The organism is Streptomyces sp. NPDC008086 (assembly GCF_042957325.1).
Taxonomy (GTDB): domain Bacteria; phylum Actinomycetota; class Actinomycetes; order Streptomycetales; family Streptomycetaceae; genus Streptomyces.
Genome location: NZ_JBIBIA010000017.1, coordinates 1 through 115,343, shown reverse-complemented (window position 1 = coordinate 115,343; position 115,343 = coordinate 1). Strand labels below are relative to the sequence as shown.

Annotated in this window: 86 protein-coding genes and 3 pseudogenes (1 of these 89 running past the window's edge); 46 read left to right on the top strand and 43 right to left on the bottom strand. The window is 72.6% G+C overall.

What is annotated here, in order from left to right; genetic code table 11:
- The 4 genes from ACFZBP_RS39870 to ACFZBP_RS39855 form a co-directional block, all read left to right on the top strand.
- A protein-coding gene (locus tag ACFZBP_RS39870; protein ID WP_391420856.1) for a cytochrome P450 crosses the window boundary here: on the top strand, positions 1–960 show its 3' portion. 273 nt of this gene lie to the left of the window's left edge; only the last 960 of its 1,233 coding nucleotides appear in the window; its start codon lies beyond the left edge, outside the window; its stop codon occupies positions 958–960.
- Between the two features lie 60 nt (positions 961–1,020).
- On the top strand, positions 1,021–1,215 hold the full coding sequence (locus tag ACFZBP_RS39865) for a ferredoxin (protein ID WP_383452967.1): 195 nt from the start codon (positions 1,021–1,023) through the stop codon (positions 1,213–1,215).
- Positions 1,212–2,414 (top strand): FAD-dependent oxidoreductase, encoded by a 1,203-nt coding sequence (locus tag ACFZBP_RS39860; RefSeq protein ID WP_391420855.1) that lies wholly within the window; start codon positions 1,212–1,214, stop codon positions 2,412–2,414. Before ACFZBP_RS39865 ends, ACFZBP_RS39860 begins: the two co-directional genes overlap by 4 nt.
- A 98-nt stretch (positions 2,415–2,512) precedes the next feature.
- On the top strand, positions 2,513–3,043 hold the full coding sequence (locus ACFZBP_RS39855; protein ID WP_391420854.1) for a MarR family transcriptional regulator: 531 nt from the start codon (positions 2,513–2,515) through the stop codon (positions 3,041–3,043).
- Between the two features lie 19 nt (positions 3,044–3,062).
- Here ACFZBP_RS39855 and ACFZBP_RS39850 read toward each other — a convergent pair whose 3' ends face one another.
- The gene (locus tag ACFZBP_RS39850; RefSeq protein WP_391420853.1) at positions 3,063–4,280 is read right to left on the bottom strand and encodes an MFS transporter; all 1,218 of its coding nucleotides are present in this window, start codon (positions 4,278–4,280) and stop codon (positions 3,063–3,065) included.
- Positions 4,281–4,334: 54 nt separating this feature from the next.
- Here ACFZBP_RS39850 and ACFZBP_RS39845 point away from each other — a divergent pair, with 54 nt between their 5' ends.
- From ACFZBP_RS39845 to ACFZBP_RS39830, 4 genes are all read left to right on the top strand, one after another.
- Positions 4,335–5,132 carry a helix-turn-helix domain-containing protein gene (locus tag ACFZBP_RS39845; RefSeq protein ID WP_391420852.1) on the top strand — a complete coding sequence of 266 codons (798 nt, stop codon included), beginning with the start codon at positions 4,335–4,337 and terminating at the stop codon, positions 5,130–5,132.
- Between the two features lie 74 nt (positions 5,133–5,206).
- Complete coding sequence (locus tag ACFZBP_RS39840; RefSeq protein WP_383452792.1) at positions 5,207–5,587, top strand: DoxX family protein; 381 nt, start codon at positions 5,207–5,209, stop codon at positions 5,585–5,587.
- Positions 5,584–6,042 (top strand): peroxiredoxin, encoded by a 459-nt coding sequence (locus ACFZBP_RS39835; protein WP_383452794.1) that lies wholly within the window; start codon positions 5,584–5,586, stop codon positions 6,040–6,042. Before ACFZBP_RS39840 ends, ACFZBP_RS39835 begins: the two co-directional genes overlap by 4 nt.
- Before the next feature lie 100 nt (positions 6,043–6,142).
- Positions 6,143–8,479, top strand: coding sequence for a SpoIIE family protein phosphatase (locus ACFZBP_RS39830; protein WP_383452969.1), 2,337 nt, complete (start codon positions 6,143–6,145; stop codon positions 8,477–8,479).
- Here the strand turns inward: ACFZBP_RS39830 and ACFZBP_RS39825 are convergent, their stop codons facing one another.
- The 3 genes from ACFZBP_RS39825 to ACFZBP_RS39815 all read right to left on the bottom strand — a co-directional run bounded on the left by ACFZBP_RS39825 (position 8,480) and on the right by ACFZBP_RS39815 (position 10,523).
- Entirely contained in the window at positions 8,480–8,914 is a 435-nt protein-coding gene (locus ACFZBP_RS39825; RefSeq protein ID WP_391420851.1) for a cupin domain-containing protein, read from the bottom strand.
- A 111-nt stretch (positions 8,915–9,025) separates the two neighbouring features.
- The gene (locus ACFZBP_RS39820; RefSeq protein WP_391420850.1) at positions 9,026–9,637 is read right to left on the bottom strand and encodes a DNA polymerase ligase N-terminal domain-containing protein; all 612 of its coding nucleotides are present in this window, start codon (positions 9,635–9,637) and stop codon (positions 9,026–9,028) included.
- A 55-nt stretch (positions 9,638–9,692) separates the two neighbouring features.
- Entirely contained in the window at positions 9,693–10,523 is an 831-nt protein-coding gene (locus tag ACFZBP_RS39815; protein WP_391420849.1) for an aldo/keto reductase, read from the bottom strand.
- Positions 10,524–10,618: 95 nt separating this feature from the next.
- On the opposite strand from ACFZBP_RS39815, the gene ACFZBP_RS39810 reads away from it, so the two are divergent.
- Positions 10,619–11,683 (top strand): LacI family DNA-binding transcriptional regulator, encoded by a 1,065-nt coding sequence (locus ACFZBP_RS39810; RefSeq protein WP_383452971.1) that lies wholly within the window; start codon positions 10,619–10,621, stop codon positions 11,681–11,683.
- 264 nt (positions 11,684–11,947) lie between these two features.
- On the opposite strand, the gene ACFZBP_RS39805 is transcribed toward ACFZBP_RS39810, so the two are convergent.
- Genes ACFZBP_RS39805 through ACFZBP_RS39790 form a run of 4 tightly spaced genes read right to left on the bottom strand, consistent with a single transcriptional unit; the run spans position 11,948 to position 16,578 of the window.
- Positions 11,948–13,351, bottom strand: a complete 1,404-nt coding sequence (locus ACFZBP_RS39805) for a GH32 C-terminal domain-containing protein (RefSeq protein ID WP_391420848.1) — start codon at positions 13,349–13,351, stop codon at positions 11,948–11,950.
- Positions 13,348–14,202 carry an ABC transporter permease subunit gene (locus ACFZBP_RS39800; RefSeq protein ID WP_391420847.1) on the bottom strand — a complete coding sequence of 285 codons (855 nt, stop codon included), beginning with the start codon at positions 14,200–14,202 and terminating at the stop codon, positions 13,348–13,350. Before ACFZBP_RS39800 ends, ACFZBP_RS39805 begins: the two co-directional genes overlap by 4 nt.
- 16 nt (positions 14,203–14,218) lie before the next feature.
- Positions 14,219–15,172: an ABC transporter permease subunit gene (locus tag ACFZBP_RS39795; RefSeq protein ID WP_391420846.1), complete on the bottom strand. Its 954-nt coding sequence runs from the start codon at positions 15,170–15,172 to the stop codon at positions 14,219–14,221.
- Positions 15,169–16,578, bottom strand: coding sequence for an extracellular solute-binding protein (locus ACFZBP_RS39790; RefSeq protein WP_391420845.1), 1,410 nt, complete (start codon positions 16,576–16,578; stop codon positions 15,169–15,171). The genes ACFZBP_RS39795 and ACFZBP_RS39790 overlap by 4 nt, the downstream gene beginning before the upstream one ends.
- A 270-nt stretch (positions 16,579–16,848) precedes the next feature.
- Between ACFZBP_RS39790 and ACFZBP_RS39785 the strand changes: the two genes are divergently transcribed.
- The gene (locus ACFZBP_RS39785; RefSeq protein WP_391420844.1) at positions 16,849–18,402 is read left to right on the top strand and encodes a GH32 C-terminal domain-containing protein; all 1,554 of its coding nucleotides are present in this window, start codon (positions 16,849–16,851) and stop codon (positions 18,400–18,402) included.
- A gap of 118 nt (positions 18,403–18,520) precedes the next feature.
- A complete protein-coding gene (locus tag ACFZBP_RS39780) occupies positions 18,521–19,495 on the top strand; it encodes a TauD/TfdA family dioxygenase (protein ID WP_391420843.1) in 975 nt (324 codons plus the stop codon).
- A 33-nt stretch (positions 19,496–19,528) separates the two neighbouring features.
- On the opposite strand, the pseudogene ACFZBP_RS39775 reads toward ACFZBP_RS39780, so the two are convergent.
- Positions 19,529–20,130 (bottom strand): annotated as a pseudogene (locus ACFZBP_RS39775) (alpha/beta fold hydrolase).
- Between the two features lie 216 nt (positions 20,131–20,346).
- Here ACFZBP_RS39775 and ACFZBP_RS39770 point away from each other — a divergent pair.
- From ACFZBP_RS39770 to ACFZBP_RS39760, 3 genes are all read left to right on the top strand, one after another.
- Positions 20,347–23,118, top strand: a complete 2,772-nt coding sequence (locus ACFZBP_RS39770) for an AAA family ATPase (protein WP_391420842.1) — start codon at positions 20,347–20,349, stop codon at positions 23,116–23,118.
- Between the two features lie 3 nt (positions 23,119–23,121).
- Positions 23,122–23,535, top strand: coding sequence for a hypothetical protein (locus ACFZBP_RS39765; protein ID WP_391420841.1), 414 nt, complete (start codon positions 23,122–23,124; stop codon positions 23,533–23,535).
- A gap of 119 nt (positions 23,536–23,654) precedes the next feature.
- Positions 23,655–35,744 (top strand): amino acid adenylation domain-containing protein, encoded by a 12,090-nt coding sequence (locus tag ACFZBP_RS39760; RefSeq protein WP_391420840.1) that lies wholly within the window; start codon positions 23,655–23,657, stop codon positions 35,742–35,744.
- Here ACFZBP_RS39760 and ACFZBP_RS39755 read toward each other — a convergent pair.
- The 3 genes from ACFZBP_RS39755 to ACFZBP_RS39745 form a co-directional block, all read right to left on the bottom strand.
- The gene (locus ACFZBP_RS39755; RefSeq protein WP_391420839.1) at positions 35,701–36,741 is read right to left on the bottom strand and encodes an LLM class flavin-dependent oxidoreductase; all 1,041 of its coding nucleotides are present in this window, start codon (positions 36,739–36,741) and stop codon (positions 35,701–35,703) included. The two genes, ACFZBP_RS39760 and ACFZBP_RS39755, sit on opposite strands and share 44 nt — an antisense overlap.
- An 80-nt stretch (positions 36,742–36,821) precedes the next feature.
- Positions 36,822–38,324, bottom strand: coding sequence for a metallophosphoesterase (locus ACFZBP_RS39750; protein ID WP_391420838.1), 1,503 nt, complete (start codon positions 38,322–38,324; stop codon positions 36,822–36,824).
- An 81-nt stretch (positions 38,325–38,405) separates the two neighbouring features.
- Positions 38,406–39,284: an MHYT domain-containing protein gene (locus ACFZBP_RS39745; protein ID WP_391420837.1), complete on the bottom strand. Its 879-nt coding sequence runs from the start codon at positions 39,282–39,284 to the stop codon at positions 38,406–38,408.
- A 337-nt stretch (positions 39,285–39,621) separates the two neighbouring features.
- Between ACFZBP_RS39745 and ACFZBP_RS39740 the strand changes: the two genes are divergently transcribed.
- The gene (locus ACFZBP_RS39740) at positions 39,622–40,572 is read left to right on the top strand and encodes an arginase family protein (RefSeq protein WP_391420836.1); all 951 of its coding nucleotides are present in this window, start codon (positions 39,622–39,624) and stop codon (positions 40,570–40,572) included.
- Here ACFZBP_RS39740 and ACFZBP_RS39735 read toward each other — a convergent pair.
- The 3 genes from ACFZBP_RS39735 to ACFZBP_RS39725 form a co-directional block, all read right to left on the bottom strand.
- Positions 40,550–41,113 carry a dihydrofolate reductase family protein gene (locus ACFZBP_RS39735; RefSeq protein WP_383452853.1) on the bottom strand — a complete coding sequence of 188 codons (564 nt, stop codon included), beginning with the start codon at positions 41,111–41,113 and terminating at the stop codon, positions 40,550–40,552. The genes ACFZBP_RS39740 and ACFZBP_RS39735 overlap by 23 nt on opposite strands.
- A 108-nt stretch (positions 41,114–41,221) precedes the next feature.
- Positions 41,222–42,412, bottom strand: a complete 1,191-nt coding sequence (locus tag ACFZBP_RS39730; protein WP_391420835.1) for an MFS transporter — start codon at positions 42,410–42,412, stop codon at positions 41,222–41,224.
- 56 nt (positions 42,413–42,468) lie between these two features.
- The gene (locus ACFZBP_RS39725; RefSeq protein WP_391420834.1) at positions 42,469–43,269 is read right to left on the bottom strand and encodes a DUF899 family protein; all 801 of its coding nucleotides are present in this window, start codon (positions 43,267–43,269) and stop codon (positions 42,469–42,471) included.
- A gap of 273 nt (positions 43,270–43,542) precedes the next feature.
- On the opposite strand from ACFZBP_RS39725, the gene ACFZBP_RS39720 reads away from it, so the two are divergent.
- On the top strand, positions 43,543–44,907 hold the full coding sequence (locus tag ACFZBP_RS39720) for an MFS transporter (RefSeq protein WP_391420832.1): 1,365 nt from the start codon (positions 43,543–43,545) through the stop codon (positions 44,905–44,907).
- A 235-nt stretch (positions 44,908–45,142) separates the two neighbouring features.
- Positions 45,143–45,757 carry a dihydrofolate reductase family protein gene (locus tag ACFZBP_RS39715; protein WP_383452864.1) on the top strand — a complete coding sequence of 205 codons (615 nt, stop codon included), beginning with the start codon at positions 45,143–45,145 and terminating at the stop codon, positions 45,755–45,757.
- Positions 45,758–45,800: 43 nt separating this feature from the next.
- Here the strand turns inward: ACFZBP_RS39715 and ACFZBP_RS39710 are convergent, their stop codons facing one another.
- Entirely contained in the window at positions 45,801–46,556 is a 756-nt protein-coding gene (locus ACFZBP_RS39710) for a dienelactone hydrolase family protein (RefSeq protein ID WP_391420831.1), read from the bottom strand.
- Between the two features lie 122 nt (positions 46,557–46,678).
- A complete protein-coding gene (locus ACFZBP_RS39705) occupies positions 46,679–47,299 on the bottom strand; it encodes an L-threonylcarbamoyladenylate synthase (protein ID WP_391420830.1) in 621 nt (206 codons plus the stop codon).
- A 184-nt stretch (positions 47,300–47,483) separates the two neighbouring features.
- On the opposite strand from ACFZBP_RS39705, the gene ACFZBP_RS39700 reads away from it, so the two are divergent.
- Positions 47,484–48,995 carry a helix-turn-helix domain-containing protein gene (locus ACFZBP_RS39700; protein WP_391420829.1) on the top strand — a complete coding sequence of 504 codons (1,512 nt, stop codon included), beginning with the start codon at positions 47,484–47,486 and terminating at the stop codon, positions 48,993–48,995.
- Between the two features lie 146 nt (positions 48,996–49,141).
- On the opposite strand, the gene ACFZBP_RS39695 is transcribed toward ACFZBP_RS39700, so the two are convergent.
- The 6 genes from ACFZBP_RS39695 to ACFZBP_RS39670 are packed head-to-tail and all read right to left on the bottom strand — an operon-like array spanning position 49,142 to position 54,463.
- The gene (locus ACFZBP_RS39695; RefSeq protein WP_391420828.1) at positions 49,142–50,383 is read right to left on the bottom strand and encodes a cytochrome P450; all 1,242 of its coding nucleotides are present in this window, start codon (positions 50,381–50,383) and stop codon (positions 49,142–49,144) included.
- A complete protein-coding gene (locus ACFZBP_RS39690) occupies positions 50,380–51,618 on the bottom strand; it encodes a cytochrome P450 (RefSeq protein WP_391420827.1) in 1,239 nt (412 codons plus the stop codon). The genes ACFZBP_RS39695 and ACFZBP_RS39690 overlap by 4 nt, the downstream gene beginning before the upstream one ends.
- The gene (locus ACFZBP_RS39685; protein ID WP_391420826.1) at positions 51,615–52,247 is read right to left on the bottom strand and encodes an ATP/GTP-binding protein; all 633 of its coding nucleotides are present in this window, start codon (positions 52,245–52,247) and stop codon (positions 51,615–51,617) included. The genes ACFZBP_RS39690 and ACFZBP_RS39685 overlap by 4 nt, the downstream gene beginning before the upstream one ends.
- The gene (locus ACFZBP_RS39680) at positions 52,219–52,581 is read right to left on the bottom strand and encodes a DUF742 domain-containing protein (protein ID WP_383452877.1); all 363 of its coding nucleotides are present in this window, start codon (positions 52,579–52,581) and stop codon (positions 52,219–52,221) included. Before ACFZBP_RS39680 ends, ACFZBP_RS39685 begins: the two co-directional genes overlap by 29 nt.
- Complete coding sequence (locus ACFZBP_RS39675; protein ID WP_383452879.1) at positions 52,578–53,000, bottom strand: roadblock/LC7 domain-containing protein; 423 nt, start codon at positions 52,998–53,000, stop codon at positions 52,578–52,580. Before ACFZBP_RS39675 ends, ACFZBP_RS39680 begins: the two co-directional genes overlap by 4 nt.
- Positions 52,997–54,463, bottom strand: coding sequence for an ATP-binding protein (locus ACFZBP_RS39670; RefSeq protein WP_391420825.1), 1,467 nt, complete (start codon positions 54,461–54,463; stop codon positions 52,997–52,999). The genes ACFZBP_RS39675 and ACFZBP_RS39670 overlap by 4 nt, the downstream gene beginning before the upstream one ends.
- 293 nt (positions 54,464–54,756) lie before the next feature.
- On the opposite strand from ACFZBP_RS39670, the gene ACFZBP_RS39665 reads away from it, so the two are divergent.
- The 7 genes from ACFZBP_RS39665 to ACFZBP_RS39635 all read left to right on the top strand — a co-directional run bounded on the left by ACFZBP_RS39665 (position 54,757) and on the right by ACFZBP_RS39635 (position 76,564).
- The gene (locus ACFZBP_RS39665; protein WP_370253085.1) at positions 54,757–54,993 is read left to right on the top strand and encodes a hypothetical protein; all 237 of its coding nucleotides are present in this window, start codon (positions 54,757–54,759) and stop codon (positions 54,991–54,993) included.
- Between the two features lie 338 nt (positions 54,994–55,331).
- Entirely contained in the window at positions 55,332–57,086 is a 1,755-nt protein-coding gene (locus ACFZBP_RS39660; protein WP_391420824.1) for an AMP-binding protein, read from the top strand.
- A 134-nt stretch (positions 57,087–57,220) separates the two neighbouring features.
- Positions 57,221–71,014 (top strand): SDR family NAD(P)-dependent oxidoreductase, encoded by a 13,794-nt coding sequence (locus tag ACFZBP_RS39655; protein ID WP_391420823.1) that lies wholly within the window; start codon positions 57,221–57,223, stop codon positions 71,012–71,014.
- A 60-nt stretch (positions 71,015–71,074) separates the two neighbouring features.
- The gene (locus ACFZBP_RS39650; RefSeq protein WP_391420822.1) at positions 71,075–73,645 is read left to right on the top strand and encodes a thioester reductase domain-containing protein; all 2,571 of its coding nucleotides are present in this window, start codon (positions 71,075–71,077) and stop codon (positions 73,643–73,645) included.
- Positions 73,642–74,793 carry an alpha/beta fold hydrolase gene (locus tag ACFZBP_RS39645; RefSeq protein WP_391420821.1) on the top strand — a complete coding sequence of 384 codons (1,152 nt, stop codon included), beginning with the start codon at positions 73,642–73,644 and terminating at the stop codon, positions 74,791–74,793. The genes ACFZBP_RS39650 and ACFZBP_RS39645 overlap by 4 nt, the downstream gene beginning before the upstream one ends.
- Before the next feature lie 66 nt (positions 74,794–74,859).
- Positions 74,860–75,630, top strand: coding sequence for an alpha/beta fold hydrolase (locus tag ACFZBP_RS39640; protein ID WP_391420820.1), 771 nt, complete (start codon positions 74,860–74,862; stop codon positions 75,628–75,630).
- Positions 75,631–75,919: 289 nt separating this feature from the next.
- Positions 75,920–76,564, top strand: coding sequence for an endo-1,4-beta-xylanase (locus ACFZBP_RS39635; protein ID WP_391420819.1), 645 nt, complete (start codon positions 75,920–75,922; stop codon positions 76,562–76,564).
- A gap of 70 nt (positions 76,565–76,634) precedes the next feature.
- On the opposite strand, the gene ACFZBP_RS39630 is transcribed toward ACFZBP_RS39635, so the two are convergent.
- Positions 76,635–77,369 carry a lipoprotein gene (locus tag ACFZBP_RS39630; protein ID WP_391420818.1) on the bottom strand — a complete coding sequence of 245 codons (735 nt, stop codon included), beginning with the start codon at positions 77,367–77,369 and terminating at the stop codon, positions 76,635–76,637.
- A 127-nt stretch (positions 77,370–77,496) separates the two neighbouring features.
- On the opposite strand from ACFZBP_RS39630, the gene ACFZBP_RS39625 reads away from it, so the two are divergent.
- Positions 77,497–78,291 carry a maleylpyruvate isomerase family mycothiol-dependent enzyme gene (locus tag ACFZBP_RS39625; protein WP_391420817.1) on the top strand — a complete coding sequence of 265 codons (795 nt, stop codon included), beginning with the start codon at positions 77,497–77,499 and terminating at the stop codon, positions 78,289–78,291.
- A 56-nt stretch (positions 78,292–78,347) separates the two neighbouring features.
- Here ACFZBP_RS39625 and ACFZBP_RS39620 read toward each other — a convergent pair whose 3' ends face one another.
- Positions 78,348–78,974, bottom strand: coding sequence for an NAD(P)-binding domain-containing protein (locus ACFZBP_RS39620; protein ID WP_391420816.1), 627 nt, complete (start codon positions 78,972–78,974; stop codon positions 78,348–78,350).
- Between the two features lie 207 nt (positions 78,975–79,181).
- On the opposite strand from ACFZBP_RS39620, the gene ACFZBP_RS39615 reads away from it, so the two are divergent.
- On the top strand, positions 79,182–79,823 hold the full coding sequence (locus ACFZBP_RS39615) for a methyltransferase domain-containing protein (protein WP_391420815.1): 642 nt from the start codon (positions 79,182–79,184) through the stop codon (positions 79,821–79,823).
- A 16-nt stretch (positions 79,824–79,839) separates the two neighbouring features.
- On the opposite strand, the gene ACFZBP_RS39610 is transcribed toward ACFZBP_RS39615, so the two are convergent.
- The gene (locus ACFZBP_RS39610; protein ID WP_391420814.1) at positions 79,840–81,453 is read right to left on the bottom strand and encodes an FAD-dependent oxidoreductase; all 1,614 of its coding nucleotides are present in this window, start codon (positions 81,451–81,453) and stop codon (positions 79,840–79,842) included.
- Entirely contained in the window at positions 81,450–82,049 is a 600-nt protein-coding gene (locus ACFZBP_RS39605) for a TetR family transcriptional regulator (RefSeq protein WP_391420813.1), read from the bottom strand. The genes ACFZBP_RS39610 and ACFZBP_RS39605 overlap by 4 nt, the downstream gene beginning before the upstream one ends.
- A 73-nt stretch (positions 82,050–82,122) precedes the next feature.
- Between ACFZBP_RS39605 and ACFZBP_RS39600 the strand changes: the two genes are divergently transcribed.
- Together ACFZBP_RS39600 and ACFZBP_RS39595 are read left to right on the top strand one after the other, a co-directional pair.
- On the top strand, positions 82,123–83,715 hold the full coding sequence (locus tag ACFZBP_RS39600; protein WP_391420869.1) for an FAD-linked oxidase C-terminal domain-containing protein: 1,593 nt from the start codon (positions 82,123–82,125) through the stop codon (positions 83,713–83,715).
- Positions 83,716–83,822: 107 nt separating this feature from the next.
- The gene (locus ACFZBP_RS39595; RefSeq protein ID WP_391420812.1) at positions 83,823–84,704 is read left to right on the top strand and encodes a YegS/Rv2252/BmrU family lipid kinase; all 882 of its coding nucleotides are present in this window, start codon (positions 83,823–83,825) and stop codon (positions 84,702–84,704) included.
- Positions 84,705–84,757: 53 nt separating this feature from the next.
- Here ACFZBP_RS39595 and ACFZBP_RS39590 read toward each other — a convergent pair whose 3' ends face one another.
- Complete coding sequence (locus tag ACFZBP_RS39590; protein ID WP_383452915.1) at positions 84,758–85,126, bottom strand: helix-turn-helix transcriptional regulator; 369 nt, start codon at positions 85,124–85,126, stop codon at positions 84,758–84,760.
- 218 nt (positions 85,127–85,344) lie between these two features.
- Here ACFZBP_RS39590 and ACFZBP_RS39585 point away from each other — a divergent pair, with 218 nt between their 5' ends.
- From ACFZBP_RS39585 to ACFZBP_RS39575, 3 genes are all read left to right on the top strand, one after another.
- The gene (locus ACFZBP_RS39585; RefSeq protein ID WP_383452917.1) at positions 85,345–86,019 is read left to right on the top strand and encodes an anti-sigma factor antagonist; all 675 of its coding nucleotides are present in this window, start codon (positions 85,345–85,347) and stop codon (positions 86,017–86,019) included.
- 59 nt (positions 86,020–86,078) lie between these two features.
- Positions 86,079–86,531 carry an NAD(P)H-dependent oxidoreductase gene (locus tag ACFZBP_RS39580; RefSeq protein WP_391420811.1) on the top strand — a complete coding sequence of 151 codons (453 nt, stop codon included), beginning with the start codon at positions 86,079–86,081 and terminating at the stop codon, positions 86,529–86,531.
- 156 nt (positions 86,532–86,687) lie between these two features.
- Complete coding sequence (locus ACFZBP_RS39575) at positions 86,688–88,742, top strand: DUF1996 domain-containing protein (protein ID WP_391420810.1); 2,055 nt, start codon at positions 86,688–86,690, stop codon at positions 88,740–88,742.
- Positions 88,743–88,897: 155 nt separating this feature from the next.
- On the opposite strand, the gene ACFZBP_RS39570 is transcribed toward ACFZBP_RS39575, so the two are convergent.
- Positions 88,898–89,659 carry a DUF2071 domain-containing protein gene (locus ACFZBP_RS39570; RefSeq protein ID WP_391420809.1) on the bottom strand — a complete coding sequence of 254 codons (762 nt, stop codon included), beginning with the start codon at positions 89,657–89,659 and terminating at the stop codon, positions 88,898–88,900.
- Positions 89,660–89,663: 4 nt separating this feature from the next.
- On the bottom strand, positions 89,664–90,329 hold the full coding sequence (locus tag ACFZBP_RS39565) for a TetR family transcriptional regulator (protein WP_391420808.1): 666 nt from the start codon (positions 90,327–90,329) through the stop codon (positions 89,664–89,666).
- A gap of 57 nt (positions 90,330–90,386) precedes the next feature.
- Here ACFZBP_RS39565 and ACFZBP_RS39560 point away from each other — a divergent pair, with 57 nt between their 5' ends.
- On the top strand, positions 90,387–91,073 hold the full coding sequence (locus ACFZBP_RS39560; protein ID WP_391420807.1) for a class II aldolase/adducin family protein: 687 nt from the start codon (positions 90,387–90,389) through the stop codon (positions 91,071–91,073).
- Positions 91,070–91,996 (top strand): PfkB family carbohydrate kinase, encoded by a 927-nt coding sequence (locus ACFZBP_RS39555; protein ID WP_391420806.1) that lies wholly within the window; start codon positions 91,070–91,072, stop codon positions 91,994–91,996. The genes ACFZBP_RS39560 and ACFZBP_RS39555 overlap by 4 nt, the downstream gene beginning before the upstream one ends.
- A gap of 97 nt (positions 91,997–92,093) precedes the next feature.
- Here ACFZBP_RS39555 and ACFZBP_RS39550 read toward each other — a convergent pair whose 3' ends face one another.
- The 4 genes from ACFZBP_RS39550 to ACFZBP_RS39535 are packed head-to-tail and all read right to left on the bottom strand — an operon-like array spanning position 92,094 to position 96,554.
- Complete coding sequence (locus ACFZBP_RS39550) at positions 92,094–93,086, bottom strand: TAXI family TRAP transporter solute-binding subunit (RefSeq protein ID WP_391420805.1); 993 nt, start codon at positions 93,084–93,086, stop codon at positions 92,094–92,096.
- Complete coding sequence (locus ACFZBP_RS39545) at positions 93,083–94,501, bottom strand: ATP-binding protein (protein WP_391420804.1); 1,419 nt, start codon at positions 94,499–94,501, stop codon at positions 93,083–93,085. Before ACFZBP_RS39545 ends, ACFZBP_RS39550 begins: the two co-directional genes overlap by 4 nt.
- Before the next feature lie 18 nt (positions 94,502–94,519).
- Entirely contained in the window at positions 94,520–95,191 is a 672-nt protein-coding gene (locus ACFZBP_RS39540; RefSeq protein WP_383452935.1) for a response regulator transcription factor, read from the bottom strand.
- A 16-nt stretch (positions 95,192–95,207) separates the two neighbouring features.
- A complete protein-coding gene (locus ACFZBP_RS39535) occupies positions 95,208–96,554 on the bottom strand; it encodes an MFS transporter (protein ID WP_391420803.1) in 1,347 nt (448 codons plus the stop codon).
- Between the two features lie 110 nt (positions 96,555–96,664).
- Here ACFZBP_RS39535 and ACFZBP_RS39530 point away from each other — a divergent pair.
- The 5 genes and pseudogenes from ACFZBP_RS39530 to ACFZBP_RS39510 form a co-directional block, all read left to right on the top strand.
- Positions 96,665–97,006, top strand: a pseudogene (locus ACFZBP_RS39530) (DUF3533 domain-containing protein); the annotation flags it as partial.
- A gap of 264 nt (positions 97,007–97,270) precedes the next feature.
- Complete coding sequence (locus ACFZBP_RS39525) at positions 97,271–98,476, top strand: FAD-dependent monooxygenase (protein ID WP_391420802.1); 1,206 nt, start codon at positions 97,271–97,273, stop codon at positions 98,474–98,476.
- On the top strand, positions 98,476–100,014 hold the full coding sequence (locus ACFZBP_RS39520) for a hypothetical protein (protein WP_391420801.1): 1,539 nt from the start codon (positions 98,476–98,478) through the stop codon (positions 100,012–100,014). The genes ACFZBP_RS39525 and ACFZBP_RS39520 overlap by 1 nt, the downstream gene beginning before the upstream one ends.
- 91 nt (positions 100,015–100,105) lie before the next feature.
- A complete protein-coding gene (locus tag ACFZBP_RS39515; protein WP_391420800.1) occupies positions 100,106–100,855 on the top strand; it encodes a hypothetical protein in 750 nt (249 codons plus the stop codon).
- Complete coding sequence (locus tag ACFZBP_RS39510; RefSeq protein ID WP_391420799.1) at positions 100,852–101,709, top strand: alpha/beta fold hydrolase; 858 nt, start codon at positions 100,852–100,854, stop codon at positions 101,707–101,709. The genes ACFZBP_RS39515 and ACFZBP_RS39510 overlap by 4 nt, the downstream gene beginning before the upstream one ends.
- Before the next feature lie 48 nt (positions 101,710–101,757).
- Here ACFZBP_RS39510 and ACFZBP_RS39505 read toward each other — a convergent pair whose 3' ends face one another.
- Positions 101,758–102,891 carry a hypothetical protein gene (locus ACFZBP_RS39505; protein WP_391420798.1) on the bottom strand — a complete coding sequence of 378 codons (1,134 nt, stop codon included), beginning with the start codon at positions 102,889–102,891 and terminating at the stop codon, positions 101,758–101,760.
- Positions 102,892–103,017: 126 nt separating this feature from the next.
- Positions 103,018–104,640, bottom strand: a complete 1,623-nt coding sequence (gene abc-f, locus ACFZBP_RS39500; protein WP_391420868.1) for a ribosomal protection-like ABC-F family protein — start codon at positions 104,638–104,640, stop codon at positions 103,018–103,020.
- Between the two features lie 298 nt (positions 104,641–104,938).
- On the opposite strand from abc-f, the gene ACFZBP_RS39495 reads away from it, so the two are divergent.
- A complete protein-coding gene (locus tag ACFZBP_RS39495) occupies positions 104,939–105,718 on the top strand; it encodes an MBL fold metallo-hydrolase (protein WP_391420797.1) in 780 nt (259 codons plus the stop codon).
- A gap of 196 nt (positions 105,719–105,914) precedes the next feature.
- Here the strand turns inward: ACFZBP_RS39495 and ACFZBP_RS39490 are convergent, their stop codons facing one another.
- Positions 105,915–106,955 carry a VWA domain-containing protein gene (locus tag ACFZBP_RS39490; protein ID WP_391420796.1) on the bottom strand — a complete coding sequence of 347 codons (1,041 nt, stop codon included), beginning with the start codon at positions 106,953–106,955 and terminating at the stop codon, positions 105,915–105,917.
- Positions 106,956–107,570: 615 nt separating this feature from the next.
- On the opposite strand from ACFZBP_RS39490, the gene ACFZBP_RS39485 reads away from it, so the two are divergent.
- On the top strand, positions 107,571–108,005 hold the full coding sequence (locus ACFZBP_RS39485; protein WP_391420795.1) for a hypothetical protein: 435 nt from the start codon (positions 107,571–107,573) through the stop codon (positions 108,003–108,005).
- 685 nt (positions 108,006–108,690) lie between these two features.
- On the opposite strand, the gene ACFZBP_RS39480 is transcribed toward ACFZBP_RS39485, so the two are convergent.
- Positions 108,691–109,068: a nuclear transport factor 2 family protein gene (locus ACFZBP_RS39480; protein ID WP_391420867.1), complete on the bottom strand. Its 378-nt coding sequence runs from the start codon at positions 109,066–109,068 to the stop codon at positions 108,691–108,693.
- Positions 109,069–109,193: 125 nt separating this feature from the next.
- Positions 109,194–109,337 (bottom strand): annotated as a pseudogene (locus ACFZBP_RS39475) (ATP-binding protein); the annotation flags it as partial.
- A gap of 380 nt (positions 109,338–109,717) precedes the next feature.
- On the opposite strand from ACFZBP_RS39475, the gene ACFZBP_RS39470 reads away from it, so the two are divergent.
- From ACFZBP_RS39470 to ACFZBP_RS39460, 3 genes are read left to right on the top strand one after another with little or no spacing between them, the layout of a single operon-like run.
- Positions 109,718–110,044 carry a hypothetical protein gene (locus tag ACFZBP_RS39470; RefSeq protein ID WP_391420794.1) on the top strand — a complete coding sequence of 109 codons (327 nt, stop codon included), beginning with the start codon at positions 109,718–109,720 and terminating at the stop codon, positions 110,042–110,044.
- A gap of 46 nt (positions 110,045–110,090) precedes the next feature.
- The gene (locus tag ACFZBP_RS39465; protein WP_391420793.1) at positions 110,091–110,426 is read left to right on the top strand and encodes a metalloregulator ArsR/SmtB family transcription factor; all 336 of its coding nucleotides are present in this window, start codon (positions 110,091–110,093) and stop codon (positions 110,424–110,426) included.
- Positions 110,427–110,428: 2 nt separating this feature from the next.
- Complete coding sequence (locus ACFZBP_RS39460) at positions 110,429–111,133, top strand: cation transporter (RefSeq protein WP_391420792.1); 705 nt, start codon at positions 110,429–110,431, stop codon at positions 111,131–111,133.
- A 61-nt stretch (positions 111,134–111,194) separates the two neighbouring features.
- Here ACFZBP_RS39460 and ACFZBP_RS39455 read toward each other — a convergent pair whose 3' ends face one another.
- Entirely contained in the window at positions 111,195–111,545 is a 351-nt protein-coding gene (locus ACFZBP_RS39455; RefSeq protein WP_391420866.1) for an arsenate reductase ArsC, read from the bottom strand.
- Positions 111,546–111,767: 222 nt separating this feature from the next.
- On the opposite strand from ACFZBP_RS39455, the gene ACFZBP_RS39450 reads away from it, so the two are divergent.
- Positions 111,768–112,505: a dienelactone hydrolase family protein gene (locus ACFZBP_RS39450; protein ID WP_391420791.1), complete on the top strand. Its 738-nt coding sequence runs from the start codon at positions 111,768–111,770 to the stop codon at positions 112,503–112,505.
- A gap of 86 nt (positions 112,506–112,591) precedes the next feature.
- A complete protein-coding gene (locus ACFZBP_RS39445) occupies positions 112,592–112,723 on the top strand; it encodes a hypothetical protein (RefSeq protein WP_391420790.1) in 132 nt (43 codons plus the stop codon).
- A gap of 127 nt (positions 112,724–112,850) precedes the next feature.
- Here ACFZBP_RS39445 and ACFZBP_RS39440 read toward each other — a convergent pair whose 3' ends face one another.
- Genes ACFZBP_RS39440 through ACFZBP_RS39430 form a run of 3 tightly spaced genes read right to left on the bottom strand, consistent with a single transcriptional unit; the run spans position 112,851 to position 114,970 of the window.
- Positions 112,851–113,144 carry a DUF1330 domain-containing protein gene (locus tag ACFZBP_RS39440; protein ID WP_391420789.1) on the bottom strand — a complete coding sequence of 98 codons (294 nt, stop codon included), beginning with the start codon at positions 113,142–113,144 and terminating at the stop codon, positions 112,851–112,853.
- A 33-nt stretch (positions 113,145–113,177) separates the two neighbouring features.
- Positions 113,178–114,611, bottom strand: coding sequence for an MFS transporter (locus ACFZBP_RS39435; protein ID WP_391420788.1), 1,434 nt, complete (start codon positions 114,609–114,611; stop codon positions 113,178–113,180).
- A complete protein-coding gene (locus ACFZBP_RS39430) occupies positions 114,608–114,970 on the bottom strand; it encodes a MarR family transcriptional regulator (protein ID WP_391420865.1) in 363 nt (120 codons plus the stop codon). Before ACFZBP_RS39430 ends, ACFZBP_RS39435 begins: the two co-directional genes overlap by 4 nt.
- Between the last annotated feature and the right edge of the window lie 373 nt (positions 114,971–115,343).

The window sequence follows — 115,343 nt, the reverse complement described above, 5'->3', positions numbered from 1 at the left end:
GAGGGCAAGCTCAGCTTCATCATGATGGACGACCCCGAACACGCCCGGCTGCGCCGCATGGTGACGGGCCCGTTCGCGGTCAAGAAGGTCGAGGCGCTGCGGCCCGCCGTACAGCGCATCGTGGACGGACTGATCGACGACATGCTGGCCGGTCCCGCCCCCGTGGACCTGGTGGACGCGTTCGCCCTGCCGATCCCGTCGCTGGTCATCTGCGAACTGCTGGGCGTGCCGTACGAGGAGCACGAGTTCTTCCAGGAGAACACCAAGACCATGGTCCGTACGACCGCCACGCCCGAGGAGCGGGGCGCGGCGAGCCGTGAGGTCGCGGGCTACCTCGCCAAACTCCTGGGCAAGCGGGTCGCGGAGCCGAAGGGCGACCTGCTGTCGAGCATCGCCGGCCGCGTCACCGCCGGTGACCTCACCCACCAGCAGGCCACCGAGATGGCGCTGCTCCTGCTGATCGCCGGCCACGAGACCACCGCGAACATGATCGCGCTCGGCACCCTGGCCCTGCTCCGGCACCCCGACCAGCTCGAGCTGCTGCGCGAGAGCGACGACCCGAGGTTCGTCGCGGGCGCCGTCGAGGAACTGCTGCGCTATCTGCACATCACCCACCTGGGCCGGCGCCGCGCGGTGACCGAGGACATCGAGATCGCGGGCCAGGTGATCAGGGCAGGCGAGGGCGTCATCATGGTCAACGAGATCGGCAACCGGGACCCGGAGGTCTTCGCCGACCCCGACCGCCTCGACCTCACCCGCGACGCCCGCCGCCACGTCGCCTTCGGCTTCGGCGTCCACCAGTGCCTGGGCCAGCCGCTGGCCCGCATGGAGCTCCAGGTCGTCTACGGCACCCTCTACAAGCGCGTCCCGACGCTGAAGCTGGCCGCCCCGATGGAGGACGTCCGCTTCAAGAACGACGCGTTCATCTACGGGGTCCACGAACTGCCCGTCTCCTGGTGACCTTCGGCTCCCCATGCCGCGTACACGAACAACCCCATGCTTGAAGAAGGGAAGACGACCATGAAGGTGGAGCTGGAAGCCGACAAGTGCGTCGCGTCCGGACAGTGCGTGCTCGCGGCGATGGACGTGTTCGACCAGGACGACGACGGCATCGCCGTCCTGCTGGCGGAGCAGGTCGGCGATGACCGACTTGACGACGTCAAGGAAGCCGTCGCGGTCTGCCCGGCCGCCGCGATCCGGCTGGTCGACCAGTGAGGCACATCGCGGTGGTGGGTGCCTCGGCCGCCGGACTGGCGGCGGCCGAGACGCTCCGCCGCGAGGGCTACGACGGCACCCTCACCCTCGTAGGCGACGAACCCCTCGCCCCGTACGACCGACCGCCGCTGTCCAAGCAGCTGCTGGCCTCGGAGTGGGCGCCCGAAAAGCTCGCCCTGCGCACCTCCGAAGACCTGGCCGGACTCGACCTCGACCTGCGCCTCGGCGTGGCGGCGACCGGCCTCGAACTCACCGAGCGCCTGGTGCGGTTGGCCGACGGCTCGACGGTGCCGTACGACGGACTGGTCATCGCCACCGGCGTCCGGCCCCGGCGACTGCCCGGCGAGGGCGCGCACGTGCTGCGCACCCTGGACGACGCCCTCGCCCTGCGGGACCGGCTGACGCGGGGCACACGACTGGTCGTGGTCGGCGCCGGGTTCCTCGGGGCCGAGGCGGCCTCCGTGGCCTGGAGGCTCGGCTGCGAGGTCACCCTCCTCGAACCGGCCCCCGTGCCACTGGCCCACGCCGTCGGCGCCGAGGTCGGGGCGCTGCTGACACGGGCTCACCTGGCACGGGGCGTGGACCTGCGCTGCGGTGTCACCGTGACCGAGGTGACCGAGTTCGGCGTACGTCTCGGCGATGGCGAGGTGGTCGAGGCCGACGAGGTGTTGGTGGCCATCGGGTCGCTGCCGAACACCGAGTGGCTGGACGGCAGCGGGCTCACCGTCGGCGACGGCGTGGTCTGCGACGAGTACTGCGAGGCCGCACAGAACGTGTACGCGGCCGGGGACGTGGCCCGCTGGTACAACCCGCTGTTCGGGCAGTCCATGCGGATCGAGCACCGCACCAACGCCGCCGAGCAGGGCATGGCGGCAGCCCGCAACCTTCTCCGTCCCGGGGCGCGCAAACCGTTCGCGCTCGTGCCCTACTTCTGGTCCGATCAGTACGACATGAAGATCCAGGCGTACGGCTGTCTGCGCGGCCACGACGAGGTCGCCGTGGTGGAGGGCGACCTCATGGAGGGCCGGTTCGTGGCCGCCTACCGTCGGGGCGAGCGGGTGACCGGCGCACTGTCGGTGGGGATGCCGCCGAAGGCGATCAGGCTGTGGCGGCAGGCCATCATGACGGGCGCCGACTGGGGCGGGACCGTGCCGTCCGGGTCGCGTGCCGAGCCGGTGGCCGGCGGGGCACCCGCCTGATGCGCCGCAGGTCCGGGGCCCGGTGGAGCCACTCGGTTCCGCCGGACCTCGGCCCGCAAATTAGTTGAGTTACGCAATGAGATGGTAAAGTCGGTCTCATGTCCACACCTCCGCTCCCCGAACTCCCCGGCACTCCCGCGTCCCCGGAAGTGATCGAGATCGAGCGCGCGCTCACCCGGATCACCTACCTGAGCACCCGCGCCCGTCAGCACGAGCGGCTCATGGCCCTGGCCGGAGTCCCGCTGGACCGGGCCGCCGTGGCGCTGCTGCGGCAGGTCGCCGACTCGGAGCCGCTGCGCCCCGGGGAGCTCGCCAACCGCCTCGGTGTGGAGGCCTCGCACGTCACCCGGACGGTGCAGCAGCTCCAGAGGTCCGGCTACGTCACCCGGGTCCCCGACCCCCAGGACCGCCGCGCCCAGCGCATCGAGCTCACCGAGGCGGGCCGCCGGGCCATCGCCCGGGTCCGCGATGCCGGCGCACGTGGCATGCAGCTCGCGCTGGCCGACTGGACCCCCGAGGAACTGCGGCAGCTGGCCACCCTGTTCCACCGCATGGTCGACGACTTCCTCACCCACGCCGTCGACGAGGAGCCCGAAGCGCAGCAGACCGCACGGGCCGGGACCGTCTGACCGGACCGCTCGGGCGCGGTCATGCCGCTGTCGTGCGAGGGTGCTGACCGGACGAGCCGGACGGGCCGGACGCGGCAATGGCCCGTTCGGGCGGCGCGGGCTCCCGCAACCCGCACAGCAGCAGCCGTCCCAGCGCGGGCAGGGCGATCAGCGGGACGAGCGCGGTCCGCAGCGAGGTGGCGTCGGCGAGCGCCCCGACGACCGGGGCGGCGAGACCGCCCACGCTCACGGTCAGCCCCAGCGTCACCCCGCTCGCGGTCCCCATCCGCCGCGGCAGATAGTCCTGCCCGAGCGTGATGTGCAGCGAGAACGGCACATACAGGCCGGCCGACGTCAGGGCGACGAACAGATACACCGACGGCCCCGGAACGAGCACCACCCCGGCCACCGCGAGCCCGGTCAGCACATACGCCTGGCGTACGACCGTGAGCCTGCCGTTCCGGTCCGCGAGCCGACCCCCGGCCACCGTGCCCACCGCGCCGCCCACGTAGAGCACGCACAGCGCCGCCGTACCGGCCACGTCCCCGCCCCCGGTGCGCTGACGGACGTACAGCGAGACGAAGGCGCTCAGGCCCACGAACACGATCGACCGGCACACGATGGCACCGGACAACCGGAGGAACGACCCCCAGTCGTCGCGGCCCGCGCCCTCGCCCGGGGCGACGGCCGCACCCCCGCCGCCGGCGGCCGAACGCACCGCCGCCGCGCACAGGGCCGCCCCCACGGCGGCGGGCACGATCAGCAGGGGAGAGGCGCCCAGGCCGCCGGTGGCGACCACCGCCGCCACCAGCAGCGGCGCCAGCGCGAAACCGACGTTGCCGCCGAGGGAGAACCAGCCCATCGCCGTATGACTGCCGCGCGCGGCGTCGCGTGCCGCGCGGGCGGCCTCCGGGTGGTAGGCGGCGACCCCGACCCCCGACACGGCGACCACCGCCAGCGTGAGCGCATAGGAATCCACGACCCCGCTCAGCGCGACCCCCGCACCGCCCGTCAGCGCGCTCAGCGGCAACAGCCAGGGCATCGCCCACCGGTCGGTCAGCGCCCCGAACAGCGGCTGCACCACCGACGACAGCAAGGACGCGGCGAGGACGACGCCCGAGGCGGCGGCGTAGCCGTAGGCGCGCTCGGCGACGAAGAACGGGACGAGGGCCGCGACCGCGCCCTGGTACACGTCGACACAGGCGTGGCCCAGGGACAGCAGGGTGATGGCTCGGTTGCGTACGCGTTTCGTGGACACCCCGCGATCGTCGCCGCGGTCGCCCATGGCCCGCTTTCGATATTCTGCCTTGTTGTGTCGAACATCCGCCACGACCCGACCGCGCCGACCCGCGCCCAGGTGCTGGCCGCCGGGGAACGCATCGACGCGCACCGGCACGACGACCACCAGATCGTCTACGCCGGCTCCGGGGTCCTCGCCGTCACGACCGACGCCGGCACCTGGTTCGCCCCCGGCAACCGCGCCATCTGGGTCCCCGCCGGCACCGTGCACGCGCATCGCGCCCACGGGCACACGGACCTGCACCTGGTCGGCCTGCCCGCCGCCCCCAACCCTCCCCCAGACTCCGTCCGGGGGTACCCCCATCTCGCTTCGCTCGGCCTGGACACCCCCACCGTCCTCGCCGTCGGCGGGCTCCTGCGCGAGCTGATCCTCGCCTACACCCGCGACCCGGCCGACGACAGCCCCGAACGCCGCCGTCTGCTGGCCGTCCTGCGCGACCAACTGCGAGCCTCGCCCCAGCAGCCCCTGCGCCTGCCCACCCCGACGGACCCACGCCTGGCCGAGGTCTGCGCGCTCGTCCACGCCGACCCCGCCGACGCGCGCACCCTCGCCGCTCTCGGCGCCGCGACCGGCGTCGGCGAGCGCACCCTCAGCCGGCTCTTCCGCCGCGAGTTCGGCATGACGTTCCCGCAGTGGCGCACCCAGTCGCGGCTCTACCACGCGCTGCGGCTGCTCGCCGAGGACACGCCCGTCACCACCGTCGCCCACCGCTGCGGCTGGTCCTCCGCCAGCGCCTTCATCGACGTCTTCCGCCGCTCTTTCGGCCACACCCCCGGAAGCCACAACCGGCGCCCGCCACAGGGCCGGTGAACAGGCAGGGGCGGGTGAAAGGCGCTGACCTACCCTCCGGTAGCATCCGGCGGCAGGCCATCCAAGGAGGATCCGTGCCCCGGTCCCAACGCTCACCCCTGCTGCTCGCCGGCCTGCTGGCAACCGCGGGGGTCGCTCACTTCGCCGCTCCCCGCCAGTTCGACGCGACCGTGCCGCGCTCCCTGCCGGGCACGCCCCGGACCTGGACGTACGCCAGCGGAGCCGCCGAACTCGCGCTCGCGGCGGGACTGGCGTCGCCGCGCACCCGCAAGGCCGCCGCGCTGGCCACGGCGGCGTTCTTCGTCGGCGTGTTCCCCGCCAACGTGAAGATGGCCGCCGACTGGCGGCACCGCCCCACCCCGCAGAAGGCCGCCGCATTCGGCAGGCTGCCGCTCCAGATCCCCCTCGTGCTGTGGGCCAGGGGCGTCGCGAAGAACGCGGAGGGCCGGGCATGAGCACACCGCTGAAGACCGGCGACAAGGTCGAGGACTTCGCCCTGCCGGACGAGACCGGCACCACCCGCAGCCTCACCGACCTGCTCGCCGAGGGGCCGGTGGTCCTCTTCTTCTACCCCGCCGCCCTCACCCCCGGCTGCACCGCCGAGGCCTGCCACTTCCGGGATCTCGCCGCCGAGTTCGCCGCCGTCGGGGCCCGCCCGGTCGGCATCAGCGGGGACGCGGTCGAACGCCAGCAGGAGTTCGCCGACCGCCACACGCTCGGCATGACCCTGCTCTCCGACGCCGACGGCACGATCCGCGAACGCTTCGGCGTGGCACGCGGCTTCTCACTGGCCCCCACCAAACGGGTCACCTTCGTCATCGGGCAGGACCGCACGGTCCTGGAGATCGTCCGCAGCGAACTCCGGATGAACACCCACGCCGACCGCGCCCTCGCCGCACTGCGCAAGTGACCGCCCGGGCCCCGGCCGGCACGACCGGTGGGGCCCGAAGGGTGTGACCGTCCTGCCGTCGCGGTTGATGCGGTGCGGCGCAGGACTCATGCTGGACGACATGGAGCGCGTCTCCGCCGTGGCGATCCTCGACACCCAGGGTGTGGTCAAGGGGTGGAGCGAGGGTGCCCGGCGGCTGACCGGCCGCACGGCCGAGGAGGTCGTGGGACGGCCCGCGCGGGACCTGCTCGCCGAGGAACCCTCGCCCGCCGACCTGGCCGCCCTGACCGGCACCGTCACCCTGCGTCACCGCGACGGCTCGCGGCTGCCCCTGGTCCTGCGGGCACACCTCGTGCTGGGCGCGGACGGCGAACCCGACGGCTACACGCTCACCGGCGAACCCCCCGGCGAGCAGGAACCCGACCTGGGCGAGCGCGCCTTCCAGCAGGCCTCCATGTCGATGTCCGTCTTCGACACCGACCAGCGCTATCTGCGGCTCAACGGCGTCGCCTGCCAGGTGATGGGCGTACCCGAGGACGTCCTGATCGGCCGGCACTTCCCGGAGACCGTGGAGGACGCCGAGCACAGCCGCGGCTTCCAGTGGCATCTGCGCCAGGTCGCCGAGACGGGCCGGCCGATCCGCTACGAGAGCTTCACCGGAGCCCCGGCCCTGAACCGGGAGCACGCCTGGAGCATCGAGATGTGGCCGGTCAGGGGCGCCTCCGGCGAGGTCCTGGGCACCGCCCTCGCGGCGTTCGACAGCTCCGACCAGTACTGGGCACGGGAGCGGCTGGCCCTGCTGAACGAGGCCGCGGCCGCCATCGGCACCACCCTGGACGTGGTGCGCACCGCCGAGGAGCTCATCGGGATCGTCGTGCCCCGGTTCGCCGACTTCGCCAGCGTCGACCTGTTCGACTGGGTCCTCGGCGCGGAGGAGCCTCCGGCCCTGTCCGGCACCGACATCGCGCTGCGCCGCGTCGCCCACGGCTCCGGCACCGAGGGCACCCCGGAAGCCGCCGTGCACCTGGGCGAGGTGGACTACTACCCGCCGTTCTCGGCGCCCGCCCGGGCGATCCTGGAAGGCCGCGTGATGCAGAGCCAGGCGGGCGAACCGGCGTTCATGCGGTGGATCGCCGAGCGCAACGCCCGGGCGCCCGAGGGCCGACGGCACCGCATGGGCGCCCACTCGATGATGGCGGTGCCGCTGCGCGCCCGCGGCACCACCCTCGGCGTCGCGGTGGCCGTACGCATCAGACAGTCCGACGACTACGGCGAGGACGACGCCGTCTTCGCCGAGGAACTCGCCAGCCGGGCCGCCGTCTGCGTCGACAACGCCCGCCGCTTCGCCCGCGAACGCACCACCGCGCTGGCCCTCCAGCACAACCTGCTGCCCCGCGGCCTGCCCGGACAGGCGGCCGTCGAGGTCGCCCACCGCTATCGGCCGTCCGGATCGCAGGCCGGCATCGGCGGCGACTGGTTCGACGTGATCCCGCTCTCCGGCGGCCGCGTCGCCCTCGTCGTCGGGGACGTCGTCGGACACGGCATCCCGTCGTCGGCCACCATGGGCCGCCTGTGCACGGCGGTGCGCACCCTCGCCGACGTGGACCTGCCGCCCGACGAACTCCTCACCCACCTCGACGACCTGGTCACCCATCTCGCGGGCGACGACACCGACGAGGTCGCCGAACTCGGCGCCACCTGTCTCTACTCCGTCTACGACCCCGTCACCCGCCGCCTCAGCCTCGCCGCCGCCGGCCATCCACCACCCGTCCTCGTCCGGCCCGACGGCACCTCCCAGGTCGTCGAGATGAGCGCGGGACCCCCGCTCGGCGTCGGCGGACTGCCGTTCGAGGCGATGGAGGTGGAACTGCCCGAGGGCTCGCTGGTCGCCCTGTACACCGACGGTCTCATCGAGGACCGCGACCGGGACATCGACCACGCCACCGGCGAACTGTGCCGCGCGCTGACCGCGCCCGCCGAGTCCCTCGACGCCCTCTGCGACACCGTGCTCAAGGCCGTCCTCCCGGAGGACCCCAGCGACGACGTGGCCCTGCTGCTGGCCCGCACCCGGGCGCTGGGCGCGGACCGCATCGCCACCTGGGACGTCCTGCCCGACCCCGAGCACGTGGCGGCCACCCGGCAGGCGGCCACGGACCAACTGACCGCATGGGGCCTCGACGAGGCGTCCTTCGTCACCGAACTCGTCGTCAGCGAACTCGTCACCAACGCCATCCGCTACGGCGCCCCACCCATCCAGCTCCGCCTGATCCGCGACCGCACCCTCATCTGCGAGGTCTCCGACGGCAGTTCCACCTCCCCGCATCTGCGCCGGGCCCACGCCTTCGACGAGGGCGGCCGCGGACTGCTGCTCGTCGCCCAGCTCACCCAGCGCTGGGGCAGCCGGCAGACCGGCAGCGGCAAGACGATCTGGGCGGAACAGCCGCTGCCGCCGGTGTGATCACTCGAACGGGCAGCCCGGGTTGGGCACGTCCTCGGAGAACGGCGCGCCGTGCGGGAGGATGTAGAACACCTCCAGGACGAGCGTCGTGTCGCCCAGGTTCCGGCCGAGGTGGACATCGCTCGGCCCGCCCGGCTCGCGCACGACGGTGCCCTGCGGATAGACCCCGTCGACAGCGCAGTCGGGGTGGTGGTGGGTGAGCGTGCCCTGCTTCACGTATCCGTACACGGGCCCGTCGTGGTAGTGCCAGCCCGTGGCCTGACCGGACGGCACCGTGACCTCGCGCAGGACGTAGTCGGTGTCGCCGACGGTGGTCAGACTGATGGTCCGGCCGGTGACGCCCGGGCCCGGGGGCGTCGCCTGGGCGGGGCCGCCGAGGAGAGCGGTGGCGGCGATCACGGCGCCGGTGACGGCGGTGCGGAGCGCGGTGCGCATACGGGGAGCCTCCAGAGGCGAGAGGTGTCGTCGCCGTGAACATAGAGGCAGCGAACGGCAGTTGAAGGCGGAACGAGAACATCCGCCGGATTCACCCCGGCACCGGCGTGTTCAGCCCTCGTCGCCGTCGGCGGCGACCTGGCCGAGAGTGCGACCGGTCCGCACCGAACGAGCCCGGTACGGGTCGGGAGTGCCGTGCCCGCGCTCCCCGCCCTTGCCGGCCTTCACCAGCAGCCATGCCTCACGGTCGCCGTCCTGCCCGCCGCGGAACCGGGTCAGCGCGTACTCGCCGTGCAGCTTGGACCCGCTCAGCCGGAACGTGGCATGACCGCGCTCCAGCGACTCCTCGAAGTCCACGGGCCGCCCCCTGCGGTCGTGGCTGAGCGGCTCGTACGTCCCGTTGTCCCAGACGATCACCGTGCCGCCGCCGTACTCGCCCTCCGGGATCACGCCCTCGAACTCCTCGTACTCCAGCGGATGGTCCTCGGTGGGCATGGCGAGCCGCTTGTCCCGCGGGTCGTCGGAGGGCCCCTTCGGCACCGACCAGGACTTCAGCACGTCGTCCACCTGGAGCCGGAAGTCGAAGTGCAGGGTGCTGGCGTCATGGATCTGCACCACGAACCGCGGTCGGTCACCGGAGGCGGATCCATGGCCCCGCGGCTCCCGGGTCCGCCCGAAGTCACGCTTGCCCCGGTAGTCACTCAACCGGTCCTTCTCACCCACGAGCGCCTCCTTCCCGAGCGCCCCGAGTACCCGCGGCGGCGCCCGGGACGCACGGTCAGAACTCCTCGTGCACCTCGGGGTCCCCGCCGACGCGCCGGTGGGCGCGGTCCGCGACGGCTGTCATCTGGGCGGCGCTCAGTTCGAAACCGAAGACGTCCAGGTTGGCGCGCTGCCGTCCCGGATCGCCCGACTTCGGGATCGGGACGGCGCCGAGCTGGACGTGCCAGCGCAGAACGACCTGCCCCGGCGTCACCCCGTGCGCCTCGGCGACCGCGCCGACGACCGGGTCGTCCAGCAGGTCGGTGCCGCGGCCCAGCGGGCTCCAGCTCTCGGTGACGATGCCCTTGTCGGCGTGGAAGGCGCGCAGCTCCGCCTGCGGGAAGTACGGATGCAGCTCGATCTGGTTGACGGACGGCAGGACGCCGGTCTCCTTCCCCAGCCGCTCGATGTGCTCGGCGGTGAAGTTGGAGACGCCGACCGACCGGACGACACCGTCCTCCCTCAGTTTCAGCATGGCCTTCCAGGAGTCCACGTACTTGTCGACGCGGGGGAGCGGCCAGTGGACGAGGTACAGGTCCACGTAGTCCAGGCCGAGCCGGGCGCGGGACTCCTCGAAGGAGGCGAGGGTCTCCTCGTAGCCGTGGTGCCGGCCCGGGAGCTTCGTCGTCACGACCACGTCCTCGCGCGGGATGCCGCTGCGGGCGATGCCGCGGCCGACGCCGGTCTCGTTGCGGTAGTTCGTCGCCGTGTCCACGAGCCGGTAGCCCAGCTCCAGGGCGTCGACCACGGCCTGCTCGGCCTGGGTGTCGTCCATCGGCCAGGTGCCCAGGCCGAGCGCGGGGATCGTCGTGCCGTCGTTGAGCGTGTACAGCGGAATGCTGATCACTGTCGGACCTTCCCTCGACTGTGCCGTACACCCAGCGTCACGGATAGGGTGGGGATCGATCAACCGGACGGGTGGGGATGAGGACAGCGGACGGCATGGGCGGCACCGAGGAGAAGCAGCCGACGGGATCCGGACGGCCCACGTCACGCGACGTCGCCAAACTCGCCGGGGTGTCCCACACCGCCGTCTCCTTCGTCTTCAACGGCCGCGCCGAGGGCAACCTCTCGCCCGCCACCCAGGAACGCATCCGCCGGGCCGCCGCCCAGCTCGGCTACCGGCCCGACCCCGTCGCCCGCGGCCTGCGCCGCCGCCGTACGGCCGTGATCGGCCTGGTCACCGACGAGATCGCCTCCTCGCCGTTCGCCGGCCGGCTGCTGCGCGGCGCCATGGAGACCGCCTGGGACAGCGACCACCTCGTCCTGACCATCGACTCAGGCGGCGACCCGGCCAAGGAGGACGCGGCCGTCGCCGAACTCCTCGACCGGCGTGTCGACGGCATCATCTACGCGGCCATGTCGCTGCGCCGCGTCCGTGTCCCCGAGGGCCTGCACCGCACCCACTCCGTCCTCGCCAACTGCCTGCCCGAGGACGACTCGCTGCCCGCCGTCATCCCCGCCGAACGCGCGGGCGGCCGTACGGCGGCCCGGCTGCTGCTGGACGAGGGCCACCACCGGCTCGCCATGGTGGGCGGCCAGGACGACCTCGCCTCCGTCGACCGCCTGCGCGGCTTCAGGGACGCGCTGCGCGCCGAGGGCGTCACCGTCCCCAAGGAGTGGGTCGTCCGCACCGGCGGTGAGATCGCCAGTGGCTACGAGGGCGCCATGCGGGTCCTCGACGGCACCCCTGCCGACCGGCGCCCCACCGGCCTCTTCTGCTACAACGACCGCGTCGCGGCCGGCGCGCTGCACGCCGCGACCCGCCTCGGCATCACCGTCCCCGACGACCTCTCGGTGGTCGGCTACGACGACCAGGAACACATGGCCGAGTTCCTCACCCCACCCCTCACCAGCGTCGCCCTGCCCCACCGGGCCATGGGTGAAGCAGCGGCCCGCCTGCTCCTGGACGCCATCGACACGGGCCGCACGCCCCCCGCGACGGTACGACGCCTGGCGTGCCCGGTGATCAGCCGGGCGTCGGTGGGGGCGGCTCCGGGGCAGTGACGGTGGCCGCCGGGGGCGGGACGCTGCCCGCGACGGACAGGGCGCCCCGGTCTTTGCGGTGATCGACCCTGTGTCTCTGGGGCCTCCTGCCGACCGGCGACGGCGCCGGGGCGGGGCTCTCACGGCCGGGCACCCTCCGCGACGAGCAGGGGCCCCGGCCCCTGGTGGTCAGCCGTGCGTCCGTGGGGAGGATCCCCGTCGGTGACGGTGGCTTCGCGGGCCGGGCACCCTCCGCGACGCGTACGGCGCCCGGCCGCTCGGTGATCACCCGTACGTCGGCGGAACCAGTTCCCAGCCGGTGACCGTGACCTCGGAGCCGTCGGACACGGTGAGTTCGGGCGTGTCGTCAGGGCGTCGGTAGACCCGTTCGGTGATGGTGGCGCGGTCGTCGACGAACAGCTCCAAGAGGGAGCCGTCGGTGAGGATCCGTACCTGGTGGGCCGGGGCCCGCACCACGATCGGCGCCGAACCGTCGGGCCTGGCGCGGGGCCAGCCATCGCGGTCGAGCGTCACCGTGCCCTCGTCCGGGTCCAGTACCACCGTCAGCCGCGCGCCCGAGGCGGACCGCAGGAGGCTCACCGTGGTGCGGTCGGAGGCGGTGACGGTGAGGTCATAGGCCGGAGGGAGCGGGGTGCGGAGACCCGGTGCGGTGACGAACGGGGCCGCCGCGCGCAGGAGTTCGAGCTCCGGGGCTGGTACGACCCGTAGGGACCCGTCCGGGTGTACGTCCACGACCCTCGGTGCGGTCAGGACCCCGGCCCAGCCCGCCCGGTCGATCTCGTCCTGGTCGCGGGACTCCCACGACCAGCCCCACATCAGCGCCCGGTCGGGTTCCTGGAGCACGGCGGGGGCGTAGAAGTCACGCCCGTGGTCGAGCCGCCCGCCGGTGCGCGGCGAGAAGCGCAACTCGCCCTCCGTGCCCGGCTCCAGATGTCCCGTCAGGTATCCGGTGCTGCATGGATCCCCGTCCCACAGCGACAGCACCAGCACCCAGTCCCCGCCCTGTGTCGAGTACAGCTGAGGGCACTCCCAGCCCACCGCCTTGTCGCCGAAGGCATCCGCCGCGACCGGGTCGTTGCCGTCGAGGAACACCCCGGCGAACCGCCAGTCCGACAGGTCGTCGCAGTCGTACACCAGCACCGACGCCGTCCCGTCGGCGTGCCCAGCGCCGACCAGCGCCCAGCGGCGCCCGCCGCTCCTGAACACGAACGGGTCGCGGAACATGACCACGTCCAGATCGGCGGGCGGACCGCTCACCACCGGTGTCGGCAGCGGCTTCCAGTCGGTGAGGGTCTCGTCCTCCGGGACCACCGCCCGGGCCAGGCAGATCGCGCCGAGGCCGGTGTGGTGGCGGTCCACGCCCGTGTAGACCGCGGTCGGCACGCCGTCGTCGTCGACCACGCACCCGGACCAGCAGCCCGCCTCGTCCGGGCCGCCCGGAGTCGGCGTGAGCGCGACCGGATGGTGCTCCCATTCGACGAGGTCGGCGCTGGAGACGTGCCCCCAGTGGACGTTCGTGTGCACGGGAGCGTCGGGGTTGTGCTGGTAGAAGAGGTGGTGGCGGCCGCGCCAATGGAAGGGACCGTTCGGGTCGTTCATCCAGTTGGCCGGGGGACGGACCCGGAAGCGCGGGGCGCCGGGGTCCGAGGACGGAGCGGTGAGGCTCAACGGTTGACTCCTGCGGACGTGATGCCCTCGCGGAGAGGGCGCTGACCGACGACGAACACGGCGACGGCGGGGATCATGGAGAGGACGACACCGGCGAGCACCACCGAGATGGAGCCGGTGCCCAGGTTGCCCTGGAGGGAGACCAGGCCCAGGGGGAGGGTGTAGTTCTGGCCGGAGGTCTCCAGGATCAGTGGCCGGAAGAACTCGTTCCAGTGGTAGTTGAAGGCCAGCACGCCGACGATCGCGAGGCCGGGCGCGGCCAGCGGCGCGTACACGGACCGGAAGATCCGCCAGGGCCCGCAGCCGTCCAGCATCGCGGCCTCGCCGAGGTCCTTGGGCATGCCCAGGAAGTACTGGCGCATCAGGAAGGTCCCGAAAGCCGTCGGGAAGGCCGGGATGATCAGCGCGAGCAGCGTGTCGGTCAGGCCCATCGACTTCAGCACCAGGAACACCGGCACGATCGTGACCTGCAACGGCACCATCATGGTCGCCAGGACCAGCCCGAACAGCGGCTTTTTGAACCGGAATTCGAGGCGTGCGAAGGCGTACCCGGCGAGACCGGCCGTGATCATCTGGCCGACCGCGATGAGGGCCGTCACCAGTGTGGAGTTCAGGGCGAGCAGCCAGACGTCGATCTGGTCGAAGACCCCGCTGTACGCCTCCAGGGACGGATCCGTCGGGATGATCCGCGGCGGCAGGTCGAAGGCCTCGGCCGGGGTGCGCAGCGAGGTGGAGACGGTCCACACGACCGGGCCCAGCGTCAGCAGCGCGCACACGGCCAGCGCGGCGATACGGGCCCACGGCGCGACGGAGTGCCGGGTGCGGCTCAGGGACAGGGTTGCTTGGCTCATGGGGAAGTCACCCGGCTCACTGGTAGTGGACGAAACGCCGGCTGAGCCGGAACTGGAGGGCGGTGACCGCCATGATCAGCACGAACAGCAGCACACCCACCGCCGAGGCCTCACCGAAGCGCAGCTGTTCGAACGCGCTCTCGTAGATCACCATCACCACGGTCCGGGTGGCGTCGCCGGGACCTCCGTTGGTGAGGACGTACGGCTGCTCGAAGACCTGGAGCGCGTTGATGATGCCCACCACCGAAGCGACCAGCAGCGTGGGGGAGAGCAGCGGCAGCGTGACGTTCAGGTGCTTGCGCAGACCGGTCGCGCCGTCGAGGGAGGCGGCCTCGTGGACCTCCTTGGGGATGTTGTTCAACCCGCCGACGAACAGCAGGAACGAGAACCCGAACTGCTGCCACACGTAGACCAGGATCACCGTGGCCATCGCCGCGTTCTCCGACGTCAGCCACGGCACCGGAGCGATCCCGACCAGGCCGAGCATCCAGTTGACGACCCCGAAGTCCTGGTTGAACAGGTACTTCATCACCACCGAGATCGACGCCGCGGACAGCACCAGCGGGAAGAAGAACGCCGACCGGAACACCGAGCGCAGCCACACCGGCATCCGCCCGTTCACCGCCAGCGCCAGCACCAGGGCGACGGCCAGTTGCAGCGCGACCGCGAACACCATGAACACCAGCGTGTTGCGGAAGGACACCAGCACCGTCGAATCGGTGAAGACCTCACGGTAGTTGGCGGCCCCGGCGAAGCTCGGCTCGTCGATCACGTTCCAGTGGAAGAGGCTCAGCACGACCGAGCCGATGATCGGGACGACCGTGAAGACGACGATGCCGACGATCGTGGGCGCCAGGAACAGCGTGGCCAGTAGCCGTGAGCCGCGGTCGCGGGCTGGCGACCGGGGCGCGGGCGCCGGTGGCACGGCCGGCTGCTCGGGCCGTACGGCGGGTATCTGGGTGTTCGTCATACGTCACGCTCCATGGCCTTCTCCAGGTCGCTCTGCATCCGGCGCAGCGCGGGCGCGACCGAGCGCCGTGAGGCCAGCGCGGTACCGGTGTGCTTGAGCAGCACCTGTTCGACCTCGGCGACCTGCGGCGGGGCGGGGATCGGCCCGGTGTCGGGGAACTTGTCGAGGGTGTCGTAGAAGACCTGCCACCGGTTCGGGCCGGTCTCGCGGTAGCGGTCGGCGGTCAGCATCGAACGGCGCGCCGGGGTGGTCTGGTTGGTCTCGAACAGCCGCGTCAGGGTGTCCTTGCGGGCGGCGTACTTGATGAACTCCCAGGCCTCGTCCTGCCGCTTCGAGGTACGCAGCAGCGCGTAGCCGGCGGCGCCGTACTGCATGCGCTGGGTGCGCCAGCGCGGGAAGTACTGCACGTCGAAGCCGTTCGCCTTCATGCCGGCCAGGTGCAGGCCGCCCGCCCAGAAGCCGCCCGCGGGCGTGACCCCGACCCGGCCGGTGGAGAACACGCCGATCAGGTTCTGGCCGTTGCCGCCCTCGGGGCGGGTGCAGAGCCCCTCCTGGATGAGGGAGGCGAGGTAGTCGTACGCCTCCTCCACCCGCGCGTCGGTGGCCTGCGGCGTCGTCCACCGGAAGCCGCCCCCCCGCCCCTGCCGTGCGGCCGCCGGATAGAAGGAGTCCCACAGCCAGCCGCCGCCCGGCGCCTTGGACTCGCTGAGCAGGTTGGTGTCGTTGGCGAACAGCCACGGCACCACGCCGCCCCACAGCCGGTTCGTCCAGAAGTACGGCGTGAACTGGGAGCCGCTGGACTGCTTCATGTCCCGCAGCAGCCCGGTGAAGTCGTCGCGCGTCCAGTCGGCCGCCGGGAAGTCTGCTCCGGCCCGCTTCAGCACCTGGTTGTTGAGGTACATGTCGGCGGCGTTGAACTCGACGGGCAGCTGGTAGAGGCTCCCCTCGTACATCATCGACTCCACCAGCGAGGGATGGACGTCGGCGAAGTACTCGCGCAGCTCCTCGGCGTCCCGCTTCACCCAGTCGTCCAGCGGGACCCCGAGGCGCTGCGCGAACAGCTGGACGCCTTCGGTGGCGACGTACACGAGGTCGGGCGCGGTGCCCGCCGCGATCTGGGTGAGGATCTTCGCGAAGAAGTCCGACCAGTCGACGGCCTGCACGGCGTTGATCCGCAGTTTGATGTCGGGGTGGACCTCCTTGAAGCCCTCGGTGAGGGTGCGGACGGCCTCCGGTCCGTAGGCGGGGCCGAGGGTGGCGACGACGAGGGAGCCGTCGTCGCGGCCGGGTATGTCGGCTCCGGTGAGCCGGTCCCAACTGGCGGCGGTACCTGCCAGCGCTGCGGCTCCCGCGCCGTAGGCGCCGTACCGCAGGAGGGTGCGGCGGTTGAGGTGCGAGGCGGTCATCTGAACGGGCCTAACTCGTGTTAGCCAGAATCTGATGCCCAGATGATGTGAAGGCTGCCGCGACCCTGTCAAGAGTCGTGAACGGCTTGACCTTTAACGAGTTAGGCCTCACAGTTCCGATCCAGGCCGACCGGTCCGGGATTGAACGACTCCGGTTCCGGTGGGCCCGTTCGGATCCGGTTCGGATCTCCATGAGCCGCTGAGCCGCTGAGCCGCAGTCCTGACGACGCCGTCAGGGAAAGGAGCCGCACTGTGCGTGGCATATCCGGCATGCCCGGAATATCCAGGAGGTCGCTGTTCATCGCCTCGGCCGTGGGGGCGGCCGGCGCCTTACTTCCCGCCGGTTCGAGATCCGCGACGGCGGCGTCCACGACGGCCGCCGCCTGCACCGGAAGCTACCGCGCCGAGTACCACTTCACGGTCCCCGACCAGTGGATGAACGACCCGCAGCGGCCGGTGTGGATCGACGGCGAGTACCACTACTACTACCTCTACAACCCCGACTACTCGACGGGCGGGACGACCGCGGGCACGGCCTGGCGCCTGGCGACCAGCACCGACCTGGTGTCCTTCACCGACCGCGGGATCGCCGTACCGAAGGACACCACACCCAACGGCGACGTCTGGTCCGGCTCGGCGGTGGTCGACACCGGCAACACGGCGGGCTTCGGCGCGGGCGCGGTGATCGTCCTCGCCACGATGGCGCCCGACGACGTCACGCAGGCGCAGTACCTGTACTACTCCACCGACGGCGGCCGCACGTTCACCAACCACGGCACCGCCCCGGTGCTGCCCAACCCAGGCGTCCGGGACTTCCGCGATCCCAAGGTCATCCGCGACGAGGAACGCGGGCGCTGGGTGATGGCCCTCGCCGAGAACGACAAGGTGGGCTTCTACCACTCCGCCGACCTCAAGTCGTGGACGTACGTCGGCGGCTTCATCAAGGGCGGCATCGGGGTGCTGGAGTGCCCGGACCTGTTCCGCATCCGGGCCGCGGACGGCACCTGGAAATGGGTGCTGGGCGTCAGCGCCAACGGCAAGGGATCCGGGCTGCCGAGCACGTACGCCTACTGGACGGGGTCCTTCGACGGCACCACGTTCACGCCCGACCTGAGCGATCCGCAGTGGCTCGACCACGGCTGGGACTGGTACGCCGCCGTCACCTTCGAGAAGCGGGACGCCGCCGGCGCGCTCGACCCGGCGGCACGGTACGCGATCGGCTGGATGAACCACTGGGACTACGCGGGCACCACGCCCACCATCGAGTGCGAGGGCTTCAACGGCACCGACTCGATCGTCCGCGAGGTCACGCTGAAGCGGGCCGCGGACGGCGTGTACTACCTCGCCTCCCAGCCGGTCGCCGGTCTCGACGCCCATGTCTCGCGCACGGTCGACCTCGGCGACCTGGAGGTCGACGGGACCCTGCCGCTCGACTACACGGGCACCGCGTACGAGCTGTCCACCGACATCACCTGGGACCAACTGACCGGCGCGGGGCTCCAGTTGCGGCGCTCCTCCGACGGCGGCCGGCACATCGACGCCGGGATCTACGGCGACTACGCCTTCGTCAACCGCGGGTACACCGTGAGCCCCGACAGCACCGGCCGGTGGCAGGAGAGCCGAAGCCCCTTCGACGCGTCCGCGGGCACGGTGCGGCTGCGCATCCTGATCGACCGGACGTCCGTCGAGATGTTCGTGGACGACGGCCGCCACACGCACTCGACCGAGGTCTTCCCGGACCCGGCCGACACCGGGCTGGCGCTCTTCACGATCGGCGGCACGGCGGTCTTCCGGAACACGGTCATACGGGAGTTCGCGCTCTGACGTCCTGCCGCGGCCCGGTCGAGGCCCTGTCGCCATGCCCGCCGAACACTGTCACGATCTTCCTTGCACCGGCTCGGACCGGAGCCGGTGCGGACGGACGACGACCGACGGAGCGGGCATGACGACGGACAGGGGCACGGCGGGCGGGGCGCGGCAGGGCACGGGGATCGAGGTGCGACCGGTCGCCGGGCACATCGGGGCGGAGATCACGGGCGTCGACCTGTCCGGGGAGCTGGACGACGCCGTGGTCGCCCGGATCCGGGCGGCGGTGCTGCGCTGGAAGGTGGTGTTCTTCCGGGGGCAGCGGCTCGACCACGCCGGGCATGTGGCGTTCGCGCGCAGGTTCGGCGAACCGGTCGTCCTGCGCAAGCGGGGGAGCGCCTCGCCTGCGGACTTCCCCGAGATCGAGACCACCGCCGACCGGCTGGAGCTGGGCGGGAGGTTCGGCATGGAGCACGACGAGTGGCTGCTGCGCCGCCGCCACACCCTGCTGCGCGGCTGGCACTGCGACCACGGCGCCCGCGTCGACCCGCCCGCCGCGACCGTCCTGCGCGCCGAGACCGTGCCCCCGTACGGCGGCGACACGACCTGGTCCAACCTGGCGGCCGCCTACGCCGGGCTGTCCGGCCCGCTGAAGGAGTTCGTGGACGGCCTGCGGGCCGAGCACCGCCTCGGCGTCGGCTACCAGCCCCGGCCCGGCGACGACGCGTACGTCCGCCATCTGCTGGACCACCAGGTCGCCTCGCTGCATCCGCTCGTGCGTGTCCATCCGGAGACCGGCGAGCGGGTGCTCTACGTCAACGGCTACTACGTCGAGCAGATCGCCGACCTCTCACGGGCCGAGAGCGCCGCGATCCTGGAGATGCTGCTGGAGCAGGCCGTACGCCCCGAGTACACGGTCCGCTTCCGCTGGGAGCCCGGCAGCGTCGCCTTCTGGGACAACCGGGCCACCATCCACCTCGCCCCCAGCGACAACGCCCACCTCGACTTCCCCCGGACCATGCACCGGGTGATGCTCACCGGGGACGTACCGGTGGGGGTGGACGGCAAACCGTCGGAGGCGATCGTCGGGACCGAGCCGGGACGCTGGTAGGCGAGGCCGTGCCCTGCCCGGCGGCTCGGCGGGTCAGCGGCCGAGAAGCTCCCGCAGCGCCTTCGTCACGACGTCGGGCGCCTCCTCCGCCATGAAGTGGCCGCAGGTCACCGTGGCGTGCACCAGATCGGGCGCCCAGGTCCGCCACAGCGCCGCGGCGTCGAAGCCGAGGGCGGCGGCCCAGTCCTGCTGGAGCACGCTGACGGGCATCCGGAGCGTGTTTCCGGCCGTCCGGTCGGCCCGGGCGTGCTCGACGTCTACGTGACCCTGTCCGGGTGGTCGAGCGCGGCCCGGAAGGCCACCAGGGCGCCACGGTCGTGCCCGGCCAGGGCGAAGCGCTCGTGCCCGAGGGCCCGGGCCGGCGCCACGACGTCCGCGGCCATGGTCCGCTTGGCGTAGACGGTGCCGTCGGTCTTGGCCGGGTCGTCACCGGCGCCATAGCCGCGCAGGTCCGGGCAGATCACGGTGTGGTCGGCGGCCACGTGCCGCCACATCAGGTGGGTCTGCGGGAAGCCGTGCAGCAGGACGACGGGCGGACCGGAGCCGCCGACGGCCGTGTGCAGGGACACACCGTCGGACACGGGGACGCGGTGCTGGTCGAAGTCGGGGATGACAGGGGACGTGGGCGTGGGCATGGCTGTGCTCCTGGCGATGCTCGTCGAGAGGCGGGGAGTCCGGGACTCCTCGATCCTCCCGGCGCCGGACGAGCGGCGGATGAGTGGCGAACGAGCGGCGAACGAGCAGCGGGTCGGGGTCGACGTCGGAGGAACAGAACAGGGCAGGGTCTCCGAGATTCGGCGACCGGTATATACGCTCGATCCCGTTACATACGCTCACTTCCTGGGGTGCCTATGACGAGCAGGGTTCCGGGGACCCACCTGCGGGGACGGCAGAGCGAATGTGCGGAGCTGGACCGGCGTCTGGCGGCGGTGCGGGCGGGGCACAGCGCGGTCGTGGTGCTGCGCGGCGAGGCCGGCATCGGCAAGACGGCGCTGCTGGAACACGTCTCGGATCACGCCGACGGATGCAGGGTCGTGCGCGCCGCGGGCGTCGAATCGGAGATGGAGCTGGCGTTCGGCGGCCTCCACCAGCTCTGCGTCCCGTTCCTCGATCACCTCGACCGTCTCCCGGACCCCCAGCGAGCCGCCATCGGGACCGCCTTCGGCATGAGCGAGGGAACCCCGCCGGACCGCTTTCTCGTCGGGCTCGCGGTGCTCAGCCTGATCGCGGACGTGGCCCAGCACAAGCCGCTGATCTGCCTCGTCGACGACGCCCAGTGGCTCGACCACGTCTCCGCGCAGATCCTCGGATTCGTCGCCCGGCGCCTCATGGCGGACCAGGTCGGACTGGTCTTCGCCGTGCGCGAGCCGGACGGCGAGCACCTCCTGCAGGGACTTCCCGAGCTGGTCGTGGAGGGCCTGGGCGAACCCGATGCCCGCGCGTTGCTGGACTCGGCGATCCACGGCGGATTCGACGAGCGCATCCGCGGCCGTATCCTCGCCGAGGCCCGCGGCAACCCGCTCGCCCTGCTGGAGCTGCCCCGCGCGTCGTCCGTGGCCGAGCTCGCCGGCGGGTTCGCCTCACCCGGCCCGAAGCCGGTCGCGAGCCGCCTGCAGCGCAGCTTCACCGAGCGGGTGGAGGCGCTGCCGCCCGCGACACGGCGACTGCTGCTGCTGGCGGCGGCCGAGCCGGTCGGCGACGTCCCCCTGCTCGGACGTGCGGCGGAGAGACTCGGTGTCTCCACGGACGAGCTGACCCCGGCCGTGGCGGCGGGCCTGCTCGAACTGGACATCCGGGTGCGGTTCCGGCATCCGCTGGTGCGCTCGGCGGTCTACTACGCCGCGGCGCTCCCCGATCGCCGAGAAGCCCACAGGGCACTGGCCGAGGCGACCGACGCGCCCTCCGACCCCGACCGTCGGGCCTGGCACCTGGCACGCGCCGCGGAGGGACCCGACGAGACGGTCGCCGACGAGCTGGAACGCTCGGCCGGCCGCGCACAGTCACGCGGTGGCGCCGCCGCGGCCGCGGCCTTCCTGGCACACGCCGCCATGCTGACCCCGCAGCCCCGGCACCGGGCGGCGCGCGCCCTCGCGGCCGCGCAGGCGAAACTACGCGCCGGCGCGCTGGACGCCGCACGGGAACTGCTGGTCCTCGCCGAGGAGGGGGTGCGGGACGAGCTGAGCCGCGCGCGCATCGATCTGCTGCGCGCACAGATCGCCTTCACCACGGGCCGCGGCAACGACGCCTCGCCGCTGCTCCTGGCCGCCGCCCGCCGACTCGCGCCGCTCGACGCCGGCCTCGCCCGGGAGACCCTCCTGGACGCGATCTCGGCCGCGATGTTCGCCGGCCGCCTGGCCGGTGCCGCCGACGCGCGGACGGTGGCGACGGCCGCCCGCGAGATCGCGCCGGTCACTGAGCCGTCGTGCAACGCCGACCGGCTGCTCGGCGCCCTGACCGTCCGGTTCACCGAGGGCTACGGCGCCGCGGCCGCCCGCTCCCGGAAGGCTCTCGACGCGCTGCACTGGGGCACCGGCCCGGAGGAGGTGCTGCGCTGGTCCTGGCTCGCCTACGCCCTCGCGGCCGACCTCTGGGACGACCGGCGCTTCGAGGAGTTCACCACCCGGCACGTCGACACCGCCCGTGCCGTCGGCGCCCTCGGCGATCTGCCCATCGCGCTCGCCTCCCGGGCCACCATGCACCTGTTCGCCGGCGAGCTGGACGCCGCGTCCCTGCTGGTCGCGGAGACGGCGGACGTGCAGGAGGCGACCGGCGGCAATCTCATGTCCTACGGAGCTGTCCAACTGGCCGCCTGGAAGGGCGACGAACGCGCAGCCGACGCGCTGATCCAGGCCAACATCGACGACGCCGTGGCCCGCGGTGAGGGCTCCGGCATGACCGTCGCGCTGGGCACCCGGGCGGTGCTCTGCAACGGCCTGGGCAAGTACGACGAGGCCTTCGCCGCGGCGCGTGAGGCGGCCACGAACGCGCCGGACCTGGCCGTGGGCAACTGGGCGCTGGTCGAGTGGGTGGAAGCGGGAGCGCGCAGCGGCGAGCGCGCTGCCGCCCAGACCGCCGCGGAGCTGCTGACCGAGGTGACCGATGCCGCGGGCACCGACTGGGCCTTGGGCGTTCAGGCACGCTCACGTGCCCTGCTCAGCGAAGGCGATGCCGCCGAGGCGCTCCACCGGGAGGCCGTCGAGCGGCTCGGCCGTACCCGGGTGCGGGCCGAACTGGCCCGCGCTCACCTGCTGTTCGGGGAGTGGCTGCGCCGGGAGAACCGCCGTACAGACGCGCGCGAGCAGCTGCGGATCGCGTACGGGATGTTCTCCGGGTTCGGCGCCGACGGGTTCGCCGAGCGGGCCCGTCGTGAGTTGCAGGGAACCGGCGAGTCCGTCCTCAGACGTGCGGTCGCGGCACCGGTGACGCTGACCGCGCAGGAGGCACAGATCGCGCATCTGGCCCGTGACGGCATGACGAACCCCGAGATCGGCGCGCACCTGTTCATCAGCCCGCACACCGTCGAATGGCACCTGCGCAAGGTGTTCGTCAAACTCGGCATCACCTCCCGCCGACAACTGCGCAGCACCCTCACCGACCGGCCACCCACGGCGGCACCGGCGTAGGCCGTGTCCGACCATGCCGGGCCTCGCCCAGGGCCTGCCACCGCTGGCGCTGCTGCGCCTGCGGCACGCCCTACCGCTGCACTTCGCCCCGGACACCGACTGGGGCCCTACGCGCCCTGGACGCACCCCCTGCTCCTGCTCGACCAGGAGCACCACACCGAGGCCCGCGACGCCCTGGACGCGACGCCCGAACCACCCCGCGACCTCCTCCAGGAGGCCCTGTGGTGCCGCACCGCCCGCGCCGCGCTGAGCCTCGGCGACCGGCGGACCATGGCCCGCGCCCATGCGGCCCTCACCCCCGCGGCGAACGAACTCGCCGGCGCGGGCAGCGGGTTGCTCACTCTGGGGCCGGTCTCGACGTGTCTGAACGACCTCGACACCGCCCTGCGGGGCACCGCCCGCCCGTCTGGTCGGTGAACCGTTGGGCGAGACTCGTCGTCGTACAGGTGAATGATCGACAACGCTCCCGCCGGGTACCCGACGTCGGCGGGGCGCGCCCGCGTGCCCCTCGCCGCGTGCGACGAGGAAGGAAGCACATGCCGACTCCCGGGCCCCGCACCGCCGCGACACTTCTCGACGTACTGGTGCACTCCGCCGCGGAGAACCTCGGTCAGGTCGTCGTCCATGTCCGGGGAGACGGCAGCGAGCACACCGTGACCTTCGCCGAACTCCGGGACGACGCCCTGCGCGTGGCGGGCGGCCTGCACGCGGCGGGACTGCGGCCCGGCACCGCCGTACCGCTCCTGGCGGCCTCCGGCGAGGAATTCCAGCCGATGTTCTGGGGAGCGCTGGCGGCAGGGCTCGTGCCCGTGCCGCTCGCCCCGCAGGCGCGGCGGGTCGAACCGGTGTGGGAGTTCCTCGGCCGGCCCGCCGTCCTGGTGGACGACGCCACCGAGGAACTGCTCGCCGAACTGCCGGAACCGGTACGGGCACTGCGGCCGGCCGCGTTGCGCGAGGCCGACCCGTTGCGCGCGCTGCCCCGCCGCGGCCCGCAGGACCTGGCGTTTCTCCAGTTCTCCTCCGGCAGCACCGGTGACCCCAAGGGCGTGGAACTCACCCACGGGGCCGTCCTCACGAACATCCGGCAGATTCGCGCCGCCACCGGGATCACGCCCGACGACGTGCTGGCCACCTGGATGCCGTACTTCCACGACATGGGCCTGATCGGCACCCACCTGGTCCCCATGGCGGCCGGCCTGAAGCAGATACGGCTCGAACCCCTGACCTTCGCCAAGCGGCCCGCGCTGTGGCTGGAGTCGGTGGCACGACACCGGGCCACCCTGCTGTCGGCGGCGAACTTCGCACTCGCCCTCGCGATGCGGCGGGTGCCGGAGAGCAGCTGGGCCGGACTGGACCTGAGCAGCGTGCGCCTGATGCTGGTGGGCGCCGAGCCCATCGCCCCGCGCGTGTGGCGGGAGTTCACCGCCAGAGCCGAGCCGACCGGACTGGACGCCACGGCCATGCTTCCCGTGTACGGACTGGCCGAGGCCACGCTCGCCGTGACCGTGCCCCCGCTCGGGGAGGTCGCCGCGCCCCTGCGCCTGGACCGCGCCGCGCTGAGCCGGGGCAGGGCGGTGCCCGCCGAACCCGGCCCGGACACCGTCGAGTTCATGGACGTGGGCCGCCCCGTCCCGGACTGCCGCGTCCGGATCACCGACGACTCCGGTAAGCCCCTCGCCGACCGGCGGATCGGACAGGTCGAGGTGAGCGGTCCCCAACTGGCACGCGGATACCACCGTGCTCCCGAGGCGAGCGAGGCCGCGTTCTCCGAGGGCTGGCTGCGCACCGGTGACCTGGGCTTCCTCAGCGAGGGCCGGTTGTGTGTCACCGGCCGGCGCAAGGACGTCGTGTTCGTCGGCGGGCGCACCTTCCACGCGTCCGACCTGGAGGAGACCGCGGCCGCGACCCCGGGGGTGCCGGAGGGGCAGGTGGCGGTGATCGGGTCCACCGATCCGGACACCGGCGGCGACCGGGTCGTCGTGTTCGTGCAGTGGGCACGGCCCGCCCCGGCCACGGCCCTCGCGGTGCTGGACGCGGTGGCGGCCCGGGTCCGTGCGGCGCTGGGCCACGACGACGTACGGGTGCTGCCGCTGCCGCCGGGCGCCTTCCCTCGGACGACGAGCGGCAAGCTGCGGCGGGCGCTGATGCGCGACCGGTTCGAGGCGGGCGCCTACACGGCCGTGGCACAGCGGTGGGCGGCGGCACGGGCCGAGCGGGCGACCGCACGGCGGCAGGAACCCGGCCCGCGGGGCGACGCGCCGCGATCGCGGCAGGACGTCGAGGAGACGATCCGGAGGATCTGGGCCGAGGAACTGCGTCTCTCCCCGGCGGCCGTCGACCGCGACGAGCCCTTCTTCGCCCTCGGCGGTTCCTCACTGAAGGCCATGGCGGTGCTCGCGGGCATCGAGGACGCCTTCGCCGTCACGGTGGAACCCCGCGTCCTGCGCGACCATGACACCGTGGCGGCGCTGGCCGCGCATGTGCTGACCCTGCTCGGCGGACGTGACGGAACCTCCAGGGCGACGCGGGCCTCGACGCCGGGCGGCGAGCGCGCGGGACAGGGAGCGGTGGCCGTACTCGGCATGGCCTGCCGCTTCCCCGGCGCGCAGACCCCCGAGGCCTTCTGGGACCTGCTCCTCTCCGGCCGCGACACGCTGACAGCCGTACCGGACGACCGTTGGGACGCCACTCCTGGCTTGTTCGGCTCCTTCCTCCCCCACCCCGCGGACTTCGACGCCGACTGCTTCGGCATGGACGACGAGGAGGCCCGCGCCACCGACCCCCAGGCGCGGATCTTCCTGGAACTGGCCCACGAGGCCCTGGAGCGCGCGGGATACGCGGGACCGCGCCGGGCCGGCCGCAGGATCGGCGTGTTCGCCGCCGTCGGCGACAGCGGATACCGCGAGATCCTGGCCGACGCCACGGACGGCGACCTCGCCGCCCACCCCGGCGCGCTCACCGGCAACCTGCCCAACCTGATCGCCGCCCGCCTCTCCCAGACACTCGACCTCGACGGCCCCGCCCTCGCGGTGGACACCGCCTGCTCCTCGGCGCTGGTCGCACTCCACCTGGCGCGGCGCAGCCTCCTCAGCGGCGAATGCGACATCGCCGTGGTCGGCGGCGTCCAGCTCGCCCTCACCCCGACCGGGCACCGACTCCTCGACGGCGCGGGCGCGTTGTCGCCGACCGGTGGCAGCCGCCCCTTCGGTGCCGCCGCCGACGGCATCGTGCCCGGTGAGGGCGGAGCGGCCCTCGTCCTCGCCCGCCCGGACGACGCGGTCCGCGCCGGCGACCCGGTACTCGCCCTGGTCCGCGGGACGGCCGTCAACAACGACGGACGCTCGCTGAGCCTGCTCGCCCCCAACCCGCGCACCCAACGCGAGGTCATCACCCAGGCCTACGCCGACTGCGGCATCGACCCCGACGCGGTCTCGTACGTCGAGGCGCACGGAACCGGCACCCCGGTCGGCGACCCCGTCGAGGCGCGCTCACTCGGCCACGCCTTCCCACCCCGCGCCGACGGAACTCCCCGCCTGCTCGGCTCGGTCAAGGCGAACATCGGGCACCTGCTCAACGCGGCCGGCCTGCCCAGCCTGGTCAAGACCGTCCTGGCACTCCAGCACCGCCGACTCCCGCCCTCCCCGAACACCACCCCGCCCGCCCCGTACCTGGAACGCGTGGCCCCCGGCTTCGAACTCCTCACCGAGCAACGGGCCTGGGAGGCCCCCGGACCGCTGATCGCCGGTGTCAACGCCTTCGGCTTCGGCGGTACCAACGCGCACGCCGTCCTGGAGGAGGCGGGGGAGGCGCAGCAGCCGCAGGGGTCATCCATACGGACGACGTCCGCACGTCCCTCCGCCCTCACCCCACACCTGCTCACCCTGTCGGCCCACGGCCCCGACGCCCTGCGCGAGGCCGCCGCCGACCTGGCCGCCCACGTCCGCGCACATCCGGACACGCCCGAGGCGGACATCTGCGCCGCCGTGAACACCGCGCGCGACGACGGCCCCTACCGGCTCGCCGTCCTCGCCGACGGCGACCTGGCGGACCGCCTCGACGCCGCCCGCACGGCCACGGCGAACCTGACACCCGTCCGCCCCCGCCCCCGCACGGTGTTCCTCCTGCCGGGCCAGGGGGCGCAGCGACCCGGCCAGGGCCGCGATCTGTACCGGTCGGCGCCGGTGTTCCGGGAAGTCCTGGACGAGGCCTCGTCGCTGACGGGGCCCATCCGTGGGCGCACGCTCGCGGAGTGGTGCCTCGATCCCCGCACGGATCCGGGGGAGTTGGCCAGGACCGAGGTGGCCCAGCCGCTGCTCGTCACGTTCGGTGTGGGGCTGGCCCGGCAGTTGGCGGAGTGGGGGGTGCCGGTCGACGCGGTCGCCGGGCACAGCGTGGGCGAGATCGCGGCGGCGTGCGTCGCCCGTTCCCTGACCCTGGACGAGGCGGTGGGGTTCGCCGCGGAACGCGGACGGCTGGTGGCCGAACTGGCCCTCCCCGGAGCCATGGCCGCAGTCCGGGGCGACGAGGACACCGTCGCCGGGCTCGTCTCCGCGTCCGACGGCGCGCTGAGCGTCGCCGCCGTCAACGGACCCGAACAGGTGGTGATCTCCGGTGCCGACGACGCCGTCGACCGTGCGCTCGCGGAGCTGACGGGGCGCGGCGTGGCCGTACGCAGGCTGCGCGTGTCCCATGCCTTCCACTCACCACTGCTGGAGCCGCTCCTCGTCCCGCTGCGGGACGCCGCGAAGGCCCTGACCGTCAAACCGACGGCGGTACCGATGCTGAGCACGGTCACCGGCGCCTGGCGGCCCCGCCTCACACCCGCCTACTGGCAGGCACATGCCGTACGTCCCGTGCGGTTCGGCGCGGCTGTGACGAAGCTGTTGGAGGAGGGCTACGACACGTTCGTCGAGCTCGGGCCGGGGAACACCCTCGGCGGGGCCGTTCGCGCGGTCGCGGGGGCGCAGGGTGTCCTGGGCGCGGCGGTGTTGACGGCAGGGCTGTCATCGGCGCCGGGCGACGACACGAACTCCTCGGGGGCGCGGGCGCTGCTGGAGACGGCGGGCCGACTGTGGACACGCGGGGCACCCCTGGACCGAGCCGCTCTGGACCCGACCGCCCGCCCGGCCGCGCGTCCGAGGGTGCCGGTCCCGACGTACCCGTACCAGCGCACCCGCCACTGGCCCCGCAGGCCCGAGGCGACGCCCCTGGTGCGCCCACTCGACTGGGCGCCAGCACCCTTCACGCCCGCCGACGGGCCCCGCGTGGTCCGGCTGACCGGCACCGACCGGGCGCTCGGCCAGGCCCTGGCCGAACGGCTCACCAGCCGAGGGGTGACCGTCCAGGGGAGCCACTCCGCGCACGGCACGGACAGCCCGGCGTCCGCGGACGTCCTGGTGTGGCTGGGAGATGACGAGGCCGCCGGAGCCGAAGGACAGCAGGCCCCGGCCCTCGCGACAGCCGCCCTGCGCCCCGTACTCGACCTCCTCTCCACCGACTGCTCCCGACTCCTGCTGGTCACCCAGGACGCGTACGCCACCGGCACCTCGACGGAACGGCCGCGCCCCGCCCAGGCCCTCCTCCACGGCTTCGCACTCGCACTCCCGGACGAGCAGCCGGGGCTCGCCGCCCGCACGGTGGACCTGTCCGCCGGCGACACGCTGGACGCCCGGGTCGACGCCCTGGAACGGGAGCTGTGCTCGGCGCACGAGGCACACGAGGCAGGCGCCGGGGGCAGCGAGGGCACGGTGGCCTGGCGAGCCGGACGCAGGCTCCGCCGTACGCCGGTCGCAGCGCCGGACGCGCCCACGCCGACCGGGGACCTGCCGCCGGACGGCACCTACCTGATCACCGGGGGAGCCGGCGGGCTCGGCTCCGCGCTCGCCCGTGACCTGGCCGGACGCGGCGCGTGCGAACTGATCCTGACGGGCCGCTCCGGGACCGTGCACGAGGAACTGCTCGCCGACCTCCGTGCTCTCGGCGCCCGCGCCCGGTACCACGCGGCCGACGTCTGCGACGAAGCCGCCGTCGACGCCCTGTTCGCCACCCTGCCGCCGCTGGACGGCGTCTTCCACGCCGCGGGCACGGTCCGGCCCGGCACCCTCCGCGCCAAGACCGACGCGGAGATGGAGCAGGTGCTCGCCGCGAAGGTACGGGGCACCATGCTGCTCGCCGGGGCACTGCGCCGGCACGGCCAGGAACCGGCCGTACGCGTCGCCTTCTCGTCCGTCTCCTCGGTGCTGCCCGGCCTCGCCGGCGCGCTCGGCGACTATGCGGCGGCCAACGCCTTCCTGGACGCCTTCGCCGCCGCCGAGCGCCTGGCCGGCCGGCCCTGGCAGTCGATCGGGTTCGGCCCCGTCGCCGACGCGGGGCTGGCCGCCGGGTCACCGGCCGAGACCCGGCTGCGCACTCTCGGGCTGAGCCCCATGACCCCGCGGGCCGCCGTCTCGGGACTGCGGGCGGCCGTGGCCACCGGCGCCGCGCACGTGTTGGTGAGCCCCGCGCCCAAGTCCTCGAAGCAGTACGGCGGTTCCGCGGGGCCGGCCGCCCTTCGAGGCCGTTCGGCGGCCGCCTCGCCGGCCACGCCCCGGCCTGTACCGGCCGAAGCCGCCACCGTGATCGACCCGGCCCGCACGGCCGACCTGATCCGCCGCCTGCTCGGGGAGGCCCTGCACCGGCCCCCCGTCGACATCGGTGACGACGAGCAGTTCCTCGGCCTCGGGCTGGACTCGCTGACCGCCGTGGACCTCGCACGCCGCCTGGAGACAGAACTCGGACTGCCCCTGCCCGCCACCCTGCTCTTCGAGCACCGCACGATCGGCGAACTGACCGCCTACCTCGGCGCACAGAACCCGCCCACGACCCATCCATCCGCCCCCACCGCGCACCGCGGCCCGGCGCACACCCCCCGCCCCCTCACCCGCCTCCAGCGCGCCTTCCTCACCACCGAGGCGCTGTACGAAGGCGTCACCTCCTACGGCTACCTGCGCCAGACCGTCCACGGCCCCCTCGACCCCGAACTCCTCGGCCGCGCACTCGCCCACCTCGCCGCCCGCCACCCCATGCTGCGCCTGCGGATCACCGAGGGCGGCACACCGCCGAGCCAGTACACCGCGCCCGCCGAGCCCACGGACCGGGCTCCTCGCTGGTACGAGGTCCACGAGCCCGACACCGCCACGCCGTCCCTGCCGGATCTCGAACAGCGACTGTACAACCGGCCGTTCGACCTCTCCGCCGAGGACGCGGTGCGTGCCGTCCTGGTCCGCGGCCGACAGGACGCCCAGCTCGCTCACCTGCTGCTGGTCGTCCACCACAGCGCCGCCGACGGCTTCAGCCTCAAGGTGCTGTGCGAGGACCTCTGGGAGCTGTACACCGCCCTCACTCAGGGCCGGGCACCCCAACTCCCGGCTTCCCGAGCCGAGTTCGGCGACTACGCGGCCCTCGCCGCCGCCGACCAGCAGTCCCCTGCCTTCACCCGGGACCAGCAGTACTGGCGTGACCGCATCGCACAGCACACCGCGGAGGTCACGACCGGGACACTGCCGTACGACGGCGACCCGGAAGCGCTGCCGGCGCCGCCGCTCACCCACCACCACACGACCGTCGACGCCTCGCTCACGGACGCGTTGCGTGCGGTGGCCGCCCGCCACGAGGTCTCCCTCTTCCATCTGCTCCTCGCGGTCTACGGCCGGTGCCTGGCCCGCTGGAGCCGACAGCGGGCCGTCGCCGTGAACGTGGCCCGCGCCCGCCGGGAGGCGCCCCTGCCCGGGATCGACCGGCTCGTGGGTCCGCTCGCCGACACTCTGCCGGTGTTCGCCACCGTCGACCCCGACGAGCCGGTGCCCGCGCTGGCCCGGCGGTTGCGGCGGATCTGGAGCGAGGCGGAGTCCCACGCGACGCTCGCCAGCCCCGACATCGCCGCACTGCTGCCCACCACCGGCCCCGCCCCGCGCACGGTCGCCCCGGCAGGGTTCAGCTTCGCCCGGTTCCCCGTGCGCCACGGCCGGGACTGGCCGGTCACCGTGACCCCGACCGCCGCGGCCACCGCCTCCGCCGCGACCCGGCTCGGACTGCTGTGCTGGGAAGCGGACGCGACCCTGCACTTCTCCTGGAACCACCCCGCGCACCTCTTCCGACGCGCGACCGTCGAACGCCTCGCGGGGGAGTACGTCGAGGAACTACGGGCGACTGTCGGGGAGTTGGCCCCCATCCGCGAACGGCGCGACACCGGCGGGGGCGTCGTCGACCGCCTCCGTGCCCGGTTCCTGGCCGCACCGCAGGCCGTCGCGGTGGACACCGGCCGTACGACGCTCACCTACGCCGAACTCGACGCCGCCTCCGGCACGCTCGCGGCCCGCCTGCGGGCGCGTGGCGTACGCCCCGGCGACCTGGTCGGCCTGCTCACCGAACCGGGCGCGGACACCGTCGTCGGCGTCGTGGGCATCCTGCGGGCGGGCGCAGGATGGGTGCCCCTGGACGCCACCCATCCCGTGGCCCGGGTGCGCGACCAGGTGACCCGCACCGGAGTCGGCGTGGTCGTCTGCCACACCGCGACACGCGAGGCCGTCACCCCGCTGGACGGGATCACGGCCGTCGCCGTGGACGACCCGACGCCTGCCGCGCCGGGCCCGAACGAGGCGACGACGCCCGCCGATCCGGACGCCATCGCCTACGTCATCTTCACCTCGGGTTCCACGGGCCGCCCCAAGGCCGTCCCGATCACCCAGCGGTCCCTGCTCAACTACCTCGACTGGTCCCTGACCACCTTCGGCTACCGCCCCGGCGACCGCCTGGTGCAGACGGCGTCCGTCTGCTTCGACGCCTCCGTACGCCAGCTGCTGGCACCGCTGCTCGCCGGCGCCACCGTCCACACCCTCACCAGGGACCTTCTGCGCGACCCCGAGGCACTCCTGGACCGGATCGTGGACGACCGGATCACCGTGTGGAGCTCGGTGCCGACCCTGTGGGAGCGGCTGCTGACCGCCGCCGAGACCCGCGCGCGGCGGGACGGCACGCCCCCGGACCTGTCGGCACTGCGCTGGGTCCACGTCGGCGGCGAGGCACTGCCCGCCGCGCACGTACGGCGATGGTTCGACCTGCTCGACGGACACCGGGGGCCGGAGCACCAGCACCGGATCTCCAACCTCTACGGGCCCACCGAATCCACCGTCAACGCCACCTGCCACATCATCGACACCCGTCCGGCCGACGACGTACGACAGCTGCCCATCGGCCGACCGGTGGCCGGCACCGAACTGGCCGTCGTCACCGACGAGGGGAGCCCCTGTGCGCCCGGCGAGGCCGGTGAACTGCTCATCGCCGGAACCGGGCTGACCCCCGGCTACCTCGGCGACGCGCAGCTCACCTCCCAGGCCTTCGTCGAGCGCGACGGCCGGCGCTGGTACCGCAGCGGCGACCGGGTCCGCCGATCGCCGGACGGCGTACTGGAGTTCCTGGGCCGCCTGGACGACCAGGTCAAGGTCCGCGGTCACCGCGTGGAACTCGGCGAGGTCGAGGCCGCGCTGCTCACCCACCCGGACGTCGCGCGCGGCGCCGTACTGCTCGTCGAGGAACGCCTGGTGGCGTACGTCGAGCCCCGCCCCGGCACGGCGCAGCCGGACGCTCGCGCGATACGCGCCTTCCTGTCCCGCGTGCTGCCGCCGTACATGCTGCCCGGCCGCATCCGCTCGATCCCGGCGCTCCCGCTGACCGGCACGGGCAAGATCGACCGCAAGGTGCTGTCCGCCGAGTCCGCCGAGTCCGCCGAGTCCGCCCCCGCCCAGGCCGACCCTGTCCCCGAGCCCTCGCAGCCCGGCCCCGGAACCGCGCCCGCCACCCCGACCGAGCGCACCCTGGCCCGTATCTGGTCGGCCCTGCTGGACGTCCCCGACGTGACCCGCGAGGACGACTTCTTCGGGCTCGGCGGCGACTCCATCATGGTGCTGGAACTCTTCGCCCGCCTGCGCGAGGAACTGCCCGCGGCCCCCCGTCCGACCACCGTCTACACCCACCGCACACTCAGCGCCCTCGCGGCGGCCGTCGACAGCGCCGCCACCACCGACCCGTCGCCGGTCCTGAACCCCGACCCCACCCCAGTCCCTGCCCCCGCCCCCGCCCCGGCACAGTCCCCGACCTCATACCCCTTGACGCCGTCCCAACGCGGCTTCCTGCTCGCCGAGACCATCGACCCGGGGGCGGGATCCGGCTGGCTCGCCCGATTCCGGCTGAGCGGTCCGCTGCGTCACGACGTCTTCCAGCGTGCCGTGGACGTCCTGGTGGCCCGGCACCCGATGCTGCGCACCGTCTTCCCGGCCGGGGCACGTCCGCCCGTGCAACAGGAACTGCCGGACTCGTTGCGGCTGCCCGTGGAGACGGAGACCCTCACCCACCCCGATCTGCTGCAGCGGCGGATCGCCGAGGAGGCGGGGCGCCGACTGGAGCCCTGGGCCTGGCCGTTGCTGCGGCTGCGGCTGTTCACCCTGGCACCCGGCGAGCACGTCCTCCTCGTCCACGCGCACCACCTCATCGGCGACGGCTACAGCGCCGCCCTCCTCGCGAGGGAACTGCTCACCGTTTATGACCGCGTCGACCGAGGTCTGCCGCACGGCCTGCTGCCGCTCGCGAGCACCTTCCGCGACCACGTGACCCGGTCGTCCGTGAGCCCGCTGCCAGCCGGACCCGAGGCCGAGGCCTACCACGCCCGCCTCCGCGAGCCCTACACACCCCCCGCACTGCGGCGGCCGACCCCCGAGCGCGCCGAGGACACCGACGCGCAACCGGCGTCCCACACCACGGGGTTCACCCTGGACGCCGCCACGACCCGCGGGCTGCGGCGGCTCGCCCGAGGAGTGAACCGCACCCTGTACGCGCCGCTGCTCACCGCCTACTACCGCGCCCTCACGGAACTCACCGGACAGCGTGACCTGATGCTCGGGCTCGCCGTCACCGGACGGGAGGAGTCCACGGCGGACGCACACCGGGTGTTCGGCCCGTTCGCGGAAGCGGTGACGCTGCGCCCGGATCCGAGCCCTGCCCCGTGCCCGGACCCGTCCGGTGGTCACGGCGACGACCACCGACCACCCGCATTCGCCGCCGACCTGCGACGCCTGGCCGCCGAGGTGGACCTGGCCCGGGCCGAAGGCCCCAGCGACCTGCGCACGGCGGCGGGACTGCCGCGCCACGCCCAGTTCTTCTTCACCTTCCTCGACTTCACCTCCCTGGATGCCGAGACCCACGGGAGCCTGACCCTGCACGCCGACGAGACCGACCCCTCCCTCGCCCCGCCGCCGCTGGGCACGGATGTGTTCCTGGCGGTGCGGCCGTCGGCTGACGGGGAGGGACTGCGGGTGACCGTGCGGGCTTCGGCGGCGGCCCTCACGGCCGACGAGGTCGCGGGGTTGGCGGAGGGGATGCGCGGGCAACTGCACGACGCGACGGCCGACACCGCCGCTGCCCGCAGGGGCAGCGGCCGACGCCCCGCCCTCGACGCCGCCCTCGTCGGCTACCTGCCCGACCCCCGCCACCTCGCCGCCCTCGCCGGACTGCCGCACGACAGCCCCGGTCTGGGTCGCGAGGAGATCCGGTCCCTGCTGTTCCCGGACGGGCGTGCCCGTCTGCTGGAGGAGACGAGCACCCCACTGGGGAACTCCGGCTTCGTCGCGCTGCCCCTCTTCGCCGACGAACTGAGCCCGGCCCGCGATCTGGCGGCCCGTACCGCCCGTGCCGTCGAGCACGCCGCCTCGCTCGGCGCCCGCTGTGTCTCGCTCGCGGGCATGATCCCGTCGCTCACCGGCTACGGCTACGACGTCCTGCGCGAGACCACGACGACCGCGGCGATCACCACCGGACACGCGTCGACGACCGTCGCCGTGGCCAAGACGGTCCACTCCGCGCTGGCGGCGACCGGCCGCGGCCTGGGCGAGCTGTCCCTCGCGGTCGTCGGCTGCGGCTCGATCGGCACCTCGTCCCTACGTCTGCTGCTCGCGACGACACCCAGGCCACCGGCCCGGCTGCTGCTGTGCGATCTGCCCGGCAGCGCCGAGCGGCTGGAGCGGCTGGCGGCTGACCTGTCGTCCGGCCACCCGGCACTGCCGGTCCGGGTCGCGGAGTCCGGGCGAACACTGCCCGCGGAGGTCTACGAGGCCGACGTGATCGTCACCGCCGTCAGCGGCGCGACGGCCCTCCTGGACGTCGGCCGGCTGCGGCCCGGCACCATCGTGGTCGACGACTCCTTCCCGCACTGCTTCGACACCGCGAGCGCACTGGACCGTATGAGCCGCGAGCAGGACGTGCTGGTCGTCGGAGGCGGACTGCTGGCCCTCGACCGGACGGAGACCCGGCTCAGCGAGGACCTCCCGGCCGTGGCGAGCGCGGGCTTCGCCGTACGGCCGCCGGGGATCGAGGGCACCCTGGCCTCGTGCCGGCTGGAGTCACTGCTCCACGCCCACCTCGGGAGTTCCGGCCCGCCCGGGCGCGGACTGCCCCTGACATATGGCCTGGTCGACCTGCCGCGCGCCCTCGCCCACTGGGACGCGGTGGAGGCCGCCGGGGTGCGGCCCGCGCCGCTGCATCTGCTCGACCGGGTCATCCAGCCGGGCGCCAGCCCAGCGCCGGGCCGAGCCCGGTAGCGATGTCGGTGAGGATCTGTACATAGTCCTCGTGCTCGAAGGTGAAGGGCAGCGCGAACGCCACCTCGTCCACCTCGCGGAACGCCGCGTGGGCGTGGAGGCGTTCGGCGATCTCCGCTGAGGTGCCGACGAGGTCCGGCGCGAACAGCAGCCGCGCCGGCCCCTGCGGTGACGTGGTCCGCGGGGTGCGTTCGGCGGCGTACTCCTCGTATTTCGCCCGCTGTTCGGGCGTCGCGGAGTCGGTGGGGATGACGACGAGGCCCTGGGAGACGCGGGCGTTCTCGCCGGCGGGGTGGTGGGAGCGGAACGCGCGGATGTGGGAGAGCTGGATCTCCGCGAAGTCCGGTGCCGTCGACGCGGTGCCCTCGGGGCCCTCGGCCTTGACGACGCTGCTGGTCAGGAAGTTCATCCCGTGCTCGCCGGCCCACCGTGCCGAACTCAGGCTGCCACCGCCGTACCACATACGGCTGCCGAGACCGGGGGACTGGGGCTGCACCCGGTCCGAGAACACTTCGAACCCCTCGGCCCCGCTGAAGTCCGTGGCCGGCTTGCCCCGCACGAGGTCCAGCAGCCGTCGCACCCGCTCGTAGCCGAAGTCCTCGGCGTCGGCCGTGTCCGGGTAGAGGGCCCCCTTGACGCGGTCATAGTGCATCGGCGGGCCCACGCTGACGCCCGGGTTGAGGCGGCCGCCCGACAGGAGGTCGACCGTCGCCAGATCCTCGGCCAGCCGCAGCGGGTTCTCCCAGCCGAGCGGGATGACCGCGGTGCCGAGTTCGATACGGCCGGTGCGCTGGGAGGCCGCGGCGAGGACGGCGACGGGGGAGGAGATGCCGTACTGGAGATGACGGTGGCGCAGCCACGCGCTGTCGAAGCCGAGCCGTTCGCCGAGCTCGATGATCTCCAGTGTGGACTCGTGGCCCCGGCGCGGATCCGCCTCGTCGAAGAGCCCGATGGTGAGGAAGCCCAGCTTGCGCAGCGGGCGGGACGTCGACGGCATGGACTCCTCCATCTTTGAAACTTCAATGGCCTGCGTCACTGCCAACTCGATCACGGCCCGCCCTGTTCCCGCCGCCGCGCTCAGATCAGCGGGATCGTCACCTCGTCCTCGACCGGCGGTTCCAGCTCCTGGGCGAGGCTGCCCGTCGCGGCGTAGCAGCGCAGGCGGACGGTCTCCGGGGTGACGTCGAGACGGAGGAACTGCTTGAAGAACGGCGGGCTGTACGTCGCCGAGCTCGGGGAGAACAACGACGTGTAGATCTTGCGCACCGGGAGGCGGAAGCGCGCGGTGCGGTCGGGGCGGCGGCCCGCGCCGAGCAGGGCGGCCACCAGACGGGTGCGCCAGGTGATGCGGGACGTGCGCTGCTGGGCCCGGGTCAGCGGGATCCCGAGCCGCTCGGCGACGACGGCCGACGCCTCGGCCTCGCTGAGCGTGAAGAAGCGGCGCATACGCAGCCGGCGGCCGTACAGCCTGCTGTAGAAGGCCAGCGAGTCACCGCGCAGCGGATAGCAGCGGAACTCCTTCTCGGTGACGTTCGCCATGTCGACGCGCGGGATGGTGTGCGTGGCGTGCATGAACGCCCCGCCGCCGCCCGAGACCACGTACTGGATCGTGCGGCCGTCCACCTGCACCGGGTAGCGCTGGTAGTTGTGGATGTCACCACCGATCGCCGCGACGTAGCGGTGCGCCGGGTCCCGGACGATCTCGTCCACGGTCCCGCCGCCCTCGATCGCGCAGGGGTGGTGTTCGCCGTCCACGTACAGGGGCGAGCCGGTGACGAGGATCTTCGGGCGGGGGTCCTTCGACACCTCGCGCAGCCACGCGCCCTGCTCGGCGTCGATCGTCCCGAGCAGCCCGGTGTCGATGCCGACGATCCGTACCGGTCCGGCGTCGATCGCCCAGTACGGCCCGGGCTGGACGGCCTGTTGGGCTGCCGTCGACCGCAACTTCCGGTGCTCCGCGAGCCGTTGGCCGTCGCCCTCGCGCGGTCGGTGCCACAGCAGCGACCTCAGCCCGGCCCGGCTGAGCGCACGCGGCGCGGCCTCGGGCGCGAGGGGCGGGGCGTCGTCGCAGAAGACGCGCATGAACGCGCCGAGATCCTCGTACCAGTCGTGGTTGCCGGGTATCGCGTAGATCGGTGCCTGGTACTCCTGGTACGGCCGGAAGAACTTGCCGCCGTAGTCGTCGGCGCTGCCCACCGGGTAGATGACGTCACTCGCGAGGACCGCGAACCTCGTGTCCTGACCCGTCCTCAAGAACCCCGGCACGACGGCGTACTGAGGATCGTCGCCCTCTCCGGTGTCGCCGATGACGAGGAAGGAGAACCGGTCCGGATCGTCACGCCGGATCACCTTGTCGGCCGGCGCGCCCGCCGCCGCCCGCTGGGCCACCCAGCGGTTGCGCGTACGGCCCGTGGGGTCACCGAACCAGGACGCCAGGACCCCGTTGCGGGCGGCCCACAGCATTCTCGGGTCCAGCCAGGAGATCTTCTCGACCTTGTGCGGCATCAGCCGCTTGTACGTGCCGAGTTCGGCGGCGCCCCAGCCGGCGCCTTCGGCGGTATCGCGTGAGGAGTCAGACACCTGTGCACCGTAACAATGATCTAGAGAACGCCGAGAAGGGGAGCGCGACCCCGGGCGCGTCGCCACGCTCCCGCTCCAGGGTCATCCCTTGCGGGCGTACGGGTTCCGATGAGGCCGCGCTGCCTTGACGGAGGTCTCGAACTCCGGCTCGTGGCGGGGCGGTTGCTCGATGACGCCGGCGGTCGTTCCCGTGCGCCGATCGGTGCCGGACCGGCTGCGGTCGCCCTCACCGAGGACCAGCAGCGGGTCGAACATCACCACCACTCCGGCCAGTACGAGGAAGACGATCGGGCCCAGGAGCATCGGAAGCAGCAGTGAGGAGGGCGAGTCCCCCGTCCACGACGAGCCGCTCGTGCCGTGCAGATGCACGCTCACGGCGGCCATGCCGGTGTAGTGCATGCCGGACACGGCGATGCCCATGACCAGGCTGGCGCCGAGGCTGGTCAGAAAGCCGCGGATGGTGACGGCCGCCCACAGCGCGGCGGTCGCGGCGACGATGGCGATCAGCACGGAGAGGCTCACGGCGAACACGTCGTACCGGATGCTGCCGTCCAGGCGCAGCGCCGCCATGCCCAGATAGTGCATCGCCGCCACACCGAGTCCGGTGATCACGCCCGCGCCGGTCAGCGCGCCCTTGCCCGCGCCCCGGTAGCCCACGATGAACACGCCGATGCCGACCACGACGATCGCCACGCCGAGGCTGAGCACGGTGAGGCCCGTGTCGTAGCGGATGCGGGCCTCCTCGACCTGGAAGCCGATCATCGCGATGAAGTGCATCGTCCAGATGCCGCAGCCGATCGACGCGGCGCCCAACGCCAGCCAACCGGGCCGCCAGGACTCCCCGTCGAGCAGGGAGCGGACGATGCACCGCAGCCCTAACGCCCCTCCCAGGCAGGCCATCAGATAGGCCGCCACCGGGGTCACCGCACCATAGCGGAACCCGTCAATCGTCCCTTGCATAAGCCAACTCCCCCCAGAGCCCTGGCCAGTTGTGGTGCCAGTTGGAGCAAGGTTCTACGTGTCAAGGGTGCGTAAAGCAAGCCTTTACCGCCGGTAGTCGTTGAACTCCGCACCATCGGGAGTCGACTCCGGTCGCTCACGGGCGAGTTCCGGCCAGGCGGACGCGTTTGCCCGGGAAAGCCGGCCGTGAGCTGCTAGGAGAGGGATCCCCGGGGGCGTGATCCACCCCCTGCCCCCGGCCCGGGGTGGGCCACGAGTGGTGGCCGTACCCAGGATGTGGCACAGATGGACTGAGGAGGGCGGCAGGAGAGGGCGGCGACGACGGAGAGGGCCGGACATGCGGGAACTCGCGATCATCGAGGCGCCGTCGGTGCTCGGCCTGCGGCCCACAGGGGTGCAGGAGCTTCCGACGGCGCTGCTCGGCGCCGGTCTGTCGGCCGGTCTCGACGCGGTACGGGTCGGCCGGGTCGAACCACCGGCCTACGACGCGACGCGGGACGCCGACACCGGAGTACTGAACCCGCACGGCATCGTGGACTACTCGGCCCGACTGGCCGACGCCGTCGGCGACGTCCTGGACGCGGGCGGATTCCCGGTCGTCCTCGGCGGAGACTGCAGCATCCTGCTCGGCAACCTCCTCGCCCTGCGCCGCCGCGGACAGCGTCCCCGGCTGCTGTTCCTGGACGGTCACACCGACTTCTACCAGCCCTCGGCGGAGCCGTACGGCGAGGCGGCCTCGATGGACCTCGCCCTCGCCACGGGACGCGGGCCTCGGCTGCTCACCGACCTCGAGGGCCGCGGCCCTCTGGTGCGGGACGAGGACGTCGTGGCCTTCGGTTTCCGCGACGCCGACGAATCGGAGCAGGCCGGAATGCAGCCGCTTCCGCCCGGGCTGCACGCCATCGACCTCGACGGCGTACGGGCGTCGGGTGCCGCCACGGCGGCACGGCGGGCGGTCGACCGGCTCACCGCCGGAACCGGAAGCGGCGCCGCGTTCTGGGTCCATCTGGACGTAGACGTCCTGGACGACGCGATCATGCCCGCCGTCGACTACCGACTCCCCGGCGGTCTGAGCTGGGAGGAGCTGGAGACGGTGCTGCGCACGGCACTGGGCGACCCGGGAGCGGTCGGGCTGGACGTCACGATCTTCAACCCACGTCTGGACGCCGACGGCATGATCGCCGGCCGTCTCACCGAGTGCCTGCGCCGAGGGCTGTCGGCACCCGCGGATCGACGACCCGGCAAGCGCGACGCCCCGACCCGACCTAGCGCTTCACGCGGTAGCTGAGGCCGACGAACTTCGAGTTGAAGGTGCGGGTCTCGACGAGTTCGAGATCCACCCGGCGCTCGTCCCGGGGAAAGAACGGGATGCCACCGCCGACCAGCACCGGGTAGACGATGGCCCGGTACTCGTCGATCAGCCCCGACGCGGCCGCCTCGGTGGCGAGTGTCGCGCCGCCGATCGCGATCTCGCCCTCTCCCGGCTCGGCCCGCAGCCGCTTGATCTCCTCCGCGACGCTGCCGGAGGCGAGGCGGGCGGTGCCCTGCACCGTCGACAGCGTGGTGGAGAACACCACCTTGGGCAGCGGCTTCCAGAGCGCGGCCCACTCGAGCTGATCGTCGCCGAGCGAGGGATCCTGGTCGGCGGTCTCCCAGTACAGCATCGTCTCGTACAGCCGCCGCCCCAGCAGGTGGACGTCGACCCCGCGGATGTCTTCGATCCAGAAGCGGAAGACGTCGTCGTCGGGCGCGGACCAGTCGAAACTGCCGTCCGGCCCCACGATGTAGCCGTCCAGCGAGACGTTCATCGAATAGGTCACCTTGCGCATCAGCAGTCCTCCTCGGTACAGGGTTCGACAGTGAGACCGCCGGACGGCGCGAAACTCATCGCCGCCGACTCGCGGGATCCCGGGCAGGGTCGGCGCACGGCAGAGCCTTCATGTCCTCGCCGGCACCGGTCGCCGCAGCAGATAGGCCGCCGCGGACGACACCAGGACGGTCATGCAGGCGATGAACACCAGCCCAGCGCCCTCCAGACCCATCGGATCGGCCAGCACGCCCACACCGATCACCGGGACCGAGATGCCCGTGTAGGCCACCACGAACAGCGTCGAGATCACGGCCGCCCGCTGCTCCGGCGGAGACGCCGCCGCGACCGCGGACAGCGCCCCACGGAACGACAGCCCCTGCCCGATGCCGCCGACGATCGCGCTCAGCACCACCAGCGCCAGCAGATCCCACCACAGCGCGCCCGCGAGCAGCGCGAGACCGGCGAGCAGACCGGCGCAGCCCAGCGGCAGCGACCGACCGACCCCGACCCGGCCGACGGCCAGTTGCCCGGCGGTCGAGGAGAAGAACGCCAGTGCCACGACCAGCCCGCTCACGGCGTGGTTGCGTTCGTTCAGGGACTCGGCGAGAAACGCGGGACTGACCGAGGTGAACACCCCGAAGAGCGCGAAACCCACGAACGAGGCCATGGCCGCCGGCCCGAACACCGCCCGCACCTGCGGAGGCAGACTCGGCCGCTGCGGCCGTACGGTACGCGGCGAGCTCCGTTCCCGCACGGTCTCCGGAAGCCACAGCAGGACGGCGGTCGCGCACGCCACCAGGGCGAGGTGTACGGCGAACGGCAGGTACAGCGGCCAGGGCGCGTACTGCGCCAGCACCCCGGCCAGCAGCGGGCCGCACCCCAGTCCGCCCATGTTGGCGGCGGTCGCCACCAGCGTGGCCCGGGAGGCGCCGCCCGGCGGTGCCAGCTCCATCACGTACGCCGTGGCGGCCCCGGTGAGCAGTCCGGCCGAGAGCCCCGACATCAGCCGCCCCACGAACAGCCAGCCCAGCCCCGTGGCGCACAGGAAGCAGACGGCACTCGCGGCCGCGAAGCCCAGGCCCCACAGGATCACCGGCCGCCTGCCCACCGCGTCCGAGGCGTTGCCCACGAGCAGCAGCACGCCGATCACCGCGAAGGCGTACACGGCGTACACCACGGTGACCATCAGCTCGGAGAAGCCGAACTTGTCCTGGTAGTGACCGTAGAGCGGCGTCGGCAGCGTGGTGCCGGCCATGCACACGGCGAACACCGCGCCGCCGAGCACACACGCGAGCCAGCCTCGGCGATCACCGTCCATGCCGCCGACGGTAACGCCGCGCTCCGCCCCGACTCGGCCCGGCACGCCACCGGCGCTCACGCGTCGTACTCGTCGGGCAGCCGCAGACCGGGCCCGCCGACCTCCAGCCCGAGCGGCTCCGCGCGGCCCACCGGCTCCTCCCACGCCTCCTGACGGCCGAGGGCGGTGAGGTCCAGGTACGGATAGCAGTTGTGGAACTCCTCGATGCCGCGGCCGAACGTGGCGTACGTGTGGAAGACGTCGTCCCCGACCCGCAGGAACGCGCTGATGCCCGGATAGTCGCCGCGCATCCCCGCTGACCAAGGCGTGCCCTTCTCGGCGAGCTCGGCCTCGGAGCGGAAGAAGACCTGGACCGTTGCGACCCGGTCGTCGACGGTGGCATGGAAGTCGTAGTTGAAGTCGCTGGCGGCCGACGAATACCAGGGGAAGGTCCACCCCATCCGTGCGCGGTACGCGGCGAGCTTCTCGTACGGCGCCCGGCTGACCGCGACCAGCGACGTGTTGCGCACGTGCAGCTGCCGCAGCCGGGCGGGGATCTGGTCGGCCGCGGAGGAGCAACTGCTGCACCCCGTGTCGCGGGGGTGCTCGGTGCCGTCCGCGTCGAGGTCGTACGTCCACATGAAGTGGTGCACGACCAGCTGGGGCCGCCCCTCGAACAGATCGAGCAGACCGACCCGTCCGTCCGGCCCCTCGAAGGAGTACGGCTTGTCGACGCGGACCATCGGCAGCCGCCGCCGCTCGGCGTTGACCCGGTCCCGTGCCCGGGTGAGCTCCTTCTCCCGTGCCAGCAGCTCCTTGCGGGCGGCGAGCCACTCCTCGCGCGAAACCACCTCCGGCAGGTGCGGCAACGAAGTCATCCAGGACCTCCCCACGCGTGGTGCTGCTGAAGACATGACCGCTCTCACGGACCGGCCGGGCCGGGCCCACCTCCAGCTTGCGCTCTCCTTGCCGACGGGGCACATCCGCCGACGAGCCCGGCGCCGTCACTTCCGTCCAAGAGCCGTCGATCTTTGTCCATGGGCGGATCCGTCACCACGCGTGAGGGTGGTCCCATGAGCGAATTCGGGGCCAGCGACACGGACTTCCTCGGACAAGGGCGCGCGAGCGAACGGCCACGTACGCCTGCACGCATGCCGAGCGGACTCCTCGCGCTGGCACTGGGCGGCTTCGGTATCGGGCTGACGGAGTTCCTGATCGCCGGGCTGCTGCCGCAGGTGGCGGCGAGCTTCGCGGTGTCCGAGGCGGCTGCGGGTCGGCTGATCTCCGGGTATGCGCTCAGCGTCGCGATCGGCGCCGTCGCGCTGACCGCGGCGACGGCGCGGCTGCCCAGGAAGCAGGTCCTGGTGGGCCTGCTGGTGTTGTTCGTGGTCGGCAACCTGTTGTCGGCGGTCGCGCCCAGCTATCCGGTGATGATGCTCGGGCGGATCGTCGCGGCGCTCTGCCACGGCTCGTTCTTCGGGATCGGCTCGCTCGTCGCCCGCGACATGGTGGCGCCGGAGAGGAAGTCCCGCGCGGTGGCCGTCATGTTCGCCGGACTGACCGTCGCCAACGTGCTCGGTGTGCCGTTCGGCGCGCTGGTCGGGGAGCGCTGGGGCTGGCGGGCGGCCTTCTGGGCGGTCACCGCGATCGGCGTGCTGGCCCTGGCCGGGATCGTCACGCTCGTCCCGGACCGCGCGGACCCGACACCGCCGCCGACTGACCGGACAGTGCCGCCGACAGCGCCGACCGCCGGCCTGCGGGCCCAGCTCCGGGCCTTCCGGTCCCGGCAGGTCTGGGTCCCGGACCGCGCGGACCCGACACCGCCGCCGACTGACCGGACAGTGCCGCCGACAGCGCCGACCGCCGGCCTGCGGGCCCAGCTCCGGGCCTTCCGGTCCCGGCAGGTCTGGCTGACCCTGACGGCCACCGCGCTCGGCTACGGCGGGATGTTCGGCGCCTTCAGCTACATCGCCTACACCTTCACCGAGGTCGGCGGCTTCTCCTCGGCGGACGTCGCCTGGCTGCTGATGGTCTACGGCGTCGGCCTGGTCGTCGGCAACCTGGTCGGCGGCCGGGCGGCCGACCACGACCGGGACCGCACCCTGGTCCTCTCCCTGCTCGGCCTCACCGTCACCCTGGCCGCGTTCGGCCTCCTTGCGGACAGCGCCCCCGCATCGGTGATCCTCGCGTTCCTGCTGGGGCTGACCGGCTTCGCCGGCGTACCCGGCCTGATCACCCGCGTCACCGACCACGCCCACGGCGCGGCACTCGCCGCCGGCGCCAACGTCTCGGCGTCCAACCTCGGCAACGCCCTCGGTGCCTGGCTCGGCGGTCTGGCCATCACAGCGGGCCACGGCTACACGTCACCGCTCTACGTCGGCGCCGGGATCGTCCTGACGGCGACGGCCGTCATGACCGTCGCGGCGTACACCGCCAGGCCCGGTCCGCCGGGGCGTCGGCCCTGCCCCAGAAGTGCTCGCCGCGGGAAGGGTGGGTCGGCAGGCCCAGGCCGGTGAGCCACGGTTCGCCGTCGGCGCGTCGGGATCCGTCTCCGGCAACGCCGAAACCGTGCGGGTCGCCCTTGTTCCCAGATCCGTGCCGTCGAAGGTCTTCCACTCCTCGTCCACGAGCCTGCGGGCGTCGTGCCCCGAAAGCCGCCACGCACGTATGCCCAGAGCTCTGTCGAAAGTGCCTGCCCCCGATCGACGTGAGAGTGAAGGCAGTACACCCGAGGAACCTGGAGCACCCATCGTGATCGTGACCGCGGACCTGGCCATCTCCCTCGACGGCTACATCGCCGGCACCGATGTCACCCTCGACAACCCCGGAGGGAACGGCGCCGAGCCGCTCTTCGAGTGGATCCACAACCTGGCGAGCTGGCGGGAGCGCCAAGGCATGGGCGGAGGGGAGGAGAACCGGGACTCCGAGCTGATGCGGGAGTGGTTCGACGCCACCGGCGCGGTGATCATGGGCCGGACGATGTACGACACGGGCGAGGAGTTCTGGGGTGCGAACCCGCCCTTCCGGACCCCGGTCTTCGTCCTCACCCACCGCCCCCGGCCGACCCTCGTCAAGGAGGGCGGCACCACCTTCACCTTCGTCACCGACGGCGTCCACGGCGCCCTCGACCGGGCGAAGGCCGCCGCCGGTGACCGCAACGTCGACATCGCGGGCGGGGCGAGCACCGTGCGGCAGTACCTCGCCGAGGGACTCATCGACGAACTGCAACTGCACGTGGTGCCCGCGCTCCTCGGTGACGGCCTGCGGCTCTTCGAGGGCCTGGGCGCCCGGCGACGTGACCTCGAACCGGTCCGGGTGGTCGACACCCCCCTCGCCACTCACCTGAAGTACCGCTTCGTGAGATGACGCGGCGGCCGGCGAAAGGCGACGGGAGTCCCTGCCCCAGCCGTCAGAACGTGCGCTTCAGCAGGTCCAGCAGCGCCGCCCAGTGCCGCTCGTCGCCCTCGCGGTGGTAGGAGGCGGTGTCGGCCTGGGTGAACCCGTGCCCCGCACCGGGGTAGACCTCGCAGTGATGCCGGACCCCTGCCGCGGTGAGCGCGGCCTCCAGACGCTCGATCTGCTCGAGCGGCAGGGACGGGTCCTGGTCGGCGTGGCCGAAGTACAGCTCGGCGGTGATGTGTTCGGCCACCAGGTGCGGGCTGTCCGGCGCCTCGGTGGCGAGCCGGCCGCCGTGGAACCCGGCCGCCGCCGCGACCCGGTCCGGAAACGTGCCGGCGGTGAGCAGGGAAAGCCGGGCCCCCATGCAGTAACCGGTCAGCGCCACCGGCCCGTCGGCCGCCACGGGGCAGCCGGCCAGCCAGCGCAAGTAGGCGTCCGCGTCCCGCATCGCCGCTTCCGGCGTCAGCGCCTGCATCACCGGCATGATGCTCTGGAAGATCTCCGGCCGGGCCCCGGGGTCGATGAACTCGGGCAACTCGAACACCGGGGCGCGCCCGTGACGGTAGAACACGTTCGGCACCAGCACCGTGTACCCGGCCTCGGCGAGCCGGTCCGCCATCGCCCGCAGCTGCGGGCGCAGACCGAAGGCGTCCATGTACAGCAGCACCGCCGGGCGGGGCGCGCCGTCGGCGGGGTGGGTCAGATAGGCGTCGGCGGTGCCGTCCTCGGTGGGGATGTCGACGGCGGTGCCCTGTACGGAGGTCATGGGGGTTGCCTCTCTGCGCAGTTCACGGCGAACGGGTCGCCGACCCGGTGGAACCGGGCCGCGCACATGGTTTCATGCAGCATTCAACCGTTCTCGGCGCCCCCTCCCGTTTGGGGACCCCTTTACTCGAACCGGGACGTGTCGCCCGCTCCCTTCCGCACGATCGCGGCCTCGCCGCCCGAGAAGTCGATCACCGTCGTCGGCTCGGTGCCGCAGTCCCCGGAGTCGACCACCGCGTCCAGCACATGGTCCAGCCGGTCCTTGATCTCCCAGCCCTGCGTCATCGGCTCCTCCTCGTCGGGCAGCAGCAGCGTGCTGGACAGCAGCGGCTCCCCGAGCTCGGCGAGCAGCGCCTGGGTGACGACATGGTCGGGGATGCGCACGCCGACCGTCTTCTTCTTCGGATGCTGCAGCATGCGCGGGACCTCCCTCGTCGCGGGCAGGATGAACGTGTAGCTGCCGGGCGTCGACGCCTTGATCGCGCGGAACACGTCGTTGTCGACCCGAACGAACTGGCCGAGCTGCGCGAAGTCCTGGCAGACGAGGGTGAAATGGTGCCGGTCGTCCAGGCGGCGAATGGCCCGGATCCGGTCGATGCCGTCACGGCTGCCCAGGCGGCAGCCCAGCGCGTAGCAGGAGTCCGTCGGATACGCGATGAGCGCACCGGAGCGGATGCTGTCCGCGACCTGGGAGACGGTGCGCGGCTGAGGGTTGTCGGGGTGCACGTCGAAGTACTTCGCCATTCGCCGAGCCTATGCCCTGGGCCCCCTGCGGCGACGCAGGCCCGGGCAGGGACCGGCGGATTGCGCTCCGCTCACCGGGAAACCCGTTCCCGGGCGCGAGCGCCGGCTTGCCGCCGCGCACGGGTGAGGTAACGTCCCGAGCGGTATGTCGTGAGTGAAAGTGCAGGACGAGGTGAAGGCCGACGTGGCTGGCAGAGAGGACGGGGTTCGTCGGACCGGGTCGGGCGGCACCGACACCTCGGTGTGGGCGCAGGAGTTGCTGGAGCACCTGCGGCCGAACGGCCGGGACGTCGGCCGGATCGTCGCGTGGCTCGCGGACGCCGTGCGGGGCACCGCCTCACTCCAGGACGACACCGGCACCCTGCTCACCGGCACCTGGCCGGACCTGGACGACGGCCTCGTCGCCGCCGTCGCCGCCGGACGCATCGCCTCCGCCGCCTGGGAGGGCCAGGGCCGCCACCTGCGACTGGTCAGGGTGGCGTACCCGAACCCGACTTCGGCCGGGGTGCTCGTGGTGGCGCGGGAGACGCCCTTCGACCGACGTGCCTCCGACATGGTCACGCACACCGTCCAGGTCATCGAACTCCTGCTGAAGGCGAGCGAGACGACCGCCGCCGGACACCGGCTCGCCCGGGCCACCTCCGATCTGCGCCTGGCCATCCTCCAGTTGCTGATGGTCGAGGACACCGTCTCCGCCCGCCGCGTCGCCGCCGGACTGTGGCCCGGCCTGCTCGACACCGACACGGCCTGTGTCCATGTCGTCGAGAGCCCCGCCGACGAACGCGACCGGCTCGCCGAGGAATGCCTGGACGTGACGGGCGAGCGGGCACTGGTCGTGCTCTGCCCGGCGGTGGACGAGCACGTCATCGTCGTGACGCCCGGCGAGGACGAGGCCGGGGAACTGCGGTCGCTGATCGGCCCCCGCCCGCGCACCTTCATCGGCGGCAGCGCCCGGCAGAGCCTGGCCCGCACCGCCACCGCCTACGGGCAGGCCGTCAGCGCCCTGGCCGTCGCGCACTTCCGCCCCGACAAGGCCGCGGTCTACGCCGAACGCACCCACCCCGAGCGCTTGATCGACCCCGCGCCCCTGCGCGGCTGGGCCGCCCACCTGCTGCGCCCGCTCGACACCCTGGCGCACCACACCCGCGCCGAACTGCTCGCCACCACCCGGCTGGGCCTGGAGTTCACGGCGGTGAGCGCCGCCAAGGTCCTCGGCGTCAGCCGCAACACCGTCCGCGCCCGCATGGAACGCGTGGAAGGCCTCCTGCGCACGGACTTCTCCGACCTGACCGCCCGTGCCGTGGTCCACCTGGCGCTCAACACCCAGGTCAGCCTCGCCGACGCCCCGGCCGACGACCGCACGTCGGAGGAGAGCCAGGCCTCCCTGTGCGACCTGCTCCGCGGGCCCGCCATGCACACCTGGGCGCAGGACGTCCTCGCACGCCTGGACCAGGACACCCGGGACCTGCGCCGCACCCTGCGCACCTGGATCGCCGAGGGCGGCAACGCCGAACGCGCCGCGCAGACCCTCGGCGTCCACGCCCAGACCGTCCGCGAGCACGTCCGCAGCGCCGAACCCGTCCTGGAACGGCAGCTTCTCGCCGGCGGCACGGACCTGTACGAGGTCGTCCTGGCGCACCTAGCGGTGGGCGATCTGGATCAGCCCGTACTCCCGGCGACGAAACCGGGCCTTTAGGACTCACTTGTGCACAGGTGAGTCCCGGCGGGACCGGATCGGGCACCGACGCGATACCCAAGCGCTCCGCCACAGACGTAAGTTCGACTTCCCGCGGGGGCACGACCGGAACGGGGGACCGGTCGCGTCCCCGCGCGCGTACCCGTTCAGGCCCGCAGCCGCACCGGGATCTCCTGCCAGCCGAACGCGATGAACGACGGCACCTGACGCAGCTCCTTCTCGTCCACGGCCAGCCGCAGGTCCGGGAAGCGTTCGAAGAGCGCGGGCAGCACCGTTCGGGCCTCGACGCGGGCCAGCGGCGCGCCGATGCACCGGTGCACCCCGACCCCGAACGCCAGATGGTCGTCCGCCCCGCGTGACGCGTCGAAGCGGTCCGCGTCCGGCCCGTAGTGCACGGGATCCAGCCCCGCGGCGGCGAACGTCGTGATGATGGCGTCCCCGGCCGGCACCGTCACGCCCCCGACCTCGATGTCGGAGACGGCGAACCGCAGCGGAAGCGACGCGATCGACGGGTGCACCCGCAGCGTCTCGTCGATCACCGCGTCCCAGCCGATCTCCCCGGAGCGCACGGCGGCCAGCTGCTCGGGGTGGGTCAGCAGGGCGACGACCGCGTTGCCGATGAGATTGACGGTCGTCTCGAAGCCGGCGCCGATCACCAGCAGCAGGGTGTAGACGAGCTCCTCGGCGCTGAGCCGGTCGCCGTCCTCGTCGCGCACCCGGATCAGCTCGGTCGTCAGATCGTCCCCGGGGTGCTCGCTGCGATGGGCGATCAGCGCGCCCAGCACCGAACCGATCTGCTCCTGCACGAACGCGGCGTGCTCCGGAGACGGGTCGGTGGTGTCCATGATCGCGGCGATCAGGGTGGCGGTGTCCTCGCGCAACTCCTCGGGCACGCCGAACAGTTCGCAGATCATCCGCATCGGCAGGGGGTGCGCGAGACCGGCCCTCAGATCCACCGACGACCCGCCGTCGTCGAGGGTGTCCAGGGCGTCGAGCAGCTCGGCGGTGATGGCCTGGACACGGGGCCGCATCATCTCCGTGCGCCGCTGGGTGAAGCTCGGCGCGACCAGCTTGCGCAGCCGCGCGTGGTCGGCGCCGTACGTCGAGAGCATGTTGACCACGCCGACCCAGCCCAGGATCCAGCCCCAGGAGGGGTGTTCGCCGATCTCGGGCCACAGCCGCCAGTGCAGCCGGGGGTCCTTGCTGACCCGAGGGTCGAGGATGAGTTCCTTGAGGGTGTCGTAGCCGGTGGGCGCCCAGGCGGGGATGCCGCCGGGCAGCTCCACGGGCACGATCGGACCGAGGGCGCGCAGCCGGGCGCTCTCGGCGGCGATGTCGGCGCCGAACGGGTCGATGGCGAATCGGTCGATGCGGTCGGTCACGGTCACGAGGGCACTCCAGGCTGGTCGGGTGAGCGAGGGCTGAACCGGACGGGCAGGGCGGTCAGCGAACGGTGGAAGGGGCCGGGCCGCCAGGTCAGCAGCGCCCGGGGCAGCACCGGCTCCAGGTCGGGCAGCCACTGGGTGAGCCGTTCGATCGCCTCGGTGGCGATGAGCAGCGTGTGCTGCCGGACCGGGCAGGCGTGCGGGCCCGCCGACCAGGACAGATGTGAGGCGTCCTTGGGATGCCGCCCCTCGGTGACCTCCTGCTCGGCGAAGTGGGCGAGCGCCCCGTAGGAGACGACCACCGGCACCGCGGCCCTGATCCAGGTGCCGTGGAACGACACCGGGTTACGGGCGTAGTGGATGCCGTAGTTGGCCAGCGGCGTCTCGTGGTGGAGCACCTCCACGACCGCGTCCATCACGGGGCGGGCCCCGCTGGTGAGCGTGGAGTAGTACAGCGGGTTGCCGAGGATGCGGGACAGCGCGTTCGAGACCAGGTTCGCCGTCGGCTCGTGCCCGGCCCCCAGGGTGAGGAACACCTGCCAGGTGACCTCCTCGGGCGTGAGCCCGGCCGGGTGGTCCAGCAGCCGGCTCGGCAGGTCGTCGCCCCGACGCTCGGCCTTGGCCGCGATCAGCTCCAGCACGTAACCGCCGTACTCCGCCTCGCCCTCGGCCGCCTCGGCGCCGCCCTCCATCATCTTGCCCAGCGCGCCGTCGAGCCGGTCGCTCTGACTGTCCGGCAGCCCGAAGAGGTTGTTGAACACCAGCGCCATCAGCGGTCGCGCGAAGTCGCCCACCAGATCGGCCTCGCCCTTCGGCCCGAACCGGCCCACCAGCACCCGCACCGCCCGGTGCACCCGCGCCCGCAGGTCGTGCGGCTCGATCAGGTCGAAGGTGTCGATCAGCGAGGTGCGGTACCGGACATGGGCCGCGCCGTCCGCGAACAGCGTGTTGGGCCGCCAGCGCATCATGCCCAGGATCGGCGAGTCGCCGGCGACCGTGGACTCCCACGGCCGCGGATCGTGCGAGAACGTCTCCGTGTCGTGCAGCAGATCCAGTGCCGCCTGCCGGTCGGTGACCACGTACGCGGGCACGCCCGGCGCCAGCTCCGCCCAGCCGACCGGCCCCTGGGCGCGCAGGGCGTCGTAGTAGCGGTACGGGTCCTGGGCGAAGCCGTCCTCCCACAGCCGCACGGGCGCCGAGCGGGTGAAGGCCTGCCGGTCGGGGGTCTGGGTGGTCACCGGGCGTCCTCCGGAACGTTGCGGTCGATCAGGTGCTGGACCAGCGCGAGCAGCGCGTCCACCGACGAGTCGGCGTCCCGCGCGTCGCACGTGACCATCGGCGTGCCCGCCTCCAGGTCCAGGGCGGCGCGCAGCTGCTCCCGGGTGTGGTGCCGGGGCGAGTCCGGGAAGGTGTTGAAGGCGACGGCGTACGGCAGCCCCGACTCCTCCACCAGCCCCAGCACGTCGAAGGACGCGTCGATCCGCCGGCTGTCGACCAGGACGAGGGCGCCCAGCGCGCCGTAGGCGATGTCGTCCCACAGCGCCCGGAACCGCTCCTGCCCGGGCGTACCGAACAGATACAGCACGACCCCGCCCGGCAGGCTGATCCGGCCGAAGTCGACGGCGACGGTGGTCGTCGACTTGTCCCGCACCCCGGCCAGGTCGTCCACCTGCGCGGACGCCTCGCTGAGCGGCTCCTCGGTGTGCAGCGGCCGGATCTCGGACACGGAGTCGATCAGGGTCGTCTTGCCCACGCCGAAGGGGCCGGCGACCAGGATCTTGACCAGGTCACGGGCGGTGTCGGGCAGGTGGACGTCCCGCGGCGTGCCCCGTGCGGGGCTAGTTGTGCTTGAGGGCGCGAAGGCCATCGGCCACTCTCTCCAGCAGGTCGGGGTCGAAGCGTCGGGCGGGCGGGATCGGCGCGCGGGCCAGCACCAGCTCCCGGTCGACGAGTTCGCCGGCCAGCACCCGCACCGCCGACACCGGCAGCCGCAGCAGCGCCGCGGCCTCCACGACCGTCAGCGAACCGTCGACCAGGGCGTCCAGCAGCGCGAGTTGGGCGGCGGGCAGACCGGCGGGCGGCGACGTGCCGGTGCCGGTGAGCACCGACAGCCGTTCCAGCTGGGGCCGGCTGGGCCGGGCCACGCCACCGGTCGACAGATACGCGGGAACCAGGGGACGGCCGCCAGGGCGGCCCGTCATGCCGGTGCGCCGCCCTCGGCGTGCCGGGCCGCCGCGGCCATCGCCTTCTCGCCCAGTCTCGCCACCTGCGAGTGCACCCGGTGCGCCAGCAGGTCCAGGCGCACCTCCGTGTCCCCGTAGGCGGCCACACAGGTGCCGTGGTCCGTCGGCACGATCAGCACGTAACCGTGGTCCGACTCGATGACGACCTGCCGTACCTCGGCCCGGTCCCGGTCGGCGAACGCGGCGGCCGCCGTACGGCACGCCCCCTGCACGGTGCTGGTGATCGCGGCCACCCGCTCGGCCGAGGCCTGGCTGAGGGCGTCCGTGTACCCGGTGACCAGCCCGTCCCGCGTCAGCAGTACGGCGGCCACCACGTGCGGCACCTCCAGGACCGGTTCGAGCACCCATGCCGTGTCTCCCGTATCGCGGCTGGTCATCGAGCCGTTCCCCCTTCGTGGACGTTCTGGTCGGTCTCGTCGGTCTGATGGTCGTTCGCGGCCGCTCCCTCGGTCTGCGGTACGGCCGTGGAGGCACCGTCGGTGCGCTCACCGTCCTCGGAGCGGGCCGCGGCGGTCCCCGCCTGGAGCGCGCCGAGAGCGGCCGCGGCCTGCTCCGGCCGGCGTACCGCCTCCCGCGCCTCGGGCACGTCCCGCGCAGCGGCGGCCGCGCGTGTACGGCGCCGGCGCTGCGGCAGACCACCGGCGTCGCGTGGAGCGTGATGCCCGGGTACGGCGTCGGCGGCTTCGTCGTCGTGCTCGGCGCCGTAGCCGTGCGAGGTGGTGGGCGCCTCGGTCCGGGGCTCGACGGGTGCCTCGTCGCGGGAGGCCTTCCGGGTGGGGCGCGGCGCGCTCGCGGCGGGCGGTCGCTCGGTCGGGTCGATGGCGCTGAGCAGGTGGCTGTCGACCAGCAGCACGGCCCGCACCCCGCCGTACGGGGACGGCGAGGACAGATCCACGCTCAGGTCGAACTGCCGGGTCAGCTGTCCGATCGCGGCGAGCCCCATGCGGGGCGGATCCCCGAGGTCGGTGAGGAGGATCGGCTCGGACCCGGCCACCAGCCGCTGCGCGCGGGCGCGTTCGTCCCGGGTCATGCCCAGGCCCGAGTCGTCGACGGTGACGCAGACGCCGTGGTGGACGTGCTCCAGGTTGACCACGACGTCCGTGTCCGGCGCGGAGTGCCGCAGCGCGTTGTCCAGGAGTTCGGCGACGATGATCGCGACCGGCTCCACCGCGTGGGACACCAGCCCGGTGCCCGCGGCGAGGTGGTTGTGGACCCGGACCCGGTGGTAGCCCGCGAGCCGGGCCTGGCCGCCGGTCACCGCCTCCACCAGGTGCGACTCCTCACGGGCGAGCCCGACCCAGGCCCCGCACACCACGGCGGCGACCTGCGCCCGCCGCAGCGACTGCTCGTTCTCGTGGTCCAGTTGGAACAGGGTCTGCGCCAACTCGGGGTCGTCGTACTTCTGTTGCAGTTGCCGCAAGGCGTCCTGGAGCCGGTACAGGGCCGCCTGGATCTCGCGGGTCGCGCCCCGCATGCCCGCCTGCGCGGCGGCGTCGATCCGGGTGCGCTGGGTGGCCAGCTCGGCACGCAGCCCGGTCAGCACCTGCTCCAGGGCGAGGTCCAGGACGGAGCCCGCGGTCTGGGGATGCAGCGGCCCCGGCACGGTGACATGGGGGTGCGCCAGCTGCCGGGCGGCGGCGGGAACACGCTGCTGTGCGAGGTGCTCGACCTCTGCTGTGAACGCCTGCAGCACGCCCTTGAGTTGGCGGCGCAGGGCATCGATCTCGGCACGCTGCTTGGCCTGTTGCCGCTGTGCGCGCAGCAGACCGCCGCCCAGGGCGAGCGCGGACAGCATGCCGACGGCGAGACCGCCGGTCGCCAGGTCCGGTAGTTCGATCATCGAGTCGGATTCCCAGGAGTCGGTTCGGGGGCAGTCGGGCAGGGCTGGTTCCACGGCCGTGGGGCGAGGCGCTCGGAGCACAGTACACACCGTCATCGACCGGTCTCGCACGGTCGATCGATACTTCATTTCGAAACTGCCGGGACTCTGCTCACTTCTGCGCGGACTGTCTGAATTGACGTACAACATACGGGAGTTGACGCGGATGTCTGTCCTGGCCGGCACGGTGTGTGCGTGCTCGGACGACGGGTACTCGGCGAGGCCAGGAACCACCACGCCGGAGGAGGCCCGGAATGACCAGTGGCACCGAGACCGGTGGCGTGACCGGTACACAGGACAAGGACTACAACCTGATCTGGTACGTGGAGGCGTGCCTGAGCAACGCGCTGCGGCTGGAGAGCTACATCGAGGACGCGGAACGCGGCAAGGACACCGAGGTGGCCGACCTGTTCCGCAAGGCGCAGGCGGACAGCCGCAAGGGCGCCGAACTGGGTAAGACGCTCCTGCGCAGGCGGCTGAACGGTGGCTGAACGGCTGCTGAGCGAGCGGCCGTTCGAGGCCCGGACATCGCGAGGCCGGTGTCCGGGCCTTCGTCCGTCCGGCTGCCTTTCGCCTGGTCGGAAGCCGTGACGGAGCATGTGCGGCGGGTGTCACTTCGCGAACACGGCGTGGACACGTAGGGTTTACCTCCGTTCGGCCCGTCGACCGAACGGAGTTGCTATGGTCTTACTCGCCGGTAGCAAGCCGAACGGGGACGGGTGGGGGACGGGTCGACCGAGGCTGCCGCGCCCATCCAGCGCCTGGCTTTCGAACTCCAGTTCCTCGCCCACCGATCCAGACAGGTGAGACTCGCCAAATGGTTCGATCCATGGTCGATCTGCTGACCCAGCACGCCGCGCACCACCCCGACCGAACCGCCTACCGCCACCTCGTCACGGGCGACTGCGACGGCGAGATCCAGGAGATCTCCTACGGCCGTCTGGCCGCCCGTTCCCGTGCCGTGGCCGCCTGGCTCCAGGAGCGCGGCCTGGCCGGCACCCGCGCCATGCTGCTCTACCCGCCCGGCCTGGAGTTCATCAGCGGCTACCTGGGCTGCCTCGCCGCAGGGGTCGTCGCCGTACCGGGCGTCCCGCCGCAGGGCCGCGCGCACAACCACCGGGCCCTGACCCGGATGAAGCGGCTCATCGCCGACGCCGACGCCCGGGTGATCCTGGGCGACCGCGACGTGATCACGGCCCTGTCCGGCATGGCGGAGCAACTGCCCGAGCTCGCCGACCTCACCCGCGTCGCCACCGAGGACATCCCCGACGAGGCGTCCGCCGCCTGGCGCGAGCCCGACCTCACCGCCGACTCGGTCGCCTTCCTCCAGTACACCTCCGGCTCCACCTCCGCCCCGCGCGGGGTGATGGTCACCCACGGAAACCTGCTGGACAACGAGGGGATCCTCACCGAGTCCATGGGGCACACGCCGGACACCATCGAGGAGTACGGCCATGAGATGTTCGTCAGCTGGCTGCCCGTGTACCACGACATGGGCCTCATAGGCCCCGTCCTCAACACGGTCTACCTCGGCGTGACCGCCACCCTCTTCTCGCCGCTGCACTTCCTGCAGGATCCCCGGCGCTGGCTGACCGCGATCAGCCGCTACCGCCCGCACACCAGCGGCGGCCCGAACTTCGCGTACGAACTCTGCCTGAAGCACGCCGGCCCCGGACTCCTGGACGGCCTCGACCTCAGCAGCTGGAAGGTCGCCGTCAACGGCGCCGAACCGGTCCGGGCCGCCACCCTGAGGCGCTTCACCGAGACCTTCGCGCCGGCCGGCTTCCGCCGCGAGGCACTCCACCCCTGCTACGGCCTCGCCGAGTCCACCCTCATGGTCACGGGCAGCACCGCCCACACCGCGCCCACCCTCCTCCAGCCCGCCGAAACCGGCCCGCACGCCGGCCAGACCGACGCCGCCACCGTCAGCTGCGGCCTCCCCGGCCGGCACGTGACCGTCGTCATCGCCGACCCCCAGCGGCACGAGGAGCTGCCCGACGGCGAGGTCGGCGAGATCTGGGTGCGCGGCGCGAGCGTCGCCAAGGGCTACTGGCGCAACGCCCTCGCCACCCGCGAGACCTTCCGCGCCACCCTCGCCGGCCACGAGGGACGCTTCCTGCGCACCGGCGACCTCGGATTCCTGCACAACGGCGAACTCTTCGTCACCGGCCGCCTGAAGGACCTCATCGTCATCGACGGCCGCAACCACTACCCGCAGGACCTGGAACTGACCGCCGAGATGGCCCACCCGGCCCTGCGTCCCGGCTGCACCGCCGCGTTCTCCGTCGACGGTCTTGACGAAAGGGACACGGAGGGCGCGGGGGCCGCGGGGATCGGAGCCCGCGGTGAGCAGGCCGTCGTCGTCGCCGAGATCGCCCCGGACACGGCGTCCGAGGCCGAGAAGATCACCGACGTCATCCGCGGCGAGATCGGCGAGGCCCACGGCCTGTCCGTGCGTGACGTCGTCCTGGTCGAGCCGGGAACCATCCCCAAGACGTCCAGCGGCAAGATCCAGCGCCACGCCACCCGGGCGGCCTATCTGGACGGCACCCTCGCCGTCGTCGCCGCGCCCGACCCGAGCTGACCCGGACTGGTCGAGCGGCGGCCGCCGACACGACCACCGCCCGGCCGCAGCGCCCCAGCCGCCGTACCGCCACGCGCGCCCTGCGGACCGTACGGCCACCACGCCTGCCCGAATCCACGAGGACACCTCTCCAGATGCCTGCGCACGACTCCCCGAAGCAGTTCCCCGAGCCGTCGCTCACCACACCGGACGGTGTGCGGGCCTGGCTGGAGTCGGCCGTCGCCGAGGCGGCCGGGCTCGACCCGACGGCCGTGGACCCGGAGCGGCCGATCGCCGAACTCGGCCTGGGGTCACGCCTGTTGGTGACGTTGGCCGCCGACCTGTCCGCGGCCACCGGCCGCACCCTGGACCCCTCCCTGATCTTCAACCACCCCACCATCGCGACCCTCGCCCACGCCGTCTTCGACGAGACACCCACGCGCGCCCCCGCGACGGCCCCGTCCGTGGACCGCACGCCCGCGCGGGCCGACGACGACATCGCGATCATCTCCATGGCCTGTCGCTTCCCCGGGGGCGCCGACCACCCCGAGGCCCTCTGGCGGCTGCTCGCCACGGGCGAGGACGCCGTCACCGACGTGCCGGCCGGCCGTTGGGACACCCGGGGGCTGCACGACCCCGACCCGGACGCCACCGGCAAGGCGTACTCCCTGCGCGGCGGCTACCTCGCCGGCATCGACCGCTTCGACGCGGCCTTCTTCGGGATCTCACCCCGTGAGGCCGCCGCCATGGACCCCCAGCAGCGGCTGCTCCTGGAGACGAGCTGGGAGGCGATCGAACGCGCCGGAATCGTCCCGGACACGCTGAACGGCAGCTCCACGGGCGTCTACGTCGGCCTCTACGACAGCGGCTATCTGGCCTCGGCCGCCCTGGACCAGCTCGACGGGCACGTCGGCACCGGCTCGGCCGCCAGCGTGGCGTCCGGCCGCGTCGCCTACACCCTCGGCCTCCAGGGCCCCGCCGTCACCGTCGACACGGCCTGCTCGTCCTCCCTGGTCGCCCTGCATCTGGCGGCGCGGGCCCTGGCGGGCGGCGAGTGCGACCTCGCGCTGGCGGGCGGCGCGTCACTGCTGGTGACCCCGCGCGGGCACGTCGAGTTCAGCAGGCTGCGCGGACTGTCCCCGTCAGGGCGGTGCAGTCCGTTCTCGGCCGACGCGGACGGCGTGGTGTGGGCCGAGGGCTGCGGGGTGGTGCTGCTCAAGCGGCTCGCGGACGCGCGGCGCGACGGCGACCGGATCCTCGCCGTCGTCAAGGGCTCGGCGATCAACCAGGACGGCCGCAGCCAGGGCCTCAGCGCCCCCAACGGCCCCGCCCAGGAACGGGTGGTGCGGGCCGCCCTCGACGCGGCCGGAATCCAGCCGCACGACCTGGACCACATCGAGGCGCACGGCACCGGCACCCCGCTGGGCGACCCCATCGAGGCCGGCGCCCTTGCCGCCGTCTTCGGACCCGACCGCCCCGCGGACCGGGCTCTCGGCGTCGGCTCCCTGAAGTCCAACATCGGCCACACCCAGGCCGCCGCGGGCATCGCCGGAGTCATCAAGACCGTCCTCGCCCTCGGCCACGAACGCATACCCGCGTCCCTGCACGCGGAGACCCCGACCGAGCACATCGACTGGGCGCACAGCGGACTGCGCCTGCTCGACCAGCCGCAGTCCTGGCCCCGCCGCCCCGAGCGGGTGCGGCGCGCCGGGGTGAGCGCGTTCGGGATCAGCGGCACCAACGCCCATGTGGTGCTGGAGGAAGCGCCCGAGGAACAGCCGGTCGAACCGGCCGCGGACCTGCTCGGGGCGACCCTCTTCCCGCTCTCCGCCCGCACCCTCCCCGCGCTGCGCGCACAGGCCGGCCGCCTCCTGGAGAACCTCGAACAGCAGCCGGAGCCACCGCTCCCCGCCGTCGCCGCCGCCCTGGCCCACCACCGCACCCACTTCGAGCACCGGGCCGTCGTCCACGCGGGCGACCGCGCCGAACTGCTCACCGCCCTGCGGGAACTCGCCGAGGGCCGCCCCGACACCGAGTTGATCACCGGCCCCGAACACGCCCTCACCACCGGCAAGTTGGCGTTCGTCTTCCCCGGGCAGGGGTCCCAGTGGTCCGGCATGGCCCGCGACCTGCTCGACCGCGACCCCGTGTTCGCCGACGAACTCGACCGCTGCGACGCCGCCCTGCGCCCGTTCACCGGCTGGTCGGTGACCTCCGTCGTACGCGGCGACGCAGGCGCCCCGAACCTGGAGCGTGTCGACGTCGTCCAGCCGGTCCTGTTCGCCGTGATGGTGTCGCTGGCCGCCGCCTGGCGCGCTCGCGGCATACGGCCGGACGCGGTCGTCGGACACAGTCAGGGCGAGGTCGCCGCCGCGTGCGTCGCCGGAGCGCTGAGCCTCAACGACGCGGCGGCCGTGGTCGCCCTGCGCGGCCAGGCGCTGACCGAGCTGTCCGGCACCGGCACCATGGCCGTCGTCGCCCTGCCCCACACCGAGGTTGAGGTCCGACTCGCCGACCACGGGGGCGAGATCGCCGTCGCCGCAGTCAACAGCGGCCGCTCGACCGTGGTCGCCGGTGCCGTGGACGCCGTGGCGGCCCTGCTCACCGACCTCGACCGGCAGCAGGTCTTCGTCCGCCGCCTCGATGTCGACTACGCCTCCCACAGCGCCCAGGTCGAGCCCCTCCGCACCACGATCCTCGACGAACTCGACGGTGTCACCACCTACCCCACCCCCGTGACCTGGTACTCCACGGTCACGACCGAGCCGGTCACCGAGGAACTCGAAGCCGACCACTGGTACGCCAACCTGCGCGAACCCGTCCGCTTCGCGCCGACCATCGAGCGCATGGCCGCCGACGGCTACCGCCACTTCGTCGAGCTCAGCCCCCACCCCGCGCTCCTCACCGCCCTGCGCACCATCGACGAGGACCTGATCGCGGTCGGATCCCTCCGCCGCGACGAGGACGGCCCCGCCTGTCTGGACCGCGCCACCGCCGAACTCCACGTCCACGGACGGCACATCGACTGGCGCCGCCCCGTCCCGCCGACCACCCCGGCCGACCTGCCGACCTACGCCTGGGACGCCCAGCGGCACTGGACCGAGCCCGCCGCCTCCGCCACCGCGCCCGGCCTCTTCGACCGCGCGGCGCACCCGTTGCTCGGCATCCAGCTCCAGTCGGCGGACCGGACCCGCTGGACATTCCGCGACGAGTGGTCCCCGGCCACCGCCGACTGGCTGCCCGACCACACCGTCTTCGGCCGGACCGTGGTCTCGGGCACCACCCTCCTCGAACTCTGCCGCGCAGCCCTCGCGGCGGCCCACCCGGACACCCCCGCCGACATCTCCGACCTGCTCCTCCTCGCGCCCCTCACGCTGCCCGCCACCGGCACGGTCGAGGTGTCCGTCGAAGTCGTCACCGCAGGGGCCGCCCCGGAGATCACGATCCACAGCCGCCCCCGAGGCCAGGAGGCCACGGACTGGACCCTGCACGCCACGGCGTCCGCCGCCGAGCCCGCCGCCGTGCAGGCCGACGAACCACCGGCGTGGCCCGAGACGGCCGAACCGTCCTGGCACGAGGACACCTACGAGCGCCTGACCGGCCTCGGTCTCCGTTACGGCCCGGCCTTCCAAGGCGTACGCCAGGCCGCCGTCACCGGCGACGGAACCCTGCTGGCCCGCCTCACGCTCCCACCCGCGGCCCGAGACACCACCGACCCCTACCCGGTCCACCCCGCACTCCTCGACGCCGCCCTCCACGTGGCCGCCGCCCTCGCCAGCTCCGAGGAACGCGTCCTGCTGCCCGTCGCGATGGCACGCTGCGTCCTGCCGCCCGGCACCGCGGCCGACCTCATCGCGTCCGTGCGCCGGGTCGGCGGCTCCGGTACGGACGTCACGCTGGACGTCACCCTGTGGGACACCGACGGCTTCGCGGCGGGCCGACTGGAGGGCGTACGCCTGCGGCCCGCGAACCCGGCCGACCTCCACAGCGCCTCGGAGAACGGCCGTCACCTGTACGAGGTGGCCTGGACGGCCGTACCGGAGACGCCGGCCGGCCCACCCGGCACCGCATGGGCCGTCCACGGCCACGGGGCGGACCCGGCCGTCGCAACGGCCCTTCGCGACCTGCGGGCGGCGGGCGTCCGGATCGCCGACATCACTGACATCACCGACGAGGGCGCCGACACCGTCGTACGCTTCTGGCCGCGCACCGCACCCGATGCCGAACCAGCCGCAGCGGCAAGGGAGTTGGCGGCGACTGCGCTGGCCGAACTCCAGACGCTGATCGCTCTCCCGCCGGACAGGGCGCCGGCGCGCACCATCTGGGTGACGCGAGGCGCGGTCGCGGCGGCCGACGGGGACACGGTTCCCGGGTTCGCCCAGTCGGTGCTGTGGGGCCTCGCCCGCGCCGCCCGCGCAGAACACCCCGACCTCGGACTGACCCTCCTCGACCTCGACGGTGACGAACCGCCACCGCTCACCGCCGCGGCGCACGCCGACGAACCGGAGCTCGCCCTGCGCGTCGGTGAGTTGCTCGTCCCGCGCCTAGTACGGGCCCGCCCCGCGCCGTCCGACCGCTCGGCACCGATGCCCGCCGACGGCACGGTACTGATCACCGGAGGGCTCGGCGCGGTGGGCCGCAGCATCGCCCGTTTGCTCGCCGAGAAGGGCGTTCCCCGCCTGCTGTTGACGTCCCGTCAGGGCAGTGAGGACTCCCGCGCGGCGGACGTCGCCGCCGAACTGGCCGCACTCGGCGCCGAGGTGGAGATCGCCGCGTGCGATGTCGCGGACGGCGCCGCCGTGGCCGAGCTGCTGGCCGGCATCGGGGAGGAAGCGCCGCTGCGGGGCGTCGTCCACTGCGCCGGGGTCCTCGCCGACGGCGTGGTGGCCGAGCTGACCCCCGAGCGCCTCGCGCAGGTGCTGCGCCCCAAGGCCGACGGCGCCGCCCACCTGCACCGGCTCACCGCCGACCGGCCGCTCGACCTCTTCCTCCTGGTGTCCTCGGCCGCAGGGGTCGTCGGCAACGCGGGCCAGGCCAACTACGCGGCCGCCAACGCCTTCCTCGACCAACTCGCCCACCACCGGCGCGCCCTGGGCCTGCCCGGAGTCTCGGTCGCCTTCGGCGCCTGGGCGGGCGAAGGGCTCGCGGCACAGCATGCCGACCTGGAGCGGATGGCCCGCCTGGGCCACCGCGCCCTCACCCCCGACCAGGGCCGCGAACTGACCGAGCTCGCCCTGCGCCGCGACGCCGCCCACCTGGTCGCCTGGGCGCTGCACCTGCCCCGGCTGCGGGCCGCCGCACCCGAAGGGGCACTGTGGCGCTCGCTGCTCCCCGTGCGCCCGGCCCAAGCAGGCGGCCGCACCCTGGCCGACCGGCTGGCCCTGCTGCCGGAGTCCGAACGCCCCGCACGTGTCCTGGCCCTGGTCCGGAAGGAGGCCGCCCACGCGCTCGGCCTGCGCTCGGCGGAATCCGTCCGCCCCGACCAGCCGCTGCGCGACCTCGGCATGGACTCGGTGACAGCGGTCGACCTGCGCAACCGCATCAGCGCCCGCCTGGGCACCAAACTCCCCGCCACCCTCCTCTTCGACCACCCCACACCCACCCGCCTCGCCCAGTACCTGCTCACCGGCGTCCTGGCGACCGCAGCGCCTGCGGGTCGTGAGCTCACGGCCCCGCCCGCGTCCACACTGTCGTCGGACGAGCCCGTGGCCCTCGTCGCCATGGCCTGCCGGCTGCCCGGTGGTGTGAACGACCCGGAGGGGCTGTGGCGTCTGGTCGCGGAGGGGCGGGACGCGGTCGGACCGTTCCCGGCGGGGCGGTGGGACGTGGAGTCGCTGTACGACCCCGACCCGGACGCGCTCGGCAAGTCGTACGCCCGCGAGGGCGGCTTCCTCGACGACATCGAATCCTTCGACGCCGCGTTCTTCGGCATCACTCCGAAGGAGGCGGCGGCCATGGACCCGCAGCAGCGACTGCTGCTGGAGACGGCCTGGGAGTCGCTGGAGCGCGCCGGGATCGTGCCCGACGACCTGGCGGGCAGCACCACCGGTGTCTACGTCGGCATGTTCGGCAGCGACTACCTGTCCGGCACCCGGCTCGACCAACTGGACGGCTACGTCGGCACCGGCTCCGCCCTGAGCGTCGCCTCGGGCCGGCTCGCGTACACCCTCGGGCTGAACGGGCCCGCGCTCACCGTGGACACCGCGTGCTCGTCGTCGCTGGTGGCCGTGCATCTGGCGGCCCAGGCGCTGCGCGCGGGGGAGTGCGATCTGGCGCTCGCCGGCGGTGTCACGCTGATGGTCACGCCGCAGACCTTCGTCGAGTTCAGCCGGCTGCGCGGCCTGTCGCCGACGGGCCGCTGCCGCTCCTTCTCCGACGGCGCCGACGGCGCCGTCTGGGCCGAGGGCGCCGGCATGGTCGTCCTGAAACGACTGGGCGACGCCCGGCGCGACGGCGACCGGGTCCTGGCCGTACTGCGCGGCACCGCCGTCAACCAGGACGGCCGCAGCCAGGGCCTGTCTGCGCCGAACGGGCCCGCTCAGGAACAGGTGATCCGACGGGCACTGGAGAGGTCCCGACTCACACCCGCCGACATCGACCACGTCGAGGCGCACGGCACCGGCACGACCCTCGGCGACCCCGTCGAGGCGAACGCCCTCGCGGAGGTCTTCGGCGGCTCACGCCCCGAGGGCCGCCCGCTCCACCTGGGCTCGCTGAAGTCCAACATCGGGCACGCGCAGGCGGCTTCGGGCGTGCTCGGCCTGATCAAGGTCGTGGAGTCGCTGCGCCACGAGACCCTCCCGCGCACCCTGCACGCCGACACCCCGAGCCGCCACGTCGACTGGGCGGACAGCGGGCTGCGCCTGCTGCGCGAGGAGAGGGCATGGCCCGTTTCGGACGAGCGGATCCGGCGTGCGGGCGTGAGTGCCTTCGGGATCAGCGGCACCAACGCGCATGTGATCGTCGAGGAAGCGGGACCTGCCACCGCCGAACCGCCTGCCGAAGTCCTCCCGGGCAAGCGGCTGTTCGTCCTGTCCGGCCGCAGCGAGGCGGGCCTGCGCGGACAGGCCGCGGCACTGGCCCACCACCTGGCAGCCGTCGACTCCGACGCCGGCACCGCGCTGTCGGACACGGCCCACACCCTGGCCCACCACCGCAGCCACTTCGAGCGACGCACGGCGATCCTGGCCGAGGACCGCGACGAACTGCGCTCTTTACTCGTCGAGTTGGCAGCCGGGCGGCTCCCGCTGCCGCCGAACCGGGAGGAGCGGACAGGCAAGCTCGCCTTCGTCCACGCCGGGCACGGCGGCCAATGGCCCGGCATGGGCCTGGACCTGATGGCCGAGTCGGAGGCGTTCCGCGAGGAGCTGACCCGGATCGACGAGGCGGTGGAGCGGCAGGCCGGCTGGTCGGTGCTCAACGCGCTGCGGGCGCCGGAGGAGTTCTCCCCGCTGGAGCGCACCGAGTACCTCCAGCCGACGTTGTTCGCGGTGAACGCGGCACTGACCGCCGCCTGGCGCTCCCTCGGCGTCACCCCGGACGCCGTGACCGGGCACAGCCTGGGCGAGATCGCCGCCGCGTACAGCGCGGGCGCGCTCACCCTGGACGACGCCGTGACGGTGGTGACCGGGCGCGCCCGGGCGGTCGCACCGGTCGCGGGCAAGGGCGGCATGCTGTCCCTGGACCTGCCGCGCCCGCAGGTCGAGGAACTCCTCGCGCCCTACGCCGGCCGACTGTTCGTCGCCGCCGTCAACAGCCCCCACTCCACGGCCGTCTCCGGTACGGGCGACGCGCTGGCCGAACTGCGCCGCAGCCTCGACGAGCAGGGGATCGAGGCCCGGTCCCTGTCGACCCCGTTCGCCTCCCACACGCCGCTCATGGCCCCCCTCCGCCAGGACCTGCTCGACCGCATCCCCGGCATCCGAGGCTCACTGGCCGCCGTCCCGATGTATTCGACCGTGCTGGCGGAACCCGTGCCCGGAGACCGTCTGGACCCCGCGTACTGGCACGCCAACCTCAGCGAACCCGTCCGCTTCGCGGACACGATCCGCCGCATGCTGGACGACGGCTACCGCTACTTCGTCGAGCTCAGCCCGCACCCCTCCCTCGGCTCTTCCATCGAGGCCGTGGCGGCCGAGTCCGGAATCGACGCGGTGAGCGTCGGCTCGCTGCGCCGCCAGCGGGGCGGTCGGGACGTACTGCTGTGCAGGCTGGGCGAGTTGTACACGGCCGGGCGCACGCCCGACTGGTCCGCCCTGTTCCCGGCCGGCCGCCGCGTCGACCTGCCGACCTACGCCTTCGCCCGCGAACGCCACTGGCTCGCCCCCGCCCCGGCCCCCGCGACCGGCGCCTCACCCCTGCTGGCCACGCACGTCGAGGCCAGCGACGACGCCGACCGGCACCTCTTCCAGACCGAGGTGGACCTGCGCGACAGCCGCTTCGCCTATCTGACCGACCACCGGGTCACCGGCGAGGTCTGGCTGCCGGGCGCCGCCTTCCTGGGCATGGCGCTGGAGGCCGCGGCCACCGTGCGGGACGGTGACGAGGTACGGCTCCACGACGTCGGCTTCCTCCAGCCGCTGCGCCTGGACGAGTCCCGGCCGACCCGGCTGCAACTCGTCCTGAAACCGGCCGTCGACGGCTTCCGGGACTTCACGATCGCCTCGTCCCCGGCCACCGACGGACAGCGCGCCCGCTGGGAACGGCACGTCGACGGCCGCATCGCCGTCACCCCCACCGAACCCACCGCCGACCCGAGCGTGCCACCGGCCGCACTGCGCGCCCAGTGCGCGGAGCCCGCCGACCTCCCGGCCGTCTACGGCACCCTCGCCGCCCTCGGTATCGAGTACGGGCCCGCCTTCCGGGGCCTGGAGTCCGGCCGTCGCTCCCACGCCGTCGCTGTGGCCCGCCTTGCCGACCGGCCCGCCGCTGGCCATCTGCTCCACCCGGCCGTCCTCGACGCCGCCTTCCACACGGCAGCACTGCCCGGCGACGCCCCCCAGGGACGGGCGTTCGTGCCCGCCGGGGTCGGACGCCTGCGCCACACTGGGCTGCGTACCACCCCCGCCTGGGTGACCTGCGAGCTGCGGTCCGTGTCCGGCGACACCGCCACCCTGGACCTCCGGCTGTACGACGACGAGGACCAACTGCTGCTGGAAGCAGAGGCGTTCCGGCTGGCCGCGCTCTCGCCGCTGGACGGAGCGCTCTTCGAGACCCGCTGGCAGCCGCGCCCGCCCGCCGACCAGCCGCCCGCACCGGGCAGCTGGCTCGTCCTGGCCGACGAGTCGGGGGTGGCCGCCGACCTGGTCGAGCGACTCGGCACCTCCGTGCCCTGCGTGATCGCCCGCAGGGGCGAGGAGTTCGCCGCCGAGGGACCCGGCCGGTACGTCCTCGACACGGCCGACCCGGGCCAGCTCGCGCGCCTGCTCGACGAGGCCTTCGCCCACGAGCCTCCCCAGCGCGTCGTGCAGTTCTCCGCACTCGACGCCCCGGCGATCGAGGACGGACGTACGGCCGACGAGGCCGCCCGCCTCTGCTGCCTCGGCACCTCGCACCTGGTGCGCGCACTCGCCGACCGGGGACAGGCACCCCGCCTCTTCGTCGTCGCCCGGGGCAGCCAAGCCGCCGGTGACAGCTGTGAGGTGACGCACCCTCAGCAGGCGCTCGCCTGGGGTTTCGGTCTCGCCGTCGCGCAGGAACACCCCGAGCTGAGGACCACCCTCGTCGACCTCCCGCCCACGGACGGCGCCGACGCCCTGTGGACCCAGCTGTGGCACGCCGACGACGAACGGCTCGTCGCACTGCGGGACGACACACGCCTCGTACCCCGGCTGGTCCGCACCCGCCCGGACGACTCCGGGCAGGGCGCCACCTCCCCGGACGGCGCGTATCTGATCACCGGTGGTCTGGGCGGTCTCGGCCGGGTCGTCGCCGAGCGACTGGCCCGCCGCGGAGCCCGCCGGATCGCCCTCATGAGCCGGAGCGCGCCGAACGCGGACGCCCTGGACTGGATCCGGGGGCTCGAAGAGCGGGGCGTCACCGTGCACGTGGCCCGCGCCGACGTCGCCGACCGCGCGGAACTGGCGGCCGCGCTGGACGCCGTACGCCTCGAACTCGGCCCGATCACCGGGGTAGTCCACGCGGCGGGTGTCCTCGACGACGCCACGATCGCCAACCTGACCGACGGGCGCGTCCTGCGCGTCCTCGGCCCCAAGGTCCTGGGCACCGCCCTGCTCACCGAACTCACCCCGGACGCCGAGGACTTCGTCCTGTTCGCCTCGGCGGCCGGCCTGCTCGGCTCGGCGGGACAGAGCCCCTATTCGGCGGCCAACGCCTTCCTCGACGCCTGGGCGCACCACCTCTCCCTACGGGACCGCCGCGCGCTGAGCCTCGACTGGGGTGCCTGGGCCGGCGTCGGCATGGTGTCCGAGTCCGGCGTACGGGAGGCGCAGACGGCCCGCTCCGGACTGCTCGCCTTCTCCGCGCAGGACGGCGGCGAGCTGTTCGAGCGGGTGCTGACCACCTCCCGCCGCCAGCTCGCCCCCATGACCCTGGACTGGGACCTGCTGGCCCTCGACCCCGACGCCGCCCGCACCCGCCCGATCCTGGCCGACCTGATCACCGCCCCCACCGGCACACCCGCCACGGACGACCTCGTCAGAAACGTGTTCGCGGCGACGACCGACACCGAACGCGCCATACGCCTCGAGGCATACGTCCGCGCCCGGGTCGGCGAGGTCTCCGGCGGGGCGGTCCAGGTCTCCGCGACCACGGCCCTGAAGCAACTCGGCCTCGACTCCCTGATGCTGGTGCGGCTGCGCAACGCCTTCGCCCGCGAACTCGGCGTCGAACTCCCCGCCGCCACGGTCTTCTCGGCCGCCGACATCCGCGGCCTCGCCCAGGCCCTGAGCACCGCGCTGCCCGAACGGGACACCACGGCACCCCACGAGCAGAAGCACACCGCCGAGGTGCCGACGACCGAACTGCACCCCGTGACCCGCGACGTCGTACGCCTGCTGCGCAGCGCCGGGCCCGGCATGCCCCCCGCCGCCCACGCCGTCGGCCTCGCGGTACGCCTCACCACCCCGACCACCCGCGAGACCCTCACCGGCATCCTCGACCGCCTCACCGCACGCCACGCCGCCCTGCGCACCGCCGTCGTCACCGCCGACGGGGGCGGACGGCAGCTGAGGGTGGACCGCGAACTGCCGGAGACGCCGCTGCGATGGACGGTCGTCCCGCCAGAGACCGCCCTCGACGTCGCCGACCGGCTGCGCGGGCTTCTGGAGCCGCCGTTCGACCTGGCCGAAGCGCCCCTGTGGCGTTTCGAGCTGCTGGACGGCGCAGCGCGCGGCCAGATCCTGGTCTACGGCGCCCACCACGCGGTCAGCGATCTCCAGTCGCTGCTGCTGGTGGCGAGCGAGATCGACGCCGAGCTCTCCGGCGACGCGCTCGACGACAGCGTCGCCAACCGAGACATCCGCCTGCTGATCGAGGCCCAGCAGACCGGCGGCCAGACCGGCGGCCAGACCGGCGGCCAAACCGGAGGTCAGATCGGCGGTCCTGCCGATGGGCAGGTCAACGGGCCGGCCGGCGGCACGGACGAGTGGCGCGAGGCCTTCCAGGGCAGCGCACGCCTCGACCTGACCCTGAGCCGACCACGCCCGCGGACCCGCTCGTACCGGGCCGGCAGCGTCACCGTGCCGATCCCCGACGGCCTGATGCACCGGATCTCCACCGCCGCGAGCCGCCTGGCGGTGACCACCGCCGCCTTCTGCCTGGGCACGCTGACCGTTCTCCTGGCAAGGAAGCGCGAGCGCGAACGCTTCGTCCTCGCCGTGCCCGTGGACACCCGCATCCACGCCGACGCCCACGACGCGGTGGGCTTCTTCGGTGTGCCGGTGCCCTTCCCCGCCGAGGCGAACGCGGGGGAGCGGGTCGACGAGGTGCTGCGCCGCACCGACGGGCGGCTGCAGCGGGTGCTGACCAAGGGCGCCATGTTCTCCGACGTGCTGCCGGCCCTGGCCCGACTGGGCCTGCACCGGGCGAACGCGCCGCTGGTGGAGGTGTACTTCAACTTCGTACGTGCCGCGCGCGAACTGACCACGCTGGAGGTGCTTCCGGCCGGGACGGGCTACTCCGACCTCGACCTGATGATCACCATGACCCCGGACGCGGGCCGCATCCGCCTCGACCACAACCTCGACATCCTGGACGCGGCGGAGGTGGCCGAACTGGGGGAGGAGCTGCTGCGGCTGCTGGCGGAGACGGCCGACGACCCGACGGGCCCGGCGCGCGTCCCCGTACCGGCCGCCACGTCGGCTCCCGCACAGGCCGCTGCGCCGGCCGCCGCTCCGGCCAGGGCCCACGTTCTCGCCCTCGCCGCCACCTTCGCGCTGGGCAACCTGCCCCTGATGTGCGAGACGGCCCTCGACGCCGCGGCACCGGACAGCCCGACCACCGTCGCCGAAGCCCCGTACCACCACGTCCTGGCGGGCCTGCGTGACCCGTCCGGGGTCTTCGCCGACCCGGCCACGACGGCCGGCGTCGTCCTGCTGCGGGCCACGGACCTGCAACGCTTCGGCACGGTCGACGACACGCTGCTCGCCGAACTGCGCACCGCCTACCCGGCGGCCCTGCGCGCGGTCGCCGAGCGCACGCGCAAGCCGTTGATCGTCGGCTTCCTCCCCACCGCACAAGGGGAGGACCGCCTCCGCCGCTGGGAACAGGAGGTCGCCGCCGAGCTGGCCGAGGAGCCCGGTATCGCTGTCCTCGGCCCCGACGACTGGATCCGCCGGCACCCCGTCGAGGAACGCTTCGACGAACGCACCGAGCACCTGGCCCACCTCCCCTTCACCGCCCCCTTCCAGGCTGCCGTGGCCCTCCGTGTCGCCGAGACCGTACACGCCGTACGGCGTCCGGCGCCCAAGGTGATCGCTGTCGACGGTGACGAGACCCTGTGGGGCGGCGTCGCCGGGGAGATCGGCCCCGAGGCCGTGGACCTGACCGGTCCGCGCGCCCTGCTCGCCCGCAGGCTGCTGCAATGGCGGGCGGCGGGTGCGCTGCTGGTGCTGGTCAGCAACAACGACGCGGACGTCGTCCGGGCCGTACTGGACCGCCCGGACAGCCCGCTGAAGGCGGAACACTTCAGCGTCGTCTCCGCTGCCTGGAGCCCGAAGCCGGCCCGCCTGGCCGAAGCCGCCGACACGCTCGACCTCGGCCTGGACAGCTTCCTGTTCCTCGACGACAACCCGGCCGAGATCGCCAAGATGCGCGCCGCGCTCCCGCAGGTGCTGTCGGTGACCTGCCCGTCGGCGGCCGAACTGCCGGAGTTCGTCGGCCGGTTGTGGCCGTTGGTCCCCGCGGCCGCCACTGCCGAGGACGCGCTGCGAGCGCGGTTCTACGAGCAGGAACGCGAGCGGGACGCCGTCCGCGCGGAGGCCGGTTTCGAGGAGTTCCTGGCACGGCTGGAGTTGGAGGTGGACGTACGGGCCGTGTCCGAGGCCGATGTGCAGCGGGCGGAGCAACTCGTGCGCCGCACCAACCAGTTCACGTTCCGCGCCCGCTCGGCGGACGGGGGCGACGTCGCCCGGTGGCGCGAGTACGGCGAGGTCTGGACGGCGACGGCCCGGGACCGCTTCGGCGACTACGGCCAGATCGGCCTCCTCGCCGTACGCCGTGAGGGCGACCGGCTCGACGTCCTGGCCTGGCTGATGAGCTGCCGCGCACTCGGCCGAGGCGTCGAGGAACGCCTGCTGGGCTGGCTGGCCGACCGCGCCGAGGAACTGGGCTGCGCGAAGGTCCGCCTCACAGCCGAACGCACCGCGCGCAACACTCCCGCCCGACGCCTGCTGTCGGCGCTGGGCGGCGGGGACCAGGACGACGACCGGCTGGAGACCGTGGTCACTCCGCAGCACCTTCGGACGTTCCGCTCCTGGCGGCGCCCGTGACGGTGCGAGACATCCGGACAGCAGCGAGGAAAGGGCAGGGCAACACCGTGAAGGGCTCCCATGCGTGAGGTGAACGAGAACGTGCCGACAGTCGCCGACCAGCGGGCGACCGCGGAGGCGATCGAGCGCGGCGGCGTCGGGCTGACCGTCTCCGACCTGCTGGCCAGGGCCACGGGTTCGGCTCCGCCCGCCGAGAGCGCGCCGACGGCGCATGACGCAGACGAGCTCGCCACCGCCATCGCGGCCGTCGCGGGCCGCTACGTCCCCGCAGGACACCTGGCACCCGACGCCGACTTCTTCGACGCCGGAGGCACCTCCGTGAGCGCGGTGGAACTCCTCTCGGCACTGGCGGACGAGCTCGGCGTGTCGCTCGACCTGGACGAGGTCTTCGCCGACGCGAGGCCTATCGCGCTCGCCAAGAGCCAGCTGCGGGTCGGAGGAGCCGCGACCGCCGAACCGGAAACGGCCGACCCCGGGGCGACGCGGCTGACTCCGCCGCCTGCCGTGGCCGCGCTCCCCGACGCTGCCCCGTCGACCGCTGTGCCGGAGAGGGCCGACCCCCAGGCGACACGGCCGACTCCGCCACCTGCCTTGCAAGCACGTCCGCCGCACAGCGCCCCCTCGACGGCCACGCCGGAAACGGCCGCCCCCGTGGCCACACGGCCCGCCCGGCGACCCGCCGCAGCCCAGCGCCCCCACAACACCCCGTCGGCCGCCACCGCCCGCCCCGAGGACCTCACCCAGATCCTCGCCGACCTGGCCCTCGCCGACCGCCTCCCCTTCACCGCCTCGCCCGACCCGAGCCCGCCCCGGCGCGTCCTGCTGACCGGTGCCACCGGCTTCCTCGGCAGCCACATGCTGCTGGACCTGCTGCGGCACAGCGACGCCCATGTGCACTGCCTGGTCCGGGCCGCCGACGTGGACGCGGCCACGGTCCGGCTCGGTGAGGCGCTGAAGAAGTACGGGCTGCCCTGGTCGTCGGAGGTCCGGCGCCGCATCACCGTGCTGCCCGGCGACATCCGCCGGCCCCGCCTGGGCCTGTCCGACGACCTCTGGAACACCCTCGCCCACGAAGTCGACAGCATCGTGGGAGTCGCGGCGGCCGTGGACTTCCTGCGCGGGTACCAGTCCCTGCGCACCAGCAACGTCCTCGGCGCCCTCACCCTCGCCGAACTGGCGGCCACCGGACGCCCCAAGCCCCTGCACCACATCTCGTCCATCGCCGTCTTCAACGAGGTCGGCATCCCCTCCATGGGCGAGGACGACCCGCTCGCCCACATCGACCGGCTCGTCGCCGGCTACGACCAGACCAAGTGGGCCGCCGAGGTCGCCCTGCGCCGCGCCCGCGACCACGGCCTCGTCGTCACCGCCCTGCGCCCCGGCGGCATCGGCGGCCACACCAGGACCGGCGCGTACAACCGCCAGGACCTCAGCAGCGGCCTCATCTCGGCCTTCGGCCGCTTCCGCACGGTGCCGGCCTTCCGCTACCTCAACGCCGCCCCCGTCGACTGGGTCAGCCGCGTCGCGGTCGCCGTCGTCTGCGAACCGGACGCCTGGGGCTTCGACTACAACCTCACCGGCGTCCCCAACACCCTCGACGACGTCGTAGGGGACATGGCGTTCGGCGGCATGCACGTCCGCGTCCACGACTGGGACGAGTGGCGCGTGGACGCCCTCGCCCGTCTGGAGGCCGACCCGATCCCCGAACTGACCTTCCTCAGCCGCGTGTTGCAGAGCCCCACCGCCCTGAAACTGTGCGAGGCGACCCTGAAGGGCCCCGCCGCCACGGCCGACCGCACCACCGCACTCGTCGAAGCCCTCGGCCTGCCGCCCGCCGCCCGCTACGACGCCCGGGCCCAGCTGAAGACGTTCGAGCGGCTCGCGGGCGACGGCCTGGCCCGCCTCCCGCAGAAGGACGACCAGCCCTACCTGTGGTTCTCCGAGAACACCGAGGGCAGTGTCAGCCCTGTCGCGGCCGGTCCTGGCGGAACGATTCCCGACGGAACGATTCGCGGCGGAGGAATTCCTGACGGCGCGCCTCCCGGTGACGACACACCCGCCACCCCGTGCCCGATGTCGATGTCCCTCACCCTCTCCATCGCGAGCATGCACCAGCTGGTCACCGACCGCCGCGTCGACGTCCGGGGCGAGGTCACCTGCCCAGCCCTGCACCCCGAGCCCCTGACCGTGGCACGCGGAGACATCTGGATCCGCCCTGAGGAAGGCATCCCGCACCGGCACGGACTGCGTCACCAACTGCTCCGCTACCGGCTGGAGTTGACCGACCCCGAGGGCGGCCGCTGGTGGCTGGAGGGCCACAAGTACGCCCGCGCCCGCCGCGACTTCTGGCGGCAGACCCGCGCCCTGACCGTGCAGCTCGGCCGCGAGGGCGAGCCGGCGCGCCTGACCGGCGAGGTCGTCGTCCCCGCCGACTCCTACGTACGCGACCAGATCGACGGCATCAAGGTCGACCCCCGCCTGACCAGCCAGGAGAAGCGCGCCGCCAAGCTGACCTGGCTCGCCTGGTTCGGCCTGGAGATGGGCCGCGGCCTGCTCGGCCCGTTCGCCCGCGCCGCCGCGGACCTGCTCGACCTGCGCCGCCCCCAGACCCCCTCGGAGCACCACCGATGATCTTCCGTACGGCGAACCCCAGGACGGCCAGGTCCGCCCTGCGCAAGGTCAGGAGCACCACGGCCCTGCGCCCCCTCCAGCACCGCCTCGACCCGGCGCGCGTCGAGGAGATCCCGTTCCACGCCGGCGACGGCGTCCGCCTCGGCCTGACCCGCGTCGACCCCGGCGACCGCGCCCCCGCCCCCGACCGCCCCGCCGTCCTGCTCCTGCACGGACACACCGCGTCGGCCGACATGTTCCTGCTGCCCGAGACCCGCAACCTGGTCGACGCCCTCCTCGACGAGGGCCACGAACCCTGGCTGCTCGACTGGCGGGGCAGCTGCCGCCTGCCCTACAACGAGACCGGCGGCCGCTACACCTACGACGACGTCGCCCTCTACGACATCCCCGAAGCCGTCGCCCACATCCGCGCCCGCATCGGCGACCGCCCCCTCTTCGTCGTCGCCCACTGCATCGGCTCCCTGACCCTCTCCCTGAGCATGACGGCGGGCCTGGTGCCCGGCCTCGCGGGCGTGGTCTCGCAGGGCGTCTTCCTCACCCCGAAGCTCGCGGGCCGCACCTCCCTGCGGATGACCCTGGCCGGAGAGCTGCTGAAGTCCCGTATCGACCACATCCCCGTCGACTTCCGCAAGGTCGGCCTCCGCTCCAGGTACACCCCGCTGTTCGCCCTGGCCTCGCGCAAGGCGACCTGCCCGGACCCGACCTGCCAGATCCTGCACAACTCGGCCTGGGGAACCGGTGCCTCGCTCTTCGTCCACGAGCACCTGACCGACAGGACCCACGACCGCCTCGCCGACCTCCTCGGCCCGGCCCCGCTGTGGATCCTCCCGCACCTGCGCCGCATCGAACTCGCCCGCACCGTCGTCCGCTGGCACGAGACCGACCACCGCTACCGGGCCCTCCCGCAGAACGCCCTGGACGCGGCGGCCCGCATCGACACCCCCGTCCTCCTCCTCGCGGGCAGCGAGAACGGCCTGTGGCTCGACTCCCAACGGCTCTGCCGCGACGTGCTCGCCCACCGCCAGCCCCAACTCGACGTCAGGTACACCGAGATCCCGGGCTACGGCCACCTGGACACATTCCTCGGCAGAGGAGCGGCCCTCGACGTCTTCGGGCACATCCTCGACTTCCTGGAAGAACGCCGGTGACGGCAGCCCGCGCGGCCGGTTACCGTACCGGTCAGTAACCAGAGACCCGCACCCCAGGAGGCCCGCATGCCGCAGCTCGAAGTCGACGGCGCGACGCTGACGTACGACGACGAGGGCCCCCGCGACGGCGAGGGTGTGCCCCTGGTGTTCGTCCACGGCTGGACGGCGAACCGGCATCGCTGGGATCACCAGGTCGCCCATTTCGCGAAGGCGCGGCGGGTCGTCCGGCTCGACCTGCGCGGGCACGGCGAGAGCAGCGGAGCGGGGGCGCGCAGGATCGACGACCTGGCCCGGGACGTCCTGGCCCTCCTCGACCACCTCGGGATCGAGCGGTTCGTGGTCGTCGGCCACTCCATGGGCGGCATGATCGCCCAGACCATCGCCCTCGCCCACCCGGAGCGCGTCGAGCGCATGGTGCTGGTGAACTCCATCGGCAGGATGGCCTACAGCCGGGGCCGTGCCCTGCTCATGGCCGCCTCGACGCTCGCCCCCTTCAAACTGTTCGTTGCCGCCAACATCCAGCGCGCCTTCGCCCCAGGCCACCCGCGCGAGGAGATCCGCGAGTACGTCCGCGCCTCCGCGGACACCCCGCGGGAGGTCGTCATGACGCTGTACGGCGCCATGCGGGCCTTCGACGTGCTGGACAGGGTCGGCGACATCCACGCGCCCACCCTCATGGTGCACGGCTACCACGACATCCAACTGCCCCTCGCCCAGATGCTCCGCATGGCCAAGGCCTACCCGGACGCCGTGATCCGTGTCCTGGACGCGGGCCACGAACTGCCGGTGGAGAAGCCGGCCGAACTCACGGCCGTGCTCGACCGGTTCCTCACCTAGCGCGGACAGCCGGGCGGGGCGGTGGGGACAAGACCGTGTCCCGCACATCCATCGACCCGCCTCCCGAGCGTCGCCCCCGGCGCTCGCGCACCCGCACCCGCACCGCGCTGACCCTCGGCATGGCCGGCCTGCTCGCCGCGGCCGGCGTCACCGCCCTCGCGGGCGGCGCGCAGGCCGCGAGCACCCTCGGCGCGGCGACCGCCGAGAAGGGCCGGTACTTCGGCGCCGCGGTCGCCGCGAACCACCTGGGCGAGGCGCCGTACGCCTCGACACTCAACACCGATCGGCGGTGCCGAGGCCCGCGACCCACTTCAACAGTGCCTCACCGGTCCCGTCCGACTACCAGGCGAACCTTCAGTGCTTCGCCGCCCTCGGCGTCGACGTGCAGATCACCGAACCGGACATCGAGGGCTCGGGCACGGCACAGGCCAACAGCTACGGCAATGTCGTACGGGGCTGCCTGGCGGTCTCGCGCTGCACCGGCATCACCGTCTGGGGCATCACCGACAAGTACTCCTGGCGCGCGAGCGGCACACCCCTGCTGTTCGACGACAACTACGCCAAGAAGCCCGCGTACAACGCGGTGCTGACCGCGCTCGGCGGCTCCTCCGGCGGCGGCACGCCCGGCGCCGCCTGCACGGCGACCTACAGCAAGGCCGAGGAGTGGAGCGACCGCTTCAACGGCAAGGTCACCATCACCGCCGGGAGTTCGCCGATCAGCGACTGGACGGCGACCGTCACCGTGACCGCCCCGCAGAAGATCTCCGCGACCTGGAACGGCACCCCCGGCTGGGACAGCAGCGGCAATGTCATCACGATGAAGCCGAACGGCAACGGCAGCCTGGCCGCCGGAGCCTCCACGAGCTTCGGCTTCACGGTCATGAAGAACGGCACCGCCACGGCCCCCACGGTCGGCTCCTGCACCGCGTCCTGACCGGCTCCGGTCGACGTCCGGCGCGGCACGTGACCGCCCGCGCCGGACACCCCCGTCGCCCAACCGCCGCTCAGCCCACCCGCAGGGTCTTCTTGGCCAGTTCGTACGCCGGCAGCATCGCCCGGTGCTCCTCGGTGTCCATCCCGCCGAGGTGGATGACGATTGGTCCCTTCTCGGTGGTGACGGCCAGGGCGGTCTCCTCCTTGGTCTCCTCCAGGAGCTCGCTGGTGACGAGGTACTTCACCTCGGCCCCGGCGACGCCGCCCGTCTTGAACGCGCTGTACTTCGCCTTGCTCACTCCGGTCTCGTCCGCCAGGAACGCCTCCAGCACGCCGCGCGCGTCCTCGGCGCCCGGCTCGCCCGTCCAGATGCGCAGGAAGCCGATGTTCCCGGCAGGCTTGGCGTCGACCTCGCAGGCCGCCGTGACGGGCCCCTGGTGAAGGAGCGCGTCGGCGATCTCCTGGGCCAGCTCGTCGTCCTCGGCGTCGGCGGAGCCGTTGCCGCCCGAGGTGTCCTTCTTTGTGCCGGAGTCGACGGCCTCGGCCTCCCAGTACTGGGCGATGTCAAAGGTGACGGGGAGTTCGCAGGCCGAGCCGGCGGCCCCGATGCTGCCCCCGCTCTTCACCCCCGAGCCACCGTCGTCGTCACCGGCCGTCTCCGCCGACGCCGTCGAGTCGGCCGACGCCGAAGCGCTCGCCGACGCCTTCGTGTCGTCCTCGGCCGCCCCCGCACAGCCCGACAGCACCCCGGCCAGCACCGCCACCTGGGCCAGCCGCCGCCGCGCCCGTCCTGTCCCCACCCACATCGTGTTCTCTCCCCACCCTGTACCGCACGCCGATCTTGTTCAGGCGGCATACGGTATCCGAGCCCACTGACAAGGCCGATCCAATATCCCCGCCGGGCCCATCCCGTCGCTCGGGCATCATGAACCGATGACCTCGCTGAGCTTCGAGCGCTACTGCGACGAGATCGTCTCCCAGACCGAACGTCTCACCACCCACGTTCGCGACGCTGACATGACCGCCTCCGTGCTCTCCTGCCCCGGCTGGAACCTGGGCCGGCTGCTGCGGCACGTGGGCGGCGACCACCGGTGGGCGGAGGAGATCGTACGCACCCGCGCGGCCGGCCCGATCCCCGACGAGCTGGTGAACGACCCGACCGCGAACGCCGACGAGGACGCGTCGTTCCTGATCCCGTGGCTCGTCGAAGGCGCGGCACGGCTCAGCTCCACCCTCCGTGCCGCCGGGGCCGACGCCCTGGCGTGGAACCCCTCCGCCGACCGGTCGGCGCCGGTGGCGTTCTGGGCGCGCCGCATGACCTACGAGACCGCCGTGCACCGCGCCGACGCGGCCCTCACGGCCGGGACGGGGTTCGCGCTGGACCGCGACCTCGCCGTGGACGCGGTGCGGGAATGGCTGGAGTACTCCACCTTCCCCGAGGCGTTCGAGCCCCGGCCGGACCTGCCGGACCTTCTCGGCCCGGACCGTACGCTCCACTTCGACGCGACCGACGCCGGAGAGTGGCTCGTCGACCTCACCGGTGAGCGCCCCGTCTGGCGGTCCGGGGCAGGCGGTGGCGCCACCGCGATCGCGCGGGGCCCGGTGACCGACCTCCTCCTGTACGTCTACAAACGGCCCACGACCGCCGTCGAGACCAAGGGAGACACGGCACTTCTCGACCTCTGGCGCACCCGCGCCGGATTCTGGCTGGAGGCACCGGAGGACTGACCTAGGGGGTGTTTCGAACGTCCCGCACAGCACCCACGGGACTTTCGAAACACCCCCTAGCCCGCGGCGCGGGGGACCACCTTGATGTTGAAGGTGTGGGAGCCCAGCCCGCCCGCGATCCCCATGAACAGCAGCGCGAAGTGTTCCTGCCCGCGAGCGGTGGTGATGCCTCCGATGTCGAGCTGGGACGACGGGGGCCAGCCCAGGTCGGTGAGCAGTCGGCCGGTGAGTTGCTTGGCTGCTGGGTCGTCGCCGGAGAGGAAGACGGTGCTCGGCCCTTCGAGGCTGTCCGGGGCGGTCATCGCGGTCGAGTCCATCGTGCACAGTGTCTTGACGACGGGCGTCAGCGGGAAGGCCCGCTGGATCTGTTCCGCCAGGCTGTTGTCGGGGTGCGAGAGTGCGGTGTAGTCGTCGGTGAGGCCGACCCCGACGTCTATGAGTACCTTGCCGGAGAGATCCGAAGGCCCGATGGAACGCAGCAGTTCCACGGACACGTTCCCCGGGGTCGCGTTCACGAGCACCTCCGCGTGGGCGGTCGTCCCGCTCAAGTCCGCGACGGGAAGGCCGAGGTCCGTTCGTTCCTGCGGCGCGCGGGAACCGAGCAGGACGTCGTGTCCTGCGGCTCGCCAGCCCTGCGCGAGTGCCCGTGCGACGTTGCCGGTGCCGAGAAGTCCTATACGCATGGCTCGACGCTAGGCGGGACGACGGGCGCGGCGGATCGGGCCGCGGGCCGGGCGGGACCGGCACCAAGGTCGTAGTCCTGAGGCCCTGCGCGTGCCTCGGCCTCCCCGCCGGTTTTGCCGAACCGGCAAGGCTGTTTGTCGTCGCCCGGAGTGTCCCGCAGGCTTCCTCAGCGTGAACGCATCCATCCCAGCGCACCGGGAGACGTCATGACCGAGACCCCTGCCCTGAACGCCGCCGAGTTCTGGGAGACCCGCTATCGCGACGGCGGCCGGCTGTGGAGCGGCCGCCCCAACGCGCTCCTCGTCCGCGAGGCCTCCGACCTCGTGCCGGGCACCGCGCTCGACCTCGGCTGCGGCGAGGGCGCCGACGCGGTGTGGCTCGCCTCGCGCGGCTGGCAGGTCACCGGCGTCGACATCTCGCACACCGCGCTGGAGCGCGCCGCCGGACACGCCGCCGAGGCCGGCGTGAGCGACCGTACCGCGTGGGAACGCCACGAGCTGGGAGAGACGTTCCCCGAGGGCTCCTTCGACCTGGTCAACGCGCAGTTCCTCCAGTCGCCGGTCCCGCTCGACCAGCAGCTGATCCTGCGCCAGGCCGCCGACGCCGTCACACCGGGCGGCACCCTGCTCCTCGCCATGCACGCCAACTGGCCGTCGTGGCAGACCGAACCGCCCTTCGAGGCCGAGTTCCCCACCCTGCGCAGCGTCCTCGACGAACTCGCCCTGCCGGAGACCGACTGGACCGTGGAGACACTGGACACGGTGCGCGGCGTGAGCGTGTCGCCCGAGGGCGTGGAGGGCTTCCGGGACAACCACGTATGGCGCGTCCGGCGCCGCGGCGACGCCTGACACCCCCCGCTGCCCGCTACGCCTCGCCCACCTGTGCCGACACCTCGCCCAGCATGTCGCGTACGGCGTCCAGCGCTGCCGCGCGATCGGCCGGCACCAGCCCGATACGGGTCCGCCGGTCCAGCAGATCGGCCTCGTCCAGGGCACCTTCGTGGCGTACGGCCCACAGCAGTTCGGCACCGGTGACGGGGTGCCCCGGCAGTACCGGTTCGCCCAGCCGGGGGTCGCGGGCGGCGAGCGCGTGGACGGCCGGTGCTTCCGTGCCGTAGCGCTGGACGAGGCGGCGCGGCGCCCGGAGGGAGCCGAGCGTGCCGGGTGACGCGGCGCCGACGAGCGGGAGCCCGGCGGTGGGGGAGGAGCCGGCGGTGAGCCGGCGGGTGGTGACGGCGGCGTCGACGGCGTCCTCGGCCATGCGCCGGTAGGTGGTGAGCTTGCCGCCGACCACGGTGATCACGCCGTCCGGCGAGGTGAGGACCGCGTGCCGACGAGAGATGTCGGAGGTGCGCGGCGCGGCGCCGGAGCGCGCCTGCGGGGTGGTGTCCAGCAGGGGGCGCAGTCCGGCGAAGGCGCCGACGACGTCGTCGCGTTGGACCGGGACGTCCAGCACGGAGCCGAGGACGTCGAGCAGGAAACCGATGTCCGTCTCGGGTACTTCGGCAACGTCGGGGATGTCGCCCTCGACGGGCTCGTCGGTGAGTCCGACGTAGACCCGGCCGTCGCCCTGGGGGAGTACGAGGACGAAGCGGTTGGTCTCGCCGGGGACCGGCACGTGCAGTCCCGCGGGCAGCGGGCCGAGGCGGTCGGAGCGCAGGACGAGGTGGGTGCCGCGGGAGGGGCGGATCAGGATGCCCTCCACCAGGTCGCCCGCCCAGACACCGGACGCGTTGATCACCGCGCGGGCCCTGATCTCGCCCTCCTCGCCGGTGAGTTCGTCCCGTACCCGGGCTCCGGAGCCGGTGAGCTCCAGGGCCCTGACCCGGGTCAGGATCCGCGCGCCCTGGGCGGCCGCGGTGCGGGCGATCGCGGTCACCAGGCGGGCGTCGTCGGTGAGCCGGCCGTCCCAGGACAGCAGGCCGCCGCGCAGGCCCTGGGTGCGCAGGGCGGGCGCGAGGTGCCGGGTCTCCACCGCGGAGAGCCGGCGCGGGGCGGGCAGGGTGGCACGGGCCGTGCGGGCCGCGAGGCGCAGGGTGTCACCGGCCCGGAACCCGGCCCAGGCCAGCGCGGACTGACCGCGCGAGACCAGCGGCGTCAGCGGAAGCACGAAGGGTTGGGCGCGGACCAGGTGCGGCGCCGTGCGCTCCATCAGCACACCCCGCTCGACCGCGCTCTCGTGGGCCACGTCGAGCTGGGCCGAGGCGAGATAGCGCAGCCCGCCGTGGATGAGCTTGCTGCTGAACCGCGAGGTGCCGAAGGCGAGGTCGTGGGCGTCGACGGCGGCCACCGTCAGCCCGCGGGCAGCGGCGTCCAGCGCGGCACCGGCGCCCGTCGCGCCCAGTCCGACGACCAGGACGTCCACGACGCGGCCGCCGACGGTCCCGGCGAGTTCGCGCGAGCGCCGGGCGGCGGACAGTGACGCCCCGGAGGCGGAAGCGGGAGTGGCTCCGGGGACCGGGGGAGTGGCGGGGCTCATGGCGTGAGGGTCCTTTCCAGGATGCTGCGCAGCTCCGCCAGGAAGGCCTCACTGCTCAGGTCGGCGTCGTCCTCGTCGGTCATGGTCCGCAGGGACAGGGTGAAGGACTGGACGATCAGCAGCAGGGCCCGCGCCTGCCGTTCGACATGGCCTGCGCGCACCGAGCCGTCGGCGTGGCCTTCGCGCACGGCGTCGGCCAGCAGCGCGATGAGCGCCTCCTGGCTCGCGCCGCGGCGGTCGAGGACGTAGGGGAGGAGCAGCTCCGGATCGACGTCGACGATCTTCCGGAAGAGCGGATGGGTGCGGAAGGCCTCCACTCCGGCCACCAGCCCGTCGACGATCAGACCGCGCGCGTTCGCCCCGGCCCGCCGCTCGGGCATGGCCCCGGTGGCCACCGCGACCCACTCCCGTGTCATCAGGTCCCCCACCAGGGAGCGCACATCGGGCCACCGGCGGTACAGCGTCATCCGGGAGACCCCGGCGCGGCGGGCCACGTCGGTCAGCGTCGTACGGCGGACCCCGACGGCCAGGACGCAGTCCCGCACCGCGTCGAGCACCGCGTCGCCGTCCGAATGGTTGTGACGAATAGGCGTCATGTGTCACAGTGTAACGCCTGCGAGGCCGTCCGGGACACGGCATCGCTCGAATCGACCGGTGAGGACGACAGTGATGGACATGCTGTGGAGTGGCTGGGGCGACCCGGCCAAGGCGGCGCCGCTGCCCGAGACCGTGACCGGGCTGCTGCGCGACCTGCTCGGCGTCAAGCCGCGCACCGCCGCGCCGATCGCCCTCGAGGACATCGTCGTACCCGAGCCGCGACTCGAACCCGCCGCCCGCCAGGCCCTGTTCACCGCGGCCGGGGGCGAGGAGCACGTCCGCACCGACGCGGAGACCCGCATCCGGCACACACGCGGCAAGTCCACCCCCGACCTGCTGCGGATCCGCGACGGCGAGGTCGAGGACCTCCCGGAGGCCGTCGTGCTCCCCGCCGGCCATGACGAGGTGCTCGCCGTCCTGCGCGTCTGCGCCGAGCACGGCCTGCCGGTGGTCCCGTTCGGCGGCGGCACGTCCGTCGTCGGCGGTCTCGCCCCCGGCCGCCGCGCCCCCTTCGTCGCACTGGACCTGCGGCGCATGAACCAGCTGCTCGCCCTCGACCCGGTCTCGCGCACCGCCACCCTGGCGCCCGGCCTGCGCGCCCCCGAGGCCGAGGCACTGTTGGCGGAACACGGCTTCACCCTTGGCCACTTCCCCCAGTCCTACGAGTGGGCCACCATCGGCGGCTTCGCCGCCACCCGCTCCAGCGGCCAGGCCTCCGCCGGACACGGCCGCTTCGACGAGATGGTCCTCGGCCTGACCCTCGCCACCCCCGAGGGCACCGTCGACACCGGCCGCGCCCCCCGCTCGGCCGCCGGACCCGACCTGCGCCAGCTCCTGCTCGGCTCGGAAGGGGCGTTCGGCGTCATCACGTCCGTCACCGTCCGGATCCGGCCCGTGCCCGAGACCCGTGTGTACGAGGGCTGGCGCTTCGCCTCCTTCGACGAGGGCGCCGCCGCGCTGCGCCGCCTCGCCCAGGACGGCCCGCGCCCCACGGTGCTGCGGCTGTCCGACGAGACCGAGACCCTCGTCGGCCTCGCCCAGCCCGACGCGATCGGCGCCGGACCGGAGTCCGCTGCCGGATGCACGGCGATCACCGGCTACGAAGGCACGTCCGAGGACACCGCCCACCGCAGGGAGCGTGCCGCGACCGTCCTGCGCGACTGCGGCGGCACCCCGCTGGGCGAGGAACCCGGACAGCGCTGGGCGCACGGCCGCTACTCGGCCCCCTACCTCCGCGACGCCCTGTTGGATGCGGGCGCGTTCGCGGAGACACTGGAGACGGCGACGTTCTGGTCCCGCGTCCCCGAGCTGTACGCGTCCGTCCGTGACGCCCTCACCACCACGCTCACCGAGACCGGCACGCCGCCGCTGATCATGTGCCACATCTCCCACGTCTACGAGAACGGCGCCTCGCTGTACTTCACCGTGGTCTCGGCACAGGGCGACGACCCGGTGGCGCACTGGGAGCGGGCCAAGCACGCCGCCAACGAGGCGATCCTCGGCGCGGGCGGCACGATCACCCACCACCACGGCGTGGGCACCGACCACCGCGACTGGTACGTCCGCGAGGCGGGCCCCCTGGGCATCGAGGCGCTGCGTGCCGTGAAACGACGGCTGGACCCGGCGGGCGTACTCAACCCCGGCGTCCTGCTGCCCCTCGACTGATCCACCCCACCGGTGCCCGACCCCGGGCCCGCCCACCCACCGGCTCAGCCACTCGCCCAGCCGCCCGCCTCCGGCAGCGCCCTCCCGTCGGCCCGAAAGGCACATCGATGCGACAGTTCACCGCCATCGTCAACCCCACGGCGGGGGGATCCGCCTCAGCCGCCGCGCTGCTGGAGGTGGCCCGGCCGCTGCGGGAGGCCGGGGCCGACCTGGAGACCGAGTACAGCCGCAGCCTGGAACACGCTCGGGAACTGGCCCGGGACGCCGGGGAGCGGGGCCGGGTGGTGCTCGCCGTCGGCGGCGACGGCATCGCCGGCGGCGTCGGCGGCGCCCTCAGCGGCACGGACGCCCTGCTCGGCCTCGTCCCGGCCGGCCGCGGCAACGACTTCGCACGGGCGCTGAACCTGCCCACCGACCCCGCCGCCCTCGCCCAGGTGCTGCTCCACCACGAGCCCCGGCGGGTCGACACCATCGAGGTCGAATCGGCCGTCCACCAGCGCACCGTGGTCCTCGGCAGCGTGTACGCCGGCGTCGACGCACTGGCCAACCGCCACGCCAACCACTCCACCCTGCTGCGCGGCGCCGCGTCCTACTACGCGGGCGGCCTGCGCGCCGTCACCACCTGGCGCGCCGCCCACTACCGGGTCACCGTCGACGGCCAGGAACACCTGCACACCGGCTACACGGTCGTGGCCGCCAACTCCGGCTACTACGGTTCCGGCCGGCACATCGCCCCCGACGCCCGCCTGGACGACGGTCTGCTCGACATCGTGCTGATCCGCGAGGCGCCGCGCCGGCTGTTCTTCGCCCTGATGAACGACCTCAAGACGGGCGCCCACATCCACCGCCCCCAGGTCCGGATCCTGCGCGGCAAGGAGATCCGTATCGCGGCCGACCGCGCGGTGCCCTATGGCGCGGACGGCGAGGTCGAGGCGGCCCTTCCGGTCACGGTCAGGGTCCTGCCGGGGGCACTGCGCGTCCTCGCCTGACCCCGGCCCGCAGGTCGTTCCGCGCGGCCGGTTCAGAGCCGAGGCCCATCCTCTCAGCTGCCGTCCATCGGCATCCGCGGCCGCGCCGCCTCCAACTGCTGCGAGGGTGCCGGGCCGCGGTCCGCCTCGGCCTGGACGAGGAGTGAGAGCAGCTCGGCCACCTTCAGTCCGGCCTCGGCAGGGTGCCGTAGCACCTTGGCGGGGTCGATCCGATAGGTGTTGGTGCGTCCCTCCCGGGTGTGCGAGAGGTACCCCTCCCGCTCCAGATCAGAAATGATCTTCTGGACGGCGCGCTCCGTGAGGCGACAGTGCGCCGCGATGTGTCGGATACGCACGTTCGGATTGTCGGCGATGGCGGCCAACACCCGGGCATGGTTGGTGAGGAACGTCCATCCGGTGTGCGGCTCAGGGGCTCCGTCCATGGACCAACCTTACGACCGAGCGTTCACGTATACAAAAACACGCACTGCATTTCATGTATCTGTTGACGTGTTCGGCTGTTCGGGTTCACTCTGGTACGGACGACGGGGAAGCAGCATCTGAGGGAGAGGCGGTCATGCCGGAGCTCGCGTCCTCTGCACAGCCCCCGGACGGGGGCGCTGCCGATCGTGCAACCTCGGGCACGCCGGCGGTGAGTCCGGTGTACGCACTGGTCACCACCGTCCGCCCGGAGGGTGACCGACTGCTGGTGAAGGTCTCGGGGGAACTCGACCTCGACGCCAGCGAGCGCTTCCGAGGCGTTCTGCGCGAAGCCCTGAGCCGCTCGATCCGTGGCATCGACCTCGATCTGGAGGGTGTGTCCTTCTGCGACTGCTCCGCCCTCAATGTCCTGCTCCACGTGCGTCACCGCGCCCTGGAGCAGTCCAAGACGGTCGTCATCCACTCCACCAGTGCGGCGGTCGACCGGCTGCTCGCCCTGACCGGCACGCGCCCGCTGTTCGGCTGCGCGGACCCGGACGGGGAAGCAGGCACGGCTGCGCAGGCCCGGGACACGGCCCAGGACGCGGGGCCTGACGTGGAAGCCTTCGAGGACACCCATCACGACCTGCGCATCGAAGTGGCCCAACTGCGACGGGCCATGCAGACCCGGCCGACCATCGACCTGGCCCGCGGCATCCTCATGGCGTCCTTCAGCCTCAGCTCCGAGGAGGCCTGGACGGTCCTGGTCTCGGCCTCCCAGAACACCAACACCAAACTGCACTCCCTCGCCGGCGAACTCGTCACCGCGGTCAAGGGCGACGCCCTGCCCGACGAGCTTCAGGAACATCTGTCGGCCGCGGTCGCCAGGGTCAGTTCCGTCGCTCCCGAGCAGTGAGGGCGACACCCCGGACGACAGGGTTGCGTCGCGCGGCGGCGCACCGGCAGGGTTCGGATGTGCCCACCTTGCTGATCGTGCATCACACACCGTCGCCCAACTGCCAGGCCCTGCTCGAAGCCGTCGTCTCCGGTGCGACCGCACCGGAGATCGAGGACGTCGAGGTCGTGCGCCGACCGGCGCTGTCGGCCACGGCCTCCGACGTGCTCGCCGCCGACGGCTACCTCCTCGGCACCCCGGCGAACCTCGGCTACATCTCAGGCGCCCTCAAGCACTTCTTCGACCAGGTCTACTACCCCTGCCTGGACGCCACACAGGGCCGACCCTTCGGCTACTACGTGCACGGCGGCAGCGACGTCACCGGCGCGGTACGCGCGATCGAGTCGATCACCACGGGCCTCGGCTGGCGCCGCACGGCGCAACCCGTCAGCGTCACCGGCGAACCCGCCAAGACCGACACCGAGGCGTGCTGGGAGCTGGGAGCGACGCTCGCCGCCGGCCTGATGGACTGACCTGGGACCCAACACCCCGTCCCCATCAGCGTGTTTGACCTCCCTGTGAGAAATTTCTGTGAATCCGTGAGGCGTTTGAACACCACGCGGCCCGTCTCCGTATAGGACCGGGGGATTTTCATGCCCTGACCGACCACGAGGCGTAGGAGTACTTCCTTGGGACGCAGCACGCGAAGACGCCCCACAGGCGCACGGCGCGCGACCTTTGCAGCGGTCGCGCTGATGTTGGGCGGCGGCGGCCTGGTCGCGGCCAACGTCTATGCCTCGGCGACCGAGGACGGTGGCACGGACCCCGTCAAGACGTTGTCCTCACCGGCCGGCACGATCGACTGCCCGGACGTGGGCGGCGAACTGACGGCCGTGCCGGACGCGGCGAAGGAGGACGTCGCCAAGGAACTCGCCCTCCTGGACCAGCAGATCGCCGACGCCTACCAGCGGTTGCAGGAGTCGGCCCAGGCCATCCAGCAGGACGCCGGCTTCGCCGACAACGCGATCATGAACCCGCTGAAAGAGAAGCGCGCCGCGACGATCGAGCGGATCGCCATCGCCGTCGACCGCACCTCGGACCGGCCGCAGGGTCTGGAGGCCCTCGCCCCGTGCACCCTGCGCGCCGCCGACAACGGCACCGGTGACGACGGGACCGGCGACGCCCAGGAAGAGGGCGGCGACAACCAGGAGGGCGCCGACCAGGGCGGACAGCAGCCCGGTGACGGCGGACAGCCCGGCAACGGCGGACAGGCGGGCAACGGCCCGATCGCCGCGGACTACGTGGACATCACCGCCGTACAGCCGAACGTCTCCAGCCCGGCCCCTCAGAAGGGCGCGTCCCGAGGCACCTTCGCGACCAGCTGCGGCGTGAACGAGAACGGCCTGTTCAACTCCGACAACGTCATCGTGGCTCCCGGTGTCTCCAACGGCGCCCACCACTTCCACGACTACATCGGCAACCAGTCCAACGACGCCTTCGCGAGCGACGAGGACCTGGCGAACGCCGAGACGAGCTGTGTCGACCAGGGCGACAAGTCCACGTACTACTGGCCGGTGATCCGCCTGCAGAACGGCGCCCAGGAGCAGGACGCCAACTCGCCCGGCGGCGGCATCGAGGGCAACGCCGGCGAGATCGTCACCCCCAAGGACGTGACGCTGACGTTCGTCGGCAACCCGCGTGGCAAGGTCACCGAGATGCCGCGGCTGCTGCGCATCATCACCGGCGACGCCAAGGCGTTCGTCAACGGCACCGCCAACGCCAACGCGTCCTGGAGCTGCACCGGCTTCGAGGACCGGCAGCTGAAGGACAAGTACCCGCTGTGCCCGCAGGGCAGCGACGTGGTGCGCACCTTCAAGTTCCAGAGCTGCTGGGACGGTCAGAACATCGACAGCGCCAACCACCGCACCCACGTGGCGTTCGCGGCGGCCGACGGCAGCTGCCCGAGCGGCTTCGAGCCCATCCCGCAGCTGGTGCAGCGGATCGTGTACGACGTCGACGCGCCTAGCCTCGAGGACGGCGGCCGGACCAGCCCGCTGTTCGCGGTGGACTCCTTCCCCGAGCAGCTGCACAAGCCGGTCACCGACCACGGCGACTTCATCAACGTCTTCGACGAGGACCTGATGCGGGAGATGGTCGACTGCATCAACGAGGGCCGCGAGTGCGGTGTCGGTGCCGACGACGGCGATGACCCGGGCCAGGAGGAGCCGACCCAGCCGCCGACCGAGGCGCCCACCACCCCGCCGGCCGACAACGACGACCCGAAGCCCGGCGACGGCGGCGACAAGCCGACCGAGGCCCCGGCGACCGAGCAGCCCGCGACCGAGGAGCCTGCCACGCAGGCCCCCGCGACCGAGGCGCCCAGGACCGACGAGCCCGGGACCGACGAGCCCGGGGCCGAGACGCCCGCGACCGACCCGGCGAAGGACGACAAGCCCACCGTGTCGAGCACCGTGGCCCCCAAGGCCTACGGCACCCCGTCGGCCACCGCGCGGGCACAGGACGGCTCGAAGGACGACGGCGCCGGCGCCGACGCGGGCAGCACTCCCGCGCAGACGCAGCCCGCCGCGGGCGGCGAGCAGTCCGGCGGCGGTTCGGGTACGGAACCGCAGGCGGTCGGAGACCTCGCCGAGACCGGCACCACGCTGTGGCCGGCCGCGGCCGGAGCCGTCCTCCTCATGGCCGGCTTCCTGCTGCTGATGCGCACGAGGCGCCGCGCCGGCTGACGGTGAGCGGCCGCCGTAACGGCGCCTGATCTCCGTACGCGCCCTCGGGGCCCGGACTGGTCCTTCCCGTCCGGGCCCTGCTCGCTGCACTCGACCGCGCCGCTACGGCGTGACCCCCTGGTCCACGATGGCGCCGCAGGAGATAGGTCGGTGGATCAAGGCGTCGGGATGCCCGCCGGACGGGCCGGGCGGCCGAGGCGGACCGGGACGCCGGGGGAGTACAGGACGCTGACCGGGGCCTCGCTCGGGGCGGGCAGGCCGGCCGCCGCCACGAGGTTCTCCTCGCAGCCGATCAGCTCGGCACGGTACAGCGACCAGCGAGGATGGTGGTTGGGCAGGTACGCCAGCGGCTCGGGTCCGCCGAAGAAGGCGTTGTGCATGCCCCAGCGGGCGGTGAGGAAGTGCTCCAACTCGGTGGGTTCCTCGATGCGTTCACCCGTCCGTACGGTGATGCGGCTGGCGGCGCCGCGCGGACCTGGCCAGCGGCGCGAGCTGGTGTACGTGACGGTGTCGCCGGCCGTGCGGACGGCCATCCGCGACCACAGGTACGGCAGTCGGAAGCCCACCCGCCCCATCACGACCGGGATCAGCCGCGAGGCGTCCATCGAACGGAACACCACGCCCCGCCGCCCGTGCGCGTCCACGGAGTACAGGCGCACGTTGGTCTCGGGAAACGTCCCGAGATACGGCACCCCCGGCAGCCGCAGCCAGCCGACCCGATGCATCCGGAACGCGACGAGCCCGACGTACGTGACCCCGTCATGAGTGTCCGGAACGGTCCCCCTCGGCAACAGCCCCGCCACGACCTCCGGTGCGACCGCCCAGTGGATGAAGGCGAGGTCGAGCCACCGCTGGGTGAGCAGGGGCACGCCTATGGCGGCGGGGGCGTCCGGAGTGACGGGAGCGGGATTCGGCATCGGGTCAGGATGGCAGCCCCGGATAGCGTGCGGCGACCCCGGTGAGATACCCGCGCAGCATGAGCTTGGCCTCGTCGAGGAGGCCCGGATCGCCCTCGGGGTCACGGCGGAACGCCTCCTGCGAGAGCGCGTCGGCGGCGAGCACCGCGGCATGGCAGGCACGGGCGAGGGCCTCGTCGTCCCGAGCGAGGCCGAGGGCGAGCAGGACGCGCCGGACGCCGTCCGCCATACGGCGCTTGTGCGCACGGTCCGCGGCGCGGGTCCGCTCGGTCAGACCGCTGCCGAACCACAGGGCCCTGAAGCCGTGCTCGGTGCGGTAGATCGCGGCGTACGCGTCGACGAGGACACCGACCGGGTCGTCCCACCGCTCGGCCTCCGCCGCCCGGACCAGGTCGTCCATCGCGGACTCCAGTCGGGCGAAGTAGCCGGCCGCCAGCGCGTCCACGATCGCGTCCCGGTCGGGCAGGTACTGGTACAGCGAGCCGACCGAGACCCGGGCCTCCGCCGCGACACGCGTCGTCGTCAGAGCCTGGACCCCCTCGCCGACCAGGACGCGTTCCGCGGCCTCCAGGACGCGGGCCAGCCGTGCCTTGCTGCGTGCCTGCTGGGGAGTGCGCCGCAGGGTGACGTGCCGACCGCCGTCGCCGGGCTGCGCCACGGGATCGTCCATGTACGGCCTCCGAACCTGAACGTGACTTTGTTTCAGGTTTACGTTACCGTCGCGTACATGACCGACTCAAGCTCGGCGCTGGGTCAGGAGCGCGCCGCGGTGGCCGAAGCGAGCCGTCGGCTGGGGGCCGAGGGGCTGCTCATCGGTACGGCCGGCAATGTCAGCGTGCGGTTCGACGACCGGGTCGCCATCACGGCGACCGGCGCGGTGCTCGCCGAACTGACGGCCGACCAGGTGACCGTCGTGGACCTCGACGGAAAGGTCGTGGCCGGGACGCTCGCACCCACCTCGGAACTCGACCTGCACCTCGGCGTCTACCGCCGCTACGGCACGGGCGCGGTGGTCCACACCCACGCGCCGATGGCGACCGCGCTGTCCTGCGTCCTCGACGAACTGCCCTGCATCCACTACCAGCTGCTGACCCTGGGCGGCTCGGTGCGCGTGGCGCCGTACGCCACGTTCGGCACCCCGGAACTCGCCGAGTCCGTCCTGGACGCGCTGGAGGGCCGCAGCGCCGCACTGATGGCCAGCCACGGCGCCCTCACCCATGCCACGACGCTGGACAAGGCGGTCGAGCACGCGCTGCTCCTGGAGTGGGCCTGCGGGGTCTACCAGCACGCGGCCGCCCTCGGAAAGCCCCGCGTCCTCGACGAGCGGCAGCAACTCGCGGTGATCGAGGCCGCGCTCGCCCGGAACTACGGCACCACCCACCCCGTACCACCCGCGCAGGAGGGAAATCGATGAACGTCGTCACGCTGGGCGTGCATGTGCTGGACGTGCTGGTGCGGCCGGTCGAGGCCATACCCGAGGGGCAGGGCGCCACCCTGGTCGAGGACATCAGGATGACCGCCGCCGGGACGGCCGGGGGCACCGCTCTCACCCTCGCCAAACTCGGCGCCTCCGTGACCAGCGCCGGCGCCATCGGATCCGACCCCACCGGCGACATGCTGGTCCAACTCCTGGGCGCGGCCGGCATCGACACCCGCTTCCTCGTCCGCCGCACGGACACCCCCACCTCCGCGAGCGTGCTCCCCATCCGTCCAGGCGGCGACCGGCCCTCACTCCACCTGCTCGGCGCCAACATCACCTACGGCCCCGACGACGTGCCCTGGGACGCGCTCGCCGAAGCGGACCACCTCCACCTCGGCGGCCCCGAACTGATCGGCGTCGACACCGCCACACGCATCCTGTCGTACGCCAAGGAACACGGCGTGAGCACCTCGGTGGACCTTCTCGCGCCCGGCGCGCTCGGCAGCTTCGAGCAGATCGAGTCCCTGCTGCCCTTCGTCGACCACATGCTGCCCAACGAGGACCAGGTCCTCGGCTTCACCGGCGAGGACGACCTCGTCAAAGGCGCGAACAGGCTCCTCGCCGCCGGAGCCGGCCTCGTCGCGGTCACCCGCGGCGCCGACGGCGCCCTGCTGGTCACCCCGGACGGCACCCAGAAGGTCCCCGCCTTCGCGATCGACGTCGTGGACACCACCGGCTGCGGCGACGCGTTCTCGGCCGGCTTCGTCCGCGGCACGGGCCTGGGCCGCACCCCGTACGACTCGGCGGTCCTCGGCTCCGCCGCGGCGGCCCTGGTGGCCCAGGGCCTGGGCAGCGATCACGGCGACTTCGACCTCGCCGCCGCCGACGCCTTCGCCACGGCCCACAAACCCCGCTGACCATGACGGCCTTCGACCCGAGCGGGCGGCGGCTGATCCGGGCCGGCCGAGGAGGGCGCCGCAGCGATCCTGAGCCCGGTGCGGGGCGGCGCCGACGCTACCCGTGCAGCTCGCGGTAGGCCGCCACCGCCCCCGGGTGCAGAGGCACCACCCCCGTGGAGATCAGGCTGCGGGCGTCGAGGAACTGCGTGCCCAGGGCCGTGGTGGGGACGAGGCGGGCGGCCCGGCGTACCAGGACGTGCGTGAGGGCGGCGGCTACGGGTGCGGGCAGGTCGGGGCGGCACAGGAGCAGATTGGCGACGCCGATGGTGGTGACCTCGGGCGTGCCGCGGTAGGCCCCGGCCGGCACGGTCACCGGCTCCACACCCGAGGCGAAGAGTCCCGCGTCGGCGCGCAGGTGGGCCAGGAGGTCGACCAGCGGCAGGAGCCGGATGCCCGGGCGGGTGTCGAGGCCGGAGAGAGCCGGCAGTGGGAGCCCGCCCGACAACAGGAGGGCGTCGATGGCGCCGTCCCGCATGGCGCTCACCGCCTGGGGCAGCAGCAGATGGCGGACGCGGACGTCGGTGCCCGGGGTCAGGCCCGCGGCCCGCAGCAGGCGGTCGCCGAGGACGGCACCGCCGGACGCGGGCGCGCCCAGTGAGACGGTGCGCCCCGTCAGGTCGGCGACGGTACGGATCGGCGCGTCGGCGCGCACGGCCAGCTGAAGGTAGTTCTCGTAGACCCGGCCGATGGCACGCAGCGGAACCCGGCTGCCGAACGGCGCCGAACCGCCGTACGCGGCCCCCGCGATGTCGGCCAGTGCCAGCGCCACGTCGGCTCCGCGCGCCCGAAGGAGCCGTATGTTGGCCACACTGGCCTCGCTGTTGATCACCTCGCAGGACAACTGGGGGTAGGCCTCCCGCACCTGGTCGGCGAGCAGCCTGCCGAAGGCCGCGTAGAAGTTGCCGGACTCGCCGGTCGCGATGCGCAGCCTGCCCTTCGGGCCGTGGTCCGTGCGCCGGGCGTCGGCCGCCCCGACGGCCGCGAGCAGCCCCGTGCACGTCACTCCGAGGGCCGCGCGCAGGGCGGTGCGGCGGGCCGGGCCGGTCATGGCGTACGCCCCTTCGGAGCCTGCGTCCCGTGCTCGCCGCGCGGGAGCACGACCCTGACGACAAGGCCGTGCGGCTCGGCAGACGAGAGGTCGAGGTGGCCGCCCCGGCCGGCCACGAGTCGCTCGGCGATCGCCAGGCCGAGGCCGCTGCCGCGCACCTCGCGGTTGCTCTGCGAACGCCAGAAACGGACACCCGCCTGCGGGAGTTCCCCCTCGGCGAGCCCCGGCCCGTCGTCCCGTACCTCGAACACCGCCTGCGGGCCCTCGGCGAAACAGCGCGTAGTGACGCGGGCGCCGTTCCCGGCGTACTTGATCGCGTTGTCGAGCAGGATGTCGGCCAACTGTGCCAGTTCGCCGTCCGTGCAGGTCGTCAGGACGGTGGGGCCGGGGGAGAACTCCAGGTGGACGCCTGCCTGTTCGGCCACCGGGTGCCACAGCCGGGTCTGGGCCGCGGCGACCGCCGTCGCGTCGCAGGACGCCGCCCGCTCCTCCGTCACGGCCAGTTCGCCGGCGCGGTGCTCGGCGTGGGCGAGGGCGAGCAGGTCGTCCAGGAGGCGCTCCATGCGTTCGAGTTCGGCGGTCACTCCGGTGTAGGTGCGGGTGGCGGAGTCGGGCAGGCGGAGCTGGAGCGAGTCGATGCGCAGACGCAGGGCGGCGAGCGGGTTGCGCAACTGGTGCGAGGTGTCCGCCACGAGCCGGCGCTGCTGCTCCAGTGCGGTGGACACGGCGTCGGCCATGCGGTTGAAGCCGGTGGCCAGCTGACGCAGTTCGGGCGGGCCGCCCTCCCGGGCGTGCTCGGCGGGCAGCCCGGCCGCGAGCGCCCCCACCGCGCGGTCCAGGCGGTGCAGGGGCCGTACGACCCACCGGGTGGCGGCGCGGGCGAGCAGCAGACAGGCCACGGCGAACAGGCCCGCACCGGCCAGGACCAGCGCCCAGCGCAGCGCGATGTCGTCCGCCGCGGCCCGCACCGAGGCCCGCAGCACCACGGCACCGGACACCCGCGTGCCGGTCCCCACCGGCCGGGCGAGCAGCTTGTCGCCGCGTGACCAGGGGCGCAGCGTGCCCCCGGGCGAGACCGGCTGGTTGCGCAGCGCCGCGTCGACCAGGCGGGCGACGGCCGGGTCGGCCGCGCGCAGGCCGCCGGTCTGCGCCACCGGGGCACGGCGGGCGTCGACGACCACGACGGCCTCGCCGTACAGCTCGGTGTACCGGGTGACCTCGGCGCCCAGCGCGCCGGTGTCGCCGCTGACGGCGGCCTGCTCGGCCAGCCCCGCGAAGCGGTCCAGGTCGGCGGTGCGGGCCGCGACGAGCTGCTCGGTGCGCTGGGTGGCGGTGACGCCGAGCAGCGGCACGGCGAAACCGGCCACCGCGAGCACGGCGAAGGCCAGGACGACCGTGAGGACCCGGGTACGCATGCGAGATCCCCGGCCCGCTCAGCCGCCGAACCGGTAGCCGAAGCCGCGGATCGTGGTCAGCACCTCAGGGCGGCCGATCTTGGCCCGCAGCTGGGTGAGATGGACATCGAGCGAGCGGGACACCGCCAGATAGGCGTCGCCCCACACCTCGTCCATCAGCTGCTGGCGGCTGACCGCCGTACCGGCCCTGGCCGCCAGCGCGGCGAGCACCGCGAACTCCTTGGTGGTCAGCCGCACCTCGGTCCCGCCGACCGTCACCCGGCGCGCGTCGAGGTCGACCTCGACATCGTCGGCGCGTACCGTGCGCGGCGCCGGAGCGACGGCAGTCGCGGCAGCCGTCGCTGCCCGGCGCGTGACGGCCTCGATTCGGGCCAGCAGCTCCGCCAGCCGCACCGGCTTGACCAGGTAGTCGTCGGCGCCCAGCCGCAGCCCCCGCACCACCGACCGCTCGTCGCCCCGCGCGGTCAGCACCACCACCGGAAGGCCACTCACCGCACGCAGCTTGCGCAGCACCTCCAGTCCGTCCAGATCGGGCAGGCCGAGGTCGAGCAGCAGCAGGTCGGCCTGCCGGTGCCGGACGAGGACCTCCTCGCCACGCCGCACCCGACTGGGCAGATGACCGTGCTCGTACAGGGCCTCGGTGAGGGCGTCGGCCACCCCGTCGTCGTCCTCGGCCAGCAGCACGCGCACGGTCGCCTCCCTTCCGTCAGTGGTCGCGGGTCTCGCTCTCCAGCGGCGATCCGTCGGACGTCTCGCGCATCCGAATGTAGACGAGCAGCGAAATCAGGACACAGGCGGTGACGTAGTAGAAGTACCAGCTCTCGTGCCCGGCGTTCTTGAACCACAGGGCCACGTACTCGGCCGTCCCACCGAACACGGCCACCGTCAGCGCGTAGGGCAGACCGACGCCCAGCGCCCGGATCGACGTCGGGAACAGCTCCGCCTTCACCACCGCGCTGATCGAGGTGTACAGGGAGCTGACCGCCAGCGGCCCGACCATCAGCAGGAACGCGTACACGGGATCGCTGGTGTGCGACAGCAGCGTCAGCGAGGGCACCACGACCACCGCGCCGAGCACCCCGAACGCGATCAGCATCGGGCGCCGACCGACCCGGTCGGACAGCAGCCCCATGACCGGCTGGAGCAGCACGAACACCAGCAGCGCGAAGAAGTTGATCCAGGCCGCCGTCGGTTTGGCGATGCCACTGGTGTTGACCATGAACTTCTGCAGATACGTGGTGTACGTGTAGAAGAACAGCGTGCCGCCCATGGTCAGCCCGACCACGACCAGGCACTGCCGGGGGTACGACAGCAGCATCCGCAGGCTGCCCCGCGTGGGCCCGCCGTCCTTGCCGTCGTCCCCCTCGGCCACCGCGCGCTCGAAGCTCTCCGACTCGTCCATGCCGCGCCGCAGCCACAGCACGACGACCGCTCCCGCCGCACCGACCACGAACGCGACCCGCCAGCCCCACGCCTCCATCTGCGCCGCGCTGAGCACCTGCTGCAGCACGATCTGCAGGCCGAGCGCGGTCAGCTGGCCGGCGATGAGCGTGACGTACTGGAAACTGGAGTAGTAGCCGCGCCGGCCGGGCGAGGCCACCTCCGACATGTAGGTGGCCGACGTCGAGTACTCACCGCCCACCGACAGGCCCTGCAACAGCCGCGCGGTCACCAGCAGCACCGGCGCGGCCACTCCGATCGCCCCGTACGACGGCGTCAGCGCCACGATCAGCGAACCCGCCGCCATGAGCGTCACCGACAGCGTCAGCGCCGCGCGCCGCCCCCGGCGGTCGGCGTAACGGCCGAGCACCCAGCCGCCGATCGGCCGCATCAGGAAGCCGACCGCGAACACCGCGGCGGTGTTCAGCAGCTGCGCCGTCTGGTCGCCGGACGGAAAGAACGCGGCGGCGAAGTACACGCTGAACGCGGTGTACGCGTACCAGTCGTACCACTCGATCAAGTTGCCGATCGATCCGCGCACGATATTGCTGACGACCCGGCGCTCACCGCGGCGCGACTCCCGCGCGGTCGCCGGCGTGGTCTGTGTGGCCATCGAGAACTCCCTTGTCTGCGGCCCGGAAGCACACAGAGTCGACGGCACGACACGGCCGTTCAACAGGGCGAACGAAGTCCTAACAGTCCCTTAGGGCTGAGGCGGCGGCAGGCGGCGGCGGGGCCGTCGTCCTCGCCTCGGCGAGGACCGCGCGCGCCCTCCAGACCCTGCTCGGCCTGCTGGGCACCGGCGTCGTCGTCCTGCTCTTCGTGGTGCTGGGCAATCCGAGTTCCGGCGGCGTCCACCCGGCGCCGCTGCTCACCTCCTTCTGGAGCGCCATCGGCCAGGCCCTGCCCCCGGGCGCGGGCACCACCCTCGTCCGCAACACCGTGTACTTCGCGGGCAACGCCACCACATCGGCGCTCTGGGTGCTCGGCGCCTACGCGGCGGGCAGCGCGCTGCTCGCCTGGGCGGCTGCGAGGCGGCGCGAACGCCGGACCGCCGAGGCCTGACGGGGGAGAGGGGGCGGGTCCGAGAGGTACGGTCCGCCTGGACCACGCGTGGACTCGCCCCGCCCGCCCTGGAAACTCGGATCGCTCCAGGCTGTCCGCCGCCCGCAGCGCGCTGTCGCGTGCCCTGCCGCACGTTGACAGGCCAGTGCCGACATGCTGCTATAAGCGCTGCTCAGCAGCCCTGCGTCGCAGCGCACGCCGCTCGGGCAACGGACCGACGGCCGCCCGACCGAGGGCGGCGCCCAGAGCCCAGAGCGAGGACCCATGCCGCAGCGTGCCGCGACCATCGTCGGCGGCGGGATCAGCGGCCTCGCGGCGGCCATCGCCCTGCACCGCCGGGGCTGGCGCGTCGAGGTGCTGGAACGAGCCCCGGCGTTCACCGAGATCGGCGCCGGCATCTCCCTGTGGCCCAACGCGCTGCGCGCCCTGGAGACGCTCGGCCTGGCCGGCACCGTCCGGGCCCTCGGCGCCGTCGAGGCCACCGGCGGGGTACGCGACCGGCAGGGCCGCTGGCTGTCCCGTACGGACAACGCGGAACTGACGCGCCGCTTCGGCCACCCCCTGGTCGTCCTGCACCGCGCCGACCTGCTCCGGGCGCTCACCGACGCGCTGCCCGCCGACAGCCTGCGGCCGGACAGCGAGGTGTCCGCGATCCACGACGAGGCCGGCGGCGTGATCGTCGAACACCGCGGGGGCGAGTCCCGGGCCGACCTCGTGATCGGCGCCGACGGCCTGCGCAGCGTGGTCCGTAGCGCCTTGTGGCCCACGGCGGCGGGCCCCCGGTACGCCGGATACACCGCCTGGCGCATGGTCACCGATCCCCTCGCCGACCCGCCCGCCGAAGGCGCCGCGACCTGGGGCCGCGGCGAGAGGTTCGGCTACACGGCGCTGCCGGGCGGACGGATGTACTGCTTCGCCACCGCGTCCCTGCCACCGGGAGCGGCCTCCGCCCCGTCCGAGCACGCCGAACTGCTGCGCCGCTTCGGCTCCTGGCCGGATCCCATCCCCGCTCTGCTGGCCGCCGTCCGCCCGGACAGGGTGCTCCGGCACGACCTGTACGACCTGCCGCCGCTGCCCTCCTTCGCCCACGGCCGCGTCGCGCTGCTGGGCGACGCCGCCCACGCCATGACCCCCAATCTGGGCCAGGGCGCGTGCCAGGCATTGGAGGACGCGGTCACCCTCGCCCACTGCTTCGACGACACCCCGGACATCACCGCCGCGCTCGCCTCGTACGATCTCCAGCGCCGCCCTCGCACTCGAGCCGTCGCCCGCCGCTCCGCCCGCCTCGGCACGGTCGGCCAGCTGTCGTGGCCGCCCGCCGTACTGCTGCGCGACACGGCCGCCCGGCTGACACCGACGCGGGCCACGCTGCGATCCATGACGCCGATCCTCGGCTGGACCCCGCCCTGTGCCCCGGCGACCACGGCACTGAGCGAGACCCAGAGCGAGAGCCAGAGGGAGGGCCGCTGATGCCGGACTGGACGTACCACCCGCTGCGCGGCGCGGCCGCAGCCGTCCTCGGCGAACGCCGCTCGCAGCGCACCGCCCTGCGGCTGCTGGCCTCGATCGGCTCCCGCCCCGCCGGCGCACGACTGATCGCCCGGGGCTTCGGTCACCGCCACCCACCGCAGCGACTGGCCGGCGAGACGGCCGGCGTGCCCCTGACCGTCCGCCTGGGCATATCCGTGCCGCCCTCGCTCGCCCACGACACGATCCGCGCCATGCCCCCGCTCGGGGCCGGTGTCGTCGAGGTGTCACCCGTGTCGGCCGCCGACGTCGAGACCGTACGGGAGGCCGCCGCGGGGCGTTCGATCCCGGTGGTCGTCCGTGCCCGCGACGTGGAGACCGAGGCCGCTCTCGAGCCGCATGTCGACGGGTTCACCGGCGACGACGCCCGGCACCTCGTCCGCGTGTCCGACCCGTCGGTCACCGCCGCGGCAGCCGCGCTCGCCGATCCGGACACCGTCGTACTCGCCCGTCCCGAGGTACTCGTCGAGGCCGGACCCGGCTGGTTCGCAAGGGTCACCGAGGCCGCCACCCCCACAGCACCCGCACCACGCCTACGCGACCTCGGCCGCGCCCCCCGCCGCTGGCCCGCCTGGTGGTGGGCGCTGCTCGTCGGGCTCGGCATGACGGGCGCCGGGCTCGGCGCCGCGGTGATCACCCTCGGACCGGTACTGCTCTGGTACGACCGCGACTACCTCGGCATGACCCTGCACCAACTCCACGCCGCCAACCACCACCTCGTGCACTTCCTCCAGCACGACCGGATCACCATGGCCGGCACCATGGTGGCGATCGGCGCCCTCTACACCGGCCTGGCCGTGGGCGGGATCAGACGCGGCTGGCCCTGGGCCCGCGAGGTGTACCTCATCTCGGGGGCGATCGGCTTCCCCACCCTGTTCTACTTCCTGGCCACCGGCTTCGTGGAACCCCTGCACACGGCAACCGCCCTCGTGCTGTTCCCGATGTACCTGGCCGCCGTACGCCGCACCCCGCACGCGCCGCGCTGGCGCCTCGCGTCCGAAGGGCCGGAGCCGGAGCGACGCCGGGCACTGGTCGGGCAGCTGCTGCTCATCGTCACCGGAGCGGGGCTGTTCGTCGGCGGAGCGGTGATCTCGGTGGTCGGTCTGACCGGGGTCTTCGTGCCGAGCGACCTGACGTTCCTGGGCACCAGCACACCGATGCTGGAAGCCGTGAACCCCCGGCTGGTGCCCTTCGTCGCCCACGACCGGGCGGGCTTCGGCGGCGCGCTGATGTCCGCCGCCGTCGCGATCACGCTGCTCAGCGCGTGGGGCTGGCGACGCGGTGAGAGCTGGGTCTTCTGGACCCTGGCCGCGGCGGCGACCGCGGGTTTCCTCCCGGCCGTCGTGGTGCACGGTGCGATCCACTACACCGACTTCCTCCACCTCGCGCCGGTCTACCTCGGCATCGCCCTCACCGGCACCGGCCTCCTGCTCGCCCGCCCGTACCTGTGCGCCGAGGTGGCGACGGGCCCCACCGACTGACGAGCCGCCAGACTTGACCTTCTCGCATCGACCGGCCTACCACGGTGGGGGAGAGGGATGCAGCCCGGACAGGACGAAGAGGTGGCGAAGGGTGGACGAAGAGGTGGGCGAAGTGGTGGACGAGGAGGTGAGTGACGCGGCAGCGCTGCCCGCACGGCTGCGGCACGTCCACTGGATCGGCGGCGGCAGCGGAGCCGGCAAGTCGACGATCGCCCGCCGCCTCGCGGAACGCAACGGCTGGCGTCTCTACGCCACCGACGACGTGATGGGGGACCACGCCCGACGGACCACGCCCCAGGAAGCGCCCTTCCTGCACCGGTTCATGGCCATGGACATGGACGAACGCTGGGTGAACCGGCCCCCGCAGGCCATGCTCGACACGTTCCACTGGTATCGCGGCGAGGGCTTCTACCTGATCGTCGAGGACCTCCTCCGTCTGCCGCAGGAGACGCCCATCGTCGCCGAGGGCTTCCGGCTGCTGCCGCACCTCGTGAAACCCCTGCTCGCCGCTCCCACACACGCCGTCTGGCTCCTGCCCACCCCCGAATTCCGCCAGCACGCCTTCCGGAGCCGGGCCGCGACGGGCGAGGACTTCGTCCGGAACACCAGCGATCCCGCCAAGGCCGCCCGCAACCTGATCGAACGTGATCAGATGTTCACCAGTCGCCTCCGCACGGAGACCCGCCGTCTCCAACTGCCCGCCGTCCAGGTCGAGATCACCATCACGGAGGACGAACTCGCCGAGCGGGTGACCACGTTGTTCCTGGACGGACGGCACGGAACCGACGATCGGTGGGAACTCGACGGACAGCGGGCACAGAAAGCGAAGGGATATGCATGAGCGAATGGCAGCTGACCAGGACGTTCGCCAGCACCGCCGGTGAGGTTCACTGGGACCGGCTGGGACACCCCGACCGGCCGCCGGTCGTCCTGCTGCACGGAACCCCATTCTCCTCCTACGTCTGGCGCGCCGTCGCCCGCTCCCTCGCCCGGGACCACCAGGTGTACGTCTGGGACATGCCCGGCTACGGCCAGTCGGAGAAGTCCGCGGACCAGGACGTGTCCCTGGCCGCCCAGGGCCGCGTCTTCACCGAACTCCTGAGCCACTGGGGACTGGAGGAACCGCTCGTCGTGGCCCACGACTTCGGCGGCGCCGTCGCCCTGCGGGCCCATCTGCTGCACGGTGCCCGCTACCGAGCCCTCGCCCTGGTCGACCCGGTGGCGTTGGCGCCGTGGGGGTCCCCGTTCTTCAGGCTCGTGCGCGAGCACGCCGAGGTCTTCGAGCAGTTGCCACCCCCATTGCACCAGGCCCTCGTCCGGGAGTACGTCGGTTCGGCCAGCGGTCCGGGCCTGCACCCCGCGGTTCTCGACCGGCTCGTCCGGCCCTGGCTCGGCGACCCCGGCCAGGCGGCCTTCTACCGGCAGATCGCCCAGGCCGACCAGCGTTACACGGACGAGGTCCAGCACCGGTACGCCGAGATCACCCTCCCGACGCTGATCTGCTGGGGCCAGAACGACACCTGGATCCCCCCGGAGAAGGGACGGGAACTCGCCGCCCTGATCCCCGGCGCGCGGTGGGAACCGATCGCCCACGCGGGCCACCTCGTCCAGGAGGACGCCGCCGCGGAACTCACAGCCGTTCTCATCGCATTCCTCCACGGCCACGGCCACGGCCACGGCCGGCACGGACTCTGACCTCGGCGAGCCGATTGCGCTGAGTTTCGCTGGCGCGCGCAGATCGCGTCAGCCTTCGAGCCTCTCCGCGTAGGCCGCGGTCGGCGGCGCCGGAGTGGGACTCGTCATGCCCACCGAACAGAACCCTGCGGTGCCGGGAACGGACGTCACGTCGTTGAGGTAAGGCGCCGGCGCCGCACCGGCCGGACCTCGGACGACGGTCCAGGCGTCACCGTCGCGGCGCAGATACGTACTGCGGCCCTGATCCTGGTAGTTCCAGCCCGATATCCACGCGGCACGGCCCTGCGCGTCACCCGCGACGCCGCTCAACGACCCGACGGTGAAGCCCGCTTCCACCCGGGTCCAGGCCGTGCCGTCCCAGTGGCACAGGGCGGGGTTGCCCGGGCGGCCGGGCGGGCCGCCGATGCCGGCCTCGGTGCCCACCGCCCAGACGTCGTCCGGCCCGGCCGCGTGGAGGTCGGCGATGCTCAGGCGCAGGCCCGCGACCGGGGGCAGCACCGTCCAGGCACCGTCCCAGCGGGCCACCAGTCCGGACCAGCCGCCGCCGTTCGACTGGTCGCCGCCGACCCAGACCTCCCCGGACGAGCGCACCACCACCCGGTACAGGTTCACGCTCGTGACGGGGAGCGGCTCCAGCCAGCGCCACACCTCCCCGCCCCCGTCGCCGTACAGCAGCCCGGCGCCACCGCCACGGCTCCCACAGATCCAGACCTGCCGGTCGGAGCCCACCGCCACCGCGTTCAGCCGCACGTTCGTCTCACCGGCGCCCGGGAACGCCGCCTCCCGCCAGGTGGTTCCGTCCCAGCGCAGCAGCGCGCTGCCGGTCCCGACGGGCTGGCCCACACTCCACGCGGTGGCGGAGCAGGTACCGGCGACATCGAGCAACCGCGTGTGGGCCAGATGCGCCAGGTCGGTCTTGGTCCAGGCGCTGCCGTTCCACAGCATGGCCAGCGCGTGCCCCTGCGACGGCCCGGCCCGGCCCTCCTCACCGACCGCCCAGGCCAGCTGTGGCCCGGCCGCGGCGACACGGCGCAGTTGCGCGGCCGGTGTACTGCCCGGCGCCGGCACGGCCTGCCAGCCCTGGGCGCGGGGCGTCGGCACTTCGGCCCGCGCCGAGGCCGGTCCGAGCGCGAGCCCCGAGAACGTACCGATCGCCCCTGCCACAAATCGCCTGCGTCTCACTGCTGGATCCCCTCCAGACGGAATGGACGGACAGGAGGGACCACCGTGAACCGGCGGACCGCACAGGTCTAGATACGTACGTGACAAAGCAGGCGTACGACCCAGGGGTGGCGGCGGGTTCCGGGTTCAGTACCTGCGCCCGCCACGCAGCTCCAGCCGCTTCCCGGGAAACCGTTCACGGAAGCCGCGGTCGTGGGAGACCGCGACCACCGCTCCCGGATACGCCCCGAGCGCCGACTCCAGGTCCTCGATGAGGTCGAGCGCGATGTGGTTCGTCGGCTCGTCGAGGACGAGGAGGTCAGCGGGCCGGGTCACCAGGACCGCGAGCTGGAGCCGGCGCTGCTGCCCGGCGGACAGTGCGGCCACCGGCACGTACAGATCCTCCGCACGGAACAGCCCGAGCGTCAGCAGCTCTTCGGCGTACTCCTCCGGCAGCCCGGGGCGCCCGGCGGCGAAGGCGGCCAGCAGCGGGAGCCGCGTGGAACGCACGGGCAGTTCCTGCGCCAGGTAGCCGATCCGGGTGGGGCGGCGGACCGTGCCCGCGTCCGGCTCCAGGTCGCCCGCCAGGACACGCAGCAGGGTCGTCTTGCCAGCCCCGTTCTCACCCGTGACCAGCAGCCGCTCCCCGGGCGCGATCGTCAACCTCCCGTCCAGGCACAGCCGTTCGCCGACCGCGACGCCGTCGAGCTCGGCGAGCGGGACCTCGACGTCCTGGTCGCCTCCCGCGGCTCTGAGCGCCGCCGTGAACCGCAGGGGCTCCGGTGGTGCCGCGACCGGGTGGCGCCGCAGGTGGGCCAGCCGTTCCCGGGCCGCACGCACCTGCCCGCCGAGCTTCGCCTCGTGCGAGCGGCGGTGCTTGCCGAAGCCCTGCCGCGGGTCCTTGCCGGTGGTGGCGAGCCGCTTCCCGGCGGCCTCGACCAGCTCCTCGGTCCGGGCCAGCTCCTCCAGCCAGCCCGCGTACTCCTGCTCAGCCCGGCGCCGGGCAGCGGCCTTCGCCGAGCGGTACCCGGCCCAGCCGTCCCCGTACCGGCGCACCGTGCGGGCGTCCCGGTCCACCTCCAGGATCGTCGTGGCGATGTTCTCCAGGAAGCCGCGGTCGTGGGTGACCGCCACGACGGTGCCGCGATGCGCGCGCAGCTGTTCCTCCAGCCAGCGCACCGCCGTCGCGTCGAGGTGGTTCGTCGGCTCGTCCAGGAGCAGCAGCTCCGCAGCGGCGGCCAGCACGCAGGCCAGGGCCAGCCGTGACTGCTCGCCGCCGGAGAGCGAGCCGAGCACACGGTCGCGGGAGACTCCAGCGAGCCCGAGACCGTGCATGGCGGCGTCGACCCGGACGTCCGCCTGGTATCCGCCGCGCTCCTCGTACGCGGTCAACAGCTCGCCGTACGCGGCGAGTTCCGCCTCCGACGCCTCGCCGAGCCGCTCCTCGGCCGCGCGCAGCCGGCGCTCCATCTCGCGCAGTTCAGTCAGGGCGAGATCGACCGCGTCCCGCACGGTGCAGTCCGGGTCGAGATCGAGGGTCTGGGCGAGGTGGCCGACGCCACCGGGGGAGTCGACGGTGATGTCCCCGGCGTCCGGCGCCTCGGCCGCGGCGAGCAGCCGCAGCAGGGTGGACTTGCCGGAACCGTTCTCACCGATGACGGCGGCCTTCTCGCCCGGCCGGATGGTGAAGGAGACCTGGTCGAGGACGGTCCGGGTGCCGTAGGACTTGGTGACGTCCTTGATGGCCAACTGTGCGACGGCAGAGGGCATGGCAGCGGGTACGGCGGTTCGAGCGCGTTCGCGCATGTGACTTTCCCTGGGGATGCGAAGGGTCTACGGGCAGCAGAAACGGCGGCGTCGGCCGTGCCCGGACTCAGAGAAAGTAGAAGAAGCGCATGCCGCCACTGTAGCAAGACGAGACGGCTCGTCTCAAGTCGGATGCCGGGTGCGAATCGCACGGCGCCAGCCCCGGTGCTCGTCACCACCCCGTGGGACAGGCGTTCAACAGACTCCCCACCTCCCCAGACTCCCCACCTCCCCAGAGTCCCCAGAGTCCTAGACTCCCTCCATGGTCGGCGATCTTCTCCGCCTCACCGTCCTGGGGAGTGCGACGCCCTACGCGAGCGTGGACAACCCGTGCTCCGGCTACCTGGTCTCCAGCACCGGCACCCGGGTCTGGATGGACGCGGGCAGTGGGACCCTGGCGCAACTGCAACGACATGCCCGCCTCGACGAGCTGGACGCGATCTGGATTTCCCACCTGCACGCCGATCACAGCGCGGACCTGCTCACCGCTTACTACGCGGCGCTCCACGCGGACCTGCGACTCGCCGCCCCCATCCCCCTGTACGGACCACCGGGCATCGCCGACCGCCTGGCCCACTTCCTCACCAACGGCCCGACCCGCAGTCCCGTCGAGTCCGCCTTCGCCATCCGTGAGCTGGCCGACGGGCATCACACGCGCATCGGCGCCCTCACCCTGACCAGCCGCGCCGTGGCCCACGGCCTCCCGGCCTTCGCCGTACGCATCGAGGCCGAGGACCGGTCACTGGTCTACTCCGGGGACTCAGCACCGTGCGCGAACCTCACGAGCCTGGCCGAGGAATGCGATGTACTGCTGTGCGAGGCCGAAAGCGCCGGCGCACCCGCCGAGGGCGAACAGGCGCATCAGGTGCATCACACGCCCGAAGACGCCGGGGACACAGCCGCCGCTGCCCGGGTCGGCCGGCTGATCATCACCCACGTCGGCCCCTTCCTCACCCCGCAACAGGCGGTGACACGCGCCTCGGCCCGGTTCGACGGGCCGGTCGACTATGCCGCGCCTGGGGCGAGTTTCTCGATCGGATGAGGAACGCCGGGGTTGATCAGACTGGGCCGCGAGACGTGGTCCTCGACGGCTCGACGGCTCGACGGCTCGACGGCTCGACGGCTCGACGGCTCGACGGCACCGTGGGCAGCGCGCCAGGCGCGCTGCCCACGGTGGTGGCCGGCGGGGCACGCCGAAGACGCGTCGGCGTGCCCCGCCCAAGGCGGTTCGCAGGGTGTCAGAGCATGAGCAGCAGCCGCGTGTTCTTCACAAGCTTCCGGTTCACGCTGGTGCTCTGCACAAAGATCGTGAACTCGTCGTTGTGATCCGGCTTGACGCGTATTTCCGTGTCCGGGAGCCCGAGCAGCGCCCGTGCCTGCGGCCCCGTGTACACGCGGTCCGTCTTCTTCTCCAGCACCGCGATCTGCTTCTGCGCCTGGATCTTCTCCGACTTGCTCAGCTGGTAGTACGCACCACCGGTGCGGTAGGTGTGCCCGCACTCCGTGACCCATTCGCGGATCGCCGCGTCACGCGCCACCGGGATCAGCTGATACGCCGACGGATCCACCGGGGCCAGACCGGCTGCCTTGATGGTGTCCTTGTTGACCGCCTGCGCACCCGTGGAGAACACCGCCCGCGATCCCCGGATACCCCGGGAGCGGCCCACCATGAACTGCTCGGTGGCCTGCTGGATGACCTGCCCGGCCTCCTCCAGCCCCTGGGTGCTCGTGGCGTCCCAGACGGCGATGTTGTCCCTCGGGAACCCGCACTGCATGGCCTCGCGCTTGCCCATCTGATCCGGCACGAGAACGGCCAGGGTCCAGTTGTCCTCCTGCCTGTCGATCATCTCGGCCACGGACCCGACCAGAGCGCGCGGATCCCTGCTGTGCGCATCCTGACAACGGTGACTGGCGTTCTCCTGCCCGTCCGTGAGCACGAACGTCAGGAAGCTGTGATCGCCGTACAGTTGAGCCGTCTGCGCCAGCTCCCGCTGCGACTTGAGCGTCGCCGCCAGCAGCGCCGTCATCCCACCGACCCGGTACAACTGCTTCAAGGACGGCATCCGCAGCACGTCCTTGTCGTAGATGACGCACTCCACCTGGTCCGCGAAGACGTACACCGTCACCCGGGTCTCCTGATCCAACTCCTGCGATCGGCGGGCCAGATAGGCGATCTGCTGGTCGGCGACCTCCACGACCTTGCGGCTCAGATGCGACATGGACGAACTCGCATCCAGCACAAGAGCAACGTGGTTGATGTAGTTCTGGCTTCCGGACATGACAACTCCCCCTCATCCGACTCGATACCCCGATGCTCTCACCCACCACTGACAATCGATCTTGACGACGAGACCGACCGAGGAGCCCGCCCAGCGGGAACGCAGAGCCGCCGTGGCACGTCCTTCGCCGGTGCAGCCGCTGCAGCCGGTCCATGCGCTGGCGCTCCGCAGGCGCGCTCCATCCTCCGCATGCGCTGCGGACACCACGGACATGCTGTTTGGAGAAATCGGCACAAGGGCACGACATGGCTGGAAACAGGCACCCCGCCTCATGGCCAGGCACACTCGGCCACCCGGCGTGGACACCCTCCACTACGCCCCGCTACGAGGTCTGGCAGCTGTTCCGGATCGGGGGCACCGCGCGATGGTCGGGAGCGTGTTGGCATCCGGCCTTGTCGACGAGATGATCGCCTTCACGCAGACCTTCGGCCCACCCGTAGATGTGCGTCAGGCACACGCGGATGCCGAGTTCCTCAGCTCCGAGTTCGACGCCTTCGGCGTCGCCGGAACACGCGCTACATCCAATACATCTTCGACGAGATCGCCCCCTCCTGCGATCCCACATTCCTCGCCGTCTACAAGACCTTCTTCTACGAGGCGATCACCGGCGTCCTGATGGAGGCACAGTTCAGCAGTCAGGCCGCCGACGAGGTCGACAGCGACTTCGTACACATCTTCAACGGCTTCTCCCAGTTCTGGTTCACATCACTGCAATTCACCGACCTCTGCCTGAACGCTCGCTCTCAGCAGGCGTTCTGGTCAGCGGTCCTCTTCTGTCCTTCTACAAAGAGGCAGTCCATGGCGAGGACTTCGGCGTCGGCAGGCTCGCTGTTCCGCCACGCGGTCCAGCAGAACCGCCCCTACCTCGAGGTCTGTCGCCACACGCTGACCAACGGACTGGCGGCCCACCACGACATCCTGGCCCTGGCGAGCGACGAACAACGCCCCTGCCTGGATCGCTACATGCGGGCATTCATCCACCGGCATTTCCACAGCTCCCGCTACGGCTGGCAGAACATTTACCCGGGCCTGGCTCCCGTCGACTTCTAACACCGCCTGCCCAGTCGCAACGTCGCGGAGAGCACCTCGGACCCCTTCGCCGAGATGCCCCACGCTGACCGGCCACGATAACGGCATCTGGTCGCTCCCGACTGCCGACACCGCACCCCCAGGGACCGCTGTGGGCCGGGTACTTGGCGACATCAGTCGGACAGTGAGGGCAGACGTCCGCCACCGACTGGCGTGGCCATCAGTTCACGGAGTCGGCCGGCGGCTGTCCGTCCCAAGAAATGGTTTCAAGGCCAGCCGGTGAGCAGGCGGCGGTGGAAAGGCCTGACTTGTGCCCAGCTGCCTCACTCGTAGTAGGCGGCGTACTGGGCCGAATCTGGGCAGACATCGCCTATGACCTCGGCTGTCCCGAAGAGCTGAAACCCCTTGTGCACTGCGCGCACAACCTAGACGGCTGGGAGGAGATCTGGAGTCTCCGTCGAGGAACTCAACAGGGAAGCGGTTGAGGCAGCGAAGCAGTTCCTTGGCAAGAGGTCCGCAGCCGAGGCGGGGGACTAACCCGGGGTTCGTTCTCGCTATCGGGATCGGTCAACTGCGGGCTGATCCGCTCACTCAGCGTGGCCGCACCACAGAACCTGAGCCAGAACCCGGAAAAATGAAGGCAGCGAACATGCGGAAGCAGGTGCCCCGCTGCCCGTGAGGGCAGCGGGACACGAGTTAAAGGGCCTTAGACGCGTTCGACGTATGGAGCCCGCCATGCCGGAGACGGGTCCGCTCCCAGCTCCGTCCAGTATTCGCGGCCCTTGGTGACCAGGCCGTTGTGGACGGTCCAGAAGGACGCCACCCTGTGCATGCCCATCGTGTCGTGAGGAACCTCAACCTCGGAAACGACTTCACTCCCGGACGACAGGATGCGGAGGACCTTGATCGACCATCCCTCCGGATACTCCGCGTTGATACGTACGTAGTTCTCCCGGCCACAGATGCGTTCACCACTGACCGGCCATTCCACAACTACATCGTCCGCCAGCAACTCGCCGACGCCTGCCCAGTCCCGGGCCTGCATCCGGTCCCAGAGCATCTGAATGGTCTTTGAAGGTTCCATGACCACATCCTGCATGGAACCCAGTGACGGTGGCCCCGGTGTTTCGCAACGACGGCGTCATCGGGTTCCGGAGGACAGCCGGTGGCGGTCAGCCCGCCTTTGGTCGGTTCCTCGGCCCGGGCCCGGGTGGAAGCGAGGCGATAGGAGTCGGTGGCGGTCCGATGATCGTGCCGTTGAAGGTGAGCCGGTCGACGATGGCCGCGCAGAGGCGGGGGTCGGTGAAAGTCTCGGTCCAGCCGCGCGAAGGACTCGTTGGAGGCGATGGCGACCCTGCCAGGTGTCCGCAGTGCAAGCATCCTGACACGAGGGTCCACAGCCGATATTGGCGTCAGATATCCGCGTTACCCGTCGGCGGCCGGGGACTGGTCGTCCGCCTGCGCGTGTGTCGGTTCTTCTGCGACCGGAACCAGTGCCAACGCAGGACGTTCGTGGAACGGGTGACGGGCCTGGCTGAGCCACGCCGCCGTTCTTCACCGGCAGCACGGGCCGTGATGAGGGCCGCGGCGATAGAACTTGGGGGCGCCCGGGGCAGCGTCTGTGCGCGAAACTGCGCCTTCACGGCCGACGGACTGCGACGGCTGATCTTCCATGTCCCACGGCGGGGCCTGCACATCCACATCGTCTACCTCGACGACCTGAGCACCGGCTGGTGGCCGACTGGCTGCGTGAACGACGCGCCCGATGGCCCCGGGCCACCAACCCCCGCCTGCTCGTCGTCGCCCAGACCTACCGGCACCCGGCATCGCCGCAGCTCAGCTACACCGGCATGCGCTCCGCCTGCGATCAGATCGGGCTCCTGCCCCGCCAGCTGTGGACCGACCGCGTGCTCGACGAAGCGAGCGAGACGGCCGACCCGATCTGCCTCGTACGGCTCTTCGGCATCCACCCCAGGGTCGCTGTGAAGTACGTACGGACGGCACGTCCCGACAATGTCTTGACCCGACCCGACTCCGTTGACCGGGAGCGGAGCCCATAAATAATTCAAGGTTTTCTGAATTCAGGATTCCATGTACTGTGGTCGTGTGCTGACTGCTGCCTCCGACATCGAGGTGCTGGCCCGGTTCGGCCGCGCCCTCGCCGACCCGATCCGCTGCCGCATCCTGCTCGCCCTGCGCGATGCTCCCGCCTACCCTGCTGACCTCGCCGATGCCCTCGGGATCTCCCGCACCCGGCTGTCGAACCACCTCGCTTGCCTGCGCGACTGCGGCCTCGTCGTCACCGTCCCCGACGGCCGCCGCACCCGCTACGAACTCGCCGACGAACGCCTAGGCCACGCGCTCGACGATCTGCGCACCGCCGTCCTTGCCGTCGAGACCGACCGCACCTGTGTGGACACCGACGAGAATGGCTGCTGCTGACCATGACCGCGGACATCTCCATATCCCTTGGCCCCAGCCCGTCCCGGCGTGATGCGCTCACCCGCCGGATACGGCTGCTGGTCGCCGCGACCATCACCTACAACGTCATCGAGGCAATCGTCGCGATCACCGCCGGGACGATCGCCTCCTCCACCGCCCTGATCGGCTTCGGACTCGACTCGGTCATTGAGGTCTCCTCCGCCGCCGCGGTCGCCTGGCAGTTCTCCGCCCGCGAACACGCCCTGCGCGAAGCCCGCGAGCAGACCACCCTGCGGATCATCGCCGTGTCGTTCTTCGCGCTCGCCACGTACGTCACGGTCGATGCCATCCGCGCACTGGCCGGGACCGGCGAGGCCGACCGATCGATCCCCGGCATCGTCATCGCCGCACTGTCCCTGGTGATCATGCCGTTCCTGTCCGCCGCCCAGCGCAAGGCCGGCCGTGAACTCGGCTCCGCCAGCGCGGTCGCCGACTCCAAGCAGACGCTGCTGTGCACCTACCTGTCCGCCGTGCTGCTCGTCGGCCTGGTGCTGAACGCCACGCTCGGCTGGTCCTGGGCCGACCCGATCGCCGCGCTCGTCATCGCGGCGGTCGCGGTGAAGGAAGGCCGCGACGCCTGGCAGGGCAAGGGCTGCTGCGCACCCACGGCCGCAGCGGCGCCGTCCGCCACTGCCGAGACGGGCCAGTGCGCCTGCCTCCCTGGTTGAGACTCTGCTGACCCCTCGCCCACCGTGACAGCCTGCGACGATGTAGCCCGCCTCAGATCTGTCAAGCACGGGAAGGAGATCGGCGAGCAGATCGCGGACGCGCGCGTCGATCTCGTCCCGGATCGAGCGGACCGCCTCGACGCCCTGGCCAGCCGGGTCGTCGAGCTTCCGGTCCCAGATACTGCTTGCCCGGGAAGGCCGGGCAAGCATCCCCGCACCCCATCGTGATCACCACGTCGGATCCCTGGACCGCCTCGATGGTCAGCACTTGGGCACCTCGGCGGACAGATCGACCCCGGCCCTCGGCCTTCGCCTCGATGACCACCGGGTTCACGGTCTCGGCCGGGGCGGACCCGGCCGAACGGACCTCCACCCGGCCGGCGGACAGGTGCGTGAGGAAGGCGGCGGCCATCTGGGAGCGTCCGGCGTTGTGCACGCACACGAACAGCACGGACGGCTTGCCGGAGACGGTTTCACACACGAGCGGTCCCTCTTCGAGGACAGCCGACTGGCCGGTCACCGGGGCGGGTTGAGAACCCATCGCCCTTGTCACAATTCAGGGGGAACCCGCGCTGCTCTGCCAGCGGCAGAACAGCGGCCGCACCGGGCTCGACGATCACTACAGTCCAGTCTCATGACGACGATTACGACGCGTACGGTCGAGTACCCGGCCGACGGTCTGATGATGATCGGGCACCTCGCGCTCCCGGCCGGTGTCGACCGCCGGCCCGCAGTGCTGCTCGGACCAGAGGGCACGGGGCTCAGCGACGTCGAGCGCCGCCGGGCCGATGCGCTCGCCGAACTGGGATACGTAGCGCTGGCCTTCGACCTCCACGGGGGGCGCTATTTGAGCGATCCCGAGGAGATGCTGGCCCGTTGCATGCCACTGCTCTCTGATCCCGACCGGATGCGGAGTATCGGCCATGCAGCGCTCGACGTGTTGCGCACCGAACCGCGGACCGATGCCGACCGGATCGCCGCCGTCGGCTACGGCACCGGGGGCGCCGTCGGGCTGGAACTCGGGCGCGACGGCGTCAACCTGCGTGCGATCGGGACAGTCAACGCACTGACCACGGGCCGACCGGGCGAGGCAGCGCGCATTCGCTGCCCGGTGTGGGCCGGGGTCGGGTCGGAAGACCCGATCATGCCGCCCGCGCAACGCAAGGCGTTCACCGCTGAGATGCAGGCCGCGGGTGTCGACTGGCGCCTCACGGTCTACGGCGGCGCATTGCACGCCTTCCACCATCCGCCGGTCGACCACCCCGTTGTCCCCGGCGTCGGCTTCCACCCGCGGCACGCGCAGCGAGCCTGGCGCGATGTCGTCGACCTGCTCGCCGAGTGCCTGCCCGTGACGGAGGATCTGGGGGCATGACCCAGGCAAACATGCTGGCACCAGGCTTGGTCGGCGTCATGCCTGGGACGCCTCAAGCAGCGTGGACGAGTTCGGCAGATCGGGGCATGGATGCCTTGGGCTGGACGGCGGGCCGGGTGAGCCTGCGGGTCATAAGCGTGATCGAGGCGAGCCCCGCACGCGTCACCAACCTGCTCTGCGCCCTGCTTGTCCTGACGAACCCCGAACTCGACCGCTGACAGACCATCAAGACCGAAGACAGCCGCCCACGACCAGCACCAGCACCCACGAACTCCGCCCCACCAGCAGCCGCACCAGCGAGAACCACGATGGTGGATCTTCAGTGAAGATCCGACTGGACCTCGGTCAGTCGATGCCTTCGACGATGCGGAAGTCGCGCTCGAAGCCGTCGGGGAGGGCCACCAGCGCCTTCTGGTATGCCTCGCTCTCGTATGCCGCGACCGCCTGTTCAAAACTGTCGAACTCGATCAGAACGACGCGTTCGGTGATTCCGGCCTCGTGGGCGACGACTCGGCCGAAATTGGACAGGACGCGCCCGCCCCCAGCCCGGACAGCCAGACCCGCCAACTCGTTGTAGGAAGTCAGCCCCTCAGGGTCGGAAATGGCGGGGTAGACGCTGACCCAATAGCCCTTGGGCATGGAACCTCCAGTGTTGGAATGAGTGGACCTTGCTTACGGGTTGGTCTCGGACGAGCGTCGGCGGGCGAGAGCGAGGCTTGTCAGCGTCGTGATCGCCATGGCGCCGATGCCGACCAGCGCCGCGGTGGTGTAGGCGCTGTCGCTGGGAAAGAGGTGGCCGGGGCCGGTGCCCGCGGCGAGGATCAGGCCGCCGATGGCGCTGCCCAGGGAGTACCCGACGCTGCGGACGACGTAGTTGAAGCTCATGGCGCTCGACGTCTCGCTCTTGGGGGTGACGGCCAGGATGACGCCGGGCATCGCGGCCGAGAAGCCGCCGACGCCGAAGCCGAGCACGCCCATCGCCGCGAACAGGTCGGCCAGGTTCGACCGGGCCGCGGCGAACAGGGCGAACCCGCCGCCGACCACGACGGCGCTGCCGGCCAGGAGCAGGGGGTCGGCGATCCGCGTCCGGACCCGCGGCGTGAGCTTGCCGGCGACGAACCCCAGCACCGAGAACGGGATGAGGACCAGCCCGGCGACGAAGGTCGTCAGCCCGAAGCCGTAGCCGGCGCCGTGCGGCGTCTGCGCGTACCGGGTGATGAGCGTGAGCAGGAGGTACATGCCGATCCCGCCGACGAACATGGCGAGGTTCGCCCCGGCGACCGCCGGGTGCCGCACCGCCCGCACATCGACCAGGGGCGTCGTGCTGCGCAGCTCGATGACGGCCCAGACGCACAGCAGCACCACCGCGACGACGGCGAGGCCCGCCGCCACGGCGAGGTGCCGGCTCCACAGATTCCGTTCGCCGGCGAGGAACAGCACCAGGAGCAGGGCAGCGGCCAGGACGACCGCGCCTGCCACGTCCACGTGGGCGGAGCGGCCTTCAGGGGCTTCGGGCATGGAGCGCCACGCGGTCAGGAGGGCGGCGGCGGTGACGACCAGGCCGAGGCCGTAGGCGGCCCGTACCCCGCCGACCTCGGCGAGCAGTGCGGCCAGCGGGTAGCCGACGCCGGCCCCGATGATCGAGACCACCGAGATCAGGGCGATCACGGCCGCGCTGCGCTCCTCGGGGAGGTGGTCCCGGGCCACGCCCATCATCAGCGCCGTCAGCCCGAGCCCGACGCCCTGGGCCGCCCTGCCGGCCAGCAGCCAGGCGAACGGCAGCGGCAGCACGGTGAGCGCGCTGCCGGCGACGACGACCGCCAGCGTGGCGAGGATCGTGGCCCGCCGGTGCGGGCCGGCTCCGAGCCGGCCCAGGACCGGCGTGGCGACGGCTCCGCTGAGCAGCGCGACGGTCAGCGTCCACTGCGCGCTGCCGAGCGAGACGTGGAACGAGGTCGCCACGCTGGTGATGAGCGGCGCCCCGAGGCTGGCGACCGCCGCCACGACCAGAGCGATGAACATCAGGGCGGGGACCAGCAGCCGCGCCTCGGAGCGCGCCACCGGGAACGCCTTCGCCGCGACCCCGCGGGCCGGCTGCCCGGTCACTTCTTCGGCCCTTCGCGGTCCTGGCTTTCGAGCTCCGCCAGATGCTTCAGCGCCGGAAGGGCCGCCACCAGCGCCTCGACCTCGTCGCCGGCGAGCTCGCCGATCAACCGCTCGAACGCGTGGACGCCCGCCTGGCGCCGCGTCCGCACATAGGAGGCGCCGGCCTCGGTCAGGCACACCAGCGTGACCCGCTTGTCGGACGCGTCGCCCCGCCGCTCGACCAGGCCGGACTCCTCCATCACCCGGACCAGGGCGGTCATCGCGGGCTGGGTGACGCCCTCGACCGCGGCCAGATCGGTGATGCGCCGCGGGCCGGTCCGGTCCAGGGTGGCCAGGGTGGCGGCGGACGTCAGGCTCATGTCCCGAGGCAGGCGTCTGACGGCCCTGGTGGCCAGGCCGTAGAGGGCTGCCCCGATGGCGGCGGACGCGCCAGGAGCGGTGTCTTGACGGCTCATGCTCGAAGCATAGCGTCTTTATATTCATAGTTTATGGAAATGGTCGACTGGCGCGGGCGGCACCGCCTGTTGCGGACCCGAGGCCATCGAGATCGCCGACACCTTCGGCTCCACCCTGTAAGCCCCGCGCTGATGCCGGAGCTGCCGTGTCAGGTCTTGGGCCTGAGCACTCTCGGGATGAATGCGATGTGCCGGTTTGGTGTCAGTGGTTGGGTGTCAGTGACGGTATGTCAGGTCGGGGAGTTTTTGCTGGCCGGGCGTTGAGGGTGGGGAGTGT

Bases quoted from the DNA above. Each gene is read 5' to 3' on its own strand.
- ACFZBP_RS39520 (WP_391420801.1), top strand. From the start codon at position 98,476: ATGCCGGACTGGACGTACCACCCGCTGCGCGGCGCGGCCGCAGCCGTC.
- ACFZBP_RS39790 (WP_391420845.1), bottom strand. From the start codon at position 16,578: ATGACCGCCTCGCACCTCAACCGCCGCACCCTCCTGCGGTACGGCGCC.
- ACFZBP_RS39720 (WP_391420832.1), top strand. From the start codon at position 43,543: ATGCCGAGCGGACTCCTCGCGCTGGCACTGGGCGGCTTCGGTATCGGG.
- ACFZBP_RS39705 (WP_391420830.1), bottom strand. From the start codon at position 47,299: ATGGCGAAGTACTTCGACGTGCACCCCGACAACCCTCAGCCGCGCACC.
- ACFZBP_RS39725 (WP_391420834.1), bottom strand. From the start codon at position 43,269: ATGACTTCGTTGCCGCACCTGCCGGAGGTGGTTTCGCGCGAGGAGTGG.
- ACFZBP_RS39755 (WP_391420839.1), bottom strand. From the start codon at position 36,741: ATGCCGTCGACGTCCCGCCCGCTGCGCAAGCTGGGCTTCCTCACCATC.
- ACFZBP_RS39825 (WP_391420851.1), bottom strand. From the start codon at position 8,914: ATGCGCACCGCGCTCCGCACCGCCGTCACCGGCGCCGTGATCGCCGCC.
- ACFZBP_RS39525 (WP_391420802.1), top strand. From the start codon at position 97,271: ATGCCGCAGCGTGCCGCGACCATCGTCGGCGGCGGGATCAGCGGCCTC.
- ACFZBP_RS39545 (WP_391420804.1), bottom strand. From the start codon at position 94,501: ATGCGTACCCGGGTCCTCACGGTCGTCCTGGCCTTCGCCGTGCTCGCG.
- ACFZBP_RS39460 (WP_391420792.1), top strand. From the start codon at position 110,429: ATGACCGCGGACATCTCCATATCCCTTGGCCCCAGCCCGTCCCGGCGT.
- ACFZBP_RS39485 (WP_391420795.1), top strand. From the start codon at position 107,571: ATGGAGGCACAGTTCAGCAGTCAGGCCGCCGACGAGGTCGACAGCGAC.
- ACFZBP_RS39770 (WP_391420842.1), top strand. From the start codon at position 20,347: ATGACGAGCAGGGTTCCGGGGACCCACCTGCGGGGACGGCAGAGCGAA.
- ACFZBP_RS39625 (WP_391420817.1), top strand. From the start codon at position 77,497: ATGACCTCGCTGAGCTTCGAGCGCTACTGCGACGAGATCGTCTCCCAG.
- ACFZBP_RS39555 (WP_391420806.1), top strand. From the start codon at position 91,070: ATGAACGTCGTCACGCTGGGCGTGCATGTGCTGGACGTGCTGGTGCGG.
- ACFZBP_RS39450 (WP_391420791.1), top strand. From the start codon at position 111,768: ATGACGACGATTACGACGCGTACGGTCGAGTACCCGGCCGACGGTCTG.
- ACFZBP_RS39710 (WP_391420831.1), bottom strand. From the start codon at position 46,556: ATGACCTCCGTACAGGGCACCGCCGTCGACATCCCCACCGAGGACGGC.
- ACFZBP_RS39675 (WP_383452879.1), bottom strand. From the start codon at position 53,000: ATGACCAGCCGCGATACGGGAGACACGGCATGGGTGCTCGAACCGGTC.
- ACFZBP_RS39830 (WP_383452969.1), top strand. From the start codon at position 6,143: ATGGAGCGCGTCTCCGCCGTGGCGATCCTCGACACCCAGGGTGTGGTC.
- ACFZBP_RS39855 (WP_391420854.1), top strand. From the start codon at position 2,513: ATGTCCACACCTCCGCTCCCCGAACTCCCCGGCACTCCCGCGTCCCCG.
- ACFZBP_RS39735 (WP_383452853.1), bottom strand. From the start codon at position 41,113: ATGCGCAAGGTGACCTATTCGATGAACGTCTCGCTGGACGGCTACATC.
- abc-f (WP_391420868.1), bottom strand. From the start codon at position 104,640: ATGCCCTCTGCCGTCGCACAGTTGGCCATCAAGGACGTCACCAAGTCC.
- ACFZBP_RS39455 (WP_391420866.1), bottom strand. From the start codon at position 111,545: ATGGCCGCCGCCTTCCTCACGCACCTGTCCGCCGGCCGGGTGGAGGTC.
- ACFZBP_RS39565 (WP_391420808.1), bottom strand. From the start codon at position 90,329: ATGGACGATCCCGTGGCGCAGCCCGGCGACGGCGGTCGGCACGTCACC.
- ACFZBP_RS39865 (WP_383452967.1), top strand. From the start codon at position 1,021: ATGAAGGTGGAGCTGGAAGCCGACAAGTGCGTCGCGTCCGGACAGTGC.
- ACFZBP_RS39495 (WP_391420797.1), top strand. From the start codon at position 104,939: ATGGTCGGCGATCTTCTCCGCCTCACCGTCCTGGGGAGTGCGACGCCC.
- ACFZBP_RS39795 (WP_391420846.1), bottom strand. From the start codon at position 15,172: ATGACGAACACCCAGATACCCGCCGTACGGCCCGAGCAGCCGGCCGTG.
- ACFZBP_RS39685 (WP_391420826.1), bottom strand. From the start codon at position 52,247: ATGGCCTTCGCGCCCTCAAGCACAACTAGCCCCGCACGGGGCACGCCG.
- ACFZBP_RS39490 (WP_391420796.1), bottom strand. From the start codon at position 106,955: ATGTCCGGAAGCCAGAACTACATCAACCACGTTGCTCTTGTGCTGGAT.
- ACFZBP_RS39645 (WP_391420821.1), top strand. From the start codon at position 73,642: ATGATCTTCCGTACGGCGAACCCCAGGACGGCCAGGTCCGCCCTGCGC.
- ACFZBP_RS39835 (WP_383452794.1), top strand. From the start codon at position 5,584: ATGAGCACACCGCTGAAGACCGGCGACAAGGTCGAGGACTTCGCCCTG.
- ACFZBP_RS39800 (WP_391420847.1), bottom strand. From the start codon at position 14,202: ATGAGCCAAGCAACCCTGTCCCTGAGCCGCACCCGGCACTCCGTCGCG.
- ACFZBP_RS39480 (WP_391420867.1), bottom strand. From the start codon at position 109,068: ATGGAACCTTCAAAGACCATTCAGATGCTCTGGGACCGGATGCAGGCC.
- ACFZBP_RS39650 (WP_391420822.1), top strand. From the start codon at position 71,075: ATGCGTGAGGTGAACGAGAACGTGCCGACAGTCGCCGACCAGCGGGCG.
- ACFZBP_RS39440 (WP_391420789.1), bottom strand. From the start codon at position 113,144: ATGCCCAAGGGCTATTGGGTCAGCGTCTACCCCGCCATTTCCGACCCT.
- ACFZBP_RS39660 (WP_391420824.1), top strand. From the start codon at position 55,332: ATGGTCGATCTGCTGACCCAGCACGCCGCGCACCACCCCGACCGAACC.
- ACFZBP_RS39610 (WP_391420814.1), bottom strand. From the start codon at position 81,453: ATGAGCCCCGCCACTCCCCCGGTCCCCGGAGCCACTCCCGCTTCCGCC.
- ACFZBP_RS39620 (WP_391420816.1), bottom strand. From the start codon at position 78,974: ATGCGTATAGGACTTCTCGGCACCGGCAACGTCGCACGGGCACTCGCG.
- ACFZBP_RS39550 (WP_391420805.1), bottom strand. From the start codon at position 93,086: ATGACCGGCCCGGCCCGCCGCACCGCCCTGCGCGCGGCCCTCGGAGTG.
- ACFZBP_RS39430 (WP_391420865.1), bottom strand. From the start codon at position 114,970: ATGAGCCTGACGTCCGCCGCCACCCTGGCCACCCTGGACCGGACCGGC.
- ACFZBP_RS39680 (WP_383452877.1), bottom strand. From the start codon at position 52,581: ATGACGGGCCGCCCTGGCGGCCGTCCCCTGGTTCCCGCGTATCTGTCG.
- ACFZBP_RS39640 (WP_391420820.1), top strand. From the start codon at position 74,860: ATGCCGCAGCTCGAAGTCGACGGCGCGACGCTGACGTACGACGACGAG.
- ACFZBP_RS39630 (WP_391420818.1), bottom strand. From the start codon at position 77,369: ATGTGGGTGGGGACAGGACGGGCGCGGCGGCGGCTGGCCCAGGTGGCG.
- ACFZBP_RS39615 (WP_391420815.1), top strand. From the start codon at position 79,182: ATGACCGAGACCCCTGCCCTGAACGCCGCCGAGTTCTGGGAGACCCGC.
- ACFZBP_RS39730 (WP_391420835.1), bottom strand. From the start codon at position 42,412: ATGGACGGTGATCGCCGAGGCTGGCTCGCGTGTGTGCTCGGCGGCGCG.
- ACFZBP_RS39535 (WP_391420803.1), bottom strand. From the start codon at position 96,554: ATGGCCACACAGACCACGCCGGCGACCGCGCGGGAGTCGCGCCGCGGT.
- ACFZBP_RS39665 (WP_370253085.1), top strand. From the start codon at position 54,757: ATGACCAGTGGCACCGAGACCGGTGGCGTGACCGGTACACAGGACAAG.
- ACFZBP_RS39785 (WP_391420844.1), top strand. From the start codon at position 16,849: ATGCCCGGAATATCCAGGAGGTCGCTGTTCATCGCCTCGGCCGTGGGG.
- ACFZBP_RS39560 (WP_391420807.1), top strand. From the start codon at position 90,387: ATGACCGACTCAAGCTCGGCGCTGGGTCAGGAGCGCGCCGCGGTGGCC.
- ACFZBP_RS39670 (WP_391420825.1), bottom strand. From the start codon at position 54,463: ATGATCGAACTACCGGACCTGGCGACCGGCGGTCTCGCCGTCGGCATG.
- ACFZBP_RS39510 (WP_391420799.1), top strand. From the start codon at position 100,852: ATGAGCGAATGGCAGCTGACCAGGACGTTCGCCAGCACCGCCGGTGAG.
- ACFZBP_RS39590 (WP_383452915.1), bottom strand. From the start codon at position 85,126: ATGGACGGAGCCCCTGAGCCGCACACCGGATGGACGTTCCTCACCAAC.
- ACFZBP_RS39810 (WP_383452971.1), top strand. From the start codon at position 10,619: ATGGGCGGCACCGAGGAGAAGCAGCCGACGGGATCCGGACGGCCCACG.
- ACFZBP_RS39600 (WP_391420869.1), top strand. From the start codon at position 82,123: ATGGACATGCTGTGGAGTGGCTGGGGCGACCCGGCCAAGGCGGCGCCG.
- ACFZBP_RS39605 (WP_391420813.1), bottom strand. From the start codon at position 82,049: ATGACGCCTATTCGTCACAACCATTCGGACGGCGACGCGGTGCTCGAC.
- ACFZBP_RS39780 (WP_391420843.1), top strand. From the start codon at position 18,521: ATGACGACGGACAGGGGCACGGCGGGCGGGGCGCGGCAGGGCACGGGG.
- ACFZBP_RS39595 (WP_391420812.1), top strand. From the start codon at position 83,823: ATGCGACAGTTCACCGCCATCGTCAACCCCACGGCGGGGGGATCCGCC.
- ACFZBP_RS39760 (WP_391420840.1), top strand. From the start codon at position 23,655: ATGCCGACTCCCGGGCCCCGCACCGCCGCGACACTTCTCGACGTACTG.
- ACFZBP_RS39655 (WP_391420823.1), top strand. From the start codon at position 57,221: ATGCCTGCGCACGACTCCCCGAAGCAGTTCCCCGAGCCGTCGCTCACC.
- ACFZBP_RS39445 (WP_391420790.1), top strand. From the start codon at position 112,592: ATGGATGCCTTGGGCTGGACGGCGGGCCGGGTGAGCCTGCGGGTCATA.
- ACFZBP_RS39570 (WP_391420809.1), bottom strand. From the start codon at position 89,659: ATGCCGAATCCCGCTCCCGTCACTCCGGACGCCCCCGCCGCCATAGGC.
- ACFZBP_RS39745 (WP_391420837.1), bottom strand. From the start codon at position 39,284: ATGCAAGGGACGATTGACGGGTTCCGCTATGGTGCGGTGACCCCGGTG.
- ACFZBP_RS39740 (WP_391420836.1), top strand. From the start codon at position 39,622: ATGCGGGAACTCGCGATCATCGAGGCGCCGTCGGTGCTCGGCCTGCGG.